The 115,343-nt window shown below is 68.5% G+C and carries 98 protein-coding genes, 1 tRNA gene, 1 rRNA gene and 1 pseudogene (1 of these 101 running past the window's edge); 73 read left to right on the top strand and 28 right to left on the bottom strand.

Annotation, left to right across the window (positions count from 1 at the left end; all coding sequences use genetic code 11):
• The 12 genes from rrf to AC5RVZ_RS20695 form a co-directional block, all read left to right on the top strand.
• A 5S ribosomal RNA gene (gene rrf / locus AC5RVZ_RS20640) occupies window positions 1-84 on the top strand; the annotation flags it as partial.
• 412 nt (window positions 85-496) lie between these two features.
• Window positions 497-1,609 carry a hypothetical protein gene (locus AC5RVZ_RS20645; RefSeq protein ID WP_494067572.1) on the top strand — a complete coding sequence of 371 codons (1,113 nt, stop codon included), beginning with the start codon at window positions 497-499 and terminating at the stop codon, window positions 1,607-1,609.
• Window positions 1,567-2,406, top strand: coding sequence for a hypothetical protein (locus AC5RVZ_RS20650; protein WP_494067573.1), 840 nt, complete (start codon window positions 1,567-1,569; stop codon window positions 2,404-2,406). The genes AC5RVZ_RS20645 and AC5RVZ_RS20650 overlap by 43 nt, the downstream gene beginning before the upstream one ends.
• Entirely contained in the window at window positions 2,396-3,376 is a 981-nt protein-coding gene (locus AC5RVZ_RS20655; RefSeq protein WP_494067574.1) for an HAD-IIA family hydrolase, read from the top strand. Before AC5RVZ_RS20650 ends, AC5RVZ_RS20655 begins: the two co-directional genes overlap by 11 nt.
• 60 nt (window positions 3,377-3,436) lie before the next feature.
• Window positions 3,437-3,640 (top strand): hypothetical protein, encoded by a 204-nt coding sequence (locus AC5RVZ_RS20660; protein ID WP_494067575.1) that lies wholly within the window; start codon window positions 3,437-3,439, stop codon window positions 3,638-3,640.
• Window positions 3,641-3,645: 5 nt separating this feature from the next.
• The gene (locus AC5RVZ_RS20665; protein ID WP_494067576.1) at window positions 3,646-4,518 is read left to right on the top strand and encodes a TlyA family RNA methyltransferase; all 873 of its coding nucleotides are present in this window, start codon (window positions 3,646-3,648) and stop codon (window positions 4,516-4,518) included.
• On the top strand, window positions 4,515-5,510 hold the full coding sequence (locus AC5RVZ_RS20670; protein WP_493999429.1) for an NAD kinase: 996 nt from the start codon (window positions 4,515-4,517) through the stop codon (window positions 5,508-5,510). The genes AC5RVZ_RS20665 and AC5RVZ_RS20670 overlap by 4 nt, the downstream gene beginning before the upstream one ends.
• Window positions 5,507-7,219 carry a DNA repair protein RecN gene (gene recN / locus AC5RVZ_RS20675; protein WP_494067577.1) on the top strand — a complete coding sequence of 571 codons (1,713 nt, stop codon included), beginning with the start codon at window positions 5,507-5,509 and terminating at the stop codon, window positions 7,217-7,219. The genes AC5RVZ_RS20670 and recN overlap by 4 nt, the downstream gene beginning before the upstream one ends.
• A 118-nt stretch (window positions 7,220-7,337) precedes the next feature.
• Window positions 7,338-9,059 (top strand): CTP synthase, encoded by a 1,722-nt coding sequence (pyrG, locus tag AC5RVZ_RS20680; protein ID WP_494067578.1) that lies wholly within the window; start codon window positions 7,338-7,340, stop codon window positions 9,057-9,059.
• Window positions 9,060-9,737, top strand: a complete 678-nt coding sequence (locus AC5RVZ_RS20685) for an NUDIX domain-containing protein (RefSeq protein ID WP_494067579.1) — start codon at window positions 9,060-9,062, stop codon at window positions 9,735-9,737.
• Window positions 9,738-9,752: 15 nt separating this feature from the next.
• Window positions 9,753-10,724, top strand: coding sequence for a site-specific tyrosine recombinase XerD (xerD, locus tag AC5RVZ_RS20690; RefSeq protein WP_494067580.1), 972 nt, complete (start codon window positions 9,753-9,755; stop codon window positions 10,722-10,724).
• A 76-nt stretch (window positions 10,725-10,800) separates the two neighbouring features.
• Entirely contained in the window at window positions 10,801-11,304 is a 504-nt protein-coding gene (locus AC5RVZ_RS20695; protein WP_494067581.1) for an 8-oxo-dGTP diphosphatase, read from the top strand.
• Here AC5RVZ_RS20695 and AC5RVZ_RS20700 read toward each other — a convergent pair.
• From AC5RVZ_RS20700 to AC5RVZ_RS20715, 4 genes are read right to left on the bottom strand one after another with little or no spacing between them, the layout of a single operon-like run.
• Window positions 11,301-12,461, bottom strand: coding sequence for a bifunctional 2-methylcitrate synthase/citrate synthase (locus AC5RVZ_RS20700; protein ID WP_494067582.1), 1,161 nt, complete (start codon window positions 12,459-12,461; stop codon window positions 11,301-11,303). The genes AC5RVZ_RS20695 and AC5RVZ_RS20700 overlap by 4 nt on opposite strands.
• A gap of 21 nt (window positions 12,462-12,482) precedes the next feature.
• Window positions 12,483-13,388 carry a methylisocitrate lyase gene (prpB, locus tag AC5RVZ_RS20705; RefSeq protein ID WP_494067583.1) on the bottom strand — a complete coding sequence of 302 codons (906 nt, stop codon included), beginning with the start codon at window positions 13,386-13,388 and terminating at the stop codon, window positions 12,483-12,485.
• Window positions 13,389-14,909, bottom strand: a complete 1,521-nt coding sequence (locus AC5RVZ_RS20710) for an MmgE/PrpD family protein (protein ID WP_494067584.1) — start codon at window positions 14,907-14,909, stop codon at window positions 13,389-13,391.
• A complete protein-coding gene (locus AC5RVZ_RS20715) occupies window positions 14,910-15,581 on the bottom strand; it encodes a GntR family transcriptional regulator (protein WP_494067913.1) in 672 nt (223 codons plus the stop codon). It abuts the gene before it with no gap.
• A 264-nt stretch (window positions 15,582-15,845) separates the two neighbouring features.
• Between AC5RVZ_RS20715 and AC5RVZ_RS20720 the strand changes: the two genes are divergently transcribed.
• The 14 genes from AC5RVZ_RS20720 (at window position 15,846) to AC5RVZ_RS20785 (ending at window position 26,623) form a co-directional block, all read left to right on the top strand.
• Window positions 15,846-16,736 carry a ParA family protein gene (locus AC5RVZ_RS20720; protein ID WP_493999437.1) on the top strand — a complete coding sequence of 297 codons (891 nt, stop codon included), beginning with the start codon at window positions 15,846-15,848 and terminating at the stop codon, window positions 16,734-16,736.
• A complete protein-coding gene (locus AC5RVZ_RS20725; RefSeq protein ID WP_494067585.1) occupies window positions 16,736-17,674 on the top strand; it encodes a segregation and condensation protein A in 939 nt (312 codons plus the stop codon). The genes AC5RVZ_RS20720 and AC5RVZ_RS20725 overlap by 1 nt, the downstream gene beginning before the upstream one ends.
• Window positions 17,667-18,299: an SMC-Scp complex subunit ScpB gene (gene scpB / locus AC5RVZ_RS20730; protein ID WP_494067586.1), complete on the top strand. Its 633-nt coding sequence runs from the start codon at window positions 17,667-17,669 to the stop codon at window positions 18,297-18,299. Before AC5RVZ_RS20725 ends, scpB begins: the two co-directional genes overlap by 8 nt.
• A 59-nt stretch (window positions 18,300-18,358) precedes the next feature.
• The gene (locus AC5RVZ_RS20735; RefSeq protein ID WP_494067587.1) at window positions 18,359-19,609 is read left to right on the top strand and encodes a pseudouridine synthase; all 1,251 of its coding nucleotides are present in this window, start codon (window positions 18,359-18,361) and stop codon (window positions 19,607-19,609) included.
• A gap of 54 nt (window positions 19,610-19,663) precedes the next feature.
• On the top strand, window positions 19,664-20,731 hold the full coding sequence (locus tag AC5RVZ_RS20740) for a prephenate dehydrogenase (protein WP_494067914.1): 1,068 nt from the start codon (window positions 19,664-19,666) through the stop codon (window positions 20,729-20,731).
• Complete coding sequence (gene cmk / locus AC5RVZ_RS20745) at window positions 20,728-21,432, top strand: (d)CMP kinase (RefSeq protein WP_494067588.1); 705 nt, start codon at window positions 20,728-20,730, stop codon at window positions 21,430-21,432. The genes AC5RVZ_RS20740 and cmk overlap by 4 nt, the downstream gene beginning before the upstream one ends.
• A gap of 98 nt (window positions 21,433-21,530) precedes the next feature.
• The gene (locus AC5RVZ_RS20750; protein WP_494067589.1) at window positions 21,531-21,677 is read left to right on the top strand and encodes a hypothetical protein; all 147 of its coding nucleotides are present in this window, start codon (window positions 21,531-21,533) and stop codon (window positions 21,675-21,677) included.
• Window positions 21,670-23,223: a ribosome biogenesis GTPase Der gene (gene der / locus AC5RVZ_RS20755; protein WP_494067590.1), complete on the top strand. Its 1,554-nt coding sequence runs from the start codon at window positions 21,670-21,672 to the stop codon at window positions 23,221-23,223. Before AC5RVZ_RS20750 ends, der begins: the two co-directional genes overlap by 8 nt.
• A gap of 148 nt (window positions 23,224-23,371) precedes the next feature.
• A tRNA-Pro gene (locus AC5RVZ_RS20760) sits at window positions 23,372-23,445 on the top strand.
• 142 nt (window positions 23,446-23,587) lie between these two features.
• On the top strand, window positions 23,588-23,974 hold the full coding sequence (gene gcvH, locus AC5RVZ_RS20765) for a glycine cleavage system protein GcvH (RefSeq protein ID WP_494067591.1): 387 nt from the start codon (window positions 23,588-23,590) through the stop codon (window positions 23,972-23,974).
• Window positions 23,975-24,049: 75 nt separating this feature from the next.
• Window positions 24,050-24,529: an FHA domain-containing protein gene (locus AC5RVZ_RS20770; RefSeq protein ID WP_494067592.1), complete on the top strand. Its 480-nt coding sequence runs from the start codon at window positions 24,050-24,052 to the stop codon at window positions 24,527-24,529.
• Between the two features lie 75 nt (window positions 24,530-24,604).
• Window positions 24,605-25,282, top strand: coding sequence for a transcriptional regulator FtsR (gene ftsR / locus AC5RVZ_RS20775; RefSeq protein ID WP_494067915.1), 678 nt, complete (start codon window positions 24,605-24,607; stop codon window positions 25,280-25,282).
• 11 nt (window positions 25,283-25,293) lie between these two features.
• Window positions 25,294-25,797 (top strand): bifunctional nuclease family protein, encoded by a 504-nt coding sequence (locus AC5RVZ_RS20780; RefSeq protein WP_493977982.1) that lies wholly within the window; start codon window positions 25,294-25,296, stop codon window positions 25,795-25,797.
• A gap of 229 nt (window positions 25,798-26,026) precedes the next feature.
• The gene (locus tag AC5RVZ_RS20785; protein ID WP_493999446.1) at window positions 26,027-26,623 is read left to right on the top strand and encodes a MerR family transcriptional regulator; all 597 of its coding nucleotides are present in this window, start codon (window positions 26,027-26,029) and stop codon (window positions 26,621-26,623) included.
• Between the two features lie 169 nt (window positions 26,624-26,792).
• Here AC5RVZ_RS20785 and AC5RVZ_RS20790 read toward each other — a convergent pair whose 3' ends face one another.
• Window positions 26,793-27,632 carry a ParA family protein gene (locus tag AC5RVZ_RS20790; protein ID WP_494067593.1) on the bottom strand — a complete coding sequence of 280 codons (840 nt, stop codon included), beginning with the start codon at window positions 27,630-27,632 and terminating at the stop codon, window positions 26,793-26,795.
• Between the two features lie 303 nt (window positions 27,633-27,935).
• Here AC5RVZ_RS20790 and AC5RVZ_RS20795 point away from each other — a divergent pair, with 303 nt between their 5' ends.
• Window positions 27,936-31,367, top strand: coding sequence for a pyruvate carboxylase (locus AC5RVZ_RS20795; RefSeq protein ID WP_494067594.1), 3,432 nt, complete (start codon window positions 27,936-27,938; stop codon window positions 31,365-31,367).
• Window positions 31,368-31,442: 75 nt separating this feature from the next.
• Here the strand turns inward: AC5RVZ_RS20795 and AC5RVZ_RS20800 are convergent, their stop codons facing one another.
• Window positions 31,443-33,251 (bottom strand): AMP-dependent synthetase/ligase, encoded by a 1,809-nt coding sequence (locus AC5RVZ_RS20800; protein ID WP_494067595.1) that lies wholly within the window; start codon window positions 33,249-33,251, stop codon window positions 31,443-31,445.
• A gap of 184 nt (window positions 33,252-33,435) precedes the next feature.
• On the opposite strand from AC5RVZ_RS20800, the gene AC5RVZ_RS20805 reads away from it, so the two are divergent.
• Window positions 33,436-34,395 carry an ROK family glucokinase gene (locus AC5RVZ_RS20805; protein ID WP_494067596.1) on the top strand — a complete coding sequence of 320 codons (960 nt, stop codon included), beginning with the start codon at window positions 33,436-33,438 and terminating at the stop codon, window positions 34,393-34,395.
• 15 nt (window positions 34,396-34,410) lie between these two features.
• On the opposite strand, the gene AC5RVZ_RS20810 is transcribed toward AC5RVZ_RS20805, so the two are convergent.
• A complete protein-coding gene (locus AC5RVZ_RS20810; protein WP_494067597.1) occupies window positions 34,411-34,881 on the bottom strand; it encodes a hypothetical protein in 471 nt (156 codons plus the stop codon).
• The gene (locus AC5RVZ_RS20815; protein ID WP_494067598.1) at window positions 34,868-35,656 is read right to left on the bottom strand and encodes an alpha/beta hydrolase; all 789 of its coding nucleotides are present in this window, start codon (window positions 35,654-35,656) and stop codon (window positions 34,868-34,870) included. Before AC5RVZ_RS20815 ends, AC5RVZ_RS20810 begins: the two co-directional genes overlap by 14 nt.
• A gap of 157 nt (window positions 35,657-35,813) precedes the next feature.
• On the opposite strand from AC5RVZ_RS20815, the pseudogene AC5RVZ_RS20820 reads away from it, so the two are divergent.
• Both AC5RVZ_RS20820 and AC5RVZ_RS20825 read left to right on the top strand, forming a co-directional pair.
• Window positions 35,814-36,500: pseudogene (locus AC5RVZ_RS20820) on the top strand (lysophospholipid acyltransferase family protein); the annotation flags it as partial.
• A 455-nt stretch (window positions 36,501-36,955) separates the two neighbouring features.
• Window positions 36,956-38,341, top strand: a complete 1,386-nt coding sequence (locus tag AC5RVZ_RS20825) for a class II 3-deoxy-7-phosphoheptulonate synthase (protein WP_494067599.1) — start codon at window positions 36,956-36,958, stop codon at window positions 38,339-38,341.
• Window positions 38,342-38,498: 157 nt separating this feature from the next.
• Here the strand turns inward: AC5RVZ_RS20825 and pknB are convergent, their stop codons facing one another.
• The gene (gene pknB / locus AC5RVZ_RS20830) at window positions 38,499-40,481 is read right to left on the bottom strand and encodes a Stk1 family PASTA domain-containing Ser/Thr kinase (protein ID WP_494067600.1); all 1,983 of its coding nucleotides are present in this window, start codon (window positions 40,479-40,481) and stop codon (window positions 38,499-38,501) included.
• A gap of 81 nt (window positions 40,482-40,562) precedes the next feature.
• Window positions 40,563-42,332 (bottom strand): LysM peptidoglycan-binding domain-containing protein, encoded by a 1,770-nt coding sequence (locus AC5RVZ_RS20835; protein WP_494067601.1) that lies wholly within the window; start codon window positions 42,330-42,332, stop codon window positions 40,563-40,565.
• A gap of 181 nt (window positions 42,333-42,513) precedes the next feature.
• Here AC5RVZ_RS20835 and AC5RVZ_RS20840 point away from each other — a divergent pair, with 181 nt between their 5' ends.
• The gene (locus AC5RVZ_RS20840; RefSeq protein ID WP_494067602.1) at window positions 42,514-42,903 is read left to right on the top strand and encodes an Rv2175c family DNA-binding protein; all 390 of its coding nucleotides are present in this window, start codon (window positions 42,514-42,516) and stop codon (window positions 42,901-42,903) included.
• Window positions 42,904-42,960: 57 nt separating this feature from the next.
• Here AC5RVZ_RS20840 and AC5RVZ_RS20845 read toward each other — a convergent pair whose 3' ends face one another.
• Window positions 42,961-44,061 (bottom strand): polyprenyl synthetase family protein, encoded by a 1,101-nt coding sequence (locus tag AC5RVZ_RS20845; protein ID WP_494067603.1) that lies wholly within the window; start codon window positions 44,059-44,061, stop codon window positions 42,961-42,963.
• Window positions 44,062-44,285: 224 nt separating this feature from the next.
• Between AC5RVZ_RS20845 and dinB the strand changes: the two genes are divergently transcribed.
• The 25 genes from dinB to nrdR all read left to right on the top strand — a co-directional run bounded on the left by dinB (window position 44,286) and on the right by nrdR (window position 73,464).
• Entirely contained in the window at window positions 44,286-45,485 is a 1,200-nt protein-coding gene (dinB, locus tag AC5RVZ_RS20850; protein WP_494067916.1) for a DNA polymerase IV, read from the top strand.
• A 172-nt stretch (window positions 45,486-45,657) separates the two neighbouring features.
• Window positions 45,658-46,032, top strand: a complete 375-nt coding sequence (locus tag AC5RVZ_RS20855) for an SCO2097 family morphological protein (protein ID WP_494067604.1) — start codon at window positions 45,658-45,660, stop codon at window positions 46,030-46,032.
• 414 nt (window positions 46,033-46,446) lie between these two features.
• A complete protein-coding gene (gene mraZ, locus AC5RVZ_RS20860; RefSeq protein ID WP_494067917.1) occupies window positions 46,447-46,878 on the top strand; it encodes a division/cell wall cluster transcriptional repressor MraZ in 432 nt (143 codons plus the stop codon).
• A 202-nt stretch (window positions 46,879-47,080) separates the two neighbouring features.
• Window positions 47,081-48,070 (top strand): 16S rRNA (cytosine(1402)-N(4))-methyltransferase RsmH, encoded by a 990-nt coding sequence (rsmH, locus tag AC5RVZ_RS20865; RefSeq protein WP_494067605.1) that lies wholly within the window; start codon window positions 47,081-47,083, stop codon window positions 48,068-48,070.
• Window positions 48,071-48,111: 41 nt separating this feature from the next.
• A complete protein-coding gene (ftsL, locus tag AC5RVZ_RS20870) occupies window positions 48,112-48,732 on the top strand; it encodes a cell division protein FtsL (protein WP_494067606.1) in 621 nt (206 codons plus the stop codon).
• A 27-nt stretch (window positions 48,733-48,759) separates the two neighbouring features.
• Window positions 48,760-50,538 (top strand): peptidoglycan D,D-transpeptidase FtsI family protein, encoded by a 1,779-nt coding sequence (locus AC5RVZ_RS20875; protein ID WP_494067607.1) that lies wholly within the window; start codon window positions 48,760-48,762, stop codon window positions 50,536-50,538.
• A complete protein-coding gene (locus tag AC5RVZ_RS20880; protein ID WP_494067608.1) occupies window positions 50,535-52,193 on the top strand; it encodes a UDP-N-acetylmuramoyl-L-alanyl-D-glutamate--2,6-diaminopimelate ligase in 1,659 nt (552 codons plus the stop codon). Before AC5RVZ_RS20875 ends, AC5RVZ_RS20880 begins: the two co-directional genes overlap by 4 nt.
• A 6-nt stretch (window positions 52,194-52,199) precedes the next feature.
• Window positions 52,200-53,723 (top strand): UDP-N-acetylmuramoyl-tripeptide--D-alanyl-D-alanine ligase, encoded by a 1,524-nt coding sequence (locus AC5RVZ_RS20885; protein ID WP_494067609.1) that lies wholly within the window; start codon window positions 52,200-52,202, stop codon window positions 53,721-53,723.
• Window positions 53,720-54,832: a phospho-N-acetylmuramoyl-pentapeptide-transferase gene (gene mraY / locus AC5RVZ_RS20890; protein ID WP_493999464.1), complete on the top strand. Its 1,113-nt coding sequence runs from the start codon at window positions 53,720-53,722 to the stop codon at window positions 54,830-54,832. Before AC5RVZ_RS20885 ends, mraY begins: the two co-directional genes overlap by 4 nt.
• A complete protein-coding gene (gene murD, locus AC5RVZ_RS20895) occupies window positions 54,829-56,361 on the top strand; it encodes a UDP-N-acetylmuramoyl-L-alanine--D-glutamate ligase (protein WP_494067610.1) in 1,533 nt (510 codons plus the stop codon). Before mraY ends, murD begins: the two co-directional genes overlap by 4 nt.
• Window positions 56,361-57,677, top strand: coding sequence for a putative lipid II flippase FtsW (gene ftsW, locus AC5RVZ_RS20900; protein ID WP_494067611.1), 1,317 nt, complete (start codon window positions 56,361-56,363; stop codon window positions 57,675-57,677). Before murD ends, ftsW begins: the two co-directional genes overlap by 1 nt.
• Window positions 57,678-57,726: 49 nt before the next feature.
• Entirely contained in the window at window positions 57,727-58,845 is a 1,119-nt protein-coding gene (gene murG, locus AC5RVZ_RS20905) for an undecaprenyldiphospho-muramoylpentapeptide beta-N-acetylglucosaminyltransferase (protein ID WP_494067612.1), read from the top strand.
• Complete coding sequence (gene murC / locus AC5RVZ_RS20910; protein ID WP_494067613.1) at window positions 58,832-60,256, top strand: UDP-N-acetylmuramate--L-alanine ligase; 1,425 nt, start codon at window positions 58,832-58,834, stop codon at window positions 60,254-60,256. The genes murG and murC overlap by 14 nt, the downstream gene beginning before the upstream one ends.
• On the top strand, window positions 60,253-61,557 hold the full coding sequence (locus AC5RVZ_RS20915) for a cell division protein FtsQ/DivIB (protein WP_494067614.1): 1,305 nt from the start codon (window positions 60,253-60,255) through the stop codon (window positions 61,555-61,557). Before murC ends, AC5RVZ_RS20915 begins: the two co-directional genes overlap by 4 nt.
• 219 nt (window positions 61,558-61,776) lie before the next feature.
• Entirely contained in the window at window positions 61,777-62,961 is a 1,185-nt protein-coding gene (ftsZ, locus tag AC5RVZ_RS20920; protein ID WP_494067615.1) for a cell division protein FtsZ, read from the top strand.
• Window positions 62,962-62,980: 19 nt separating this feature from the next.
• Window positions 62,981-63,700 carry a purine nucleoside phosphorylase YfiH/LACC1 family protein gene (locus tag AC5RVZ_RS20925; protein ID WP_494067616.1) on the top strand — a complete coding sequence of 240 codons (720 nt, stop codon included), beginning with the start codon at window positions 62,981-62,983 and terminating at the stop codon, window positions 63,698-63,700.
• Window positions 63,697-64,446, top strand: a complete 750-nt coding sequence (locus tag AC5RVZ_RS20930; protein ID WP_494067617.1) for a YggS family pyridoxal phosphate-dependent enzyme — start codon at window positions 63,697-63,699, stop codon at window positions 64,444-64,446. Before AC5RVZ_RS20925 ends, AC5RVZ_RS20930 begins: the two co-directional genes overlap by 4 nt.
• 90 nt (window positions 64,447-64,536) lie before the next feature.
• Window positions 64,537-65,052, top strand: a complete 516-nt coding sequence (locus AC5RVZ_RS20935) for a cell division protein SepF (RefSeq protein ID WP_493999473.1) — start codon at window positions 64,537-64,539, stop codon at window positions 65,050-65,052.
• A 66-nt stretch (window positions 65,053-65,118) separates the two neighbouring features.
• The gene (locus AC5RVZ_RS20940; RefSeq protein WP_493977952.1) at window positions 65,119-65,406 is read left to right on the top strand and encodes a YggT family protein; all 288 of its coding nucleotides are present in this window, start codon (window positions 65,119-65,121) and stop codon (window positions 65,404-65,406) included.
• Between the two features lie 149 nt (window positions 65,407-65,555).
• Entirely contained in the window at window positions 65,556-66,221 is a 666-nt protein-coding gene (locus tag AC5RVZ_RS20945; protein ID WP_493999475.1) for a DivIVA domain-containing protein, read from the top strand.
• 129 nt (window positions 66,222-66,350) lie between these two features.
• Window positions 66,351-66,962 carry a signal peptidase II gene (gene lspA / locus AC5RVZ_RS20950; RefSeq protein ID WP_494067618.1) on the top strand — a complete coding sequence of 204 codons (612 nt, stop codon included), beginning with the start codon at window positions 66,351-66,353 and terminating at the stop codon, window positions 66,960-66,962.
• Window positions 66,955-67,890, top strand: coding sequence for an RluA family pseudouridine synthase (locus AC5RVZ_RS20955; RefSeq protein ID WP_494067619.1), 936 nt, complete (start codon window positions 66,955-66,957; stop codon window positions 67,888-67,890). The genes lspA and AC5RVZ_RS20955 overlap by 8 nt, the downstream gene beginning before the upstream one ends.
• Before the next feature lie 46 nt (window positions 67,891-67,936).
• Complete coding sequence (dnaE, locus tag AC5RVZ_RS20960; protein WP_494014120.1) at window positions 67,937-71,479, top strand: DNA polymerase III subunit alpha; 3,543 nt, start codon at window positions 67,937-67,939, stop codon at window positions 71,477-71,479.
• Between the two features lie 34 nt (window positions 71,480-71,513).
• On the top strand, window positions 71,514-72,863 hold the full coding sequence (hisD, locus tag AC5RVZ_RS20965; protein ID WP_494067620.1) for a histidinol dehydrogenase: 1,350 nt from the start codon (window positions 71,514-71,516) through the stop codon (window positions 72,861-72,863).
• 100 nt (window positions 72,864-72,963) lie between these two features.
• On the top strand, window positions 72,964-73,464 hold the full coding sequence (gene nrdR / locus AC5RVZ_RS20970) for a transcriptional regulator NrdR (protein WP_493999479.1): 501 nt from the start codon (window positions 72,964-72,966) through the stop codon (window positions 73,462-73,464).
• A 75-nt stretch (window positions 73,465-73,539) separates the two neighbouring features.
• Here nrdR and ppgK read toward each other — a convergent pair whose 3' ends face one another.
• Window positions 73,540-74,340, bottom strand: a complete 801-nt coding sequence (gene ppgK / locus AC5RVZ_RS20975) for a polyphosphate--glucose phosphotransferase (RefSeq protein ID WP_494067918.1) — start codon at window positions 74,338-74,340, stop codon at window positions 73,540-73,542.
• A 107-nt stretch (window positions 74,341-74,447) separates the two neighbouring features.
• Window positions 74,448-75,326 (bottom strand): type I methionyl aminopeptidase, encoded by an 879-nt coding sequence (gene map, locus AC5RVZ_RS20980; RefSeq protein WP_494067621.1) that lies wholly within the window; start codon window positions 75,324-75,326, stop codon window positions 74,448-74,450.
• A gap of 16 nt (window positions 75,327-75,342) precedes the next feature.
• Between map and AC5RVZ_RS20985 the strand changes: the two genes are divergently transcribed.
• Window positions 75,343-75,582, top strand: coding sequence for an SPOR domain-containing protein (locus AC5RVZ_RS20985; protein WP_494067622.1), 240 nt, complete (start codon window positions 75,343-75,345; stop codon window positions 75,580-75,582).
• Window positions 75,583-75,643: 61 nt separating this feature from the next.
• Here AC5RVZ_RS20985 and panB read toward each other — a convergent pair whose 3' ends face one another.
• Window positions 75,644-76,516 (bottom strand): 3-methyl-2-oxobutanoate hydroxymethyltransferase, encoded by an 873-nt coding sequence (gene panB, locus AC5RVZ_RS20990; RefSeq protein WP_494067623.1) that lies wholly within the window; start codon window positions 76,514-76,516, stop codon window positions 75,644-75,646.
• Window positions 76,517-76,682: 166 nt separating this feature from the next.
• On the opposite strand from panB, the gene AC5RVZ_RS20995 reads away from it, so the two are divergent.
• The 5 genes from AC5RVZ_RS20995 (at window position 76,683) to AC5RVZ_RS21015 (ending at window position 83,828) form a co-directional block, all read left to right on the top strand.
• Complete coding sequence (locus AC5RVZ_RS20995; RefSeq protein ID WP_494067624.1) at window positions 76,683-78,023, top strand: glutamine synthetase family protein; 1,341 nt, start codon at window positions 76,683-76,685, stop codon at window positions 78,021-78,023.
• Between the two features lie 9 nt (window positions 78,024-78,032).
• Window positions 78,033-81,050 (top strand): bifunctional [glutamine synthetase] adenylyltransferase/[glutamine synthetase]-adenylyl-L-tyrosine phosphorylase, encoded by a 3,018-nt coding sequence (locus tag AC5RVZ_RS21000; protein WP_494067625.1) that lies wholly within the window; start codon window positions 78,033-78,035, stop codon window positions 81,048-81,050.
• A gap of 117 nt (window positions 81,051-81,167) precedes the next feature.
• Complete coding sequence (locus AC5RVZ_RS21005) at window positions 81,168-82,634, top strand: amino acid ABC transporter substrate-binding protein/permease (protein ID WP_494067626.1); 1,467 nt, start codon at window positions 81,168-81,170, stop codon at window positions 82,632-82,634.
• Window positions 82,631-83,359, top strand: coding sequence for an amino acid ABC transporter ATP-binding protein (locus tag AC5RVZ_RS21010; RefSeq protein WP_494067627.1), 729 nt, complete (start codon window positions 82,631-82,633; stop codon window positions 83,357-83,359). The genes AC5RVZ_RS21005 and AC5RVZ_RS21010 overlap by 4 nt, the downstream gene beginning before the upstream one ends.
• A 136-nt stretch (window positions 83,360-83,495) precedes the next feature.
• Window positions 83,496-83,828, top strand: a complete 333-nt coding sequence (locus AC5RVZ_RS21015) for a cupin domain-containing protein (RefSeq protein WP_493977940.1) — start codon at window positions 83,496-83,498, stop codon at window positions 83,826-83,828.
• 69 nt (window positions 83,829-83,897) lie between these two features.
• Here AC5RVZ_RS21015 and AC5RVZ_RS21020 read toward each other — a convergent pair whose 3' ends face one another.
• The 3 genes from AC5RVZ_RS21020 to glnA all read right to left on the bottom strand — a co-directional run bounded on the left by AC5RVZ_RS21020 (window position 83,898) and on the right by glnA (window position 86,291).
• Window positions 83,898-84,095 (bottom strand): hypothetical protein, encoded by a 198-nt coding sequence (locus AC5RVZ_RS21020; RefSeq protein WP_494067628.1) that lies wholly within the window; start codon window positions 84,093-84,095, stop codon window positions 83,898-83,900.
• A gap of 218 nt (window positions 84,096-84,313) precedes the next feature.
• Entirely contained in the window at window positions 84,314-84,562 is a 249-nt protein-coding gene (locus tag AC5RVZ_RS21025) for a hypothetical protein (protein WP_494067629.1), read from the bottom strand.
• A gap of 304 nt (window positions 84,563-84,866) precedes the next feature.
• The gene (gene glnA / locus AC5RVZ_RS21030) at window positions 84,867-86,291 is read right to left on the bottom strand and encodes a type I glutamate--ammonia ligase (protein ID WP_493967363.1); all 1,425 of its coding nucleotides are present in this window, start codon (window positions 86,289-86,291) and stop codon (window positions 84,867-84,869) included.
• A gap of 233 nt (window positions 86,292-86,524) precedes the next feature.
• Between glnA and AC5RVZ_RS21035 the strand changes: the two genes are divergently transcribed.
• Entirely contained in the window at window positions 86,525-86,962 is a 438-nt protein-coding gene (locus AC5RVZ_RS21035) for an RDD family protein (protein ID WP_494067630.1), read from the top strand.
• Between the two features lie 175 nt (window positions 86,963-87,137).
• On the opposite strand, the gene AC5RVZ_RS21040 is transcribed toward AC5RVZ_RS21035, so the two are convergent.
• From AC5RVZ_RS21040 to lipB, 3 genes are all read right to left on the bottom strand, one after another.
• A complete protein-coding gene (locus tag AC5RVZ_RS21040; protein WP_493978004.1) occupies window positions 87,138-87,893 on the bottom strand; it encodes a DUF4191 domain-containing protein in 756 nt (251 codons plus the stop codon).
• Window positions 87,894-87,996: 103 nt separating this feature from the next.
• A complete protein-coding gene (gene lipA, locus AC5RVZ_RS21045; protein ID WP_493999489.1) occupies window positions 87,997-89,001 on the bottom strand; it encodes a lipoyl synthase in 1,005 nt (334 codons plus the stop codon).
• Window positions 88,998-89,714, bottom strand: coding sequence for a lipoyl(octanoyl) transferase LipB (lipB, locus tag AC5RVZ_RS21050; protein WP_493999490.1), 717 nt, complete (start codon window positions 89,712-89,714; stop codon window positions 88,998-89,000). Before lipB ends, lipA begins: the two co-directional genes overlap by 4 nt.
• 104 nt (window positions 89,715-89,818) lie before the next feature.
• On the opposite strand from lipB, the gene AC5RVZ_RS21055 reads away from it, so the two are divergent.
• Together AC5RVZ_RS21055 and AC5RVZ_RS21060 are read left to right on the top strand one after the other, a co-directional pair.
• Window positions 89,819-91,567: a serine/threonine-protein kinase gene (locus AC5RVZ_RS21055; protein WP_494067631.1), complete on the top strand. Its 1,749-nt coding sequence runs from the start codon at window positions 89,819-89,821 to the stop codon at window positions 91,565-91,567.
• 9 nt (window positions 91,568-91,576) lie between these two features.
• Window positions 91,577-95,077, top strand: a complete 3,501-nt coding sequence (locus tag AC5RVZ_RS21060) for a S41 family peptidase (protein WP_494067632.1) — start codon at window positions 91,577-91,579, stop codon at window positions 95,075-95,077.
• A 70-nt stretch (window positions 95,078-95,147) separates the two neighbouring features.
• On the opposite strand, the gene AC5RVZ_RS21065 is transcribed toward AC5RVZ_RS21060, so the two are convergent.
• From AC5RVZ_RS21065 to AC5RVZ_RS21085, 5 genes are all read right to left on the bottom strand, one after another.
• Entirely contained in the window at window positions 95,148-95,579 is a 432-nt protein-coding gene (locus AC5RVZ_RS21065) for an OsmC family peroxiredoxin (protein ID WP_493987444.1), read from the bottom strand.
• 171 nt (window positions 95,580-95,750) lie between these two features.
• Window positions 95,751-96,101 (bottom strand): hypothetical protein, encoded by a 351-nt coding sequence (locus AC5RVZ_RS21070; RefSeq protein WP_494067633.1) that lies wholly within the window; start codon window positions 96,099-96,101, stop codon window positions 95,751-95,753.
• Window positions 96,102-96,276: 175 nt separating this feature from the next.
• On the bottom strand, window positions 96,277-98,076 hold the full coding sequence (sucB, locus tag AC5RVZ_RS21075) for a 2-oxoglutarate dehydrogenase, E2 component, dihydrolipoamide succinyltransferase (protein WP_494067634.1): 1,800 nt from the start codon (window positions 98,074-98,076) through the stop codon (window positions 96,277-96,279).
• Between the two features lie 110 nt (window positions 98,077-98,186).
• Window positions 98,187-99,569, bottom strand: coding sequence for a dihydrolipoyl dehydrogenase (gene lpdA, locus AC5RVZ_RS21080; RefSeq protein ID WP_494067635.1), 1,383 nt, complete (start codon window positions 99,567-99,569; stop codon window positions 98,187-98,189).
• A 181-nt stretch (window positions 99,570-99,750) separates the two neighbouring features.
• Window positions 99,751-101,274, bottom strand: a complete 1,524-nt coding sequence (locus AC5RVZ_RS21085; protein ID WP_494067636.1) for a leucyl aminopeptidase — start codon at window positions 101,272-101,274, stop codon at window positions 99,751-99,753.
• Between the two features lie 312 nt (window positions 101,275-101,586).
• On the opposite strand from AC5RVZ_RS21085, the gene AC5RVZ_RS21090 reads away from it, so the two are divergent.
• The 4 genes from AC5RVZ_RS21090 (at window position 101,587) to AC5RVZ_RS21105 (ending at window position 106,844) form a co-directional block, all read left to right on the top strand.
• Window positions 101,587-102,525, top strand: coding sequence for a proteasome assembly chaperone family protein (locus tag AC5RVZ_RS21090; protein ID WP_494001242.1), 939 nt, complete (start codon window positions 101,587-101,589; stop codon window positions 102,523-102,525).
• A gap of 33 nt (window positions 102,526-102,558) precedes the next feature.
• Window positions 102,559-103,914, top strand: a complete 1,356-nt coding sequence (locus AC5RVZ_RS21095; protein WP_494067637.1) for an MFS transporter — start codon at window positions 102,559-102,561, stop codon at window positions 103,912-103,914.
• Between the two features lie 117 nt (window positions 103,915-104,031).
• The gene (locus tag AC5RVZ_RS21100; protein ID WP_494067638.1) at window positions 104,032-105,318 is read left to right on the top strand and encodes a DUF4192 domain-containing protein; all 1,287 of its coding nucleotides are present in this window, start codon (window positions 104,032-104,034) and stop codon (window positions 105,316-105,318) included.
• A gap of 251 nt (window positions 105,319-105,569) precedes the next feature.
• A complete protein-coding gene (locus AC5RVZ_RS21105) occupies window positions 105,570-106,844 on the top strand; it encodes an RNA polymerase sigma factor (protein WP_494067639.1) in 1,275 nt (424 codons plus the stop codon).
• Between the two features lie 282 nt (window positions 106,845-107,126).
• On the opposite strand, the gene AC5RVZ_RS21110 is transcribed toward AC5RVZ_RS21105, so the two are convergent.
• Window positions 107,127-107,348: a DUF7455 domain-containing protein gene (locus AC5RVZ_RS21110; RefSeq protein WP_493999501.1), complete on the bottom strand. Its 222-nt coding sequence runs from the start codon at window positions 107,346-107,348 to the stop codon at window positions 107,127-107,129.
• 250 nt (window positions 107,349-107,598) lie between these two features.
• Here AC5RVZ_RS21110 and AC5RVZ_RS21115 point away from each other — a divergent pair, with 250 nt between their 5' ends.
• Window positions 107,599-109,710: a DNA gyrase/topoisomerase IV subunit B gene (locus AC5RVZ_RS21115; protein ID WP_493999502.1), complete on the top strand. Its 2,112-nt coding sequence runs from the start codon at window positions 107,599-107,601 to the stop codon at window positions 109,708-109,710.
• On the opposite strand, the gene AC5RVZ_RS21120 is transcribed toward AC5RVZ_RS21115, so the two are convergent.
• Window positions 109,707-110,678 carry a M56 family metallopeptidase gene (locus AC5RVZ_RS21120; protein WP_494067640.1) on the bottom strand — a complete coding sequence of 324 codons (972 nt, stop codon included), beginning with the start codon at window positions 110,676-110,678 and terminating at the stop codon, window positions 109,707-109,709. The two genes, AC5RVZ_RS21115 and AC5RVZ_RS21120, sit on opposite strands and share 4 nt — an antisense overlap.
• A gap of 5 nt (window positions 110,679-110,683) precedes the next feature.
• A complete protein-coding gene (locus AC5RVZ_RS21125; protein WP_494013835.1) occupies window positions 110,684-111,073 on the bottom strand; it encodes a BlaI/MecI/CopY family transcriptional regulator in 390 nt (129 codons plus the stop codon).
• Window positions 111,074-111,261: 188 nt separating this feature from the next.
• Between AC5RVZ_RS21125 and AC5RVZ_RS21130 the strand changes: the two genes are divergently transcribed.
• The 3 genes in view from AC5RVZ_RS21130 to cydD are tightly spaced (at most 31 nt apart) and all read left to right on the top strand, a layout consistent with a single transcriptional unit that may run on beyond the window.
• Window positions 111,262-112,890 (top strand): cytochrome ubiquinol oxidase subunit I, encoded by a 1,629-nt coding sequence (locus AC5RVZ_RS21130; protein ID WP_494067641.1) that lies wholly within the window; start codon window positions 111,262-111,264, stop codon window positions 112,888-112,890.
• A 31-nt stretch (window positions 112,891-112,921) separates the two neighbouring features.
• A complete protein-coding gene (gene cydB / locus AC5RVZ_RS21135; RefSeq protein ID WP_494050044.1) occupies window positions 112,922-113,941 on the top strand; it encodes a cytochrome d ubiquinol oxidase subunit II in 1,020 nt (339 codons plus the stop codon).
• A 5-nt stretch (window positions 113,942-113,946) separates the two neighbouring features.
• A protein-coding gene (gene cydD / locus AC5RVZ_RS21140) for a thiol reductant ABC exporter subunit CydD (RefSeq protein WP_494067642.1) crosses the window boundary here: on the top strand, window positions 113,947-115,343 show its start. The gene runs 2,023 nt beyond the window's last position; 1,397 of the gene's 3,420 nt are visible here — the first part of the coding sequence; it begins with the start codon at window positions 113,947-113,949; the stop codon falls past the right edge of the window.

A 115,343-nucleotide genomic window follows, 5' to 3' on the forward strand; every position in this document is an offset into this window, starting at 1 on the left:
CCCATTCCGAACCCGGAAGCTAAGGCCCACAGCGCCGATGGTACTGCACTCGGGAGGGTGTGGGAGAGTAGGTCGCCGCCGGACATTCTTTGAACACCGGGAAGGCCCCGCCAACGATGGCGGGGCCTTCCCGCGTTTAACCAGGATGCCGGTTCGTTAGTGGAGTCACAGTCCGACGGCGGTTGTCTGCAACTGGCAGAACAGTCCGCTGGACTAGAATGGATCGATGGTACGGGCGCGCCACAGATGACTGCGCCCACAACAAGACACGCATTTCATAGAGATTTTTGATGGCTGTGGTTGGCTGGTTCGACCTTGGCCCGCACTGAGAGGAGTTCCGGCATGGCTGATTTCCGGGGTCGTGAAGGACGAGACGACAGGGGTGCAGGCAGAGGCAACTTTGGCAACCGGTCGGGAGCCGAGCGCTCCGCCGAGGGCGGAGATAGAAAGCGCCCCGACAACCAGGACCGACGCAGCGGCGGTTCCGCTGGTGCGGGTGGTTTCCGTTCGCGGGATGATCGGCCGGGTCAGGATCGTGGTGAGCGTCGGGACTTTGGTGATCGGCCGCGTCAGGATCGCGGCGGCAGCGCGTCCGGCGGCGGCGGTTTCCGTTCGCGGGATGATCGGCCGGGTCAGGATCGTGGTGAGCGTCGGGACTTTGGTGACCGGCCTCGTCAGGACCGTGGGAGCAGCGGTTCCGGTGGTGCGGGTGGTTTCCGGTCACGCGATGACCGGCCTCGTCAGGATCGTGGTGAGCGCCGCGACTTTGGTGACCGGCCCCGGCAGGATCGTGGCAGCAGCGCGTCCGGCGGCGGCGGTTTCCGGTCACGCGATGACCGTCCCCGTCAGGACCGCGGCAGCGGCGGTTCCGGTGGCGCGAGTGGTTTCCGTTCACGCGATGATCGGCCGGGTCAGGATCGTGGTGAGCGTCGGGACTTTGGTGACCGTCCGCGTCAGGATCGTGGTGAGCGCCGGGACTTTGGTGACCGGCCCCGGCAGGATCGTGGCAGCAGCGGCGGTTCCGGTGGTGCGGGTGGTTTCCGTTCACGCGATGATCGGCCGCGTCAGGATCGTGGTGAGCGCCGGGACTTTGGTGACCGTCCTCGGCAGGACCGTGGCGGCAGCGGCGGTTCCGGTGGTGCGGGTGGTTTCCGTTCGCGGGATGACCGTCCCCGTCAAGATCGTGGTGAGCGCCGGGACTTTGGTGATCGTCCCCGCCAGGACCGTGGCGGCAGCGGCGGTTCCGGTGGTGCGGGTGGTTTCCGTTCACGCGATGATCGGCCGCGTCAGGATCGTGGTGAGCGCCGCGACTTCGGTGACCGTCCCCGCCAGGACCGCGGTGACCGTCCCCGCCAGGACCGCGGCGACCGTCCCCGCCAGGACCGCGGCGACCGTCCCCGCCACGACGGCGGTGGCAGGTCGTTCGACCGCGCCGGCGGAGCACCTGATCACAATGCCGGTGACCTGCGCAGTTCCAACCGGGTCGACCGCCCGCGTTCGCCGGAGATTGACCCCGACGTCACGGGTGCCGAGCTGGACCGTGTCACGCGCGCGCAGCTGCGGACCTTGGAATCCAAGAACGCTGAGTGGGTTGCCAAGCACTTGGTGATGGCCGGACGACTGCTGGACGAGGAACCTGAACTGGCCTTCCAGCACGCCCTGGCGGCCAGCCGCAGGGGCGGGCGCATGGCTCCGGTGCGAGAGGCCGTCGGCCTGACCGCATACGCGGCCGGTCACTACGGCGAAGCCCTCAGGGAGTTCCGCACCTTCCGTCGCATCAGCGGTTCCAATGAGCACCTGCCGATCATGGCCGACTGCGAACGTGGCCTCGGGCGGCCGGACAGGGCGCTGGAGCTGACGCGGTCAGAAGACGCCGCAACACTGGATACGGCGGGCAAGGTGGAACTGGCGATTGTGGCCTCCGGTGCCCGCTCCGATCTTGAGCAGTACGATGCGGCGGTTTCGGCCTTGGAGATTCCGCAACTGGACCGGAACAGGGCCTTCTCCTACAGCCCGCGGCTCTTCCGGGCGTATGCGGACGCCTTGGATGCCGCTAACCGCGGCGAGGAAGCACAGCAGTGGAGGCGTCAGGCGATGGTGGCCGAAAACGCCCTGGGCGTGGGAGATTTTGCCGAGCCCGAGATTGTCGACTTGATCGGCGATGAGATGGAACCGGGTGACGACCGCCGCGAAGCTGGCCCCGTTACCGATGTGCGGGGTCTCATCAACGACGCCGACACGGCCGGGCCGGGCGAATCTGAAGAGTCAGCGCCCGACGACGGTGAAAGTAAGCCTGCGGCTGACTCTCCGGCCGGCTCCGATGAAGCGGCTGCTCCAGCTGCGCCGGACGTCGAAGACACCGGCGCTCCCGGCACCGCGCAGGCCAGCAGGGACGATGACGGGTAAGCCCCTGATCTCCGGCTACGATGCTGTGCTGTCCGATCTGGACGGCGTCGTGTACGCCGGGCACCAGGCTATCCCCGGAGCCGTCGAGGCGTTGCGGCGCCTCGCGGAGACCCGGACGGCGCTGGGCTACATCACCAACAATGCGTCGCGGTCAGCGGCGCAGGTGGCCGCTCATTTGCGCGAGCTCGGTGCCCCGGCCACCGCCGACCAGGTCTTCGGGTCGGCACGCGCCGGTGCGCTGATGCTTGCCCGGCATGTTCCGGCCGGCTCAAAGGTCCTGGTCACGGGCAGCCAAACCCTGGCGGACGAAACAGCAGCCCAGGGCTTCGAGCCGGTCCGCTCCGCCCTCGATGCCCCGGTCGCCGTGATCCAGGGGTTCGACCCGGAGCTGGGCTGGAAGGACTTGGCGGAGGCATCATTCGCCGTCGCCGCGGGCGCCTTCTGGATCGCCACCAACACCGACCTGACCATTCCCCGAGAGCGTGGCATCGCCCCCGGAAACGGTTCGCTGGTGGCGGCCGTACAGGCAGCCACCGGCGCGGTGCCCCTGGTCGCAGGAAAGCCGGAAGCGGGCATCTTTACGACGGCGGCTGCGGCTTTGGGAGCTCGCCGGCCGCTGGTTGTGGGGGACCGGCTCGATACCGACATCCTGGGCGGCAACAACGCGGGCATGGACACGGCAGTCGTCTTGACCGGCATCGACGGGGTCGAAACAATCCTCGCCGCGCGCACGGCGGAACGGCCACGGTATCTGCTGGGCAGCCTGAGCGAACTGTACCGGCCCTATCCTGCCGTTACCCCTGACGGCTCGGGGTTCCGCTGCGGTGCTGCAGTGGCCGCCGTCGAAAACGGGAAGCTGAATGTCTCCGGCAGCCTGGAGGATGTGGACACCTGGCGCGCTGCCTGCGCGGCCTGGTGGGATGCCCATCCGCACCAGGCGTCCGCGGCCGCGCCTGACCTTGCCGATTGAAGGCCGATATTAGACTGGCTCATGCGGTTGGGTACAGCCGCCGACGCGAGGGAGGATAGCTTGGACCTGCCAGAATCAGGGGAAAGCGGCGGCCGGATGCAGCCGCAGTGGCCGGTCCCCGGCGACTCCACGGCCGACGAGCCGGTCGATGCGATCATCTCCGGCCTGGCCCGGATTCCGGAGCTTCCGGTACGCGGGCACCAACACGTGTACCAGCAGATTCACGACGATTTGTTGGCCGAGCTGGAGACCGAGGCTGATTGAGCCCTATGCCCAGACTGGACCAGGAGCTCGTATCCCGCGGATTGGCACGGTCCCGTACCCATGCAGCCAAGCTCATAGCGGCCGGGCGGGTCAGCCGTGCCGGAACTGTTCTGACCAAGGCGGCGGCCGCCGTCGGCCCGGACGACCAGCTCGCCGTGGCCGCAGACGGAGGCCCTGACTACGTCAGCAGGGCCGGACACAAACTTGCCGGTGCACTGGCGGCCTTCCCCGCAGTTGATCCGGCGGGCCTGCGCTGCCTCGATGCCGGAGCTTCTACCGGCGGTTTCACCGATGTACTGCTGCGCGCCGGCGCGCGGGAGGTCGTCGCCGTGGACGTCGGACACGGCCAGCTCGTCGACGCTATCCGTACGGACAGCAGGGTCCGGGTTTTCGAGGGCCTGAACGTCCGGTATCTCGACCCGGCAGCGATCGGCGGCCTCGTGGACCTGACCGTCGCGGACCTATCCTTCATCTCCCTCACCATGGTCATCGGACCTTTGGCCGATGCGACCCGTCCGGCCGGGAATCTGCTGCTGATGGTCAAGCCGCAGTTCGAGGTTGGCCGCGAGCGGCTGGCGCGTACCGGCGTCGTCGGTTCCGATGCGGAACGGTACCGGGCGGTACGCAACGTTGTCGCCGCAGCATTGGAACGGGGGCTGGACATCCGCGGATTGGCGGCCAGCCCGCTTCCCGGCCAGGACGGGAACGTCGAATATTTCCTGTGGATAAGTGTTCCCCCGGGGGCCACGGAGCGCAGAACGGGTAGTGTGCTGCAGGAGGCAGTGGACGCGGCCATGGCCGGTTTCCCGCCGGAGCGGGAAGCGAGGCCGGACCAGTTGGAAGAACCGAGAGGGCAGGAACCGGGAGTGGAGCGATGAGCCGGCGGATATTGGTGCTCGCGCACACCGGGCGCGCAGACGCCCTGGCGGCCGCCCAGGAAACCTGCGCCCAACTCCACTCGTCCGGCCTGGTGCCGGTCATGCGACGGGAAGAGGTCGGACACCTCCAGGAGACCTACGGCGAGCTGGCCGTTCCCACCGAAATACTGGACGAGGACATCGGCCTGGACGGCGTTGATCTGGGCATGGTCCTCGGCGGCGACGGCACCATCCTGCGCTCGGCTGAACTGGTCCGGGAATCAGACGTCCCGCTGCTGGGTGTCAACCTCGGACACGTCGGCTTCCTGGCCGAGAGCGAGCGGGCGGACCTGGCCCAGACGGTCCACTGGGTGGTAAACCGCGAATACACGGTTGAAGAGCGCCTGACCATTGACGTCCAGGTGTGGCTGGACAAGCGCAAGATCGGCCATACCTGGGCGCTGAACGAGGCGGCGGTGGAAAAAGGCGACCGGCAGCGGATGCTGGAAGTAGTGGTCGAGGTCGACGCCCTGCCAATCAGCTCGTTCGGCTGCGACGGGGTGGTGATGGCCACCCCCACCGGGTCCACGGCCTACGCCTTCTCCGCGGGCGGCCCGGTCGTTTGGCCCCAAGTGGAAGCCCTGCTGATGACCCCGATCAGCGCCCACGCGCTGTTCGCCAAACCGCTGGTGGTTGCCCCGGATTCGATCATGGCGGTGGAAGTGCTCAGCCGCAGCGATGCCAACGGCGTACTGTGGTGCGACGGCCGCCGAAGCCTGGAGCTGCCGCCCGGTTCCCGGATCGAAGTGACGCGCTCCAACAAACCCGTGCGGCTGGCCCGGACCCGGAGAACGCCGTTCTCGGAGCGTTTGGTCCGCAAATTTGAGCTACCGACGTCGGGATGGCGCGGCCCCGTCAGCCCCTCGGAAGAACAGCCGCCGACTTCGTCCCTGCCTACCGTGCGGACAGTGGAACCTCGATACGCCCAGCCAAGCCAGGAGGCGCCGAAGTGATCGAAGAAATCCGGATCCGGAACCTCGGTGTGATCACCGAGGCTACGCTTCCGCTGGGGCCCGGCCTGTCGGTGGTGACGGGCGAGACCGGTGCCGGCAAGACCATGGTGGTCACCGCGCTCGGCCTGCTGCTGGGAGCCCGAGCGGACGCCGGGGCGGTGCGGACCGGGGCACGCAACGCAGTGACCGAGGCCGTGGTTCGGCTTGCCGCGGGAAGTCCTGCCCTGGCCCGCGCGGGTGAGGCGGGCGCTGACATCGACGAGTTCGACGGCGGAGCCGAACTCATGCTCGCCCGGACGGTGAACGCCGATGGCCGCAGCCGCGCGCACGTCGGCGGCCGGGGAGCGCCGGTGGGAACGCTGGCCGAGATCGGCGGCCACCTGGTGGCGGTCCACGGCCAAACAGACCAGCTGCGGCTCAAGAGCCAGCAGGCGCAGCGGGAAGCGCTGGACAAGTTTGCCGGTGAAGCGCTCACCACGGCGCTGTCCGGTTATGCAGCATCATTCGCCCGTTGGAAGGAAGCCAGCACCGAACTGGAGACCCTGCGGACCGAAGCCCGCGAACGCCTGCGCGAAGCCGAGGCGCTGCAGCAGGCCCTGGAGGAGATCGACGGGCTGGACCCCCGGCCCGGTGAAGACGACGCGTTGAAGGCCGAGGCCGTGAAGCTGGCCAACGTCGAGGAACTGCGCGCTGCTGCCACCTTGGCGCACCAGGCACTCGTGGCCGAGGAGTACACCGACTCTCCGGACGCGACGGCCCTGGTCGACGCGGCGAAGCGGACGCTGGAGCAGGTCCAGGACGAAGACGCCGAATTGGGCCGCGCTGCGGCCCGACTGGCCGAGGTCGGCATCATCCTCGCCGACGTCGCCGCGGAGCTGGCGAGCTACGGCGCATCGCTGGACAGCGAGGGGCCGGGCCGGCTGGAGGAGGTCGAAGCACGCCGGGCCGACCTGGCGCGGCTCGTGCGCAAATACGCGCCGAGCATCGACGAAGTGCTCGAGTGGGCCGTTCAGGCCCGCACCCGTTTGGAAGACCTGACCGACGACTCCAGCCGGATCGAGCGGTTGGAGGCGGAAATCGCCGAACTGGACGCCGCCCTGGCCGTCCAGTCAGCCGCGGTGACGGCGCTGCGGCGTGACGCCGCAGCCGAACTCGGCCGCCGGGTCGGCGCAGAACTGTCGGCGCTGGCCATGGCCGAGGCCGAACTGCTGATCGATATCGAACCGGCGCCCGCCCTGACGGTGCACGGCGCCGACGTCATCACGTTCTTGCTGAAGCCGCACCGGGGCGCCCCGCCGCGTCCGCTGGGCAAGGGAGCCTCCGGCGGTGAACTGTCCCGCGTGATGCTTGCCATCGAAGTGGTGCTGGCGGAAGTCGATCCCGTGCCCACCTTCGTCTTCGACGAGGTGGATGCCGGCGTCGGCGGCAAGGCGGCCGTCGAGATCGGCCGCCGCCTGGCCATGCTGGGGCGCTACGTGCAGGTCATAGTGGTAACCCACCTGCCGCAGGTGGCGGCCTTCGCGGACCAGCACATCCGCGTGATCAAGACGGCCGGCGGGGACGACGGCGGGATGACCGCCAGCGACGTCCGGTTGCTCGACGACGAAGAGCGGGTGACCGAACTGGCCCGCATGCTTGCCGGCCAGGAAGAATCGCATTCCGCCCGCGCCCACGCCCAGGAACTGATCGACGGAGCGAGGGCGCTGTAGCATCGGCTACAGGCACGACCAGCCCCGCCGCCGGCGGGGGAGCAGTTGACCGGCGGGTGTGTGTTCGCACACCCGGCAGCGGTCGGAACGGCCTTGAGATCCGAGGGCGTCCAGAAAGGTGATAGGCTCGAATTCCGTGGTGCAGCGAACTAATTCCCGGTTTTCCAAGTCGTCTAAGACGACCAAACATATCTTTGTCACCGGCGGCGTGGCGTCCTCGCTCGGGAAGGGACTGACGGCTTCAAGCCTCGGCCACCTGCTCCGTGCCCGCGGCCTCTCCGTGACGATGCAGAAGCTCGATCCCTACCTGAACGTGGATCCGGGCACGATGAATCCCTTCCAGCACGGTGAAGTCTTCGTCACGGACGACGGCGCGGAAACCGATCTGGATATCGGACACTACGAGCGGTTCCTGGACGAGAATCTGGACGGTTCGGCAAACGTGACCACCGGCCAGGTGTACTCCACCGTGATCGCGAAGGAACGCCGCGGCGAATACCTCGGCGACACGGTTCAGGTCATCCCGCACATCACCGACGAGATCAAGCGCCGCATGCGCCTGCCCGCCGAGCCTGTCGCGGGCAAGAAGGTTCCGGACGTGATCATCACCGAGATCGGCGGCACCGTCGGCGATATCGAATCGCAGCCGTTCCTCGAATCCGCCCGCCAGGTCCGGCAGGACGTCGGGCGCAACAACGTGTTCTTCCTGCACGTGTCGCTGGTGCCGTACATCGGCCCGTCGCATGAGTTGAAGACCAAACCGACACAGCATTCCGTCGCCGCGCTTCGCTCCATCGGCATCCAGCCGGACGCCATCGTGATCCGGTCCGACCGGGAAGTCCCTGCGGCGATGCGGGAGAAGATCGGCCGCATGTGCGACGTGGACATCGACGCGGTCATCGGCTGCCCGGATGCGCCGAGCATCTACGACATCCCCAAGACCCTGCACTCGCAGAACCTGGACGCGTACATCGTGCAGCACCTTGACCTGAAGTTCAAGGATGTCAATTGGACCAAGTGGGACCGGCTGCTGTCGGCGGTCCACAACCCGAAGCACCACGTCGAGGTGGCGCTGGTCGGCAAATACATCGACCTGCCGGACGCCTACCTGTCGGTGACCGAAGCGCTCCGCGCCGGCGGCTTCGCCAACCAGACCAAGGTAAAGATCCGTTGGGTTCCCTCCGACGACTGCGCCACCGAAGAAGGCGCAGCCGCCGCCCTCGACGGCGTGCACGCCATCTGCGTGCCCGGCGGCTTCGGCATCCGCGGCCTGGAGGGCAAACTCGGCGCACTCAGGTACGCCCGCGAACACAAGCTGCCCACCCTTGGCCTGTGCCTCGGCCTGCAGTCGATGGTGATGGAGTACGCCCGCAACATCGTGGGACTGGAAGACGCTTCGTCCACCGAGTTTGATCCGGACACCAAGCACCCGGTGATCGCCACCATGGCCGAGCAGCTGGACATCGTCGACGGCAAGGGCGACCTGGGCGGCACCATGCGCCTTGGCCTGTACGAGGCAGCCCTGCAGCCCGGTTCCGTTGTCGCGGAGACCTACGGCAGCACCAAGGTCAGCGAACGTCACCGCCACCGCTACGAGGTCAACAACGAATACCGCGACCAGCTGGCCGCGGCGGGCCTGGTTTTCTCCGGCACCTCCCCGGACGGCAAGCTGGTGGAGTTCGTCGAACTGCCCCGCGACGTGCACCCGTACTACGTCTCCACCCAGGCGCATCCGGAACTCAGCTCTCGCCCCACGCGGCCGCACCCGCTGTTCGCCGGCCTCGTCGCCGCCGCACTGCAACACGGCAAGGCCAAGGCCACGGCAAAGTCCGGAGCCTGAGTGTCGGCGCACTCCGCGGCCTTTGCCGACATCCCTGACCCGCGTCCGCTGGTCGACAGCCGAACCGTTTACCGCGGACGCATTTGGGACGTGGTCAGCGACACCTTCACGCTGGGCCCGGACACGGGCGAGACGTTGGTGCGCGACTACATCGCACATCCGGGGGCGGTGGCCATCCTGGCGATGGACACGGAGGGCCGGGTCCTGCTGCTGAGGCAGTACCGGCAGCCCACCAGAATGTCGCTGTGGGAAATCCCGGCGGGCCTGCTGGACGTGGACGGCGAGGACTTCGTCGATGCCGCGGTGCGGGAACTGGCCGAGGAAGCCGACCTGGTGGCCGCGCGCTGGAACGTGCTGGTGGATTTTTACAATTCGCCCGGCTCTTCCAGTGAGGCGATCCGGATCTACTTGGCCCGCGACCTCTCCGAGGTGCCGGAGGCCCAGCGGCACCAGCGCACCGACGAGGAGGCCGAAATCGAGCACCTCTGGGTGGATCTGGACGACGCGGTGGACGCGGTCATGGCCGGACGGCTGCACAATCCGTCGGCCGTGACCGGGGTGCTTGCCGCCGCACGCGCTGCCGCCACCGGCTTCGAGGACCTGCGCCCGGCCGATGCGCCGTGGCCGGAGCACCCCAGCCAGCGCCCGGACGGTGCGGCCGGAACCGGCCGGGACTGATCCGCCATCGCGCCCGTGCAGGCCCCGTCCGCCAAAGGAGACGAGTTCACCGCGACGCCGCTGGGCCGCGCCGCGGGCGACTACCTGCAGCACATGGCGGTGGAACGCGGGCTGGCCGCCAACACCGTAGCGGCCTACCGCAGGGACCTGGGCCGTTACCTGCGGTTCCTGCAGGCGCGCGCGGTCGAGGAGCCGGCCACGGTGACCCGGCACGATGTCACGGCCTTCGCCCAGGCCATCACCGAGGGGTCCGACGGCGCCGCCGCCCTGAGCGTCAGGTCCGCGGCGCGTACCATCGTGGCCGTGCGGGGGCTGCATAAGTTCTGGACGCTCGAAGGGGTCACGGAGACCGACCCCGCGACTGACGTGCACCCGCCGATGCCCGGCAAACGCCTGCCGAAGGCGATTTCCGTGGCCGCTGTGACGCGGATCCTGGAGTCTGCGGGGGCAGACACCCCCACCGGGCTGCGCGACCGGGCGCTCTTGGAGTTCCTGTACGCGACCGGCGCCCGGATCAGTGAAGCCGTCGGCCTGGACGTCGACGATGTCAGCGTCGAACCGCAGAGCGACGGCCCCGCCGTCGTCCGTCTGTTCGGCAAAGGATCCAAGGAGCGGCTGGTGCCGCTGGGCTCCTTCGCCGCGCAGGCGGCGGACGCGTACCTGGTCCGTGGACGTCCGGGCTTGGCCGCGAAGGGGCACGGCACACCGGCCTTGTTCCTCAACGCCCGCGGGGGCCGGCTGAGCCGCCAAAGCGCCTGGACTATTTTGAAAACCGCCGCCGAGAAGGCCGGGATCACCCAGCCCGTGTCCCCGCACACCCTGCGGCACTCCTTCGCCACCCACCTGCTGGAGGGCGGCGCGGACGTCCGGGTGGTGCAGGAGCTGCTGGGCCACGCGTCCGTCACCACAACGCAGATCTACACCCTCGTCACCGCCGATACCCTCCGCGAAGTTTACGCGGCGGCGCATCCGCGGGCCCGGGGCTGAGGCGGGCCCGCGGGGCACCGGCCGGTTGCATCGGGACGCACCGTCGACGTCGTCGCGCCGGGCTAGACTCGCTGCCATGACTGTCGCCGTTGCCCTGTGCTTCCTGCTCCGGGAGGAAGCCGGGCGCCGTTACGTGCTGCTCGGCCGGAAGAAGACCGGGTTCGGCACCGGGAAGGTCGTGGGGGTCGGCGGCAAGGTGGAGCCGGGGGAGGGCGACGACGACGCGGCCTGCCGGGAAATGCAGGAAGAGACCGGAGTCCGCGTCGGGCCCGAGGCCCTGGAGCAGGCCGGACGGATCTTCTTTGATTTCCCGGCCCAGCCCCCGTGGAACATGGACACCGCGCTCTTCGTGGCCCGGCGGTGGGAGGGCGACCCGGTCGAGTCCGCGGAAATCGCGCCGGCCTGGTACCGGGTGGACCGGCTGCCGCTGGCGCAGATGTGGCAGGACGCCGGCCACTGGCTGCCGCTGGCGTTGTCGGGGCAGCGGCCGCGGCTGCGGGTGCTGATGCAGCCGGATAACGAAACGGTGGCCGGCGTCGAGAATCTCGACACCGGCCACCGCGTGGCCTGGCAGATTTAGCGGCCCAGCTCCCGCTGGGCGGGCCCGTTGTATTCACTGAGCGGCCGGATCAGCGAGTTCGACTCCAACTGCTCCATGATGTGCGCGGTCCAGCCGGTGATGCGGCTGGCCACGAACAGCGGGGTGAACATCTCGGTGTCGAATCCCATCAGGTGGTAGGTGGGGCCGGCGGGGTAATCCAGGTTCGGCTTGATGTCCTTCGCCTCGGCCATCGCGTGCTCCAGGCCGTCGTAGAGGCCAAGTATTTCGGGCCGCCCATAGTGTTCGATCATCTTGTCCAGCGCGGCCTTCATGGTCGGTACCCGGGAATCGCCGTGCTTGTAGACCCGGTGGCCGAAGCCCATCACCTTCTGCTTTTCGGCCAGCGCCTGTTCCATCCAGGTCCGGGCGCGTGCGGCGGCTTCCTCGCGGGGCTCGTCAGGGCGAATGCCGATCTGCTCGAAGGTGTGCATGACCGCCTCGTTGGCTCCGCCGTGTAGCGGGCCCTTCAGCGCGCCGATCGCACCGGTCACGGCCGAGTGCAGGTCGGAGAGCGTGGAGGTGATCACCCGCGCCGCGAACGTGGACGCGTTGAACGAGTGCTCCGCGTACAGGATCATCGACACGTTGAACGCGTCCACGACCTCCGGCGCGGCCTCTTCACCAAAGGACATCCACAGGAAGTTCGCCGCATAGCCCAGGTCCGCGCGCGGTTCCACCAGGTCCTGGCCGCGGCGCCGGCGCTGGTCGTAGGCGACGACCGCCGGGAAGGCCGCCAGCAGTTCCACGGCCTTGGACATGTTCGCCTCCGGAGAGGAATCGCCGGCCAGCGGGTGCCGGGCCCCGATCACGCTGGCGGCGGTCCGGCAGACATCCATCGGGTGGGCCTCGGCCGGCAGGGCATCGATGACCGATTTCACCACCGGGTCCAGCGCGCGTCCGCCGCGTTCGGCCGCGGTGAACTCCCGCAACTGGTCGCTGTCCGGCAGCTCCGAGTTCCACAGCAGGTAGGCCACTTCTTCGAAGCTGCAGTGCGCGGCCAGGTCCTGGACCGGGTAGCCGCGGTACAGCAGCGAGTTCGTCTCCGCGTTGACCTTGGAAATCTTCGTGGTGTCGACGACGACGCCGGCCAGCCCCTTGCGGATCTGCGGTGCTTCGGTTGATGCATCGGTGCTCATGGCGACTCCTATGTCTTGTGGTCAGTGCCGGCCGGGCACGTGGAAATTGAATACAGAGGTGTCGAATTGGTTATACGCCTCATAATCCACCAATTCGTACAAACGCGCACGGGTGAGCATGTCCGCGACCTGCGCTTGCTGGGTTCCGTCGGCTTTGATCGCGTCCAGGGTGCGCTCGGCGGCGCCCATCGCGCTGCGCAGCAGGGTCACCGGATAGATCACCATGTTCACACCCACGGAGGACAGCTGGTCCGCGGTGAACAGGTCGCTCTTGCCGAACTCGGTCATGTTGGCCAGCACCGGCACGTCGACGGCGTCGCGGATGGCACCGAATTCCTCCAGGGTCCTCATGGCCTCGGGGAAGATGGCGTCCGCACCCGCGTCGACCAGGGCGCGGGCACGGTCCTGCGCGGCGGCCAGGCCGTCCACGGCCCGGATGTCGGTGCGCGCCATGATCAGGAAGTTCGGGTCCCGGCGGGCATCGGCGGCGGCGCGGATCCGCTTGCTGGCGGTCTCCAGGTCCACCACGTTCTTGCCGTCCAGGTGGCCGCAGCGTTTGGGGTTGAACTGGTCCTCGATGTGGCAGCCGGCCAGGCCGGCGTTTTCCAGTTCCTGGACCGTGCGCGCCACGTTCATCGGCTCGCCGAAGCCGGTGTCGGCGTCCACCAGGGCCGGCAGGTCGGTCATCCGCGCGATCTGCCCGGCCCGGGTGGCGACCTCGGTCAGCGTGGTCAGCCCGATGTCCGGCAGCCCTAGGTCGTTGGCCAGCACAGCGCCGGAGATGTAGACGCCGTCGAACCCCTTCTCCTGAATCAGCCGCGCCGAGAGGGGATTGAACGCCCCGGGGAACTGCTGCAGCTTCCCGGAGGCCAGCCCCTCGCGCAGTGTCCGGCGCTTCTGCTCCGGGGTGGTAGCGGAGTAGAGCATTTAGAACAGCCCCTTCGGCCCGGCCGCGGGGTCGATGACGCCGTCGGCGGCCTGGATGTTCAGCTGGTCCAGCTCGCCGGCGGCCAATTCGGGCAGTCGCTCGACGGCGGCCAGGAACCTGTCGATTTCGGCATCGTCGACGATGCCCTTGGCCAGGGTCCGCAGCTTGTTCACGTACTGCTCCCGGGCAAACGGGCGGGCGCCCAGCGGGTGGGCATCGGCCACGGCGATCTCGTCGGTGATCACCGTTCCGTTGGCCAGGGTGATCTCTACCGAGCCGCCGAAGGCCTTCTCGGCGATGTCCAGCGAATGGTAGCGGCGGGTCCACTCCGGGTCTTCCTCGGTGCTGACCTTCTGCCACAGCGCAACGGTGTCCGGCCGGGCCGCCCGCTCGGGGGCGTACGAATCAACGTGGTGCCAGGCGCCGTCCTGCAGCGCCACGGTAAAGATGTACGGGATCGAGTGGTCCAGCGTCTCGCGGGACGCCGTGGGGCTGTACTTCTGCGGATCGTTGGCGCCGGAGCCGATCACGTAGTGCGTGTGGTGGCTGGTCCTGATCAGCACGGACTTCACGTTCTCCGCGTCGGTGGCCTCCGGGTGCTCGCGGTGCAGCCTGCGGGCCAGGTCGATCCAGGCCTGGGCCTGGTACTCGGCGGAGTGCTCCTTGGTGTAGGTGTCCAGGATGGCCCGCTTCGGTTCTCCCGGGGCAGGCAGCGGCACGTCGTAGGAGGCGTCCGGGCCGTCCAGCAGCCAGGCGATGACGCCGTCCTCGCCCTCGTAGATCGGCACCGGCGAGGTCTGCCCGCGCATGGCCCGGTCCACTGCCTCCGCCGCCATCTTGCCGGCGAAGGCCGGTGCGTGGGCCTTCCACGTGGAGATTTCGCCCTTGCGCGACTGGCGGGTCGCCGTCGTCGTATGCAGCGCCTGACCCACGGCCTGGAAAATGGTCTCCGTATCCAGGCCCAGCAGCGTGCCGATCCCGGCGGCGGCCGACGGCCCCAGGTGGGCCACGTGGTCGATCTTGTGCTTGTGCAGGCAGATGGCCTTGACCAGGTTCACCTGGATCTCGTAACCGGTGGCGATGCCGCGCATCACATCGCGGCCGTTCGCGCCCACGTGCTGGGCCACCGCGAGGATCGGCGGGATGTTGTCGCCCGGGTGCGAGTAGTCGGCGGCCAGGAACGTGTCGTGGTAGTCCAGTTCGCGCACGGCCACGCCGTTGGCCCACGCCGCCCACTCCGGCGAGGTCTTCTGCGTGATGCCGAAGATGCCGGCGCCTTGACCGCCGCCGGAGACCGGGTGGCTCAGCGCCTGCGCACGCGCGGCGATAATCGGCCCGCGGTTCAGCGAGGCGACCGCCACCGAGGCGTTGTCGATGATCCGGTTGATGATCATCTCGGCCACGTCGGCGGAAACCTCCACCGGGTCGGTGGCTACGCGGGCAATCTTCTGGGCTAGCTGGTCCTCGCGCGGCAGGTTCTCTTCGCTGCGGTAGACGCGCACATGATGGTTGACGGTCATTCAGAATGTCCTCTCGGCTGGCAGGTCGGTCCGGTGTTTCGGATCGGTGGTCTTGAAGTGTTCAAGGCTCTGGTGAAGATGGATGCGGGTGGCCGCGGCTGCCACCTGGCTGTCGCCGTCGGCGATGGCGCCGGCGATGTTGGCGTGTTCGGCCGCCGAGGCCAGCAGGCGGGCCGGGTTGTCCCGTGCAAGCCGCCGGATCCTCACCAAATGGACGCGCAGGTTGGCCATCGCCTGGCGGAGGTAGGTATTGGCGGCGGCGTGGTCCACCGCGGCGTCCAGCCGGCCGACCAGCCGGTAGTAGGCCTGCGGGTCCGGGCCGGCGCCGCGCATGGCCTCGGCAGCCGCGAGGAACTCCTGCTGCAGCCGCCGGAATTCGGCCGGTTCGCCGCGTTTGGCGGCCAAAGCCGTCGCCTGGCACTCGAGTGCGGTGCGCAGTTCGAAGAGCTCGGTGACGTTCTCCAGTGAAACGTCGGCGACGACGACGCCGCGTCCGGTGTGGGGCGTGGCCAGCCCTTCGGCGGTCAGCCGGCCCAGCGCCTCGCGGAGCGGCGTGCGGGAGATGCCCAGCCGGGCGGCCTGCTCAACCTCGGCCAAAACCGTGCCCGGGGGCAGCCGCCATTCAACGATGTCCTCGCGCAGCGTCCAATACGCCCGTTCGCCGGCACGCAAGTTCTGCTTCATCCCGCTAGTGTATACACAACGGCGGGAAAAGCCAGGCTCATCGGGAAAATAGAGCGTCTTTGTATACATGCCGATCCGCCGCCGCCGGCGGGCATGCCGTCATTTACCGACGGCGAAGCGTAAACCTTAGACCTCTACTTGAAGCTAAAGGCTCGCCGATCATCAGCGGCCTGTCGATAGATAACAGGACGGTCACTGTAACCTTGTCAGGAAGAAGAACGGCAGCGAAACGATGGAAGCTGGGTTAGATACGTGAGCAGCGAACAAGGTTCGACAACCACTCTGCGGCAAGCGGACGAGGATGTCCTGGGCCCGACCGGGCGGCCGCTGACCGAGTTCCCTGAACCGCCCGTCCTGACGTCCCATGGCCCCGCGCGCATCGTGGCAATGGTCAACCAAAAGGGCGGCGTCGGCAAGACCACGTCCACCATCAACCTCGGCGCCGCCTTGGCCGAGGTCGGCCGCAAGGTCCTCCTGGTCGACTTCGACCCGCAGGGCGCCCTGTCGGCGGGGCTTGGCACCAATCCGCATGAGCTGGACCTGACCGTCTACAACGTGCTGATGGACCGGAAGACCGACATCCGCGAGGCGATCCAGCCCACGGACGTGGAAAACATCGACCTGCTGCCGGCCAACATCGACCTCTCGGCCGCGGAAGTGCAGCTGGTCAACGAGGTGGCGCGCGAACAGGTCCTGGCCCACGCGCTGCGCAAGGTCGAGGACGACTACGACGTCATCCTGATTGACTGCCAGCCCTCGCTGGGCCTGCTGACCGTCAACGCACTCACCGCGGCCCACGGCGTGATCATTCCGCTCATCTGCGAGTTCTTCGCGCTGCGCGCGGTGGCGCTGTTGGTGGAGACCATCGAGAAGGTCCAGGACCGGCTGAACCCGCGCCTGCAGATCGACGGCGTGTTGGCCACCATGTACGACGCCCGCACCCTGCACAGCCGCGAGGTCATCGGCCGGCTGCTGGAAGCCTTCGGCGACAAGGTCTTCGAAACCGTGATCAAACGCACCATCAAGTTCGCCGACGCCACCGTCGCCGCGGAACCGATTACCAGCTACGCGGGCAACCACGCCGGCGCGACCGCCTACCGCGACTTGGCCAAGGAGCTCATCGCCCGCGGCGGCGCCCCCTGATGACGCCGGCGCCGGCGGGGACGGTGCCGGCAGGCGGCCTCCCGGCAGGGCAGGACACCGTGCCCGGCGTCTCGGACCAGGAGGGCGACCGGAAACCGGCAGGCTTCGCCGTCACGCTGGACAACTTCAGCGGACCGTTCGATTTGTTGCTGGGACTGATCTCCAAGCACGAACTGGACATCACCGAAGTGGCGCTTGCCCGCGTCACGGACGAGTTCATCTCCTACATCCGCCGCCTCCAGGCCGACGGCAATGACAAGGCCCTGGACGAAGCCAGCGAGTTCCTCGTCATCGCGGCGACCCTGCTGGACCTCAAGGCCGCCCGGCTGCTGCCCACCGGCGAGGTGGAGGACGACGAGGACATCGCCCTGCTCGAGGCCCGGGACCTGCTCTTCGCCCGGCTGCTGCAGTACAAGGCCTTCAAGGAAATCGCGGCCCTGCTCGGCCAGCGCCTGGCCCGGGAGGCCGAACGCTTCCCGCGGCAGGTCGCGCTGGAGCCGCAGTTCGCCGCGCTGCTGCCCGAGCTTATCTGGCGCACGCCCCTGGCGGACTTTGCCGCCCTTGCGGCCAAAGCGCTGGAGCCCAAGGAGCCCGCGCCGACCCAGGTCGGGCTCTCGCACCTGCACGCGCCGCCGGTCAGCGTGAAGGAGCAGTCGGCGATCCTTGGGGCGCGCCTGCAGGCAGGCCCGCCGCTGACGTTCCGGGCCCTCACCGACGACGCGGACGGCGCGCTGGTGGTGGTTGCCCGCTTCCTGGCGCTGTTGGAGATGTTCCGCGACGGCGTCATCGCCTTCGACCAGGTTGCGCCGCTCGGCGAGCTGACGGTCCATTGGACCGGGCCGGACGCGGAATGGACCGGCGCCAACCTCAGCGAGGAATACGACAACGCCCCGGCCGCCGACACGGCCGCGGACACAACGGAGGGACGCGATGACTGATCCGCTGGAGGAGACGGCGGGGCCCGAGGTCGATGTGGAACGGTTGCCGGGCGGTGCCCGCGCCGCGTTGGAAGCGGTCCTGATGGTTATCGACGAACCGGCTACCGATGTTGAATTGGCCACAGCGCTGGCCCTTCCGGTGGGCACGGTCCAGGCGCTGCTGCTGGATCTGCAGCGCGATTACGACGGCGGCGTCCGCTCCGAAGGGCGGCCCGCCGCGGAGCCGCGGGGCTTTGAGCTGCGCCACATCGCCGGCGGCTGGCGGATCTTCTCGCGCAGCGATTTCGCGCCGCTGGTGTCCCGTTTCGTGCTGGAAGGCCAGACCGCGCGGTTGACCCAGGCCGCCTTGGAGACGCTGGCCGTCATCGCGTACCGGCAGCCGGTCTCGCGGGCCCGGGTTTCGGCGATCCGAGGAGTCAATGTCGATTCCGTGGTGCGCACGCTGACCCAGCGCGGCCTCATCGAGGATTCCGGCACCGATCCGGAGACCGGAGCCGTCCTGTACCGGACCACCTCTTATTTTCTGGAAAGATTGGGGATAGGAAGCATCGGCGAACTGCCGGAGATCGCCCCGCATCTGCCGGGACTGGAAAACCTGTCCGAGTACGACGACGCTTCGCTCTAGGCTGCCGGCCTCCGGCAGCAGCAGACCATTGAAGTAGTTTCCACGGGTAAGGATCCACCATGACACAACCGCCTCGTTCCGGCTCCGGACGGAACAACCCCCGCGGCGGAAAACGTCCCGGCGACGGCCGCCGTCCGGACGATGCCGAGCGCCGTCCGCAGGGCGGTTCCGCCCAGGGACGTGGCCGGCCCGGTCAGGGGACCGGCAGCGCCGGCCGGACCGGTGCCGGCAAGCAGGGCGGCGGCCGCTCCGGGGCGGCCGGACGGGACCAGGGCCGCAACGAGTTCGGCACAGGCGCCGGTCAGCCCGGTGCCCGCCGCGGCCCGGCCGAGCCCGGTGCTGCCAAGCACGGGAGCCGCAAGCCGTCGACGGCCGGTCCGGGCCAAGGAAAGCCGGCCAAACCGGCCGGCGGCAAGACCGGCGGCAAGGCCGGTGCCGGCAAGTCTCGCGGCGGGCAGCCGCAGCGTCCCGCCGGGCCGCGGCCCTTCGGACGGGAACGGTTCGGCCAGAACCTCGGACCGGTCAGCCGCCCGGACCGTCCCTCGCGGGCGGGAGCGGGGGCGGCCTCCGAGCTGCACGATCCCGAGGGCATGCGCCTGCAGAAGGTGCTCGCCGGCGCGGGCGTGGCCTCCCGCCGGGTGTGCGAGGAATTGATCCAGGCCGGCCGGGTCGAGGTGGACGGCGTGACCGTGCGCGAACTTGGCCTGCGCGTCGACCCGTCCCGCGCCGTCATCCATGTGGACGGCATCCGCGTCCAGATGGATGAAACGCTGACGTACCTGGTCTTCAACAAGCCAAAGGGCGTTGTCTCCACCATGGAGGATCCGGAGGGACGCCCCTGCATCAGCGACTACCTCAAGCCGCAGCAGGGCCAGCGGCTGTTCCATGTGGGGCGGCTGGACCAGGCCACCGAAGGCCTGCTGCTGCTGACCAACGACGGCGAACTCGCCAACCGCCTCACCCACCCGTCCTACGAGGTCCCCAAGACGTATCTGGTGCAGGTCCGCGGGCCCATGCCGCACGGCGTCGGAGCGCGGATGAAATCTGGGATCGAGCTGGAAGACGGCGTGTCCTCGGTCGATTCGTTTAAGCTCGTCGACTCGACGCCGGGACACGTCCTGGTGGAAGTCGTGCTGCATTCGGGCAAAAACCGCGTCGTGCGGCGGTTGTTTGACGCCGTCGGCCACCCCGTGGAACGGCTCGTCCGGATCCAGTTCGGCCCCATCCGGCTGGGCGACCAGCGACAGGGCAGCATCCGCGCCCTCGGCCGCCAGGAAGCAGGGCACCTGCTGGCCCTGGTGGGGATGTAGCCGGTGAACCCGGCACACGCGCAGGCGACCCACCTGTCCGGGCCGGTCCTGGTGATGGGAACCGGGCTGCTCGGAGCCAGCATCGGGCTCGGCCTGCGGGCCCGCGGCATCGACGTCCTGCTCTCGGACCCCTCGCCGTCGGCCCAGGCGGTGGCGCAGGATATCGGTGCCGGCCGGATCCTGCCCGCCGGCGAGAGGGTGGAGCCCCAGTTGGTCGTCGTCGCGGCGCCCCCGGATGTCACCGCCGCCGTCGTGTCGAGTGCGCTGCGCGACTACCCGGACGCCGTCGTCGTGGATATTGCCAGCGTCAAGACGGCCGTCTTCGAGGCGCTGGCCAAGGACCCGGACCTGGCGGAGGCGGACCTGGGCCGCTACGTGGGCACCCACCCGATGGCTGGGCGGGAGAAGTCCGGCCCCGTGGCCGCCCGCGGCGAGATCTTCACGTCGATGCCGTGGGTCCTGTGCCCGTCGGAGTTGTCCTCGCCGGGGGCGGTGAAGACCGCGCACGCGCTGGCGATCGACCTGGGCGCGGTGGTCTCACGCATGTCGGCCGACGAACATGACGCCGCCGTGGCGTTGATCTCGCACCTGCCGCAAGTGATGTCCTCGCTGCTGGCCAGCCGGCTGCAGGACACGCCGGCGCATGCCTTGTCCCTTTCGGGCCAGGGCCTGCGCGACGTCACGCGGATCGCGGCCAGCGACCCGGCGTTGTGGGTGCAGATCCTCGGCGCGAACGCGTCGCGGCTCGTTGACATCCTGTACGGCGTCCGCGAAGACCTGGAACGGCTGATCAGGACGCTTGAGCACCCCGAGGCCGACGGCTCCCGGTTGGACATGGCCCAGCTGATCAGCGAAGGCAACGCCGGCCAGGCGCGGATTCCCGGCAAGCACGGCGCTCCTCCGCAGGCGTTCGCGTGGCTGACCGTCCTGGTCGACGATACGCCGGGCCAAATCGCCCGCCTGCTGACCGAGATCGGCGAGGTGGGCATCAACCTGGAAGACCTGCGCCTGGAACACTCGGCGGGCCAGCCGGTGGGGCTGGCGGAGCTTGCCGTGCTGCCCAGCAGGCGGCACGAATTAATTGATTATTTGACCTCACGTGGATGGAAGGTTGTGCAATGAGCGCGGCGGAAGTGGATATGGCTCGTTACCGGCAGGGCAAGGCGCTGGTGGTTGCCATCGACGGGCCGTCGGGCTCCGGCAAGTCGTCCGTCAGCAAGGAAACCGCACGCCGGCTGCACGCGTCCTACCTGGACACCGGCGCCATGTACCGTGCCGTGACCTGGTACTGCGTTAACACCGGTGTGGACCTGGCGGATGCGGCGGCCGTCGAGCAGGCCAGCAAGGACGTGGACCTGCAGATCAGCACCCACCCGGACGACGAATACGTGCGCATCGGCTCCACGGACATCACCGACGAAATCCGCGAGCCGTCAATCTCCGCCTCCGTGAGCGCCGTGGCCACGACGCTGGGGGCACGGGCCGAACTGGTCCGGCGCCAGCAGCAGATCATCGCCGACTCCGGCCGCCGGATCGTGGCCGAGGGCCGCGACATCACCACGGTCGTCGCTCCCGACGCCGAGGTGCGGCTGCTGCTGACCGCCAGCGAAGAAGCAAGGCTGCGCCGTCGCGGCCTCCAGCTGGGCGGAACGCAGAGCGACGCCGACCTGCACGAGCAGGTGCTGGCCCGCGACGCCAAGGATTCGACCGTGGTGAATTTTTCCGAGGCCGCCGACGGCGTCTTCACGGTGGATTCATCCGATCTGGACTTCGAACAAACCGTCGAAGCGGTGCTCGCCGTCGTCCGGCATGCCGCACACTGAACCCGCCGCCGCCCTCAGCCCGGGGGTGGCCTGGCTGGCGTTGAACAGCGGTGCCCCCGTGGTGCCGGCGGCTGCCCTCGGTGTCCGGGCGTGTTTCAATGGACACTGCAGCCGAAGAGATCCGCCGGCAGCTGTCCGGCCATGTCCGGCACAGCGTGGCGCTCACCGGGCAGCCGCTTCCGGCCAACCACGCCCCCGACGACAACCGGCTTGCTGCCTACCCAGAAGGAACAGACGATGAGTGACACCCAGCCCGGATCCTCCCCGGCGGACCGGCCGGCCGACGAGGAATACCGTCCGGCGGGCGAGGACCAGATCGCCGAGCACATGCTCGAGATCGATGACGACGAAGCCGAGTTGCGCGCCGCGTCGCTGCGCGCCGGCCTGGCCGACTACGACCTTGACGACGACGACGCCGCGCTGCTGGCCGCGGCCGAAGAACCCGTCCCCGACGACGAACCGCTCCGGGTGGCCCCCGTGCTGGCCATCGTCGGCCGGCCTAATGTGGGCAAGTCGACGCTGGTGAACAGGATCCTGGGCCGGCGCGAGGCAGTCGTCGAAGACACCCCCGGCGTCACCCGCGACCGGGTCTCCTACTCGGCCCATTGGAACGGACGCCCCTTCACCCTGGTGGACACCGGCGGCTGGGAGCATGACGCCCGCGGCATCCACGCCCGCGTCGCCGACCAGGCCGAAATCGCGGTGGACATGGCCGACGCCGTCCTGCTGGTCGTCGACGCCAACGTCGGCGCCACGGCCACGGACGAGGCAGTGGTGAAGATGCTGCGCCGCAAGAAGAAGCCGGTCATCCTGGTGGCCAACAAGGTGGACGACCTGGCACAGGAAGCCGAAGCCGCAGGCCTGTGGGGCCTAGGCTTCGGCGAGCCCTATCCCGTGTCGGCACTGCACGGCCGGGGAACGGCCGACATGCTCGACGCGGCCCTGGAGGTGCTGCCCGAATTCTCGGCCTACGGGGGACTCGAGCGCACGGGAGGGCCCCGGCGGATCGCCCTGATCGGCCGCCCGAACGTGGGCAAATCGTCGCTGCTGAACAAGCTGGCCGGGAGCGAGCGGGTCGTGGTCGACACGATTGCCGGCACCACCCGCGATCCGGTCGACGAAATGATCGAACTGGGCGGACGGACGTGGCGCTTCGTCGACACGGCCGGGATCCGGCGCCGCGTGCACATGCAGCAAGGCGCCGACTTCTATGCCTCGCTCCGCACGCAGGCCGCGCTCGAAAAGGCGGAGGTCGCCGTCGTGCTGCTGGCCGTGGACGAGGTGCTCAGCGAGCAGGACGTGCGCATCCTGCAGCTGGCCATCGATTCCGGCCGGGCCCTGGTGCTTGCCTTCAACAAGTGGGACCTGCTGGACGACGACCGCCGCCGGTACCTCGAACGCGAGATCGAGCAGGACCTGGCCCACGTGGACTGGGCGCCCCGGGTGAACATCTCGGCCAAGACCGGCTGGCACAAGGACAGGCTGGTCCCGGCGCTGGACCGTGCCCTCGAGTCCTGGGACAAGCGCATCCCCACCGGACGCCTGAATGCCTTCCTGGGCGAACTGGTCGCGGCCCACCCGCACCCGGTACGCGGGGGCAAGCAGCCGCGCATCCTGTTCGGCACGCAGGCTTCCTCGCGGCCGCCGAAGTTCGTGCTGTTCACCACCGGTTTCCTGGACCCCGGCTACCGCCGCTTCATCACCCGCAGGCTGCGTGAAACATTCGGCTTCGAAGGCACCCCGATCGAGGTCAGCATGCGGGTGCGCGAGAAGCGGTCGCGCAAGCATTGAGCCGGGGCCCGGCCCCGGCGCCGCCGCCCGCGGATTGGGGCCAGGGCGCCGGCCCCGCCGCCCGCGGTGGCGCCGGGTGGTCATGACGCAGGGAAAAATGCTGTACAGTATTTGAGGTGGTTCCGCCGGTTGCATGAAGGCGGAACTTCGGGTTGTGGCGCAGCTTGGTAGCGCACTTGACTGGGGGTCAAGGGGTCGCAGGTTCAAATCCTGTCAACCCGACAGCAAGGGATCCGGTCCGCGAGGGCCGGGTCCCTTTTCCATTGGCTTGTGCAAGGCCCTGTATGCCTATACTTTCAGCGATGGCGGGGAAAGGGTTCCTTGCCGGAGCAACTGGCCGTCCATGGTGCGAGAAAGGCAACCGATGAGCAATATTCCTGCCGACCTGAAGTACACAGCCGAGCATGAGTGGGTGGCTGCCGCCGACGCCGAAGGCACGGTGCGCCTGGGTATCACCGACTTTGCGCAGGACGCGCTCGGCGATGTGGTCTACGTGCAGATGCCGGAAGCCGGCTCCTCCATCACCGCCAACGAGGTCATCGGCGAGGTGGAATCGACCAAGAGCGTCAGCGACATCTACGCTCCCGTCAGCGGCGAGGTCGCGGCCGTCAACGACGCCCTGGAGACCGACCCGGCCCTGATCAACTCCGATCCGTACGGGGAGGGGTGGCTGCTGGAGGTCAAGCTGTCGGATCCGGCGGCGCTGGAGACCTTGCTCAGTGCCCCGGAGTATGAACAGCAGGTAGGCTAGGAGCTACCGGAGCCACTCGACGGCCAACCGGTCCTGAACCGGTTGGCCGCTACATTTTTACGGGAGGAACTATTGATGGTGGGCGAAGCTCGCAACGCCACGGATAACGGGAACGGCGACAGCCGGAACCCGGAGGCGCACGCGGAAACCACATCCATCTCTTTGCCGCCGCAGACCCTGGCCCACGTCGCCAAACCGAGGCTCTCCCGCGAAGAGGAAGCATCGGTGATCGCGCTGCCTGCGGGGTCGGCGCTGCTGATAGCCCACGACGGCCCGAACGCCGGGGCCCGGTTCCTGCTGGACCAGGACGTCACCACCGCCGGCCGGCATCCGGAAGCGGACATCTTCCTTGACGATGTCACGGTGTCGCGCAAGCACGCGGAATTCCGCCGCTCCGGCGACGGCTTCATGGTGGTGGACTCCGGCAGCCTTAACGGCACCTACGTGAACAACGACCGTGTGGACAGCCTGCAGCTGCGGACAGGCAATGAGGTGCAGATCGGCAAGTTCCGCCTGACCTACTACGCAGGCACGGCGGCAAAGGGGCAGGGCTAACCGGTGCCCGGGTCCCAGCCAGCACGGCGCACCCTCGGGGCGTCCCGGGAGGGGTACCGCAGCAGCGTCCTCAACATCGGCGAGGTGCTGCAACAGCTGACGGAGGACTTCCCGCAGATCACGGCCTCCAAGATCCGGTTCCTGGAGGAGAAGGGGCTCATCAGCCCCCAACGGACGCCGGCGGGCTACCGGAAGTACACCGGCCAGGACGTTGAACGCCTCCGTTTCGTGCTGGCCCTGCAGCGCGACCAGTACCTGCCGCTCAAGGTCATCAAGGATTATCTGGACGCGATCGATCGTGGCGAGCGGCCGGAAGCCCTGCCCGGCGGCATGACCCTGGCCCCCCGGATGGTCTCGGAGCCGCTGGCGGCAGAACTGAACGGACGCGGCCGGGCGCTCACCCGGGCCGAGCTCCTGCAGGCCAGCGGAGCCTCCACGGAACTCGTGGACGACCTGTTGGCTTACGGCCTGATCCACGCCGAGGACGCCTGTTTCGACGAACACGCACTCAAGGTCGTGCGCGCCTGCAGGCAGCTGGCCAGCCATGGCATCGAACCTCGGCACCTCCGCCCGTTCCGGGCCGCCGCAGACCGCGAGGTCGGGCTGGTGGAGCGTGCGGTGGCCCCGCTGGCGTCCCGGCGCGACGTCGCCTCCCGCGCGCGCGCCGCGGAAGCGGCCAAGGAAATCAGCGATCTGTGCCTGAACTTGCATACGGCGCTGGTTCACGGGCACCTGGCCCAGATGGACCGCTGAACGGAGAAGCCATGCTCGAACTCGAGGTTGTCGGAGTCCGCATTGAACTCCCGTCGAACCAGCCGCTGGTGCTGCTCAAGGAAACCGACGGCGAGCGGCACATACCCATCTGGATCGGTGCGCCGGAAGCCAGCGCGATTGCGTTCGCCCAGCAGGGCATCAAACCGCCGCGCCCCATGACCCACGACCTGCTCCGCGACGTCGTGGACGTGCTCGGCCGGCGGATCACCGAAGTCCGCCTGGTGACGGTCCAGGACACCGTCTTCTTTGCCGAGCTGGTGTTTGACGGCGGGGTGACCGTCAGCTCCCGCGCCTCGGACGCCATCGCGGTGGCACTGCGGGTGCCCTGCCCGATCTACTGTGCGGACGAGGTAATGGACGAGGCCGGGGTCAAGATCGCCGAAGCGGCCGACGATGAGGAATCCGACGGCCCGGCGCAGGAGAACGCGGAAAGCCAGTTGCGCGAGTTCAGGGAATTCCTCGCCGACGTGGAGCCCGAGGACTTCGAGAAATAGCCGTCGCCGGCATCTGGTTCCGGCGCCCGAACCGCCCGGCCCGGCGCCGGGGCATCCGACACGCCGCAGCAAAAATGCCAGCGTCTTTGACCGGCGGCCCCCGCCGTTCTAACGTCGAAGCATACAGTTCCCATTGCACCGCAGGCCATCTCAAGGCAGACTTAGACCAGACCTCTGGGCTGACTGCGAAGCTCATTCCCCACAGGGAACTTCGACAAGGAGGGTTCACGTGAGTCCTAAAGGTGATGCAGGCGAGATGCCGCACGCTCTGCAGACCGGCGCTGCCATACCCGCAAGTGCCCAGGGCTTGCTGTTCACCGAAGACCTGCCCGTGCTGGACGAGGACGCCGGTTACCGCGGTCCCACGGCATGCAAGGCAGCCGGCATCACCTACCGGCAGTTGGACTACTGGGCACGCACCGGACTGGTGGAACCTGCCGTCCGCGGCGCCTCCGGCTCCGGCTCGCAGCGCCTCTACAGCTTCCGCGACATCCTGGTCCTGAAGGTGGTTAAGCGCCTGCTCGACACCGGCGTCTCGCTGCAGCAGATCCGCTCCGCCGTCGGCCACCTGCGCGAACGCGGCGTGGAAGATCTGGCCCAGATCACCCTCATGAGCGACGGCGCCAGCGTGTACGAGTGCACCTCCGCCGACGAGGTCATCGACTTGGTCCAGGGCGGACAGGGCGTCTTTGGCATCGCCGTCGGCCGGGTGTGGCGAGAGGTCGAAGGCAGCCTCGCCGAGCTCCCCAGCGAACATGCCGCAGAGGAACAGGATTTTCCCGACGACGAGCTGAGCCGCCGGCGCGCCGCGCGCAAGATCAGCTGACCGCACACAGGACACAACAGCGGGAGGGGCTCCGGGAAACCGGGGCCCCTCCCGCTGATTAAAGTGCGACCCGGTGAAAAGGTGCGTTCAGGTCGGGTTTAAGTTGCGATGCCGGCGGGTTTGAGCGCCGATCCGGGCGGAGACCCGCCGCCCGGGCCGGGACCTGTTGTCAGGAGGGCTGGCGGCGGAGCGCGCGGCTGCGCATCCGGCCGGAATCGGTCAGGTTCTTGAGCAGCTCGTCGAAAAGCGCGGCCGCCTGGCGTGCCGATTCACCCGGCCACTGGTGGACGGAATGCGCTGCCCCCTGGATCTGCTGCCAGTTCGCCTGCTCGGCGATGGTGGGGGAGAGCAGCAGGTCGCCGAACATGGTTTTCATTTCGGCCAGCCGGTAACCGTGTTCGTTGGAGCTGGGCCGGACACGGTTGGCCACGACGCCGGCCGTCTTCAGGTCGGGGGCGAATTCCTCCCGGAACAAATCGATGGCGCGCATGGTGCGCTCGGTGCCCGCAACCGAGAAGAGGCTCGGCTCGGCCACGAGAAGCACCCGGGTGCTCGCCGTCCACGCCATGCGCGTCAGCCCGTTGAGCGACGGCGGGCAGTCGATGAGCACCAGCGAGTAGTCGTTCACGCGGGAGAGCACGGTGGAGAGCCTGCGCAGGTCCCGGCGGCTCAGATCGGGCCGGTCGTAGATGCCGGAGTAGGCGGAGCCGATGGCGACGTCGAGAACCTTCCGGCCGGAAGCCGGCGCGCTGCCGGGATCCGCCGAGGCCACCCAGCCGCTCGGGGCGGCGTTGGCCCGCAGGTCGGCCTTGCGCGCGTTCTTGAGGAGCCGGCCGACGTCGGTCTGGCGGGACGGCTTGACGCCTAATCCCGTGGTCGCGTCAGCATGCGGATCCAAGTCGATGACCAAGGTGGGGATTCCCGCTGCCAGCGCCGCAGAGGCCAGGCCCAGCGTGACCGAGGTCTTGCCGACCCCGCCCTTGAGGCTGCTGATGCTCACTACTTGCACGTAAAAACCAAAACCTAACGTATCGAGTCGTGGGGCTTCTGCGCCGGACCTGTCTTCACGGCACCCTATTCATCATAAGTGGAGCGCCGCAGCACACCGTGCCACCGCCGCCGCCGGGGCGTTTCGCCGCTTGCGCCGTAACATGCGGCCCGCAAGAACCGCCACGGCGCGTGATCTGTGCAACACTGGCTTGCCAGCCCGGCTCGCCGTCCGTGAGACTTGGCTCACTGAGTCCGCCGGCACCGGCGCCGGACGGTCGTGTTTCGCATGCAAGTCCGGACCCGGCAACGATGCAGGAGTGAAATGTTCGAAAAGATCCTGGTAGCCAACCGTGGCGAAATCGCCATCAGGGCGTTCCGCGCGGCCTACGAACTGGGCGCCAAAACGGTGGCTGTCTTCCCGTATGAAGACCGCAACTCGATCCACCGGCAGAAGGCCGACGAAGCGTATCTGATCGGCGAGCAGGGGCATCCGGTCCGGGCTTACCTCGACGTCAACGAAATCATCCGGGTCGCCAAGGAGTCGGGCGCGGACGCCATCTATCCCGGTTACGGATTCCTGTCCGAAAATCCCGACCTGGCCCGCGCTGCCACCGGTGCCGGTATCGCCTTCGTCGGCCCCAAGGCCGATGTGCTGCAGCTCGCGGGACACAAGGTCCATGCCCTGCAGGCAGCCCGCCGGGCCGGGATTCCGGTGCTGAAGTCCACCGAACCCAGTGCCGATCCGGAGAAGTTGCTGGCCGAAGCCGAGGAGATCGGCTTCCCGATCTTCGTCAAGGCGGTTGCCGGCGGCGGCGGCCGCGGCATGCGCCGGGTCGACAGCCGCAAGGATCTCCCGGACGCCCTCGCGGCCGCCATGCGGGAAGCCGATACGGCCTTCGGCGATCCCACCGTTTTCCTTGAGCAGGCCGTGTTGCGGCCGCGCCACATCGAAGTGCAGATCCTGGCCGACGGGCAGGGCAACGTCATGCACCTCTTCGAACGCGACTGCTCGCTCCAGCGCCGGCACCAGAAGGTCATCGAAATCGCCCCCGCACCCAACCTGGACGAGGGCATCCGGCAGGCACTGTACCGGGACGCGGTCACGTTCGCGCAGGCACTCGGATACACCAATGCCGGTACGGTCGAGTTCCTGGTGGACACGGTCGGTGAACGGGCGGGGCAGCATGTCTTCATCGAGATGAACCCCCGCATCCAGGTCGAGCACACGGTGACCGAGGAGATCACCGACGTCGACCTGGTGCAGTCCCAGCTGCGGATCGCCGCCGGCGAAACCCTGGCTGAGCTCGGCCTGTCCCAGCAGACCGTGTCCGTCAAGGGCACGGCCATGCAGTCCCGGATCACCACCGAGGACCCGGCCAACGGCTTCCGTCCCGACGTGGGCAAGATCACCGCCTACCGGTCGGCGGGCGGCGCCGGCGTCCGGCTGGACGGCGGAACCATCTACACCGGTGCCGAGATCAGCCCGCACTTTGACTCGATGCTGGTCAAGCTCACCTGCCGCGGCCGGGACTTCGCGACGGCGGCCGCCCGCGCCAGGCGCGCCCTGGCCGAGTTCCGCATCCGCGGCGTCTCCACGAACATCGCGTTCCTGCAGGCGGTGCTGGAGGACCCGGACTTCCTGGCCGGCAACGTCGCCACCTCGTTCATCGACGAGCGGCCCCAGCTGCTCAAGGCCCGTGTCTCGGCCGACCGCGGCACCAAGCTGCTCACCTGGCTGGCGGACGTCACCGTGAACAAACCGCACGGCGAGCTGCCGGTGGCCACCGCACCGGTGGCGAAGCTGCCCGAACCCGCCAGGCAGGCGCTGGAGGCCACCGGTGCGCTGGCCGCCGTTCCGGCGTCCGGCTCGCGGCAGCGGCTGCAGCAACTGGGCCCGGAGAAGTTTGCGGCCGCGCTGCGCGCCCAGACAGCCGTGGCGGTCACGGACACCACCTTCCGTGACGCCCACCAGTCGCTGCTGGCTACCCGAGTACGCACCAAGGACCTGCTGAACGCCGCGCCCGCCGTCTCGGCCCTGACCCCGCAGCTCCTCTCGGTGGAGGCGTGGGGCGGCGCAACCTACGACGTCGCGCTGCGGTTCTTGGGCGAGGATCCGTGGGAGCGGTTGGCGGCGCTGCGCCAGGCGATGCCGAACATCTGCCTGCAGATGCTGCTGCGCGGGCGGAACACCGTCGGTTATACCCCGTACCCGGAGGAAGTCACCAAGGCTTTCGTGCGGGAAGCGGCCGCCACCGGCATCGACATTTTCAGAATTTTCGATGCGCTCAACGATGTCTCCCAGATGGAACCGGCGATCCGGGCCGTGCGGGAGACCGGAACGGCCGTGGCCGAAGTCGCACTCTGCTACACCGGGGACCTGCTGGATCCGGCGGAGGACCTGTACACGCTGGACTACTACCTTGAGTTGGCCGGCCGGAGCGTTGATGCCGGGGCGCATATCCTGGCGATCAAGGACATGGCCGGCCTGCTGCGCCCGGCGGCCGCGGCCAAGCTGGTCACGGCGCTGCGCGAGCGGTTCGATCTGCCGGTGCACGTGCACACCCACGATACGGCCGGGGGCCAGCTGGCGACGCTGCTGGCCGCCGTCGACGCCGGCGCAGATGCGGTGGACGTCGCCAGCGCAGCCATGGCCGGAACCACCAGCCAGCCGCCCATGTCGGCGCTGGTCGCGGCGTTGGCGCACACCGAACGCGACACCGGCCTGGACCTGGCCGCCGTTGGCTCGCTGGAGCCCTACTGGGAAGCGGTCCGCCGCGTCTACGCCCCGTTCGAGTCGGGGTTGCCGGGGCCGACCGGCCGCGTGTATGCGCACGAGATTCCGGGCGGCCAGCTCTCCAACCTCAGGCAGCAGGCCAACGCGCTGGGACTCGGGGAGCGGTTCGAGGCGATCGAGGACATGTACTCCGCCGCGGACAAGATCCTGGGCCGCTTGGTGAAGGTGACCCCGTCGTCCAAGGTAGTGGGCGACCTGGCCCTCCAGTTGGTCGGTGCGAACGTTGATCCGGAGGAGTTCGCGTCCGATCCGGGGAAGTACGATATCCCCGATTCCGTCATCGGTTTCCTCTCCGGCGAGCTGGGCGATCCTCCCGGCGGCTGGCCGGAGCCGTTCCGCACCAAGGCGTTGGCAGGGCGCAATATCAAACCGCGCAACGAGGAGCTGACGGCCGAAGACTCGGCAGCGCTGGCCGCGGATTCGGCCACCCGGCGCGCGGCCCTGAACCGGCTGCTGTTTGCCGGCCCGGCCAAGGAGTTCGAGAAAATCCGGGACATGTACGGCGACGTATCCGTGCTGGACACCCTGGACTACCTGTACGGGCTGCAGCCGGGAACCGAACACGTGATTGAGCTCGAAAAGGGTGTCCGCCTGATCGCCATGCTGGGGGCCATCTCCGAGCCGGATGAGAAGGGCATGCGCACCGTGCACTGCACGCTCAACGGCCAGCAGCGCAATGTGATGGTGCGCGACGCCAGCGTGGAATCCGAGGTCAAGGTCGCGGAGAAGGCCGATCCCGCCCAGCCGGGGCACGTGGCGGCTCCGTTCGCCGGCGCAGTCACCGTCATCGTCAAGGTCGGCGACACCATCAAGGCGGGCGACACCGTGGCCACCATCGAGGCCATGAAGATGGAGGCCGGCATCACGGCTCCCGTCGGAGGCACCGTCACGCGCCTGGCGGTCTCCGCCGTCGAACAGGTCCAGGGCGGAGACCTGCTCCTGGTCATCGACCCGGCCTAGGGCCGGAGGCAAGTACTCGGGAAGAGAAACGCAGGGCCGCGGCTGTGAAGCCGCGGCCCTGCGTGTCCGGCAAGGTTACTGACGCACGCCGGCGTAAATCTGCTCCACGTAGTCGTCGAAATCGGCCAGCACCTGCGCCCGCTTGATCTTCAGCGACGGTGTCAGGTGCCCCGATGCTTCAGTGAAGTCGGACGGGATGATGCGGAAGGACTTAATCCCTTCCGCCTGGGAGACGGTCTGGTTGGCCCGGTCGATGAGCGCCTGGATCGCCGCCTTCACCACTTCGTGGTCGGCTGCCTGGTCCATCGTGGTGCCGGCCGGGAGGTTGTGGCGGTCCAGCCAGCCGGGCAGCGCCTCCTCGTCCAAGGTGATGAGCGCGGAGATAAACGGCCGGTTGTCGCCAATCACCACACATTGGGAAACCAGCGCATCGGCGCGGATTTGGTCCTCAAGCTGGGCCGGGACAACGTTTTTGCCACTGGCCGTGACAATGATTTCCTTCTTCCGGCCGGTGACGCGCAGGAAACCGTCCGCGTCCAGTTCGCCGATGTCACCGGTGCGGAACCAGCCGTCTTCGAAGGCCTCGGAGGAGAGGTCGGGACGGTTGTAGTAGCCGCGAAGCACACAGACGCCCTTGGCGAGGATCTCGCCGTCGTCGGCGATCTTGACGGCGTTTCCGGGCAGCGGGGCCCCGACAGAGCCGATCTTGACCAGTTTGGGGGTGCTAACCGACACCGGGGCCGTGGTTTCGGTCAGGCCGTAGCCTTCCAGCACCAAAAGGCCGATGCCGTGGAAGAAGTGCCCCAGCCGTTCGCCCAACGGACCGCCGCCGGAGACCGCGTGCTCGACCCGACCGCCCATCGCCTCACGGATCTTGTGGTACACCAGCTTGTCGAAGAGCTTGTGCTTGAGCTTGAGCATCAGCGGTACCTTGCCGGCTTCATCGGCCCGGGACCAGGCGACGGCCGTGTCCGCGGCAGCGTGGAAGATCTTGCCCTTGCCGCCATCCTCCGCCTTGAGCATGGAACTGTTGTAGACCTTTTCGAACACCCGCGGGACAGCCAGGATGAAGGTTGGCCGATAGCTTTGCAGATCCGGCAGCAGGTTCTTGATGTCCGGAGTATGCGCCACGGTGGCACCCACGGCGACGCACAGGACGGAGACAAACCGCGCGAAGACGTGGGCCAGCGGCAAGAACATGATGGTCTGTGCGCCCTCGTGGGCCACTTCCGGCAGCGCCGCCGCGGCGTTCTTGGATAGCTCCACGAAATTTCCGTGGGTCAGTTCACAGCCCTTGGGCCGGCCGGTGGTACCGGAGGTGTAGATGATTGTGGCGAGGTCGTCCAGGCCTGCGGCCAAACGGCGTTCCTCCACGGCGGCGTCGGGAACCTCCCGGCCGGCGGCGCGGAGCGCGTCCAGCGACTCCTCGCCCAGCTGCCACACGTGTTTCAGGTCCTCCAAGCCTTCGTTGAGGGCGGCCTGGCGGACCTTCGCTTCATGGGAGGCGCTTTCCGCGAAAACGGCCACAGCCCCTGAGTCGCCGAGGATCCAGGCGATCTGGCTGGGGGAGGAGGTCTCGTAAATCGGCACCGACACGGCGCCGGCGAACCAGATGGCGAAGTCCACCAGGGACCATTCGTAGCGGGTGCGGGCCATGATGCCCACCCGGTCGCCCGGCTGCACGCCGCTGGAGACCAGCCCCTTGGCCAGCTTGGTTACGTCCGCGAGGAACTCGGTGGCACGGATGTCCTGCCACGTCCCGGACGGGTCCTTGCGGGAGAACAGGGCCGGATTCGATGCCTTCTGCGCCTGTTCAACCACCAGGCCGGCGATATTGGCATCCCGCGGAACGTCAACCAGGACGGGCACGCTGTATTCGCGCACGATAGCTCCTCACTTCTTCAGCTGTGGCCAGCTCTGTATAGCCTCCCTGACGGAGGGTGCTTTTAGCCTATAACCTAAATCACAACGGATACCGGCAGGTAACCTACGAAACGGTAACGGTCGGACCCTCCCTTCCCCGCCCGGCCGGGCGGGCCGGGCAGGCGGGGCTGCCTAAGATGGTGGTGTGGAGAACAGCGCCCTGGCGGTGGGCATAGACATCGGCGGCACCAAGGTGGCGGCCGGGGCAGTCGACCGGACCGGGCGCGTGGTGGCGGAGCTGGTCCGTCCCACGCCGGGAAACAATCCGCGGCACGTGGAACACCTTATCTCGGCGATGGTGCGGGAGTTGGCGGCCGAGCACGACGTTGCCGCAGTGGGAGTCGGAGCGGCGGGGTGGATGGACCTTGCCGGCGGGACGGTCCTGTTCAGCCCGCACCTGGCGTGGCGGAATGAACCGCTGCGGGACAATCTGGAACGGCTCCTGGGCCGGCCCGTCACCGTGGTCAACGACGCCGATGCCGCCGCCTGGGGAGAGTTCCGCTTTGGCGCCGGAACGGGAGAGCGGCGCCTGGTCTGCATCACCTTGGGCACCGGTATCGGCGGAGCCATGGTGATGGATGGCCGGCTGGAGCGGGGCCGGTGGGGTGTCGCCGGGGAATTCGGGCACCAGGTCATCATGCCCGGCGGGCACCGCTGCGCGTGTGGAAACCGCGGCTGCTGGGAGCAATACGCCTCGGGCAATGCCCTGGGCCGGGAGGCCCGGGAGCTGGCCGCGGCGAACTCGCCGGTGGCGCAGCGCTGGCTGCAGGCCGTGGGCGGGGAGGTGGAAGAGATCACCGGCGCCGTGGTGACCGACCAGGCGAAACGGGCCGACCCTGCCAGCGTCCGGCTGCTGGAAGAGGCCGGCGAGTGGCTGGGGCTGGGGCTGGCCAATCTTGCCGCGGCGCTGGATCCCGGACTTTTCGTGATCGGCGGCGGGCTCTGCGAGGCCGGCGACCTGCTGTTGGAGCCGGCCCGCCATGCGCTGCAGCGGAACCTGACGGGCCGCGGATTCCGGCCGGTGGCCGACGTGCGGGCGGCAGGCCTGGGACCGAAGGCGGGAATGATCGGCGCCGCGGACCTCGCGCGCCGCGCCTCCGTCTGATTCCACGGCCACGCTTTAGACGCGCGCCCCGTCGTCGTGCCCGTCGCGTTCCGTCGGAAGGCGGAAGAGCAGGTAGGCGGCAGCGGCCACGAAGAGGGCCACCAGCGCCAACACCGCGGTGAAGGGTGCCCCGGGCCAGAACATGGCGGTCAGCAGCAGGCCCAGCGGGGCCCCCACGGCGCCGATCCACGCCAGCACCAGCAGCGGCTCCCCGGCGCCCAGCGGAGCGGGTTCCGGCGGCACGTAGCCCTCGTCGTCGTCCGGTTCCGCGACCGTGTAATCCCGCGGCCCCGGCAGCGCGTCGTCCGCCGGGACCTCCGGCAGGCGGTTCTCGAAGATCTCGCGCAGGCGCTGGGGATCGGCGCCGTTGCCGGCAGCGGGCCGCTCCGGGGGCAAGCCGTCCGCGTTCCCGGAGTCCGTCTCTTCCAGCCGGGCGACCAGATCCTGCCAGGCAGCGTCGTCGCGCTCCTGGTCATGCCCTGGCATGCGTGGCTCCCGTCTGCCCCGGAGACGCGGCCGCAGTGGCCTGGATGAATTCGGCCGACCGGCGGTAGATCAGCTCGGCGTCGTGGTCCATGGTGGCCACGTGATAGCTGTCCGCCAGCGGCACCACTTCGAGCCGGTCCGTGCCGATCCGCCGCCGGAGCACATGCATGGAAGATTCCGGGACCGTGTGGTCCACCGCGGAGCGGAAGACAAGTGTGGGAGCAGTAACGCCGGGCAGGTCGGCAACGACCGTCTTGAAGAGCTGGCCCAGCTGGTGCGCCGCAGCCACCGGGGTGCGGCCGTAGGCGCCCTCGTCTATGCCCGGCTTGTTGATGTCGTTGCCAATGGCCGGCACCGACCGCAGGACATACTTCAACAGGCCCGTCAGCGGCGCGCGCCGGTCCGCGATGGTCAGACCCGGGTTGACCAGCAGCACGCCGGAGACCGGACGGTGTGCGGCCAGCCGCAACGCCAACGCTCCGCCCATGGACAGCCCGGCCACGAAGACGTGGCTGCGCTCGCGGGCGAGCTCCGCATAGGCCTGCTCGGCCGCCCCGTACCAGCTTTGCCAGCGGAAGGTGGCCAGATCCTGCCACGTGGTGCCGTGCCCGGGCAGCAACGGCAACCGCACCGCGAAGCCGGCATCGGCCAGGCTTTCCGCCCACCCCCGCATACTGCGCGGTGAGCCGGTGAAACCATGCAGCAGCACGACGCCGACGCGGGAATTCGGGCCGTGCCCGGGGCTGGAGAAGACGCCGTCGGCAACAGAAGTCATGGCACTATCGTGTCATTATGGGAGCCGTTCGGCCATCGATGGCCGGCCGGTTCCTGCTCCGGCGCCCGCATCCTGCGCAGCCACGCAGCGCAAAGCTGGAGTAGAGTCTCAAGCGGTATTGGTAAGCGGCCAACGGCGGCGGAACGGAAAGGCACACGTGTTCTACTGGTTCATGAAGACCATCGTCGTAGGACCGGTGGTCCGGCTGCTCTTCCGGCCATGGGTCAAGGGGCTGGACAACATTCCGGACAGCGGCCCCGCGGTGCTGGCCAGCAACCACCTTTCCTTCTCCGATTCGATTTTCCTGCCCCTCGCGGCGCCCCGGCCCGTGGTGTTCCTGGCCAAGAGCGAGTACTTCACCGGCAAAGGCGTCAAGGGCAAGCTCACCGCGGCTTTCTTCAGGATGACCAACCAGCTTCCAATGGACCGATCCGGCGGAGCGGCCTCGGCCACGTCCCTGCTGGCGGGACGGGACGCGCTGCAGGACGGCGGCCTGCTGGGCATCTACCCGGAGGGCACCCGGTCCCCGGACGGGAAGCTGTACCGCGGCAAGACCGGCGTGGCCAAGCTGGTGCTGCACACCGGGGTTCCGGTGATCCCGGTGGCGATGATCGGCACGGACAAGGTGCAGCCCATCGGTCGGCGCATTCCCAACATCCGCCGGGTGGGCATCATCATCGGCAAGCCGTTGGATTTTTCCCGCTACAAGGGGCTGGAAGACGACCGGTTCATCCAGCGTTCGGTCACCGACGAGATCATGTACGAGATCATGCGGCTCTCCGGCCAGGAATACGTCGATTCGTACGCCAGCACGGTCAAGGCCCGGCTGACCGCACGCAAACCGGCCAAGGCCGAAAACCAGCGCCACGCCGCCGTCGGCCTGCCGCCGGAGCAGCCGGAACCTCCGAAGGCCAAAGCGCCCGGGGCCATCACGGTTATCGGCGGCCCGGACCCCGCCCTGGCGCCTGACCCCGCCGCCGCCGCGGCACGGGAGCCCGCCGCCGGGCCGGGGCAGGCACAGCCCGGGGCGGACGAGCAGGCTGCCGGCCACGCCGCAGCCGCGACCCCCTCCGGCGCCCTGCCCGAGGGCGCGTCCGACAGCGCTGCCGGGCACAGCGGTGGAGCGGGCGCGGCTGCGGCGGAAGGACCGGAGGCCGCCGGCCTCCGGGACGCCGGGGGAGCAGTCCCGGGATCCGGCCGGAAGCGCCGGCGCTGACGCCCGTCGGAATGTGACGCCCGTGTGGCGGCCCATGACCCCTGCACGTGAAGCCAGCGAAGCCGCAGGTCTACGATTGAAGGGTGACCGATACAACCTTCATTTCTTCCGTTCCCGACCAGCTGCCGACGGCAGCAGACTATCCCGGTCTGGATGACTGGCGAGAGCTGCCGGTGGTGCAGCAGCCCACCTGGCACGATCCCTCGGTCTACGCGTCCTCCGTTGCCGAGCTGAACTCCCTGCCGCCGCTGGTCTTTGCCGGGGAAGTCGACGTCCTGCGGGAGCGTCTGGCCCTGGCCGCCGACGGTAAGGCGTTCCTGCTCCAGGGCGGGGACTGCGCCGAGACGTTCGGCGCAGCCACCGCCGACAAGATCAGTGCCCGCGTCAAGACCATCCTGCAGATGGCCGTGGTGCTCACCTACGGCGCCTCGCTGCCCGTGATCAAGATGGGCCGGATGGCCGGACAGTTCGCGAAGCCCCGCTCGTCCAACGACGAAACCCGGGAAGGCGTGACCCTGCCGGCGTACCGCGGCGACATGGTCAACGGCTTTGATTTCACCCCCGAGTCCCGGGCCCACGATGCCAGCCGGATGGTGCAGGCGTACCACACGTCCGCTTCCACCCTGAACCTGATCCGGGCTTTCACCCAGGGCGGTTTCGCCGACCTGCGCCTGGTGCACCACTGGAACAAGGGCTTCACGGCCAATCCGGCACATTCACGCTACGAGTCACTGGCACGCGAAATCGATCGCGCCGTGAAGTTCATGGATGCCTGCGGCGCGGACTTCGACGCCCTCAAGCGGGTCGAGTTCTTCGCCAGCCATGAGGCGCTGGTGCTGGACTACGAGCGCGCGCTGACCCGCATCGATTCGCGGACGGGCCTGCCCTACAACACCTCGGGGCATTTCCTCTGGATCGGTGAACGGACCCGCCAGCTGGACGGCGCCCACGTGAACTTCCTGTCCCGGGTGCGAAACCCCATCGGCGTCAAGCTGGGCCCGACCACGTCCGCCGATGACGCCCTGCGGCTGATCGACAAACTGGATCCCGAGCGCGAGCCGGGCAGGCTGACCTTCATCACGCGCATGGGTGCCGGCAACATCCGGGCGAAACTGCCGGAGCTCGTGAAGCGGGTCACCGAGAGCGGCGCCAAGGTGCTCTGGGTGACCGACCCCATGCACGGCAACACGGTTACCTCGCCCAACGGCTACAAGACGCGGAACTTCGACGACGTCATCGAGGAGGTGCGCGGTTTCTTCGACGTGCACGACGAACTGGGCACCTTCCCGGGCGGCCTGCACGTGGAAATGACCGGCGACGACGTGGCGGAGTGCCTGGGCGGCGCCGATCCCATCGATCAGAACGCCTTCCTGGACCGCTACGAGTCCGTCTGCGACCCGCGGCTGAACCACATGCAGTCCCTGGAGATGGCGTTCCTGGTGGCGGGGGCGCTCTCCCGCCAGCGGTAGCCCGCCGCTCCCGCCGTCCCGCGCTCCTCACGACCGGGACGAGACTGAAGGCCCGGAACCAGGTGAACAGGTTCCGGGCCTTCCGGCCGTCAGGGGCGCGGGCGGCGTGAGTTGCCGCCGGCCGGCTCGGTCTAGTGCCCGCGCCAAGGCGCAGGCGTCACACCACGGTCAGGGTGATGACCGATCCCTCCGGCAGCGACCCGCTGTCCGGGTCCTGCGTCCGCACGGTGCCGAAGAAGCCGCCGAGGAACTCCTTGACCTTCACCTCGAAGCCCAGGTCCTCCAGCGCACGCTTCGCCTCGTCGACCTGCCGGCCCACGGTGTCCGGGACCTCGACCATCCGCGGGCCCTTGGAGAGTGTCAGCGTCACGGTGTCACCGCGGATGACTTGCCCTTCGGCCGGCGTCTGCGCCGCGACCGAGCCGGCCGGGACGTTGCGGTCGAACACGGCCTCCGGGGCCACCTCCACCTTCAGGCCAGCGCCTTCCAAGGCTGCGGCGGCGTCGGACTGCGGCTGGCCCACCACCTGCGGCACGCTGAACGGCTTCGGCCCCTTGGAGACCGTGAGCCCGACGGCGGTGCCCCGCCGCAGCTGTTCGCCCTCGCCGGGTTTGTGACCGAGGACGGTACCTGCCGCTGCTTCTTCGTCGTACTTTTCCTTGACGTCACCGGCGGCAAGCCCTGCCTCTTCCAGCGCGGCGGTGGCCTCCTCCACGCTCATGCCCGCCAACGCGGGCACGCCGAAGAGCTCCGGGCCCTTCGATACCACGAGGGCCACCTGCTCGAAGCGGCGGACTTCGACGGGCGCATCGGGTTCCGTGCCGACGGCAACCCCCGCGGCCAACTTCTCGTCGAAGACTTCCTCGAGCGTGTACTCCAGCCCCTGTTCCCGGAGCATGCCCTCGGCTTCCGCCACCGGCTTGCCGGCAACGTCGGGCACGGAAACAATGGCGCCGGGCCCCATGCCGAAGAACCACCCTGCGGCTGCGACCAAGGCGGCCAGGATGGCCAGCACGACAATCCAGATGATGCCCCGGCGACGGGGATTTCCGCGGCGCAGGTTCTGTTCGGGACGCCGCGATTGGCGGGCGAGTTCCCGCTGCCGCTTCTTGGAATCGCGCGCGGAGAGCGGGCGCTGCTGCCCGGCCGGTGCCGCCGCGGCGGCCTCGCAGGCCCTGAAAACCTGTGTGTGGTTTGCGGAGCGGGAAATGACGGTGGTGCGGTGCGGATCGGACGGGATGACCTGGGTGGATGCTGTTCCAGCAGGCTCGGCCCGGGGAGGCCGCGCATCCAACTGGGCGTCACTGAGCGATTTGTGCACGTGCCGCAGTTCACCCAGCAGCGCGGCGGCGTCCACCGGCCGCTGGTCCGGATCCGATCCGGTGCACCACAGCACCAGTTCGTCGAGGTCGGGAGCCAGCCCGGGAACCAGGGTCGACGGCGCGGGGACGGTGGAATTGACGTGCTGGAATGCCACCTGGATCGGCACGTCGCCGGTGAACGGCTGACGCCCGGTCAGCATCTCGAACAGCATGATGCCCACCGAGTAGACGTCGCTGCGTTCATCGGACGCGGTGCCGGTGACCAATTCGGGCGGCAGGTACGCCACCGTCCCGATCAGGGACCCGGTATTGGTGCTGGTGGTCACGGCGCGTGCCAGGCCGAAATCACCGAGCTTGACCCGGCCGTCGTCGGACATCAAGACGTTCTCCGGCTTGATGTCGCGGTGCACCAGACCGGCGGAGTGCGCGGCGGCCAGCCCCTCGATCACAGGATCAAGGACAGCCAGGGCATGCCGCGGCGTCAGCGGAGCAGACTTGTCGAGCAGGTCCCGCAGCGTGTGTCCGGGCACGTATTCCATCGCGAGGTAAGCGACGTTGCCGTCGATGCCCTGGTCGTAGACGCCCACCACATGGGGGTGCGAGAGCCGGGCCGCGGACTTGGCCTCGCGTTCGAACCGTTCCAGGAAACCGGCGTCTTCCGCCAGGTAGGGATAGAGGACCTTGAGCGCCACATTGCGGTCCAGCCGGGTGTCGGACGCCAGGTAAACGGTGGACATCCCGCCGCGCGCCAGGCGCGAGGCAACCCGGTAGCGCCCGTCGATCAGGGCGCCGACCAGTGAATCAGTTGCCGGTTGCACTCTATGATCCTAAGTCCGATGAGCGAAAGGACCCGAATCAACACTGCGGTTCGGGTCCTTTTGCCACGGTGGCGGTGGCCGCTAGAACTTCTTCATGTGCGATTTCACCGCGGCCACGTAGGCCTTCGTATCCGTGTACATGCCGTACGTCATCACGCCGTACTGGCCCTGGTAGTAGGACGCGATCGCGATGTCCAGGGACGGGCTGGTGCTCACCAGGGAGCGGATGATCGCTACGCCGGCGGTTGCGTTGTCGTACGGATCCAGCAGGTTGAGCTTGCGGCCCACCAGGGTCGAGGCCCACTCGCCCGAGGACGGAATGACCTGCATGGCGCCGATCGCGTTGGCCGGCGACACGGCGTCCTGCTGGAAGCCGGATTCCTGGTAGGCGTGCGCCAGGGCGAGCCGCGGGTCCACACCCATCTTGGCGGCCGTTTCGGCGATGATGTCCTTCATCTGGGACTGGGTGGGCTGCGGGGTGGAGAGCAGCAGGCGCTTGTTCTCGTTCGCCTTGCCCACCACCGCGGCCGGGTAGGTGTAGTGCAGGAAGGTGCTGGGCACCAGCGGCTGGGCCGACGCGGTGCCCACACTCGACGTCGTGGTCTGCGCACCGCCGGGGACGCTGATCTTCTGGCCCGGGTGGATGATCGAGGTCGACTTCAGGCCGCTGGACTGCAGCAGGCTGGACAGGGTCACGTTGAGCTTGCCGGCAATGCCGGACAGCGTATCGCCGGACTTGACCGTATAGCTGCCCGCGCCGGTGGCTGCGGCGCTGTTAACCGGTGCCTTGGACGACGCCGACGCGCTGGTGACCGACGAACCGCTCACCTTGATCTTCTGTCCCGGGTAGATGACCGAGGTGACCTTGAGGTTGTTGGCGGAGAGGACGGCGCCCAGGCTCATGCCGTGGCGGGCGGCAATCCCGGAGAGGGTATCACCCGGCCTGACCGTGTAGCTGCCGGTGCCGGAGGGGGCGACCGCCTTGGTGGAAGGCTTCGCCTGCGCGGCCGGGGCGGAGGCGCTGGAGGCCTTGGCCGCGCCGTTGACCGAGATCTTCTGGCCGGGGTAGATGATCGAGCTGATCTTGAGGTTGTTGGCGGAGAGGAGGGTGCCCAGGCTCATGCCGTGCTTGGCGGCGATGCCGGAGAGGGTGTCGCCCGACTTGACCGTGTAGCTGCCGGAGGAGGCGGCGATTTTGGTGGAAGGTTTCGCCCGGGTGGCGGCCGAGGCGGTCGAGGCCTGGGTGGTGCCGCCGGTGACCGAGATCTTCTGGCCCGGGTAGATGATCGAGCTGATCTTGAGGTTGTTGGCCGAGAGCACGGCGCCCAGGCTCATGCCGTGCTTGGCGGCGATGCCGGACAGGGTGTCGCCGGACCTGACGGTGTAGCTGCCGGAACCCGACGAGGACTGCTTCGCCGCGTTGCCGGAGGACTTGGCGGCCGAGCCGCCCAGCTTGATCTTCTGCCCCGGGTGAATGATGGTGCTGGCACTGAGGCCGTTCAGCGACAGTACTTTCTGCGTGGAGAGGCCGTACCGGGCCGCGATGCCGCTGATCGTCTCGCCGGCCCTCACCGTATGGGCGGCGGGAGTATTCTGCGCCCGCAGGGAAGCGGGCAAGTGGGCAGCAACCTGGGAAGCGGGAATGAAAGCGGTCGCCGGAACCGTGACGCCCGGAATCGCCGCCTTGGGCTGCAGCGCCGAGCGCGGCGGCAGCTCGGCTGCCTGGGCCGGCATGGCCAAGGCTGCGGAGGACAGCACGACGGCGGGAATCGCCGCGGTTGCTGCCGCGGACAGTAGTACCCGGCGGGGCTGGCTGCGGTCGTTGCGCGTGATCGGGCGCTGATCGGTCATTGGTGTCCCTCATCCTTGTTCTGCGGCCTGGCGAGCGTCCCCCAACGGGCCGCACAGTGGTACTGGTGTGCCGTTTGTTATCGATGTGAAAGCTGTTACTCAAGTGAATTTACACTATTGACGCATAACACAAAAGCCATCGGCGGAGAATGAAGAATGAAGGCGGCGTGTCGAAAAGGAAATGGCTCCGCGGGGGCCGCCGTGGCACCCTTATACGGTGAGTGAACTTGAAGAACTGATTACCGACTGGCTGCCCCTTCCCGACGTCGCCGAACAACTGGACGTCTCCATTAAGAAGGTGCACGCCCTGCTCGAAGAACGCGCCTTGGTGGAGGCGCGCGTGGGGGAGCGCAGAATCCGTTCGGTGCCGGCGGCGTTCCTGGTCGGGGGGACCGTGCTCGAGAGCCTCAAGGGGACCTTGGCGGTGCTGTCCGACGCCGGCTTCAGCGATGAGGAAGCCCTGGTCTGGCTCTTCACCGCCGATGATTCGCTGCCCGGCCGGCCTATCGACGCGCTGCGCGAGGGCCGCAAAACCGAGATCCGCCGCCGCGCCCAGGCGCTCGGCTGGTAGGGGCCCGGTAGCCGGCGGCAACTGCCCAACCCGGGGGCCCGGCTCCGGGCACGCGGCTCAGGCGCTGCGGCGCACCGCTGCGTCGGCCAGCATGCCCAGGGCCTGGCGCACGCCGTCCGCCACCGGCAGGGCCGCCAGGGCCGCGTCGACCGCGGCGGTCCGGTCGGAAATCATCTGCTCGGCGGCAGCCAGGGCGCCGCTGCTGGTGATCAGGTCCCGCAGTTCTTCCACCGCCGCGTCGGAGAGCTCCGGCGAACCCAGCCGGCTCTCCAGCAAGGTGCGTTCGGCCGGCGTGCAGTGGTTGAGCGTGTGCGCAATCAGGACCGTGCGCTTGCCTTCCCGCAGGTCGTCCCCGGCCGGCTTGCCGGTGGTGGCCGGATCGCCGAACACGCCCAGCACGTCGTCACGGATTTGGAAGGCCTCGCCCAAGGGCAGCGAGAATGCCTCGTAGGCCTCCAGCAGTCCGGCCGAAGCGCCGGCCAGCGCACCGCCCACGCTCAGGGGATGCACGGTGGAGTACTTGGCCGACTTGTAGCGCAGGATCTGCAGCGCGCGGTCCACGGCGGCTTCGGCCGGGCGGCCCGGTCCGGCAGCTTCCTCCAGCAGGTCCAGATACTGCCCGGCCATGACCTCCGCGCGCATGCGGTTGAAAATCGCGCGGGCCGGCGTTCCTGACGCGGCCTCCGCCCCGATGCCGGCAAAGACTTCTTCGCTGAGGGACAGGCAGAGGTCGCCGGCCAGCAGGGCGGCGGCCTGCCCGTAGCGCTCGGCGTCCAGCGCCCAGCCGTTGAGCCGGTGCTGCTGCTCAAACCGGCGGTGCACACTCGGGCTGCCCCGCCGGGTGTCCGAGCGGTCGATGATGTCGTCGTGGATCAGTGCCGCGGCCTGGAAGAGCTCCAGCGCGACTCCCGCCTGAACGGCCTGGCCGGCGAGCTCAGACCCCCCTGCCCCGCGCCAGCCCCAGTAGGCCAACAACGCCCGGAGGCGCTTGCCGCCCGCGGTGAGGTCGGTGATGGCCTCCACCAGCGGGGCCGCGTCCGGGGCCGCGTCCTGCAGCAGGTCCTTCTGTCCGGCCAGGAACTCCCGGAGCAATCCGGCCACGGCCTGCCGGAAGTCTTCCTGCTCCGCGGCGCTCGTTGTGGTCGCTGAGGGTTCCATGCCGTTACCTCCGGTCTGCCCGTGCGGGGAGGGATTCGTCAGGGCGGTACAGCATGCGGCGGAGCTCCTCGCGGTGGTACTGATGTCTGCAGCCAGTCTAGACAATCCCGCCCGGCCGCCGGGCCGCCCGCCCGCAGCTTCGGCGGCACCGCAGGCGGCGGCGAGCCTACGATAGTGCTGTGACCTCCCCGGACCAGCACAACTGCACCATTCTCCACGTGGACATGGACGCCTTTTTCGTGGGGGTGGAGTTGCTGGAGCGGCCGGAGCTGGTCGGGCAGCCGGTCATCGTGGGATCCGCCTCGGGCCGGGCGGTGGTGCTCTCGGCGTCGTACGAGGCCCGCAAATACGGCGTCCGCTCGGCGATGCCGATGGCACGGGCCCGCATGCTGTGCCCGCAGGCGCTCATCATTGAACCCAGCCACGGCAAGTACCAGCAGGCCTCGGCCCAAATCATGGCGATCTTCCGGGAAATCACGCCCTACGTGGAACCCCTCAGCGTCGACGAAGCCTTCCTCGACGTGGCCGGTGCCCGCCGGCGGCTGGGCGAGCCGCTGGAGATCGGCGCGCTGATCCGCCGCCGGATCTCGGCCGAGTTGGGACTGACCGCGACGGTGGGCATCGCCACGACCAAGTTCGTGGCAAAGATAGCCTCCACGCATGCCAAGCCGGACGGCCTGCTGCTCATACCCGAGGCCGAGACGGTCGACTTTCTGCATTCCCTGCCGGTGGGCGCCCTCTGGGGAGTCGGCGCCAAGACGCGGGAGGTCCTGGCCCGCCTCGGCATCCGTACCGTTGCCGATGTGGCGCACACGCCGCCCGCGGCGCTGCACCGCGTCCTGGGAGCCACCGGCGACCACGTCCATCGGCTGGCCTGGGGGATGGACGACCGGGCGGTCACCCCTGAACGGGTGGAGAAAAGCATAGGTGCCGAAGAAACCTTTGAGAAGGACGTCGACGACGACGACGTGCTCGAGCGCGAACTCCTGCGGCTGGCCTACCGGACGGCCGCCAGGCTCCGCGCCGGGAACCTGCGCGCCGGAACCATAGCGATGAAACTCCGATATTCCGACTTCACCACCCTGAACCGTTCACGGAAGCTGCCGGCGCCCTCGAACAGCGCCCAGCAGTTGCAGGCCGCAGCGGCGGCGCTTTTGGCGGCCCTCGGCGAGCGTCCGCAGGCGGTCCGGCTCATCGGGTTGCGGGCGGAGCAACTGGAGGACGCCGGCCGGGGCGGGCAGCAGTTGAGCTTCGACGGCCACGAGGACACGTGGCACAGCGCCGAACAGGCCCTGGACGCGGTGAACCGGAAGTTCGGCGGCGCGGGGATCGTGCCGGCCTCGCTGCTAAAGTCCGGGCCGCGCAAGCCGGCGGAGCAGGGCCCGGAATCCCGCCGCAGGCCGGGCCGGGGCCAGGGTGCTTGAAATCGGGGCGGGTGGGATCACAGGCGGGTCCTCGTGGCTTTCGATTGCAGGGTTTGCGCTCTATTCTTAGTAGCAGAGGTCAATTCGGTTCCGGTTGGTTTCAGGAACTCTTGTCCCGCGGAGTTCGTTGTACGCTATGCACCCTTGGGGGACTGGAACAAAGGAGGCTCAGATGCCACTCTCAGAGCATGAACAGCGGCTGCTGGAACAACTGGAGCAGCAGTTGCATGCTGATGACCCGAAGTTTGCCAGCCACATGGAATCGGCCAGCGGCCGATCGTTGTCGACGCGCCACATCGTCGTGGGCTCCCTCGTCGCGATTGCCGGAATCCTGGTCCTGCTCACCGGCATCCTCAGCCAGATCATCGCCGTCGGAGTTCTGGGATTCGTCATCATGGGTGCCGGCGTTTACTGGGCCACCACGCGTCATGCCGGGGCAGGGTCGCCGCGGGCGGCCGGGACCAGGCAGACTTCCTCATCGAAGGGCGGCTTCATGGCCAGCCTCGAGGAGCGGTGGGACGAGCGGCATCACGGCGAAGACCGCTGACATAAGACCCGGCCGCCGGAGCAGCCGCTGAGGCTCCTCCACTTCGCCCCACCCGGCGGCTAGCGGCCGGCAGGCACGAAGGCAAGACCCGTCAAACGTCGGGTCTTTTCGTGTTTAAGGGCCAGTTGAGGCCGGATTGGGCCCATTTGACGGCGCGACGGCCGCTTTGGCCGGTCTGGACGCGATTCCACAGGCATTTCTGCCGCCGGGGGTTCCCCAAGGTCCTCCACTTTCCCTCCACTCTGCTCCACCCGCCTGCTTCCGCGCCCCCATGCGGAGGGCGCCGAACATTTCCAGCTACAAAAGGGGCCGGAAGTAGTTGACTGTGGCGTGATGTGGAGTAAAGTGGAGGACATAAGAGGGTAGTGGTGACGCAGGGGGCGACGGTCTCCTCCAATCGGCAGGGCGGTGGCGATGTTCCTCGGGACACATTCGCCGCGGCTCGACGAGAAGGGGCGCCTGATACTTCCCGCAAAGTTCCGCGAGGAGCTTGCCGATGGACTCGTCCTGACGAGAGGCCAGGAGCGTTGCATCTACGTCTTCAGCCAGAAGGAATTCGAACGGGTTCACGAGGAGATGCGGAAGGCTCCGATATCTTCCCGCCAGGCCCGTGACTACATTCGCGTCTTTCTGTCAGGAGCCTCTGACGAAGTTCCGGACAAGCAGGGCCGGGTCACCATCCCGCCGGCACTGCGGACCTATGCAGGGCTGGACCGGGAGCTGGCGGTCATCGGTGCGGGCACCCGCGCTGAGATCTGGGATGCCCGGGCCTGGGACGACTACCTCCAGGAGCAGGAAACCGCCTTCTCCGAAACAGACGAAGACGTATTGCCCGGAGTCTTTTGACCCCGGGACGACAAACAGCACACGCGGCACGGACGTTCTTGGATGAGATCTCCAGCCGCCCGGCAGGTCCAACCTGGCTCACCTTCCCCGGAGCCAGGCGGGACAGGCCAGGCGCGGATGGGGATCTGGTTCAAGGACTTTCGGACTTAAAGACTCCAGCGGCCAACCGGTCCCGGACACCAGCAGGAAAGAAGGCTTCAGGATGAACAGCGAGCGGCCGGCAGGGGAGCGCCACATTCCGGTGCTCCGCGACCGCTGCATCAACCTGCTCGCCCCGGCCGTCGAACGTGCGGTGGCCGAACGAGGCCGCGCCGTCGTCGTCGATGCGACGCTCGGCATGGGCGGGCATTCGGAGGCGTTGCTGCAGCGTTTTCCGCGGCTGCATCTGATCGGGATCGACCGGGACGAACAGGCGCTGGCGCTGGCCGGAGAGCGGCTGCGCCCCTTCGCGGAGCGCACCGACCTGGTTCACGCGGTGTACGACGAGATCGCCGACGCGGTTGAGGACCTCGGGGTCGGCAAGATCGACGGCGCGCTGTTCGACCTGGGCGTCTCCTCGCTCCAGCTGGATGAGCGGGACCGCGGTTTCGCCTATTCCTATGACGCGCCCCTGGACATGCGGATGGACACCAGCCGGGGGATGACTGCCGCGGACATTGTCAACACGTATGCCGAGGCGGACCTGGTGCGCATCATCCGGCGCTGGGGCGAAGAGAAGTTCGCCGGACGCATCGCCTCCAGCATTGTGGCAGCCCGCGACGAGGCCCCGCTGACCACCACGGGCCAACTCGTGGAGGCGATCCGCAAGGTCGTGCCGGCTGCGGCGGCGCGGACCGGCGGCCATCCGGCGAAACGCACCTTCCAGGCACTGCGGATCGAGGTCAACGAGGAGCTGGACGTGCTCGAGCGGGCCTTGCCGGCCGCCATCGACGTGCTCGCACTCGGCGGCCGAATCGTCGTGATGTCGTACCACTCGCTGGAGGACAAGATCACCAAGGCCGTTTTCGGACAGCTCTCGAAGTCATCCGCCCCCCGCGGGTTCCCGGTCGAGCTGGAAGAACACATGCCGCAGCTGAAGACCCTGACCAAGGGCACCGAAGTGCCGACGGCGGAAGAGATTGCAGAAAACCCGCGGGCGGCTTCGGCCAAGCTGCGGGCGGTAGAACGGATCCGGAACAGGAGCGCAAAATGAGTGCCAGTGCCCACGCGGCCCGTCCCGACCAGCATCAGTACGTGCACGGCAACGCCGTGCCGGCCCGGGGTCCCGCGGCTGCGCCCCGGCAGGCGCCCCGCCGCACCCCGCTCTCCGTCGTACCCAACAGCCCGACGCGCAAGCGCGTGCCGTTCGCCCTGTTCTGCTTCACCGTTCTGGTGCTCGCACTCGGCAGCGTCCTGATGCTGAACATCTCGGTCTCCAGCGGGCAGTACAAACTGGTGGAACTGCGCAACGAGCAAGTCTCCCTGGCCCAGGCGAACGAAAAACTGACACAGCAACTCGAAAACCATCAGGCTCCCCAGAATCTGGCCGCGAAGGCGGCAGAATTGGGAATGGTAACGTCTCCGTCGGTCGGCTCCATCAACCTGGAGAGCCAGAAGGTCACCGGGAAGCCGAAGGCGGCGGAACCAGGCGCAGCCCCGGAGCTGTTGCTGGCGCAGCCGGAAAACCCGGTCCAGAAGCCGGCCGCGAAGGATGAACCCGGGAAGAAGGACGGCACCCCCGCGGCGTCGAAGAAACCGGCGAAACCTGCTCCCGCTGCGGAAGCCGCTGCAGAAGGGGACGCGGCACCGAAAGCAGCCGAAAAGCAGCTGAACGGCGGCAGCATCCCGGCGCCGAAGCAACAGACAGGCCAGTAACCGCCCGGCAACGCAAACGAGGTACCTGTGGCAGCACCAACAGCCGACCGGCAGCAACCCAACCGCACGGCGAGGGCCACACGGAGGCTCCGGGCCGGGCTGGCGATGGTGCTGATCCTGCTGGTCATCCTCGGCGCCCGTTTGTTCCAGCTGCAGGGACTGGACACCGCCGGCATGGCCCAGGCTGCGGTGGACAAGCGCCTGCGCACCGTCGATCTGCCCGCGCTGCGCGGCGAGATCCTGGACGCCAACAACAACGTGCTCGCCCGCAGCGTGCAGCGGTTCGACGTGGTGGTGGACCAGCGGCTGGTGGAGGACTACACCCGGTTCGATCCGATCAGCCAAAAGCCCGAGGACGTCAAGATCGCCGACGCCATCGCCGAGTTGGCGGGCATCTTGGGCCAGGACGTGGACACCGTCACCAAAGCCGTTACCGGCGACAAGCCCTTTAATTACGTGGCCAAATCGGTCACCCCGGAAGTCCAGCAGAAGATCGAGGACCTGGCCTTCCCCGGGCTGTCCGCCCGCGCGACCACGATCCGCAATTACCCGGCAGGGGCGGTGGCCGGCTCCGTGGTCGGGTTCATGCGGTCGGACGGCGTGCCGCTCGAAGGCATCGAGGCCTCGCAGAACGACGTCCTCTCCGGGACGCCGGGCTCGAAGACCTACGAAATCGGCGCCGACGGCATCCGCATCCCGGTCGGCACCTATGAAGAAGTCCCGGCCGTGGACGGCCAAAGCGTGCGCCTGACCCTCAATACCGACATCCAGTGGTACGCCCAGGAAGTCATCGCCGAGACCGTGCAGGATTACGGCGCCGACTACGGGACCGTCGTCGTCCTCAATGCCAAGACCGGCGACCTGATCGCGCTGGCGGACTCCACGACGGTGGACCCCAATGATCCGGGCGCCACGCCGGACAGCGAACGGCAGTCGATGGCGGTGACCCGTGCCTTCGAGCCGGGATCGACGACCAAGATGATCACCATGGCGGCGGCGATCGAAGAGGGCATCACCACCCCGGCCACGCGGTACACCATCCCGCCCAAATACACGGTCAACGGCCAGACCTTCCAGGACGCGACACCGCACGGCACCCTGACGCGCACCACGGCCGGAATCTTCGCGCAGTCGCTCAATACCGGCACCACCATGATCGGGCAGCAGCTGACGCGGCAGCAGCGCTACGACTACCTTCGGAGGTTCGGCATCGGCCAGCGCTTCGACATCGGCATCAACGGCGCCACCGCCGGCCTGCTGGCCGAGCCCGGGACGTGGGACGGACGGCAGGAATTCACCGTCCTGTTCGGCCAGGGCCTCGCCCAGACGGCCCTCCATACCGCCGTTGCCTTCGGCACGATCGCCAACAACGGGGTGCTGATGCAGCCGCGGCTCATCGACGCCTACATCGACCCGAACGGCACCGAGCACGAGGTGCCGGTCGAGAAGGGCAGCCGGGCGGTTTCCAAGAAGACCGCGAACCTGGTGCAGGACATGCTGGAAACCAACTCGAAGTACCACAGCGGCAAGCCCGGTAACATTAATGAGTATCGGATCGGGGTCAAGACCGGTACAGCCGAAGCACCGGCCGCCGACGGGGGATTCAGCGGTTACACCATTTCGATGGCCGGCATCGCCCCGATGGAGGATCCGCAGTTCGTCGTCGTGGCGACCATCCAGCGGCCGCAGGGCGGGGTGCTGACGCTGTCGGCCGGACCGACGTTCAAGAAGGTCATGACGCAGGTCCTCAACGCCTACGACGTGCCGCCGTCCACCAGCAAACGGGTCGACCTGCCGCTGGAATGAGCCAACCTGGAGAATATGTGAGTTCCACTGCCGAGCAGCCCCACCGGTCCGCCTCGCCCTTGCGGCCCCAAACGGTCAGGCCGGTCCGGCTGGCGGCGCTGAGCAGCATGCTGCAGCACCGTGGGCTTCCCGTGCCGGCGGGCGGCCCGGGGTCGGAGGACCTGGCGTTTACCGGGATCACCATCGATTCGCGTTCCGTCGAGCCGGGGGACTTGTATGTCGGCCTGCCCGGAGCCCGCCGGCACGGCGCCGACTTCGCGGCCCAGGCCGAAGCGGCCGGAGCGGCGGCCATCCTGACCGACGACGACGGCGCCCGGCGGGCAGCCGGCCTGGCACCGGGCCTGCCCGTGCTGCGGTCACGGGACCTTCGCGCACTCGTGGGGCCGCTGGCGGCCGCCGTCTACGGCAGCCAGCCGGCGGGCGGCTGGGCGCCGGCGCTCTTTGGCGTCACCGGAACCAACGGCAAGACCACCACCACCTACTTCATCAAGTCCCTGCTGGAGGCGCTGGGCCTCAGCACCGGACTGATCGGAACGATCGAGATCACGGCCGGTTCCGAACCGATTCCCAGCGCCCTGACCACGCCGGAATCGCCCGAGGTGCACGGGTTGCTGGCCCTGATGCGCGAACGCGGGCTGGACGCGGCGGCCATGGAGGTCTCCTCGCATGCCATTTCCTTCCGGCGGGTCGATGCCGTCCGGTTCGACGTGGCCGGCTTCACCAATCTCACCCAGGACCACCTGGACCTGCACGGGAGCATGGACGAGTACTTCGAGACCAAGGCCCGCTTGTTCACCCCGGAGCGGTCCGGCCGGGCGGTCGTCTGCGTCGACGACGACTGGGGCCGCCGGCTCGCCGGCCAGGCCCGGGCCGCCGGAGTCCCGGTGGCCACCCTGGCCACGCAGGGCGGCAGCGCCGACTGGTCCGTCCGCAACCCGGTCCGTGAGGGCCTGGGGCACCGGTTTGAGCTGCACGGGCCCGACGGCGTGGTGCTGCGGCTGCACACCGGGCTGCCCGGCTCGTTCAACATCTCCAACGCCGCGCTGGCCGTGGTGATGGTGGCGGCCTCCGGCACCTCTCCGGCGCGGCTCCAGCAGGCGCTCGACACGGCGGATCCGCTGACCGTCGAGGTTCCCGGCCGGATGCAGGTCCTCAGCGGCAACCCGGCCGCGATCGTCGACTTCGCGCACAATCCCGACGCGCTCGAGCGGACCCTGGCCTCGGTGCGCCGCCCCGAACCCGGGGCACGCGTGATCGTGGTGTTCGGAGCCACCGGAGAACGCGATCAAACCAAGCGCCCGCTGATGGGGGCCATCGCCGCCCGGCTCGCCGACGTCGTCATCGTCAGCGACGACGACCCGCACGGCGAGGACGCCGCCGGCATCCGCGCGGATGTCCTGGCCGGCGCACGCGCCGCGGCGGAACGGGAGCAACTGCCGGCCGACATTATCGAAGTCTTCCCCCGGGCGGAGGCCATCGAGCGGGCCGTGGCCCTGGCCGCGCCCCTGGACACGGTCCTCGTCGCCGGCCGCGGCCATGAGGTCTGGCAGGAGGTCAACGGCCAGAACCTGGCCCTCGACGACCGGGAGGAACTGCGCGAGGCCCTGCACCGGCACGGATTCGAAGTGCTCTCCCCGAACGCGGTAGAGTCCTAGATCGTCATGATTGAACTAACTGCAGCCGATATAGCGGCGATTACCGGCGGACGGATCGTTGGGGAACCCGTCGGTGCCACGGGGGACACCGCCGGCATCACCGTGAGTTCCGCCACCACAGACTCCCGCGAAATTGAACCCGGCGGCCTGTTCGTGGCCAAGCCGGGCGAGACCGCAGACGGGCACTTCTACGTCGCCGCGGCCTTCGAAGCCGGTGCCGTGCTGGCGCTGACCGAACGCGAGGTCTCCGACTCGGCCGGCCGCCTCCTGCCGCAGATCGTGGTGGCGGACGCCGTGCTGGCCATGGGCGCCGTCGCCGCGGCCATCGTGGCACGGCTGCGCGCCGCCGCGGGGCTCGAGGTCGTGGGCATCACCGGCAGCGCCGGCAAGACCACCACCAAGGACCTGCTCGCGGGCATTCTGCGCCGGACAGCGCCCACCGTGGCCCCGATCGGCTCCTACAACGGCGAGGTCGGCGTGCCGCTGACGGTGTTCGCCGCGGACTTCGACACCCGCTATCTGGTCGTGGAAATGGGCGCCACCGGCATTGGCCACATCCGGTACCTGACGGACATGGTCAACCCCGGCGTCGGCGTGGTGCTGGGAGTCGGGACCGCCCACGCCGGGGAATTCGGCGGCGTGGACAACATCGCGATCGCCAAGGGCGAGCTGGCCGAGGCCGTGCCGGACGGCGGTACCGTCGTGCTCAATGCCGACGATCCCCGCGTCCTGGCCATGGCCGCCCGCACCCAGGCCCGCATCCTGTACTTCAGCTCGAACGATGACTTCACCCTGCCCGACGGGAGCACCGCGCCGTTGCTGCGGGCCCGCGGCGCCCGCGTCAACGACGACGGGCACCCCGAATTCACGCTCCGCTTCCCGGACGGCTCCGAGCAGCCGGTAACCTCCGGGCTGATCGGCATCCACCACGTGACCAACCTGCTGGCCGCCGCCGGAGCCGCCTGGGCGCTGGGCGTGCCGGCCGAAACCATCGCCGCCGGCCTGAACGGGGCCGGCCCCGCCAGCCGCTGGCGGATGGAACGCACCGAGCGCGCCGACGGCGTCACGGTGATCAACGACGCCTACAACGCCAACCCCGAATCCATGCGGGCAGCGCTGCGCACGCTGGCCGAACTCGGCCGCGGCCGCCGCACCTGGGCGGTGCTGGGCGAAATGCTGGAACTGGGCGAAGACTCCGTGCAGGCCCACGACGCGATCGGGCGGATAGTGGTCCGGCTGAACATCTCCCACCTGATCGTGGTGGGAGAGGGAGCCAAGGCCATGCACAACGCCGCCGTGTTGGAAGGCTCCTGGGGCGACGAATCGCTCTGGGTCGCCACGCCCGAGGAGGCCCGCCGGGTGCTCGAGGAGAAGCTGGAACCGGGCGACCTGGTGCTGTTCAAGTCCTCCAACTCGTCCGGGCTGCGGTTCCTGGGCGACCGGATAGCATTAGGAAATCCGTCGACGGACGGCCCCGCGGCGGCTGCAGCGCGCAGACCCGAAACCCAACAGGAAGGCCAGGCGCAGTGATAGCCCTGCTGATCGGCTCTGCCCTGGCGCTGGTCCTGTCCCTGCTCGGCACGCCCTTGTTCATCAAGCTGTTGGTGCGGAGAGGCTACGGCCAGTTCATCCGCGACGACGGCCCGACGGCGCACCACACCAAGCGCGGAACGCCCACCATGGGCGGCGTGGTCATCGTGGCCGCGGTTATGCTCTCCTACTTTGCCACGCACCTGATGATGTGGATGATGAACGGGGAAGCGCATTCCGGGCCCACCGTCTCCGCCGGCGTCCTCATGCTGCTGATGGCCGGCATGGGGCTGGTCGGTTTCCTGGACGACTTCATCAAGATCTCCAAGCAGCGCAGCCTCGGGCTGCGGGCCTGGGCCAAGATCGTGCTGCAGGGCATCGTCGGCATTCTCTTCGCCGTCCTGGCCCTGAACTTCCCGGACAACGCGGGCCGCACGCCCGCGTCGATGAACATCTCCTTCGCCCGTGACATCCCGTGGCTGGACCTCGCCTTCGGCGGCACCGTGCTCGGCACTATCCTGTTCATCATCTGGTCGAACGTCATTGTCACCGCAGCCACCAACGGCGTGAACCTGACCGACGGGCTGGACGGGCTCGCGGCGGGCGCCTCGGTGATGGTCTGCGGCGCCTACATGCTGATGGGCATCTGGCAGTTCAACCAGAGCTGCGGCTCGGTCAAGGTCCCCGGGGAGGTCTGCTACGAGGTACGCGACCCGCTGGACCTGGCGCTGCTGGCAGGAACCATGGCCGGCGCGCTGATCGGGTTCCTGTGGTGGAACACCGCCCCCGCCAAGATCTTCATGGGCGATACCGGGTCGCTGGCGATCGGCGGCGCGATCGCCGGGTTCGCCATCCTGTCCCGCAGCCAGCTGCTGCTGGTGGTCATGGCGGGCCTGTTCGTGATCATCTCGCTGTCCGTGATCATCCAAGTTGTCTACTTCAAGCTCAGCGGCGGCAAACGCGTCTTCAAGATGGCCCCGTTGCAGCACCACTTCGAGCTCAAGGGGTGGGCCGAAGTCACCGTCGTCGTCCGCTTCTGGATCATCGCCGGGCTGTGCGTGGCGGCCGCGCTGGGCATCTTCTACGCCGAATGGGTGCTGGGCTCATGAGCCGGCTCGACGCACTCACCTCCTGGGACGCGGACTGGTCCGGGCTGCGCGTGGTGGTCGCCGGCATCGGGCTGTCGGGATTCTCCGCGGCCGACACGCTGATCGAACTGGGCGCCTCCGTCGTCGTCGTCGACGGCAGCGACACGGCGGAAAACCGGGCCAAGGCCGACACGTTGAAGATTGTCGGGGCCCGGCAGGTCCTGCTGGGCGAAGACCACACGGGCGCACTGCCCGACGTCGGCGGGGAGCCGGCCGAACTGGTGGTCACCTCGCCGGGCTGGCAGCCGCGGACACCGCTGCTGGCCGCCGCGGCGGACGCGGGGATCCCCATCTGGGGCGACGTGGAACTGGCGTGGCGGGTCCGCGAACGCGCCGGCCGGCGCACCGCCGAATGGCTGGCCATCACCGGTACGAACGGCAAGACCACGACGGTGGGGATGGCCGAATCCATGCTGCAGGCGGCCGGGCTGCGCGCCATCGCCGCCGGCAACGTCGGCACGCCCATCCTGGACGCGGTGCGTGATCCCATCGGCTACGACGTCATCGCCGTCGAGCTGTCGAGCTTCCAGCTGCACTGGACCCACACCATGTCCCCGCTGGCCTCCGTGGTGCTCAACGTGGCCGAAGACCACGTGGACTGGCACGGGACCTACGAGGCGTACCTGGCCGACAAGGCCAGGATTTACGAACGGACCAGGATCGCGTGCGTCTACAACGCCGAGCAGCGCGAGACCGAGGAAATGGTCGAGGAGGCCGACGTCGTCGAGGGCTGCCGGGCGATCGGCTTCACGACCGGAATGCCGGCGGTCAGCATGGTCGGCGTCGTGGAGAACCTGCTCGTGGACCGGGCCTACATCGAAGAACGCCGGGACTCCGCCACCGAGCTGGCCGGCCTCGGCGACCTCGGTGACCCGGCGCCCCGGCACCAGGTGGCCAACGCCCTGGCCGCCGCCGCCCTGGTCCGGGCGTACGGCGTGGAACCGGCCGCGGTCCGCGAAGGCCTGCGGCGGTTCGATCCGGGGGCACACCGGATCCAGAAGGTGCTGGAGCACGCCGGTGTGCTGTGGGTCAATGACTCCAAGGCGACGAACCCGCATGCGGCGTCGGCCTCGCTGGCATCCTTCTCCTCGGTCGTATGGATCGCCGGCGGACTCTCCAAGGGCGTCAGCTACGACGAGCTGATCGCCGACCACGCACGCAGGTTGAAAGCCGTGGTGCTGATCGGCAAGGACAACACCGCCCTCCTGGCCTCGCTACAGCGACACGCACCGGATGTCCCGGTCGTCCACGCGCCCCCGGGAGACACTGGAGGCAGCGCCCCGGAGGCGGAGGACACCGACGGCGAAACCGTGATGGCGGCGGCCGTGGAAGCGGCAGCGGGCATCGCCGACGACGGGGACACCGTGCTGATGGCGCCGGCAGCCGCCTCGATGGACCGGTTCACGTCCTATGCCCACCGGGGCAACGCGTTCATGGAAGCAGTCCGCCGGTACGGAGAGGGACAGGCACCGTCGACTAAGGAGCAGTAATGGCCACCACCCGCAGCGGAAGCCGGACACCGGCCCCCGCCGCTGCCCGCGGTCACGCCGCTCCCGCGACGAAGGCCGCCCCCGCCGGCCGGTTGCGCGAGCTGCGGCAGCGAGGCACCGACCTGCTGGACCGCATCCAGGGCACCGGCACGCGGTCCAGCGGGGCCAGCTACTACCTGATCCTGGGCTCGGCGCTGGCCCTGACGGCCATCGGCCTGCTGATGGTGCTGTCGTCGTCCGCGGTGGAATCGATCGCCGACGAAACCTCGCCGTTCAGCCTGTTCATCCGGCAGGCCGTGTTCGCCGGCCTGGGGGTCACGGCCATGCTGGTCCTCTCGCGGTGGAAGGTGTCCACCTACCGGAAGCTCGCCTGGCCCGGCCTCGCGGTGTCGGTGCTCCTGCTGCTCCTGGTCTTTACCCCGCTGGGCGAAACGGTCGGCGGCAACCGCAACTGGATTTACCTCCCCGGCAATGTGTCCCTGCAGCCGTCGGAAGTGGCCAAGCTGGGGATGTCCCTGTGGATGGCAACGGTACTGGCGGCCAAGGAGCGGCTGCTGGGCCAATGGAAGCACCTGCTGATCCCGGTGGTCGTGCCCGGTGCCCTCCTCGTGGTCGGCCCGGTGCTGCTCGGCAACGACCTGGGCACCGCGATGATCCTGATGCTCATCATCGCCGGCGGACTGTTTTTCGCCGGCGCACCGTTGAAGCTGTTCGGCCTGGCCGGTCTGGGGGCCGGCGCGCTGGTGCTGCTGCTCGTGGTGGTCAGCCCCAACCGCATGGGCCGCGTCCTCATGTGGACGGACCAGAGCTGTGAGGCGACGACCGGGCTGAACATGCAGTCATGCAACGGGCTCTTCGCCCTCGCCTCCGGCGGCTGGTGGGGCGTGGGACTGGGACAGAGCCGGCAGAAATACAACTGGATTCCCGAAGCCCACAACGACTACATTTTCGCCATCATCGGCGAAGAGCTGGGCCTGCTCGGCACCACCGTCATCCTGGCGCTGTTCGGCGTCCTGGCCATTGCCCTGGTGCGCACCGTGATGCGCCAGGATTCCCTCTTCGTGCGGATCCTCGCCGGTTCCATCATGGTGTGGATCATCGGCCAGGCGTTCGTGAACATCGCGGTGGTCACCGGCCTGCTTCCGGTGATCGGGGTGCCCCTGCCGTTCATCTCCTACGGAGGCTCCGCGCTGACGGTCACCCTGGCCGCCGTCGGTGTACTCTTGTCCTTTGCCCGGACCGATGTGCCCGGCCGGAAGAAGTCCGGGGGACTCCTGGGCCGGTGGCGGCAGCAAGCGCCGGCCGGGAACCGCTGACCCCCACCCAGACCACCAGCAGCCGAGCAGAAGGTACTTCCGCAACACCATGAACACTTCCGATCCCTCTGTGGTCCTGGCCGGCGGCGGCACGGCGGGGCACGTCAGCCCGCTGCTGGCCATCGCCGGCGCCGTCCTCCGGGCCGCCCCCGCGGCCCGCATCCTCGCCGTCGGCACCGCCGTCGGCATGGAGACCCGGCTGGTCCCCGCGGCGGGCCACCGGCTCGCCACGATCGGGCGGGTTCCGCTGCCGCGCCGCCCCTCCCTCGACCTGCTGAAGCTGCCGTTCAAGTTCGCCGGGGCCGTGCGCCAAGCCGCGGGCATCATCGACGGCGCGAAGGCCGACGTCGTGGTGGGCGTCGGCGGGTATGTGTGCACGCCGGTCTACATCGCCGCCAGGCTGCGCCGGGTGCCGATCGTGATCCATGAAGCCAACGCCCGGCCGGGGCTGGCGAACCGGGTCGGGGCACGGCTGACCGGCCGGGTCGCGGTCGCGTTCAAAGACACGAAACTGCCCGGCGCCCGCTGGGTCGGCATGCCGATGCGGCCCGAAATCGCCACCCTCGACCGGGAAGCCTCCCGCGAAGCCGCGCGCCGGCGGCTGGGACTGGCGCCGGACCGGCCGACCCTCATCGTCACCGGCGGCTCCTCGGGCGCGCTGAGCATCAACCGCACCATCGGCGCCTCCCTGCAGGAGCTCGCCGCGGCAGGCATCCAGGTGCTGCACATCACCGGGCGGAACAAGGCGCTGCGGGACGCCGACGGGCAACTGCTCGCCGCCCCCGGCTACCACCAGGTGGAATTCGTGGACGGCATGCAGGATGTCTACGCGGCGGCCGACCTGCTGCTGGCCCGCGCCGGCGCGGCCACGGTGTGCGAGATAGCCGCCGTGGGCCTGCCGTCCGTGCTGGTGCCGCTGCCGCACGGCAACGGCGAACAGGCACTGAACGCGGCTTCCCTCGTGGCCGCGGGCGGGGCCGTGCTGGTCCGCGACGGCGGGTTCACACCCCGCTGGGTCACGGACGAACTAATCCCCCTGCTGCAAAACCCGGAGCGGCTGCAGCAGATGTCCGCCGCGGCACACGCCCTGGGAATCCGCGACGCGGACACCCGAATGGCACAATTGGTGCTCGAGGCAGCAGGGAGGAACACAGATGAAAGCCACTGATTTCCACACCACCGCCCGGCTGCCGTTCGGCGAACTCGGCGCCGTGCACTTCATTGGATTGGGCGGCGCCGGAATGTCCGCCATCGCCCGGATCCTGCTGGCCCGCGGCGTGCCGGTCTCCGGTTCGGACGCGCGCGACTCGGCGGTCCTGCGCCAGCTGGAGGCCCTCGGTGCCAACGTCTTCGTGGGCCACGAGGCCGCCCATGTCGCCGGCGCGGACACGGTGGTGGTCTCCACCGCCATCCGGCCGGAGAACCCCGAACTGCAGGCCGCTGCCGCCGCCGGCCTGAACATCGTGCACCGTTCGGTGGCCCTTGCCGCCGCGATGGAGGGGAAGCGGCTGATCGCCGTCGGCGGCACCCACGGCAAGACCACCACCACGGCCATGGCCACCGTCATGCTGCAGGCGGCCGGCTGCGAACCCTCGTTCGCCATCGGCGGCGATGTGGCGGCGCTCGGCGTCAACGCCGCCCACGGGCGGGGCGAACTGTTCGTCGCCGAAGCCGACGAATCCGACGGATCGTTCCTCAACTACAACCCGCAGGTCATCGTGGTGACCAACGTGGAGGCCGACCACCTGGACCACTACGGGTCGGCCGAAGCCGTGTACGCCTCCTTCGACCGGTTCACCGCACTGCTTCCGGCCGACGGCACCCTGGTGGCCTGCCTCGACGACGACGGCGCCCGCGCCCTGGCGGAACGGACGGCGGCGTCCGGCGCAGCAGGCCGCGTGCTGGGCTACGGCTACGCGGCCGACGCCCAGGTGCGCGTCGAAGACACCGTCTTCGCCGGCTCGGGGAGCACCAGCAGGATCGCATACCCCGGCGGCAGCTGCACGCTGCGGCTGCAGGTGCCGGGCGAGCACAACATCCGCAATGCCGCCGCCGCCCTCGCCGTGGCCATCACCCAGGGCATCGACCCGGCCACCGCAGCCGAGGGACTGGCCGGGTTCACCGGAGCAGCCAGGCGGTTCGAGGCCAAGGGCACGGCGGCAGGGGTGCGCGTGTTCGACGACTACGCACACCACCCCACCGAGGTCCACGCGGCCCTCACGGCCGCCCGCAAGGTGGCCGGCGGGCATGCGGTGCATGTCCTGTTCCAGCCGCATCTGTTTTCCCGCACCCGGGAATTCGCCGCGGAGTTCGCCAGGGCCCTGCAACTGGCCGATTCTGCGGCCGTCCTCGACATCTACGCCTCCCGCGAAGATCCGATCCCGGGCGTCACCAGCGAACTGATCACCAGCCGGCTCGCTCCCGGCAGCTATGCACCGGATCCGGGGCGGGCGGTGCGGGACATTGTTGCCCGTTCCCGGCCCGGGGACATCGTGCTGACCGTCGGCGCCGGTGACGTGACCCAATACGGGCCGGTGCTGGTCGAGGCCCTGGGGCAGGCCGCAGCGGCGGCGCGATGAGTCCGCGCAAGCCCCGCACGCCCGCCGCACGTCCCGCCGCCGCCCGGCAGCCGGACGCCCCGCGGCCGACGGAGGCCACCGGGCAGCAGCCAAACCCCGGATCGGCGACGCAGGCGCCCCGGGACACGGGCGTGCGGATCAACACCGGCAGGGTGTCGGCCATGCCCGCCGCGGAGTCCACTGCGGCTGCCGGGCCCGCCGCGGCAGCCAGACCGGCCCCGGCAGCCAGGCCCGCCCCGGCAGCCAAGCGCGCTGCGGCATCCAATCCCGCCCCGCGCGCCCCCAAGCGCGGATCGGGCAAGCCTTCCGGTCGGGGCGGTCTTGCCGCCGCCGGGAGGACGGCCGGGACGGCGGCTCCCTCCCGCACCCCCAAAGCCGGGGGAGCGGCACGGCCCGCGCGTACACCCAAGCCCGGCTCCGGCACTCCGTCCGTCCCCGCAGCATCCGGCGCGCCCGGCAGGGCGGCAGGCAAGACCGCGCGCGCGTCCGGCGCCAAGCGGGCCGGGGCGGCAGCGCTGCTGTCGCGGTGGCGGGGCCACGGGGCGGGACCGGACCGCGCGGACGGCGCGGACACCTCCGATACCACCGTCGTCAGTTTCCCCGAACCGGCCGCGCGTAAGACGCGGCGCCGGCTGTTGATCGCCGCCGGGATTGTGGCCGTGCTCTTCGCCGTCTTGATGTCGGTGATCTTCCTGTCGCCGGCGCTGGCCGTGAAGACGATCACCGTCGAGGGCGCCGAATTGACCGAAAAAGCAACGCTCACCGAGGCGCTGCAACCGCTCATGGGAACGCCGCTGGCCCGCATCGGAGAACGCGACGTCCATGCCCGGGTGGACCACCTGCCGGCAGTGGAGTCGGTGGAAGTGATCGCCAGGCCGCCGTCGGAACTGCACGTTCGGATCATCGAGCACACCCCCGTGGCCGTGCTGAAGGACGGCAAGAAATTCGTGCTGATCGACGAGTCGGGGACGGAACTTGCGTCGGTCGCCAAGCGCAGCGAGGCAAAACTGCCCTTGATCGACGGCGCGAAGGCCGCCGAAAACCCGGATGTCTTCGCGTCCATCACCGGGGTGCTCGCCGCGCTGCCGCCCGACGTCCTGAAACAGCTCAAGCACGCCTCCGCGCAGTCGGTGGACTCGGTGGAACTCCAGTTGGCCAGCGGCCAGAAAGTGCTGTGGGGGAACGCGCAGGAGCAGGAACTCAAGGCCACCGTCCTGCAGGCGCTGCTGCGGGCAAAAGACGTGAAAGACAAGGCGAGCGTCATCGATGTGAGCACGCCCACACGCCCGGTGACGCGTTGAGCAGGAGACGGCTAATGCGCAACATGGTGGGAACGCGCGACACGCGGAGCAAGGTCGTTGTGTGGGCCGGGGCTTCCGTCTAGCGTCTCGAATAGGAACTACTTGACATAACTCTAACCTTCAAGCTGAAGGTTAAGGTTAGGTGAAACTACCGGACAGGGTACCCGCCCGCGCCGGCAGAACTGATCAGTGCACAGACTCGAGCAAGGGACACAGGACGTGGCAGCACCGCAGAATTACTTGGCCGTCATCAAGGTCGTCGGCATCGGCGGCGGTGGCGTGAATGCCGTCAACCGGATGATCGAGGTGGGACTCCGTGGCGTGGAGTTCATCGCCATCAACACCGACGCTCAGGCACTGCTGATGAGTGACGCCGACGTCAAGCTCGACGTCGGGCGCGAACTCACCCGGGGCCTTGGTGCCGGCGCCGACCCGGAGGTGGGCCGAAAGGCCGCCGAGGACCATGCCGAAGAGATCGAGGAAGTGCTGCGCGGCGCGGACATGGTCTTCGTGACCGCCGGCGAAGGCGGCGGCACCGGCACCGGCGGCGCACCGGTGGTGGCCCGGATCGCGCGCTCGCTCGGCGCCCTGACCATCGGCGTTGTCACCCGCCCGTTCACGTTCGAGGGCCGCCGCCGGTCGAACCAGGCCGAAAGCGGCATCGAGACGCTGCGCGACGAAGTCGACACCCTCATCGTGATCCCCAACGACCGTCTGCTGTCCATCAGCGACCGCAACGTCTCCATGCTCGATGCCTTCCGGTCCGCCGACCAGGTGCTGCTCTCCGGCGTGCAGGGCATCACCGATCTGATCACCACCCCGGGCCTGATCAACCTTGACTTCGCGGACGTGAAGTCCGTCATGCAGGGCGCCGGCTCGGCGCTGATGGGCATCGGCTCCGCCCGCGGCGAGGACCGGGCCGTCAAGGCCGCCGAGCTGGCGATCGCGTCTCCGCTGCTGGAAGCGTCGATCGACGGTGCGCACGGCGTGCTGCTGTCGATCCAGGGCGGATCGGACCTGGGCCTGTTCGAGATCAACGAGGCCGCCCGGCTGGTGCAGGAAGTCGCACACCCCGAGGCGAACATCATCTTCGGCGCCGTCATCGACGACGCGCTCGGCGACGAAGCCCGGGTGACCGTCATCGCCGCCGGCTTTGACCAGGTGGACGTCACCTCCGCTCCGACCCAGAAGCCGGCCGCCGTCCCGGCCGGTACGCCCGCCGTTCCGGCCGCCCAGCCGTCCGTGCCGGTCTCGGAGCCCATGGAGCACAGCTTCAGCGGTGCCATGCCGCAGCACCACGTTCCCGCCGATGCGGGCTTCGACATGGATCTGCCGGCCATCGTCGAGCCGGACCTGAGCGCGGGCCGCGTCGACGACCTGGACGTTCCGGACTTCCTGAAGTAAACCCTCAGGCAGGCCCGCAGTGTTCTGGTGGAAGCAGCGGGTCCACACCGGCGTGTGGGCCGCCTTTACCGACCGCTCGGCCGGGAACCTTGGCCTGCATGTCGGGGACGACCCCGACACGGTGCTCCGGCGGCGCGCGGCGCTGGAAGACGCCATGTCCGTACCGGCCGGTTCGCTGCGGTTCATGAACCAGGTGCATTCGGCCGTCGCCGCGGTCATCCCCGCCGGCGGCGGGGAGGCCGACACCGCTGAAAGAGCCGCGCCGGCCGACGCGCTGGTCAGCGCCGACGGCGCGGCGCCGCTGGCGGTGATGGTCGCGGACTGCCTGCCGGTCGTGCTGGTGGGGACACGTCCCGACGGCGGGGCCGCCACCGCCGTGGCCCATGCCGGCCGCCGCGGACTGCTCGACGGGGTGCTGGCCAACACCGTCGCCCGGCTCCGCGAGGCCGGTTCGGGCGAACTGCGGGCCTGGATCGGTCCCTCCATCTGCGGGGCCTGCTATGAGGTTCCCGAGCAGATGCAGGCCGAGGCGGTTGCCCGGATGCCCCAACTGGCGGCGAGGACAGCCTGGGGGACGCCGGCCCTGGACCTTGCCGCCGGAGCCAGGGCTGAGCTGGCCGGGCTCGGTGTGGACGTGCACCAGGTGGCCGGCTGCACCCGGGAGGACGAGAGGCTGTACTCCTATCGGCGCGATCAACGAACCGGCCGGTTCGCCGGCCTTGTCTGGAAGGACGCATGAGTACCGACGCCCGCAAGTCCGAACTGGCAGCGAACCTGGAACGTGTCCGGGCCCGGATCGCCCGGGCCGCCGCGGGGCGTTCCACGGAGCCGGAACTGATCGTCGTGACGAAGTTCTTCCCGGCCTCCGACGTTGCGCTGCTGCATGACCTGGGCGTCACCGACGTCGGCGAAAACCGGGACCAGGAAGCGGCCGCGAAGGCCGCCGAGCTTGCCGGTGCCGGGCTCCGCTGGCATTTCATCGGGCAACTGCAGACGAACAAGGCAAAGTCCGTGGTGCGGTACGCGGATGTGGTCCATTCGGTGGACCGGCGGCAACTCGTCACCGCCCTCGGCAAGGCCGTCGTCGCCGAGCAGGAACGGCGGGAGGCCGCCGGGCTCGCACCGCGGGCGCACCTGGACTGCCTGATCCAGGTGAACCTTGACGAGAGCGGCACCGGGCAGGCCGCGGGCACGGCGGCCCGCGGCGGTGCCCGGCCGGAGGACATCCCGGCGTTGGCCGATGCCCTCGGTGACACCAGGGGACTGAACCCCGCCGGGCTGATGGCTGTCGCACCGCTGGGCGCAGACCCTGCCCGCGCGTTCGGCCGGCTGGTCGAGCTGTCGCAGCGGCTTCAGGAACAGCATCCCGGCGCCGGCCTGGTGTCGGCGGGCATGAGTCAGGACCTCGAAGCCGCGGTCGCCGCGGGCGCGACACACCTCCGCGTCGGTTCCGATGTCCTCGGCCCGCGACCGGCCGTGGGGTAGCGTTTTGGCTAGGCAGACTCCTTGCCGGGCCCGCAAATCCGGGACCTGGCAAGGCGGGACAGCAGCGCTGAAGACAGGATGGGAGCGACCATGGCAGGCACACTGCGCAAGACAATGATTTATCTTGGGCTCGCCGATGGTGACGAGCACTACGAAGCCGAGCAGGCAGACACGCCCGCTCGAGATGAGGAGCAGCCTGTGGACCAGCCCCGCCAGGAGCGCCGCCCCGAGCCCGCCCCGCCGGTGAAGCAGGTTGCCGAGGAATACCGGGCGCCGGTGACGCCGATCAAGCGCGCTCCGTCGGCCCGCGAGGACGCTACAGTGCTGCACCAGATCACCACCGTGCATCCGCGGTCGTACAATGATGCCAAGATCATTGGCGAAAGTTTCCGCGACGGCATTCCGGTGATCATGAACGTCACGGACATGGGCGAAGCGGAAGCCAAGCGTTTGGTCGACTTTTCCGCCGGCCTGGTCTTCGGCCTGCACGGCAGCATCGAGCGGGTCACGAACAAGGTCTTCCTGCTCTCGCCGTCGAGCGTGGAAGTGCTGGGCGAGGACCGGAAGTCCAGCGACCAGCAGGCCAGCTTCTTCAACCAGAGCTAGCCCGCAGCTACCTCCGGCAGGCCTGCCAGCCTTACTCCTTCTAGCGCTAGGAATCGTGGAACCGGCGTGTCCCTCATTTTCGTCCTGCTCTACCTGATCTTGATGCTGTTCCAGCTGGCCCTGATCGTGCGGATCGTCTTTGAAATCGTGCAGGCCTTTGCCCGGCGCTGGCGGCCGCGCGGCATCGCGCTCGTCGCGGCGTCAGCGGTCTACTCCGTGACCGACCCGCCCATGAAGGCCCTCCGACGGCTCATTCCGCCGCTGCGAATCGGAGGATTCGCGCTCGATCTTGCGTTCCTGGTCCTGTTCCTTGCCGTCACGATCGCCATGGCGATCGTGGCCGGTCTGGCCTGACCGGGGGCGCGTTAGTGTTCGTCTCCGAAACGATATATTCTGATTCAGATATAGCTGGCGGATGTCCGTTGCACGGCGGATATTCGCTACCGTTGTTATGAATCCAGCACGTAGCATTCATGACCCACGAACCAGTATGAGGTGACCAGATGGCTTTGACGCCAGAAGACGTTGTCAACAAGCGGTTCCAGCCGACCAAGTTTCGCGAAGGCTATGACCAGGACGAGGTCGACGATTTCCTAGATGAGATCGTCGTCGAACTCCGCCGGCTGAACCAGGAGAACGACGAACTTCGCAAAAAGCTGGCCGAAGCCACGTCGAACCAGGGTCCGGAGGCCTCCGTGCCGGCTCCGGTCTCCGCCGCCCCGAAGACCGAGCAGGTCAGGGAACCGGTCAAGGAAGAGCCCAAGGAAGAGCCCAAGCCGAAGGAGGAGCCGAAGCCGGCCCCCGCGGCCGTTCCGGCATCCGGGACCGGGCACACCGCGGCCGCCGAGTCCGCCGCGGGCGTGCTGGCCATGGCCCAGAAGCTCCACGACGAGTACGTCACCGCCGGCGTGGAGCAGCGGGACAAGATCATTGCCGAGGCACAGCTGGAAGCCAGCAGCCTGGTCAACGACGCCGAAGAGAAGAGCCGCAAGACCCTGGGCAACCTCGAGCAGCAGAAGGCCGTGCTGGAGCGCAAGCTGGAGCAGCTGCGTGGATTCGAACGCGACTACCGGGCCCGCCTGAAGGCGTACATCGAAGGCCAGCTGCGGGACCTGGAAGCCCGCGGATCCTTCGCTGCCCCCGAGGTCAAGGACAGCGCCGACGCGTAAGCGCGGAAGATAACCGCCAGCCCCATGCCACGGGGCTCCCAATGGCCGGCGCCGGGATTACCCTGCCGCCGGCCATTGGCTTTGGACGCCCCGCCCCGGCGCCCGACCGGCACTGAAGACGAGAGAGACATGTCAGAAACTTCACCGGCAGCCGATCGACCCGACGATGGGGCGGCGGCCGCACCGGGACAGCGGAAGGGCGCCGGCCGGTTCATCCTGCTGCTGGCCGGCTGCGCGGCGTTCGCCTATGCCTTCGACCAGCTGACCAAGTGGTGGGTGGTGTCCACCATGACCGAGGGCCAGATCACCCCGGTCCTGCCGCCGCTGCTGCACTGGCACTTCATCCGCAATTCCGGGGCCGCGTTCTCGATCGGCGAGGACTACACGTGGGTGTTCACCATCGTCATGACTGCGGTTTCCGCGGCGATCGTGATCTACGCGCGCAAGGTCCGGTCCCTGTGGTGGTCCGTGGCACTCGGCTTCCTGCTCGGCGGCGCGCTGGGCAACCTGACCGACCGGCTGTTCCGCGAACCCGGCTTCGGGGTGGGCCACGTGGTGGACTTCATCGCCTTTCCTAACTTCGCCATCTTCAACATTGCCGACTCCGCCGTGGTGGGAGCGGTCATCCTGTGGTGCGTGCTGACGTTCATGGGCATCGGAATGGACGGTACCCGGGAGACCGCCAAGGCCGCGGACAAACCGGCCGGCGACGGCAAGGCGGCGGGGGAGAGCGGTGACTGACGACGTCAGGGTCGTGGAGCTGGACGCCCGGACAGCCGGCGCGCGGGCCGATACCGCGGTGGCCGCGCTGCTGGGAGTATCCCGCTCGGCAGCCGCAGCACTCCTCGGCGACGGACGCGTGGACTTGGACGGCCGGGTTATCGCCAAGTCGGAGAAGCTTCCGCAGCAGGGAAGCCTGCGCATTGCCGTACCCGAACAGCGGGATCCGCTCGCCGTCGTGGTGGAAGAGGTAGAGGATTTGCAGATTCTCGGAGACGAGGACGATTTCGTCGTCATCGACAAGCCGGTGGGCGTTGCCGCCCACCCCTCGCCGGGCTGGGTCGGCCCGACCGTCGTCGGCGCCCTGGCCGCCCGGGGCTACCGGATTTCGACGTCGGGTGCCGCCGAGCGGGCCGGCATCGTCCACCGCCTCGACGTGGGAACCTCCGGCGTCATGGTGGTCGCCAAGACCGAACACGGCTACACCCTGCTGAAGCGCGCGTTCAAGGAACGCACGGTGGACAAGGTCTACCACGCGCTGGTCCAGGGACTGCCGGACCCGCTGGAGGGCACCATCGATGCGCCGATCGGCCGGCACCCCGGCTACGACTGGCGGTTCGCCGTGGTCGAAGACGGCCGCAACTCGATCACCCACTACGAGGTACTCGAGGCCTTCGGCAGGGCTTCGCTGGTCGAGGTGCACTTGGAGACCGGCCGCACGCACCAGATCCGGGTGCACTTTTCCGCGCTGCGGCATCCGTGTGCCGGCGACCTGACGTATGGCGCGGACCCCAAACTCGCCGCCGCGCTGGGACTGACCCGGCAGTGGCTGCACGCCAAGAAACTTGGTTTCCACCACCCCGGCAGCGGGGAGTGGGTCGAATACGAGAGCGAGTACCCGCGGGACCTGGCCTACGCGCTGCAGGCGCTGGCCGAACACCGCGTGTAAGCCGGTACCGGCTGGCTCCGGCACCTAGAATGAAACGGTGGCAGCAGTGACTTCATCCAAGATCGGCAACGATTCCTTCGTCCACCTTCACAACCACACCGAGTACTCGATGCTCGACGGTGCGGCGCGGCTGACCGACCTGTTCAGCCACGCCGACGAACTGGGCATGAACGCGGTGGCGACGACCGACCACGGGTTCGTTTTCGGCGCCTTCGATTTCTGGAACAAGGCCCGCAACGCCGGCATCAAGCCGATCGTCGGGGTGGAAGCGTATCTGACGCCGGGCACCGCCCGGGCGGACAAGACCCGGGTGCGGTGGGGCGACGGCGGACGCAACGACGTCTCCGGCGCCGGCGCCTACACCCACATGACCATGTGGGCCGAGACCACCGAAGGCATGCACAACCTGTTCCGCGCCTCGTCGCTGGCCTCGCTGGAGGGCTACCTTTACAAGCCCCGGATGGACCGCGACCTGCTGCAGACCTACGGCAAGGGACTGATCGCCACCACCGGCTGCCCGTCCGGCGAGGTCCAGACCAAGCTGCGGCTGGGACTCTACGACGAGGCCAAGCAGGCCGCCTCCGATTTCCGGGACATCTTCGGCAAAGAAAACTTCTACTGCGAGTTGATGGACCACGGCCTGGACATCGAACGCAACGTCCAGGCCGACCTGCGGAAACTGGCCCGCGAACTCGGGCTGCCGTTCGTCGCCACCAACGACCTCCACTACACCCATGCCGAAGACGCCAAGTCGCACGCGGCGCTGCTGTGCGTGCAGTCCGGCTCGACGCTGGCCGACCCGAAGCGCTTCAAGTTCGACGCGGACGAGTTCTACCTGAAGTCTCCGGCGGAAATGCGGGCCATCTTCCGCGACGTCCCGGAGGCCTGCGACAACACGCTCCTGATCGCCGAGCGCTGCAACGTGGAGTTCAATACCAAGGCCTCCTACATGCCGCGCTTCCCGGTGCCGGAGGGGGAGAACGAGGAGTCCTGGTTCGTCAAGGAAGTCGAGAAGGGCCTGCACTACCGGTTCCCCCACGGCATTCCCGACGACGTGCGGAAGCAGGCCGAATATGAGATCGGCATCATCCTCCAGATGGGCTTCCCCGGCTACTTCCTGGTGGTCGCCGACTTCATCAACTGGTCGAAGGACCACGGCATCCGCGTGGGACCCGGCCGTGGTTCCGGCGCCGGCTCCATGGTCGCGTACGCGATGCGCATCACCGACCTGAACCCGCTCAAGCACGGGCTGATCTTCGAGCGCTTCCTGAACCCGGACCGCGTCTCGATGCCCGACTTCGATGTCGACTTCGACGACCGGCGCCGCCCCGAGGTGATCAAGTACGTCACCGAGAAGTACGGCGACGACCGCGTCGCCATGATCGTCACCTACGGCACCATCAAGGCCAAGCAGGCGCTGAAGGACTCGTCCCGCGTCATGGGCTATCCGTTCTCCACCGGCGAGCGGCTGTCCAAGGCGATGCCGCCGGACGTCATGGGCAAGGGCCTGACGCTGAAGGAAGTCCACGATCCCAACGCCAAGCGCTACGGCGAGGCCGAGGAGATGCGCGAGCTGCTCAAGTCCGACCAGGAGTCCGCGAAGGTCTTCGAAACCGCGCTGGGCCTGGAGGGGCTGAAGCGCCAGTGGGGCGTGCACGCGGCCGGCGTGATCATGTCCTCGGAACCGCTGATCGACATCATCCCGATCATGCGCCGGGAGCAGGACGGCCAGGTCATTACGCAGTTCGACTACCCCACCTGCGAAGGCCTCGGCCTGATCAAGATGGACTTCCTCGGCCTGCGCAACCTGACGATCATCACGGACGCCATCGAGAACATCAAGATGAACCAGGACATCGACCTGGACCTTGAAACGCTCGACCTGGACGACCGGCCGTCCTACGAACTGCTCGCCCGCGGCGATACCCTCGGCGTGTTCCAGCTCGACGGCGGCCCCATGCGGTCCCTGCTGAAGATGATGCGCCCGGACAACTTCGAAGACATCTCCGCCGTCATAGCCTTGTACCGGCCGGGCCCGATGGGCGCGAACTCGCACACCAACTACGCCCTCCGCAAGACCGGCGTCCAGGAGATCACCCCGATCCATCCGGAGCTGGAAGAGCCGCTGCGCGAAATCCTGGATACCACCTACGGCCTGATCGTGTACCAGGAGCAGGTGATGGCGATCGCGCAGAAGGTGGCCGGCTTCTCGCTGGGCCAGGCGGACATCCTGCGCCGCGCCATGGGCAAGAAGAAGAAGTCCGAACTGGACAAGCAGTATGCGGGCTTCCACCAAGGCATGGTGGACCGCGGCTACTCCGAGGCTGCGGTCAAGGCGCTGTGGGACATCCTGCTGCCCTTCTCCGACTACGCGTTCAACAAGGCGCACTCGGCGGCCTACGGCCTGGTGTCCTACTGGACGGCCTACCTGAAGGCGCACTATCCGGCCGAATACATGGCCGCCCTGCTCACCTCGGTCGGCGACGACAAGGACAAGCTGGCGCTGTACCTGAACGAATGCCGGCACATGGGCATCACCGTGCTGCCGCCGGACGTCAACGAGTCGGCACTGAACTTCACCCCGGTCGGCACGGACATCCGCTTCGGCATGGGCGCCATCCGCAACGTCGGCGCCAACGTCGTGCACGCCATGGTGGCCGCACGCGACGAGAAGGGCAACTTCGCCAGCTTCAGCGACTTCCTGCAGAAAGTCCCGGCCGTGGTCTGCAACAAGCGCACCATAGAGTCGCTGGTCAAGGCGGGCGCCTTCGACTCGCTGGGCCATCCGCGCCGCGCCCTCGCGATGATCCACGAGGAGGCGGTGGACTCGGTCATCGTGCTCAAGCGCAACGAGGCGGCCAACCAGTTCGACCTCTTCAGCGCGTTCGACGACGGCGGCGAAACCGCCGGGGGCCTGTCGGTGGACGTGCCGGACCTGCCCGAGTGGGACAAGAAGGACAAGCTCGCGTTCGAGCGCGACATGCTCGGCCTGTATGTCTCGGACCACCCGCTGCAGGGGCTGGACGGGATCCTGAGCCAGCACGCGGACCTGTCCATCACGTCCGTGATCGGCGAGGACGGCCCGCCGGACGGTCAGATCATCACCATCGCGGGCATGATCACGTCGCTGCAGCGCCGGATCGCCAAGAACAGCGGCAACGCCTACGCCCGCGCCGAGGTCGAGGACCTGGGCGGTTCCATGGAGGTGATGTTCTTCGGGCAGGCGTACGCGCCGATCGCCACCGTGCTCGCGGAAGACCTGATCGTGGTGGTGCGCGGCCGGCTGCAGCGCCGCGACGACGGTGCCGTCACCCTGAATGCGCAGGAACTCACCGTTCCGGACCTGAGCGACGGGCACTCCGGGCCCGTCGTGATCTCGATGGCCAGCTTTAAGGCCACCGAGTCGGTGGTCACCGCGCTGGGCGACGTGCTGCGCACCCACCCGGGCACCACCGAGGTGCAGGTGCGGCTGAACGGCTCGCGCAAGGTCGAGGTGATGAAGCTCGGGGTGGACCTGCGGGTCAATCCGAACCCCTCGCTGTTCGGCGACCTCAAAGTCCTGCTCGGGCCCGCCTGCCTCGATGCCTGACCGGGCGGCGGTGCCGGGTCAGTAGAATGGGTGGGTGACTTCTGCAGCCTCGGCCAACACCTTCAACGATTTCCCCACCCTGGACCTGCGCGGCCGCCGGCTGGGCACCTCCGAACTCAAGGCGGCCATGCCGCGGGCGGAGACCACCTTCGACGCCGCCACCGGCGCCGTAGAGGAAATCATCGGCAAGGTCCGGGCGGGCGGGTTCGCCGCTCTGGCGGAGCTTGCCCGCCGCTTCGACGGGGTGGAGCAACTGCATCCCCGCGTGCCGGCGGCCGCGCTGGACGAAGCCCTGGAACAGCTGGATCCGCAGGTCCGCGCCGGCCTGGAGGAATCGATCACGCGCGCCCGTCGGTTCGCCGCGGCGCAAAAGCCGGCTGACACCGACGTCGAGATCGGTGACGGAGCGGTGGTGACGCACAAATGGATCCCGGTGAACCGCGTGGGGCTCTACGTCCCCGGCGGGCTGGCGGTGTACCCGTCATCGGTCGTCATGAACGTGGTACCCGCCCAGGCCGCCGGCGTAGCGTCCATCGCCCTCGCGTCGCCGCCGCAGAAAGACTTCGGCTCGCTCCCGCACCCGACCATCCTGGCCGCCGCCAAACTGCTGGGAATCGACGAGGTGTACGCCATCGGCGGCGCGCAGGCGGTGGCCGCGTTCGCCTACGGCGCTCCCGCGAACGAGCACGGCCCGGCGCTGGAGCCGGTGGACGTCGTCACCGGCCCCGGCAACGTCTATGTGGCCACCGCCAAGAGGCTGGTCAAGAGCGTGGTGGGGATCGACGCGGAGGCCGGCACCACCGAGATCGCCATCCTGGCCGACGAGACTGCCAATCCGGCGTTCGTGGCCGCCGACCTCATCAGCCAGGCCGAGCACGACCCGCACGCAGCCTCCGTCCTGATCACGGCTTCGGAGGAACTGGCGGCGGCAGTGCGCAGGGAACTCGGCGGGCAGGTCGCCCGGACCAAACACGCCGCCCGCGTCCGCGAGGCGCTGTCCGGCCCGCAGTCGGGGACCATTTTGGTGGACGGGCTGGAACAGGGCATCGCCGTCTGTGATGCCTACGCCGCCGAGCACCTGGAGATCCAGACCGCCGACGCGGCCGCGGTGGCCGCCCGGATCCGCAACGCGGGAGCGATCTTCGTGGGCGACTACAGCCCGGTGAGCCTGGGCGACTACTGCGCCGGCTCCAACCACGTCCTGCCCACCAGCGGCACCGCCACCTTCGCCAGCGGCCTGAACGTGACGACCTTCCTGCGTGCCGTCCAGGTGGTCAACTACGGCGACGCGGCGCTGCGGGAAGTCAGCGGGCACATCGCCGCGCTGGCCCGCGCCGAGGACCTCCCGGCCCACGGCGACGCCGTCGCCATCCGGTTCGCCTGAACAGGGCTCAACCCCAACATGTAGTAATGACAGTCTTGTAATTCACCTACATATGGTTCTAGGATGAATGGGTTGGCTGTCCCGAGCGAAGGAGTGTGGCGTGTACTGTCCGTTCTGCCGCAACTCCGATTCGCGGGTGGTGGACAGCCGGCTGACCGACGACGGTTCGGCGATCCGGCGGCGCCGCCAGTGTCCGGCCTGCGGTCGCCGCTTCACCACGGTGGAGACGACCAGCCTCAGCGTGATCAAGCGTTCCGGTGTCAGCGAGCCGTTCAGCCGGACCAAGGTCGTCAACGGCGTGCGCAAGGCCTGCCAGGGCCGTCCCGTGACGGAAGACGACCTGGCCATGCTGGCCCAGGAAGTCGAAGAGTCGGTCCGCGCCAGCGGGGCCGCGGAAATCGACGCGCATGAGGTGGGCCTGGCCATCCTGGGCCCGCTGAAGAAGCTGGACCTGATCGCCTACCTGCGGTTCGCCAGTGTCTACCAGGGCTACGAATCGCTGGAGGATTTCGAATCCGCGATCGACCAGCTGCGCCACGATGCGCAGCGGAACGGCCAGCAGGGGCCCGAAGGCCGACAGCGGCCGTTGACAGCGCAGTAGCGCGACCAAGACTCCGGTGGCGGCTGCGGAGGGGAAGCCGAGGCCGCCACCGGCACCAACCTTCCGGTTGCCGGCCTATTTGGCGAAGCCGAAGTGCAGGGCCGCCTGCAGGGCCGCCCCCACGATGCCGGCGTTGTTGCGCAGCTGGGCCGGGATGATCGGCGTGGCCAGCTGAAGCCGGGGCAGGAAGTCCTCGCTCCGTTTCGAGATGCCGCCGCCGATAATGAACAGTTCCGGCGAGAACAGGAACTCGACGTGCGAAAAGTACCGCTGCAGGCGCTGCGAGTACTCCGCCCAGTCCAGTCCATCGCGTTCGCGGGCCACGGCGGATGCCTTCGACTCGGCGTCGTGCCCGTCCAGCTCCAGGTGGCCTAATTCGGCGTTCGGGACCAGCTTGCCGTCGAAGATGAACGCCGACCCGATGCCCGTACCCAGGGTGATGACCAGCACGGTGCCCTTTACCCCCGCACCCGCCCCGTAGCGGACCTCCGCCAGGCCGGCCGCGTCGGCGTCGTTCATCACCTGCACGGGGCGGGACATCCGGTGCGTGAGCAGCGCGTCGACGTCGGTCCCGATCCAGCGCTCGTCCACGTTGGCCGCCGACCGTGCAATGCCGTGGCGGATGATGGCGGGGAACGTCACGCCCACCGGCCGGTCGGATTCCGGTCCTTCCGGGCGGGCGCTGAGCTCTTTGACGATGCGCGCGACGACGTCGGCCACGGCCTCCGGACTGGACGGACGGGGCGTGTCATAGCGGATGCGGTCGCCGACCAGGATGCCCTTTTTGAGGTCGACGATGCCGCCCTTGATGCCGGTTCCGCCGATATCGATGCCGATCGCCGACCGGGCCGCCCGCCTGGCTGCCTTCTTGGCCACGATGTCCTGGGTCGCCATGCCACCTCCGTGCGCGTTGAGCCCCGGCGTGCCTCGCCGGACTACCGGAAGCCTACCCGCTGTGCCCGGCGGTGTCAGGCTGCGAAAGGCTAGGGGAGGGTGAGGATTTCCGCCCCGGTCTCGGTGACCACCAGGGTGTGCTCGAACTGGGCGGTCCGCCTCCGGTCCTTCGTGACGACCGTCCAGTTGTCATCCCACATCTCCCACTCGATCGTGCCCAGGGTCAGCATGGGCTCGATGGTGAAAACCATGCCCGGCTCAATCGCCCGGCTGTAGGCAGGCGCGGCATCGTAGTGCGGGATGATCAGGCCGGTGTGGAAGGCCTCGCCGACGCCGTGGCCGGTGAAATCGCGGACCACGCCGTAGCCGAATCGCCTGGCATAGGACTCGATGGTCCGGCCGATGACGTTGATTTCCCGTCCCGGGGCCACGGCCTTGATGCCGCGGCGCAGCGACTCCTGGGTCCGCTCGACCAGCAGGCGCGACTCTTCATCGACGTCGCCGACCAAAAAGGTGTAGTTCGTGTCCCCGTGGACGCCGTCCAGGTAGGCGGTGATGTCGATGTTGATGATGTCCCCGTCCTGCAGCACGGTGGAATCCGGAATGCCGTGGCAGATCACCTCATTCACCGAGGAACAGATCGACTTGGGGAAGCCGCGGTAGCCCAGGCAGGAGGGATACGCCCCGTGGTCCAGCAGGAATTCATGCCCGATCCGGTCCAACTCGTCGGTGGTCACGCCCGGCTCGATGTGCTTGCCGACCTCCACGATGGCCTGTGCGGCGATCCGTCCGGCGACGCGGATTTTCTCGATGGTCTCCGGCGTCTTGACCTCCGAGCCGGTGAATCTGGCCGGCGCCGGCTTCCACGCGTACTCGGGCCGGACGATCGACGGGGGAACGGGCAACGGGGGGCTGACGGTGCCTTGAACGAGGGTTCCGACGGGTGCTGTTGCTGCGTTGTGGGGCATAATATCGATCATATAGGTGCTGCAGAGGTGCCCGACAGCGGAGGGGCAACAGCCTTCGAACGCTGCCGGGCGCCGTCAACGTAAGGAGGCCGGCATGGCGGATTTCTGGTACAACGTGGTCACCCATCAGGTGGAAGTGGGCGCCCAGTCCGACTGGACCCAGCTGATCGGCCCCTACGAGACCCGCGAAGAGGCCGAGCACGCATTGGAGAAGGTGCAGCGGCGCAACGACGAGTGGGACGCGGAGGACGACTGATCCCGCCGGCGCCTGCCCCGGCGCGGGGTGCGCCGATTAGCCCATTGAAGGGACGCGGGGCCTAGAAGGAGTGCTCCGGGCCGGGGAACGCGCCGTCCTGGACGTCCGAGCGGAAGGCGGCGGCGGCGTCGGAAATCACCGTGCGCACGTCCGCATACTGTTTGACGAACTTCGCCATCTTGCCGCCGCGCAGGCCGACCATGTCCTGCCAGACCAGGACCTGGCCGGTGGTCGACGGCCCGGCCCCGATCCCGATCGTGGGGACACGCAGGGCCTGGTCCACCTTGGCGGCCGCCTCGGCCGGGACCATCTCCATGAGCACCCCGAAGGCTCCGGCAGCTTCCAGGGCCAGGGCGTCGTCGATGAGCCGTTCGGCGTCGTCGCCGCGGCCCTGCACCCGGTAGCCGCCCAGCGCATGTTCGCTCTGCGGAGTGAAGCCGATATGCGCCAGTACCGGGACTCCGGCCTGCACCATGGCCCGGACGGTGTCCGCATAGTAGGCGCCGCCCTCCATTTTCACCGCGTGGACGCCGGTTTCCTTCAGGAAGCGCACGGCCGTTTCCACCGCCTGCGCCGGCGACACCTCGTAGCTGCCGAAGGGCAGGTCGGCAACGACGAAGGCGCTGCGGGCCGAGCGGGCGACCGCCCGGCAGAGCGGCAGCATCTCGTCCACGGTGATCGGCAGGGAGGTCTCGTTGCCCAGGACGTTGTTGGACGCCGAGTCCCCGATCAGCAGCACCTCGATGCCGGCGGCGTCGAAGATTTCCGCGGTGTACTGGTCGTACGCCGTCAACATGGCGAAGCGCCGGCCCTCGTCCTTGGCTTGCTGCAGGTGGTGGATGCGGGTGCGGCGGGCCGGGCGGGAAGCCGATGCCGCCGCCGGCGTGCCGTAAGGAGCCGGCTGCTCGGCGCCGGAAGTCTGTGAAGTGGGCATGTGGTAGAGCCTAATCCTCAGACGACTGCTGCTCCACTTGTGCGCGGCTGCGTTACCGGGGCGCCAACTTCGGTTGTGCTGCCAGTAGGCTAAAGGGAAGCAGACCACCGCAGGCCTTGGCATGCAGTTTTGGATGCCGTGGCCCGGACACAGCGAAAGGCAGCACATGGACCGTCAGCAGGAATTCGTCCTCCGCACCATCGAGGAACGCGACGTGCGCTTTGTCCGGCTCTGGTTCACCGACATCGTCGGGTCGCTGAAATCCGTTGCGCTGGCCCCGGCCGAGGTCGAAGGCGCCTTCGAGGAAGGGCTCGGCTTCGACGGCTCCTCGATCGAAGGACTGGCCCGGGTCTTCGAGTCCGACATGCTGGTCCAGCCGGATCCCACCACGTTCCAGATCCTGCCGTGGCGGGGCGAAGCGGAGCAAACGTCCCGGATGTTCTGCGACGTGCTCACCCCCGACGGCGAACCGTCCACTGCCGACCCCCGCAACGTCCTCAAGCGGACGCTGGGCAAGGCCGCGGAGATGGGCTTTACCTGCTACACGCACCCCGAAATCGAGTTCTACCTGCTCAAGTCCGACCAGCTGGGTCCGGACGGGGTCCCGGTGCCCGTGGACCACGCCGGGTATTTCGACCACGTGCCCGGCGGTGTTGCCCAGGACTTCCGCCGCACCGCGGTGACGATGCTGGAAAACGTGGGAATCTCGGTGGAGTTCAGCCACCACGAGGACGGGCCCGGCCAAAACGAAATCGACCTCCGGTACGCCGATGCCCTGCAGACCGCGGACAACATCATGACCTTCCGCACGGTGGTCAAGGAGGTGGCGTTGATGGAGGGCATCTACGCGACCTTCATGCCCAAGCCGTTCTCCGACCACCCGGGGTCCGGCATGCACACGCACTTTTCGTTGTTCGAGGGAGACTCGAACGCATTCTTCGAAGCCGGCGCCGAATTCCAGCTCTCCAAGACGGCGCGCCAGTTCATGGCCGGGATCCTGCGCCATGCACCCGAATTCACCGCCGTCACCAACCAGTTCGTCAACTCCTACAAGCGCTTGTGGGGCGGGGGAGAGGCTCCCAGTTATGTGTCCTGGGGCCACAACAACCGGTCCGCGCTGCTGCGGGTGCCGCTGTACAAGCCGAGCAAGGGCCAGTCCGCCCGGGTGGAATACCGGGGCATCGACTCGGCGGCCAATCCCTACCTGTCCTACGCGGTGCTCCTGGGCGCCGGGCTCAAGGGCATCGAGGAGGGCTACGAGTTGCCGCCGGCCGCCGAGGACGACGTGTGGAGCCTGAGCACCGCCGAGCGGCGGGCCATGGGCCTGGACCCGTTGCCGTCCAGCCTGCATGACGCCATCCGCAGCATGGAGGAGTCGGAACTGGTCGCCGGGATCCTGGGCGAACAGGTGTACGAGATCTTCCTGCGCAACAAGCGGGCCGAGTGGCACGACTACCGGCTGCAGGTCACCCCGCACGAGCTGAAGCGCAACATCGGAATCCTCTAGGGCGGACACGTGCTGACGAATCGGCGCTTGATCGCCCGAGGATTCCACGATCTGGAGCGCAGCACCCGGTTCCTGCAGGCCAGTGAACTGTCCGGCATCAGCCAGGAGCGGCTGGAGGCCGGATTCGCGGTCAGCGCCGACCCGGACCAGGCGCTGGTGTCACTGGTGCGACTGCTGGAGAAAAACCCGTCCCTGGCGGACGTCATCAACATGGGCGGCGACGGCAGCGAAGCTCTGTTCCGGCTGCTCGGGGCTTCCGAGGCACTGGCGGACTTCCTGCTCCGCCGGCCGGAGCATCTGGACGTCCTCGACACGGATATAGGACCGGAACCCGGCCGGGTGCCGGCGTCCCGGCTGCGCAGCTCGCTGCTGCGTTCCGTCGGGGCGGACCCCTTGGCGGGACAGCCGGTCGCCTCGTTTTCGGGCAAGGACGCCTACGTCGCGCTGCGGAGCACGTACCGCCGGCACCTGTCCGAACTGGCGATCCGCGATCTCTCCGCGGCCTCCCCGGTCGATTTCCTGCCGGACGCCGCCCGGGAACTGGCGGACCTGGCCGCGGCCGCGCTGGACGCCGGGCTTGCCGTGGCCCGGGCCGAGGCAGCGGAACGTTTCGGCGCCGACAACGTCGCGGCGGTGCGGCTGGCCATCATCGGCATGGGCAAGTGCGGGGCCGGGGAGCTGAACTATATTTCCGACGTCGACGTGGTGTACGTCGTCGAGGCCGACGGGCTCGCGGACACCGAGGCCGGGGTGATCGGCGCGGCGCTGGCCAGCGGAACGGCGCGCGCCATCTCCTCACCCGGCCCGGAACCCGGGCTCTGGGAAGTCGACGCCAACCTGCGCCCGGAGGGCAAGGACGGACCGCTGGTCCGGACGCTGGACTCGCACCTGACGTACTACCGGCGGTGGGCGCAGAGCTGGGAGTTCCAGGCACTCCTGAAGGCCCGGGCCGTGGCCGGGGACGCCGAGCTGGGCCGCCGGTACGAGGAAGCGGTGTCGCCGCTGGTGTGGTCCTCGTCGGAACGGGAAGGGTTCGTCGAGTCGGTGCAGTCCATGCGGCGCCGGGTCACCGACAACATCCCGGCCCATGAGCGCGGTCGCCAGATCAAGCTGGGCCGCGGCGGGCTCCGCGACGTCGAATTCACGGTCCAGTTGCTGCAGCTGGTGCATGCCCGGGTCGACGAATCCATCCGCCAGCGCGACACGACGTCGGCCATCGCGGCGTTGAGCACGGCGGGCTACATCTCGCGCACCGACGCGCAGGAATTCGACGAGGCCTACCGGTACCTGCGCGTCCTGGAGCACCGGATTCAGTTGGTGAACCTGCGCCGGACCCACTTGATGCCCGACGACGAGCAGGCGCAGCGCGTGCTGGCCAAAGCCGCGCAGGGAGCGCTGCTCGAGAGGCGACCGGCGCCGGCCGAGCTGCTGGAGAAGTGGCAGCAGACCAAGCGCAGGGTGCGGGCGCTGCACGAACGCATCTTCTACCGGCCGCTGCTGGCCGCGGCCTCGAACCTGAGCCTGGACGAGGTGCGGCTGACCCCGGAGGCCGCGCAGGGCCGGCTGGCCGCGCTGGGCTACCAGGATCCGCGGGGAGCGATGCGTCATATCGAGGCGCTCACCGGCGGGGTCAGCAGGAAGGCGTCGCTGCAGCGCCAGCTGCTTCCGGTCTTGCTGGAATGGATCGCTTCCGGTGTTGATCCGGACGCGGGCCTGCTGGGCTTCCGCCGGCTGAGCGAACGGCTGGGAGACTCTCATTGGTACCTGGGCATGCTGCGGGACTCGAGCTCGGCCGCCGAACGGCTGTGCCACATCCTTTCCAGCAGCCGTTTCATCACGGACCTGCTGGAGGTCTCGCCGGAGTCCACGGCCTGGCTGGGCACCGACAAGGACCTCGTCCCGCTCAGCTTCGACGCCCAGTGGCAGGAAATCCGGTCCAAGATGTCCCGCCATCCGGTGCCCGAGGAGGCCATCCGGCTGATCCGGCTGATCCGGCGCCGGGAAACGCTGCGCATCGCGCTCGCCGACTCCTCCGGGCTGCTGGAGCAGTCCCAGGTCGGCGCCGCGCTGGCGGACGCCGACCGCGCCGCCGTGCTCGGCGCGCTCCATGTGGCGGAAACCTCCGTGCTGGAGTCCGAGGAACGGCTGACGGCCCTGTTGGTGGTGGCCATGGGCCGGCAGGGCGGACGGGAAATCAGCTACGGCTCGGATGCCGACGTCATGTACGTGCACCGGCCCTTGCCGGGAGCCGACCCCGGCCTGGCCCAGCAGCAGGCGGAGCGCATCGTCACGCGGATCTCTTCCCTCCTGAAGCAGCCCTGCACGCCTCCGGTGCTGGCCGAGCGGGTGCTCGAAGTGGATGCCGCGCTGCGGCCGGAAGGCAAGAACGGGCCGATGGTGCGCTCGCTGGACTCCTACCGCGAGTATTACCAACGCTGGTCCCTGGTCTGGGAGGCGCAGGCCTTGCTGCGCGCCCGCCCGATGGCCGGCGACGACAACCTGGCGGACGAGTTCATCGCGCTCGTGGAGCCGATCCGCTACTCGGAGGGGCTGGGAAACGATCAGGTGCGCGAGATCCGCCGGATCAAGGCGCGGGTGGAATCGGAGCGGCTGCCGCGCGGCGCCGATCCGGCCCGCCATTTGAAGCTCGGCCGCGGGGGACTCAGCGACGTGGAGTGGCTGGTCCAGCTGCTGCAGCTGGAGCACGCTCGGAAGCTCCCGGAGCTGCGCACCACCAACACGCTCGAAGCGCTCTCCGCCATCGCAGCCGCCGGGCTGCTGCCGGGCGAGGACGCCGCCGCCCTCGGGCGAAGCTGGAGCCTTGCCACCCGGATCCGGTCGGCCAATGTGATCTGGGCGGGCAAGAACTCAGACGTGCTGCCGGCCTCGCGCCGGGACCTCGAAGCGGTGGCACGCTGGTGCGGTTACGAGCCCGGAAACGCTGCGGCGATCGAGGAAGACTACCTGCGCCTGACCCGCCGCGCCCGGGCCATCTTCGAGCGCTACTTCTACGGTTACGGCACCTAGCCTCCCCGACGCCAAGTGGTGCCGCCGGTCACCGGTCTGTACCCTCAATGAGGATCTTTTGCGCCTTGCACAGGCTGTACAGGCGTGCCCTGAGAACAAATCTAGGAGCTGTTTAGTTTGCACACCCTCCAACGCACCGGGCTGGGACGGCGCCTGCTGGCCCTGACCGGACTGCTGGCGGTGCTCTCGCTGGTCTTCGGCGGCAACGCGGCCGCGGCTGCGGCCCAGGCGCCGCAGAGCGCCAGCGGCAAGAGCTACGTCATCGGTACCGACACGACGTTCGCCCCCTTCGAGTTCCGCCAGGGCGGCGAACTGGTCGGCATCGACATGGACCTGCTGCGGGCGATCGCCGAGAACCAGGGTTTCGAGGTGGAAATCCGCTCGCTCGGGTTCGACGCCGCGCTGCAGGCGCTGCAGTCCAACCAGGTGGATGGAGTCATCGCCGGCATGTCCATCACGGACGAGCGGCGGCAGGTCTTCGACTTCTCCGACCCGTACTTCGACTCGGGCGTGCAGATGGCCGTGGCGCAGAGCAACAACGAGATCACCTCGTACGAGGACCTCGCGGGCGAGACAGTCGCGGTCAAGCGCGGCAGCGAGGGTGAAGCCTTCGCCGACTCCATCGCCGAAGAGTACGGTTTCACGGTCAAGCCGCTGGACCAGTCGGCCACCATGTACGACGACGTCAAGGCCGGCAACTCCGTGGCAGTCTTCGACGACTACCCGGTCCTCGCCTATGGCATCGCCCAAAACAACGGGCTGAAGGCCGTCACGGAGAAGGAACGCGGAAGTTCCTACGGCTTCGCGGTCAACAAGGACCGGAATCCCGAACTGATCGCGGCCTTCAACGCCGGCCTGGCCGAGCTCAAGGCCAGCGGCGAATACGAGCAGATCCTGGACAAGTACCTAGCCTCGCCGGAGGCCGCCGGGCAGAGCAGCTTCTGGCAACTGCTGACCGACAGCCTCCCCGCCCTGATGAAGGGCCTGGGGCTCACGCTGTTCGCCACGGCGGTGTCCATCATCATCGCGCTGGTCCTGGGCGTTGCCTTCGGGTTCCTGAAGGTATCGCGCCGGATCGTGCTGCGCGGAATCGCGACCACCTACGTGGGCATCTTCCGCGGGACGCCCCTGCTGGTCCAGGCGTTCTTCTTCTACTTCGGCCTGCCGCAGCTGACCGGGGCGCCGATCGACGTCCTCACCGCCGGCGTGCTGACGCTGAGCCTGAACGCCGGCGCCTACATGACCGAGATCGTCCGCGGCGGCATCCAGTCCGTGGATCCCGGCCAGATGGAAGCCAGCCGCAGCCTGGGCCTGGGCTACGTCAAGTCCATGCAGAAGGTCGTGATCCCGCAGGCGGTCAAGATCATGACCCCCAGCTTCATCAACCAGTTCGTCATCACGCTCAAGGACAGCTCCCTGCTGGCGGTCATCGGTTTCGCCGAACTGACCTATCAGGGCCAGCAGATCTACGCCTCCAACTTCCGCACCGGCGAAACCCTGCTGATCGTGGCGGCGCTGTACTTCGTGGTGATCACCGCGCTGATCAAGCTTTCCAACATCCTGGATAAGAGGTTCAACAAGTGAGCAAGATTCACGTCGCCGGACTCAGAAAAAGCTTTGGCAGCAACGAGGTCCTCAAGGGCCTCGACGTCGAGGTGGCCGAAGGCGAAGTCGTCTGCGTGATCGGGCCGTCCGGCTCCGGCAAGTCGACCTTCCTGCGCTGCCTGAACAAGCTGGAGGACATCAGCGGGGGAACCGTGGTGGTCGACGGTTTCGACCTGACCGACCCGAAGGTCGATCTGGACAAGGTACGGCAACACATCGGCATGGTCTTCCAACACTTCAACCTGTTCCCGCACAAGTCCGTGTTGGAGAACATCATGCTGGCCCCGGTGGAGCTCAAGAAGCTCGGCAAGGCCGAAGCACGGAACAAGGCCCTCGAGCTGCTGGAGAGGGTGGGGCTGTCCGAGAAGGCCGACGCCCGCCCGGCCCAGCTCTCCGGCGGACAGAAGCAGCGCGTGGCCATCGCGCGGGCCCTGGCCATGAACCCCGACATCATGCTCTTCGACGAGGCCACCAGCGCCCTGGACCCGGAAATGGTGGGGGAGGTGCTGCAGGTCATCAAGGACCTGGCGGCGGAAGGCATGACCATGGTGGTGGTCACCCACGAGATGGGCTTCGCCCGCGAAGTCTCCGACCGCGTCATCTTCATGGCCGACGGCAACATCGTGGAAGAAGGCAGACCGGAGGCACTCTTCGGCGCTCCGCAGCAGGCACGTACCCAGGACTTCCTGGCCAAGGTCCTCTGAGGTCCTCTGACCGGCCGACGGCGGTGCCCTCCGATGCTCGGGGGTGCGCCGCCGTCGGGCCCCGCCCTGCTGGTGTGGCCGGGAACAGGGCGCCGGGTTAGGCTGAGGCCGGAACCCAACCGAAGGAGCGCCGGACATGACCGACATCGATGTGCTTGGACGCGAACACCTGGCCGTGGCCGTCGGAGCCCCGCACGGACGCAGTGCCGCCTTGGTGGCCCAGGACGGTCCGCTGCGCCAGACGGTGTTGGCCTTGAAGGCAGGGGCGGAGCTGGGGGAGCACAACGCCCCGCTGGCCGGCACGCTGCTGGTTTTGGAAGGTGCGGTCACCGTGGTGTCCGCGTCCGGCCGCATGGCCGTCAACCAGAACCAGCTCGCCGTGATCCCGCAGGAGCGGCACTCGGTGGAGGCGTCCGAGGACTCGGTGTTCCTGCTGACAGCGGTCACCGAGACGCGCCGGGACAGCTGAACGGCGCCGCCGAGACCCACCGGGACGGCAGTGCGGCGCCCGGACCTTACCCGTAAAGCGCGTCGCGTGTCACCTACGCAGCGCGCTGCGGATGATCGCCACCACGCCCGCGAACAGCAGCGCGGTGGCCGTCAGCACCAGCGAATAGGCGACTCCGACGCGCAGGATGACCAGGAACACCAGGAAGGTGACGGCAGCGCCGATGAGCGCGGCCCTGACCGGTCGCGGTGTGCGGCTCTGAGGTGCGGGCTGCCCGCTTTCGCCCATAGGCTTCATTTTGCCACGCCTCGAAGCCGCAGCCGAGGCCCTCTCCCGCAGCCGCTCACCGGTGCGGCCCGATCGGATGACGGGTGCACGCGCCGGGGCACTCGGGTGAAAGAGCCGGAGCACTCCGCGGTCGACACAGTAAAGGTGTCGCTACTACCGGCATCCTTGGGCAGTGCATGGATACCGGCAACCAGTCCGTACCGCCATTCCATCGAGCGTCAAAGTTCAGGGTGTTTGGGATCCTTTCCCCTTTCTCGCCAGTATTCGTCTCGCTGGCGGAGAACAAAACGCGTCAGCAGAGCGATGGAAATTATCGTCAGCGCCGTCTGGAGGCCAACTATCAGCCAGTGCCAAGGTTCAACGAAGGACAGCACCAAGTTCAGCCAGGAAACGATGAGCGCGCTGAATAAGACCACCAGCATGAGCCTCTGCTGTTTCCGGTTCCACTCCTGTATGCCCTGACTCATGCCCTGAGACTATTGATGCCATAAGAGCTTGTCACGGGCTAGGCAGGAAATCCCATCGGGCTGTTCTTCTCGCTGGGCGCCTGATTCGCCGCACCGGTGGTCTCGGGCCAGCAGCCGGCTTAGCCGGTCTTCGCATAGCAGCAACCGTCGCCGTATACCTACGAGGCCAGGTTCAGGGTTGCAGAGCGACGGTAGAAGACCTGCCTTTCCGGACAAAAAGAGTCCGCACGTGCCGCCATCACCGAAGTGTTGGCAGCTCGTGCGGACTCCCTGCGGCCTAGCCGCGATCCTGCAAGCTTAGCGGTCAGCAGCCGTAGTAGAGCTCGAATTCGTACGGGTTTGGGCGGGCGGCCAGCGGCGCGATTTCTTCTTCGCGCTTGTAGGCGATCCAGGTGTCGATCAGGTCCTGGGTGAAGACACCGCCGGCCTGCAGGAACTCGTTGTCCGCCTCCAGTGCCTCGAGCGCTTCCTCCAGCGAACCAGGAGCCTTCTGGATGTCCTTGGCTTCCTCGGCGGGCAGCTCGTACAGGTCCTTGTCGATCGGGTCGGCGGGTTCGATCCGGTTCTTGATGCCGTCCAGGCCCGCCATCAGCTGCGCGGCAAAGGCCAGGTAGGGGTTCGAGCTGGGGTCCGGAGCGCGGAACTCGATGCGCTTGGCCTTCGGGTTGGAGCCGGTGATCGGGATGCGGATGCCGGCCGACCGGTTGCCCTGCGAGTAGACCATGTTCACCGGGGCCTCGAAGCCCTTCACCAGCCGGCGGTAGGAGTTCACCGTCGGGTTGGTGAACGCCAGCACCGCGGAAGCGTGCTTAAGCAGGCCGCCGATGTACCAGCGGGCGGTGTCGGAGAGGCCGGCGTAGCCCTTCTCGTCGTAGAACAGCGGCTGCCCGCCGGTCCAGAGCGACTGGTGGCAGTGCATGCCGGAGCCGTTGTCGCCGAACACCGGCTTGGGCATGAACGTGGCGGACTTGCCCCAGGCGTCGGCGACGTTCTTGACGATGTACTTGAACTTCAGCAGATCGTCGGCCGCGTGCGTCAGCGTGCTGAACTTGTAGTTGATCTCGGCCTGGCCGGCGGCGCCGACCTCGTGGTGGGAGCGCTCGACCTCGAGGCCGACGGCGTCCAGCTCCACGCAGATCGCGTCGCGCAGGTCCGCCTGCTTGTCGGTGGGGGCCACCGGGAAGTAGCCGCCCTTAACCGGGGTCTTGTACCCCTGGTTCCCGCCTTCCTCCCGCTTTCCGGAGTTCCAGTACGCCTCGACCGAGTCCACCCGGTAGAAGGAATGCTCGGGGCTGGACTGGTAACGGACGTCGTCGAAAATAAAGAATTCGGCTTCCGGGGCGAAGAACGCGGTGTCGGCGATTCCGGTGGAGGCCAGGTACGCCTCGGCGCGCTCGGCCACGCCGCGGGGGTCGCGGTGGTAGGGATCGCCGGTGCGCGGGTTCACGATGGAGAAGTTCAGCGCCAGCGTCTTCTCGACGCGGAACGGATCGATGAAGGCGGTGGAAACGTCCGGGATCAGCTGCATGTCGGACTCGGCAATGCCTTGGAAGCCGCGGATCGAGGAGCCGTCGAAGAGTTGGCCGTTCACGAAGAAGTCCGCGTCAACGGTCTTGGCCGGCACGTTGAAGTGCTGCTGGACGCCGGGCAGATCGGTGAAACGGATATCGACGAACTTGACGTCTTCGTCGGCGATGTACTTGAGGACCTCGTCCGCATTCTTGAACATCGGGTCATGCTCCTTACGCATTCTGGGGGAACCTGCCTCCGCTGTACGGGGCCGGCAACAGTTACAACATTAGGAGCAGGGAATTTCCCGACAGTGTCGCAATTGTTTCGGGCAGGTTACGAAATCGACGTGCACTGCAAGTTTACCGTCAGTGGCCTTCACGCTTTACCGGCGGGAACTCGGGCCCGCACCCCGGGGAAGCCCGCGGCAGGCAGGACCGGTAAACTTGAGGGGTGGTAAGCAGACGCGATCTTGGTTCCTGGCTCGAAGGCCCCCCGCAGTCCAACATCCAGAAATGGCCCGGGCAGCGGCTCGGGCTCCCGCAATCCGGGTCCGGCTCGATTGCGCGTCCGGGGCGACGGATCGTGGCGCTGCTCATTGACTGGCTCCTGTGCTACGCGATCGCGAACGCCTTCCTGGGCGGCAGCCAGCTGGCCATCCTGGCGGTGTTCGCCGTCGAGCAGTTGCTGCTGGTGGGGACGCTCGGCTACAGTTTCGGCCACCGCCTGCTCGGCATCCACGTGCGCAAACTCGACGGTTCCGCACCCGGGTTGCTGGCCGCCGTCGTGCGCACCGTCCTCCTGTGCCTGGTGATTCCGGCGGTTATTTTCGACGCCGACCAGCGAGGCTTCCACGATCGCGCCATGGGCACCGTCCTGGTGCGCCGCTGAGGCAGCGTTCCTTGATCGTGGCGTGAGCACCACCATCCTGGTGCGCCGCCGGGGCAGCGCCTCACGGCCCGCCCCAACCCTGCCGGCACAACCCAGCCGGCCCCCCAACCCGTTAAACCCGAGAGGCTGCCGGTGAAACCGGCAGCCTCTCGGGTTTGTCAGGCGGGACGCGCTCTTAGCGGCCGCGCATGGCCTTGCGGTCCGGGCGGGCCTTGAACGGGTCCACGCCCTTGGGGATGGGGAGCTTGTTGCTGCCCAGGGCAGACAGGCGCTTGTCCACGGCGCTGACTTCCTGTTTGGTCAGTTCCTTCTTGAGCTTCTGCACGGTCTTGGCCACCTTGCTCAGCTCCACCTGGCCTTCGCCGCGGCCGGTCTCGATCACATGGATCGTGACGTTGGGCAGGATGCGGCGAAGCCTGCGCCGCTCCGACTCGACCAGTTGCCGCACGCGGTGCGAGGGGCCCTCGGTGACCAGCACAATGCCGGGGCGGCCCACGGCGCGGAAGACGGCGTCCTGGGTGCGCGGGTTCACGGCCACCGGCTGGTCCTGCAGGATCCAGCCGCGGCGCAGCACGCTGAGGGCCGCGCCGGAAGCACCGGGCTGGCCCTCGATCTGCGAGAACGCCGCACGTTCGGCGCGCCGCGACAAGATGAAGGTGGCGGCCAGCAGGCCCAGCGGGATGGAGATGATCAGCAGCGTGACCCAGTTGTTGATCAGCAGGCCGATGACCAGGCCGACGGCGACGATGCCGAGGAAGGCCAGCAGCATGAACCAGACGACGTTCGGGTCGTTGCGCCGGGTCATCCGGAAGACCTGGCCGATCTGCTTCAGCCGGCCGGGCTGCTTGTTGGCTTTGGACGGTTTCCCAGCCTTGGGCTTGCGTGAGAAGAGACCCCGCTTCGGGGCGTCGGAATCGGTGCTATGGGCCATAATGTCCAATTCTATCGTGACGGAGGAGGCACTCGTGCCGGATGCGGACACGGCAGCGGCCCGGCAGCCGGCAGGCTCCCGGACCGCGGTTCCGGCGGTTCAGCTACCGGGCTGCAATCAGCGTGGCGGCTTCCTGGCGGGTGCTGCCGGACTCGCCGATATGGGCGAGCTGGGGCGGAAGCTCCAGGCCCTTCTTGCGCATCGCGGTGGCCCAGAGGCGGCTGGCGCGGTAGGACGAGCGCACCAGCGGCCCGCTCATCACGCCCAGGAAGCCGATCTCCTCGGCCTCCTGGCTCAGTTCCACGAATTCCTCCGGCTTCACCCAGCGCTCTACCGGGTGGTGGCGTTCGGTCGGGCGCAGGTACTGGGTGATGGTCACCAGGTCGCAGCCGGCGGCGTGGAGATCGCGCAGCGCCTCGGAGATTTCTTCGCGGGTTTCGCCCATGCCCAGGATCAGGTTGGACTTGGTCACCATGCCCTGGTCGCGGCCCTGCGTGATCACATCGAGCGAACGCTCATAGCGGAAGGCCGGCCGGATGCGCTTGAAGATCCGGGGCACGGTTTCCACGTTGTGCGCGAACACCTCCGGTTTGGCGTCGCAGATGGCCGTGATGTGTTCGGGCTTTCCGGAGAAGTCCGGAATCAGGATTTCGACGCCGGTGCCGGGGTTGAGTTCGTGGATCTTCCGGATGGTCTCGGCGTAGAGCCACACGCCCTCGTCGGCCAGGTCGTCGCGGGCCACGCCGGTGACGGTGGCATAGCGCAGGTTCATCTGCTGGACCGACTGGGCCACCTTGGTGGGTTCCAGGATGTCGACGGGCGAGGGCTTTCCCGTGTGGATCTGGCAAAAGTCGCAGCGGCGCGTGCACTCGGAGCCGCCGATCAGGAACGTCGCCTCGCGGTCTTCCCAACATTCGAAAATATTGGGGCAGCCTGCCTCTTCGCAGACGGTGTGCAGCCCCTCCTTCTTGACCAGGTTCTTCATGCCCACGTACTCGGGGCCCATGTTGACCTTGGCTTTGATCCAGTCCGGCTTGCGCTCCACGGGGGTGGCTGCATTGCGGGCCTCGACGCGCAGCAGGCGGCGTCCTTCAGGGGCGAGCGTCACAACAGGGCTCCTTCGGTCTGGCGGTGGCCAGTGTCGGTGTCGGTGGCCGCGGGGCCGGGAGTGCCGGCCTTGACCAGGGATGTCTCGAACGAGCGGAGTTCTTCCTCCACCCGGTCTGCGATGTCGGCCGGAGCCACGTCCAGCCCGGTCTCGGCCTGGATGGTGGTGGTGCCGGCGTCGGTAATGCCGCAGGCAATGATCTGGCTGTAGGGTGCCAGGTCGTTCCGGCAATTGAGCGCGAAGCCGTGCATGGTTACCCGGCGGTTGACTCGGATGCCGATGGCGGCGATCTTGCGGGCCGGACCGCGCTCGTCGGCCTCGATCCAGACGCCGGAGCGGCCCTCCATCCTGGTGCCGGCCACGCCGTAACCGGCGAGCACGTTAATCAGGACCTGCTCGAGGATGTCAACGTAGTCGGCCACCCGGGTGGGATCCGGGAGAGCCACGATGGGGTAACCCACCAGCTGGCCGGGGCCGTGCCAGGTCAGTTTGCCGCCACGATCCACGCTGACCACGGGGGTGCCGTCCAGCGGCCGCTCATGGTCTTCGGTCCGCTTGCCGGCGGTGTAGACGGCGCTGTGCTCCAGCAACAGCACGGTGCTGGGCGCCGTGCCCGCCACGACTTCGGCGTGCAGCTTGCGCTGCAGCGCCCAGCCTTCTTCATAATCGACGTAGTCAGGGGCGAAGCCCAGCCGAGAAAACTCAAGAGCCATTCAGCAAGACTACGCTCCGGGGGCCGGGCACTGCTATTTGTGTAACGCCGCAATTGCTGTGGATAACTCCTGCACCCCGCGGCCAAACGGAGTACAAGTGGTCCATGGAAGATGGGCAGACACCCGGGGCGGCCTCCGTGGAGCAGGAACCGCCGCGCCCGGCGGCGCCGGGGCTGCACGTGCAGCGGTGGCTGGGCAGCGGCGCCTCGGCCTCGATATGGCTGGTCCGCGATGCGCTGACCGGAACGGAGTATGCCCTGAAGGTGCTGTCTGCGCCGCCTGCTTCCTCCTCCGACGACGGCGGAGGCCCGCCGCCGGGGCGGCGCCCTGCCCGGCACGTATCCGCCGCCGATGAGGGCGAGCCCGCTCTCTGGGCGGTTGCCGCGGAGGGGCAACCGGGGGCCGCGGCCGCCGCTGCCGCCGACCATGAACTTGCCCTGTTGGCGGGGGCGCGGCATGAGCACCTGCTGCCCGTCCACGGTCACGTGGCAACTGACCGCGGGCCCGGGCTGCTGTTGGAATATGCTGCCGGCGGCTCGCTCGCGGCACTCGTTGCCGCCCGCGGCCCGCTGGCCGTGGGCGAGGCCGTGACGATTCTGACTCCGGTGGCCCAGGCCCTGGATTACCTGCACGGGACCGGGACCGTGCACGGGGACATATCGCCCGGCAACGTGTTGTTCACCGCGGTGGGCAAGCCGATGCTGGCCGACCTAGGGGTCGCCCGCGCGCTGGGCAGTAACCGCCCTCCCGCGGCGGGCACGCCGGGGTTCGGGGCACCGCGCAGCGGGTCCGGCGGCGGCCGGCTGGATCCCGAAGCGGACATTTATGCGCTGGCAGCCATCGGCTGGTTCGCGCTCACCGGCCGGGTGCCCGGTGCCACCGCGCAGCGGCCGCCACTGGCGGCATTGGTGCCCGAGGTGCCCGATGACCTGGTGTCCCTCCTGGAAGACGGACTGGCCGAGCGTGCAGGGGAGCGCCCCTCTGCGGCGGAGTTCGCCCGCCGTGCGATTCGGGCCGCAAAGCCGGAGGCACTGGATTTGACGGCGTCGGCACATCCTTCCGTTGCCAGCCAGTTGCTGACCCGGCGGCAGGCGGCGGGTAAGGCCGCCGGCCGCCGGGACAGGGGACTGCTTCCACCGTTTCCGCGGGCGCAGGTTGGGGCCGGCCGCGGAGGCGGTGCCCGGCCCGCACCCGGCCGGCGGGCCAGGGCCGGGCTGGCGGTCACCGCGGCTGCGGCAGCGGGCATCCTGTTCGCCCTGGCCGGCAACGTAACGCCTGCTCCGCCGAGCGATCCGGATGCGGTCTCATCGCCCGGCCGTGACCGGTCCGTGCAACAGGTGTCCACGGCGCAGCGCGAAGGGCAGCCCCCGGCTCCTCCCGAAGCCCGGGTACTGCCGGCGGAACTGGAACGGGCGCTGCGGGGTGGCGATGCCGCGGCGGCCGTGCCCGCCCTGGCCTGGTTGCGCACCGAGGCCGTCAGGACCCGCGACGCAACGCTGCTCAACCGGGTCAATGTACCCGGCACGGCCGTCATGGACACGGACCGGGGCATCATCGCGGCACTGGCAGGCTCCGGCAGCTGGCTCGACGGGCTGGAAACCACGGTGGAGGAGGTAACCGTGGATCCAGCGCCACCAGGCGGAGGGCCACAGGAATGGGTGGCCGCAACCGTCAGCACGTCGGCGTACCGGCAGGTGGCCGCCGACGGGAGCGTGCTGGGACGACGCGCCGAACCCAGCGTGCAACGGGTCCAACTTGAGATGGTGAGGCGGGACGCCGGCTGGCTGATCCAGTCAGTCCGCGAGACGCCCCGCCGCTCGGATGACCCCGGGGCCCGCACGGGCCGTGACTAAGATCGAGGCATGACTTCATCGAGCTACTTCCGCTACCCGCACGTGCACGGCGATCTGGTCACGTTCGTCGCTGAGGACGACGTGTGGGTCGCACCCCTTGCCGGCGGCCGGGCGTGGCGTGTTTCGTCGCTGCAGCTGCCAGCGCGGAACCCAAGGTTCTCGCCCGACGGGCAGCACCTGGCCTGGAGCGTGGTGCAGGCCAGCGCCCCCGAGGCTGTCACGGCGTCGGTCGACGGCGGGGGATTCCGCCAACTGACCTACTGGGGGCACGCCAGCACGAAGGTAAAAGGATTCACGCCCGCGGGCCACGCCCTGGTGACGAGTTCCTTCGAACGCGAAGAATCACGTCACACCTGGGCCTACGCCGTGCCGCTGGACGGCTCGGACGCCCGGGTCCTGCCCTATGGCCCCGTGGACTCGATCGCGTTCGGGCCGGAACTCGGCGACGAGCGTCCGGTCGTGGTCGGCAGCGTGCTCTCGCGCGAACCGGCGTGGTGGAAGCGGTACCGCGGCGGAACGGCCGGAAAACTGTGGATCGACCGGGACGGCGGCGGCGAGTTCGGGCGCCTGGCGGCCGAACTCGACGGCAACCTGGCAGACCCGATGTGGATCGGCAACCGGATCGCGTTCCTGAGCGACCACGAAGGTTACGGCAACCTGTATTCGGTGCGGCCGGATGGAACAGGCCTGCGCCGGCACACCGACCACGACGGTTTCTACGTCCGCCATGCCGCGACGGACGGCACGCGCGTGGTCTTCGAATCCGCCGGCGAACTCTGGATCCTGGACTCCCTCGACTCCCCGGACGCGCCGCGCCGGCTTGAGATCACGCTGGGCTCGGCATCAACGAGCCGCCGCGGCCGCCCGCTCGACGTGGCAAAGCACCTGTCCTCCGCCGTGCCGAATCCCAAGGGAACCGCCTCCGTCATCGAAACGCACGGCACGGTGCACTGGCTGACCCACCGGGACGGCCCGTCGCGCGCGGTGGAATCGACGCCCGGCGTCCGCGCCCGGCTCGCGCGGCCCCTCGGCGACACGCGGGTGGTCTACGTCGCCGACCACGACGGCGAAGAAGCCCTCTACATCCGCCAGGTCTTCGAACAGCTGTCCCGGGCCGACCAGCCTGCTCCCGCGGCAGCCGCGCCGGCCCCCGCCGAACCGGAGCCCGACGGCTTGCCGCGCCCGGTGTCGGCCTCCGCCGTCGTCCATCCGACCCAGTCCCAGCCCATCGTGGAGGTGCGGTCCGGCGGACGGCAAGGCGGCGGAAGCGGCGGCGGGGAACCGGACGCCCGTTCGGCCGAGGCGCTGGAGCCGCAGCAATTGCGCCGCGTCGAGCTGCCCGGCCCGGACCGGGTGAGCGCGCTTGCCGCCAGTCCGGACGGCAAGCTCGCGGCAGTGGCCACCGAATACGGCCAGGTACTGGTCCTGGACGCCGACAGCGCGCAGCTCCGCCGGCTCTCCGGCACCGATCACGGGGCGATCAGCGAGCTGGTCTTCTCACCGGATTCCCGCTGGATCCTGTGGGCCGAGCCCGTGACCGCGGAGGGCACCCGCACGCGTCTCCGGCTGGCCCGGGCCGACGGCACCGGCGGCATCGTCGACGTGACCGACGGGCGCTTCCGCGACCATGGTCCGGCGTTCACCCCGGACGGCAAGTTCGCCGCGTTCCTCTCCGAACGGAGCTTCGATCCGGTCTATTCCACCCACAGCTTCGACCTGGGTTTTCCCGAATCGACCAAGCCGTTCCTGGTGGCCCTGGCCGCCGCCACGTCTTCGCCGTTCGGTCCGTCGGTGCACGGCACGCTGCCGGACGCGCCGCCGTCGGCCGGGAAGGATCACGACGGATCCCCGAACGGGGAGGACCAGGCCACGCCCGCCGTCGCCGACATGGTGGTGGACGCCGAACGGCTGGGCGAGCGGATCATCCCGGTCCCGGTCCGGCAGGGCCGCTACACCGACCTCAGCGCGGTGGACGGAGCCCTGTTGTGGCTGGCCAGTGACCCCGCCGGTGTCACCGGAGAAGGCCGTGCGTCGGCGGAAGAGCCGGAGCAGTCCCAGCGGCTGGAGCGGTTCGACCTCTCCCGCCGGGAGGTTTCCGTGCTGGTGCCGGCGCTGGATTCCTACGAGGTGTCCCAGGACCGCAAGCGGATCGTGTACGTGCACAAGGCACAGGTGAAGGCCGTGCCGGCCGCCGGGAAGGTCGACGACGACTCGCCCGAGAGCGTGCAGGTCGACCTGGGCCGGATCCGGGTCACGCTCGAACCGCTCAAGGTCTGGGGCCAGGCGTTCGACGAGGCCTGGCGGCTGCAGCGCGACTTCTACTGGGCCGAGGACCTGGCCGGGCTGGACTGGCAAGGCGTCTACGACCGTTACCGGCCCCTGGTCGAGCGGCTTGGATCGCACGACGACCTGGTGGACCTGCTCTGGGAGCTGCACGGCGAACTCGGCACCTCGCACGCCTACGTTTCGCCCCCGCCGGTCGCCGAGCCCGGCTCCGGGAAACAGGGACGGCTCGGCGCCGACCTGGCGCGGACCGAGGCGGGCTGGACCGTGCAGAGGATCCTCGCCGGCGAATCGTCGGACCCGCTGGCGATGTCTCCGCTGACAGCTCCGGGCGCAGCCGTCGACCCGGGGGATGTGATCGCGGCGGTGGACGGCATCCCCGTGGACCCGCTGGCAGGCCCGGCGCCGCTGCTGGCCGGCGCGGCCGGCAAGACGGTCGAGCTGACCATCGTCAACGGGGCGGGCAGCGCGGAAGCCGGCCTGCAGCGGCGGATTGCCGTGATCCCCATCCGCGACGAAGAGCGGCTCCGGTACCAGAACTGGGTCTCCGGGAACCGCCGCAATGTCCGCGAGGCATCGAACGGACGCTTCGGTTACCTCCATATCCCGGACATGGTGGCGCGCGGCTGGGCACAACTGCACCGCGACCTGGACGTGGAGACCGCCAAGGACGCCCTCGTCATCGACGTACGGCGCAACCGCGGCGGCCATACCTCCCAGCTGGTTGCCGAGTTGATCGGCCGGAAGGTCACCGCCTGGAACCTCGCCCGCGGCGAGCAGCCGGGCACGTACCCGGCCCACGCGCCGCGGGGCCCCGTCGTCGTCCTCACGGATGAATACGCCGGGTCCGACGGCGACATCATCACCCAGGTGAGCAAGCTGCGCGGGATCGGCCCCGTGGTCGGGACGCGGACCTGGGGCGGGGTGGTCGGCATCGACGCGAAGTTCTCGCTGGCCGACGGCACCGGTGTCACGCAGCCGCGGTACGCGTTCTGGTTCACGCAGGGCGTGGGCTGGGGCGTGGAGAACTACGGGGTTGATCCGGACATCGAGGTGCCGTTCCCGCCGCATGCGTATGGGGCGGGGGAGGACCCACAGCTCGAGCACAGCGTCGGCATCCTCAAGGAGATGCTGGGCGAGCTGCCGACCGACCAGCCGCCGGCCCGGGCCGGTTATCCCGTGCTGCGCCCCGGACCGCTGCCGCCGCGTCCGCAGGAGGCCGGCTGAGGGCCGGGCCGAACATTGAAGAACCCCGGGCACCGAAGGTGCCCGGGGTTCTTCGACGAAGACTGGAGTGCTAGCCGGCCAGGGTGGCATCAATCGTGATGCTCGGCACGGAGGCCAGGGCGCCGGAAACAGGACAGGTGTCCTTGGCCCCGGAGGCCAGGCGCTGGAAGTCGTCCTCGCTGATCCCGGGGACGGTCGCGTTCACGGTCAGGCGAATCTCGGTAATGCCGGTGCCCGGCACGAAATCCACGGCCGCCGAGGTCTTAATGCTCTCGGCGGTGGTCCCGTTTTCCTTAAGCATGTTGCTGAACTGCATCGAGTAGCAGGTGGCGTGGGCGGCAGCCAGCAGTTCTTCGGGGCTGGTCTTTCCTTCGGACTGGTCCGCACGTGCCTTCCAGGTGACATCGTAGGTGCCGATCCCGGACGTTTCGAACGTAGTCTGGCCGGCGCCGCTAAACAGGTCGCCGTTCCACTCGGTGCTGGCAGAACGTGTTGTAGCCATATGTCCTCCTTGGTCGATGTACAGGATGCGTTTTCCGCCGGTCCCGGCCAAAGGCGGCCGGTGCCGTCTTCCTCATCCTAGGGGAGTTGCGCCGGACTGTCCGGCGGCACCGGTTAAAGCCACCGCGGCCGGCCCGGGGCGGGGCCGGCCGCAGCGTGCAAATTTGTAAGGTCAGTTCCAGAGGGTCGCGATGGCGACGTTCAGCAGCGCCAGGCCGCCCACCGAGTGGGCCAGACCGGTGGAAATCGGTTCGCCGGCCTTGTACTTGCGGCGGCCGATGAACGCGAGGACGCCCACGACGAGCCCGATGACCAGCTTGATGGTCAGCTTCACATAGTCGGCGTCCATGGCCAGGGCCGGAATCAGGCCCATCATGATGACGCCGGTAATGAGCTGGAGGGCCGCGCCGTCGAACTGGCGGGGGTGGACGGTGGGCTTCTTCATGTTGCCGATCCAGATGCCGACGATCATGGCTGCACCGACGATGTGCAGGAAGACGAAAATGCTGTAAAGGATGTCCATAGGCCCAGCTTATCGGCCGGGGAGGCACGCAGATCCGCGCCATGCCGCGGCGGGACGGGTATTTCTACCTGACGTAGTAGCGGCCGGCGGGCCAGGGGGCAAAGCACAGCGGCGGGCTGCGTCCACTGGGAACGCAGCCCGCCGCTCATCCGTGCGTCGCGCGGGGCAGGCCGGGCTAGAGGCCCAGGTCCGCCTCGAACTGTCCGGCTTCCAGACGCGCCCGCAGTGTCTGCAGGAAGCGGCCGGCATCCGCGCCGTCGACCAGACGGTGGTCGTAGGTCAGGGACAGGTACATCATCGAGCGGATGGCGATCGAATCGTCGCCGTTCTCATCCTGGACAACCATGGGCCGCTTGACGATGGCGCCGGTCCCGAGGATTCCCACCTGCGGCTGGTTGATGATCGGCGTGTCGAACAGGGCGCCGACGCTGCCGATGTTGGTGATCGAGAAGGTACCGCCGGAGAGCTCGTCGGGAGCGATCTTGTTGCTGCGGGTACGTGCGGCAACATCGGCAATCTTGCCCGCCAAGCCGGCCAGGTTCAGGCTGCCGGCGTCGTTGATCACCGGGACCAGCAGGCCCTTGTCGGTGTCCACCGCAATCGCCAGGTGCTCGGCGTTGTGGTAGGTGATCTCCTGCTTTTCCTCGTCGTACTCGGCGTTCAGCTTCGGATGCTGCTTGAGCGCCTCCGCGACGGCCTTGGCGATGAAGGGCAGGTACGTCAGCTTGACGCCGTTCTGCTCCTGGAAGGACTTCTTGGCACGCTCGCGCAGCTTGGCCACCTTGGTCATGTCGACCTCGTGGACCTGGGTGAGCTGGGTGGAAGCGTCCAGCGATTCGCGCATCCGGCGGGCGATCACCTGGCGGATCCGCGGTGCCTTCTCGACCGTGCCGCGCTTGGCCGAGGCCGCGGCGTCCGCCGGAGCCTTCGCGGCGGCTGCCGGTGCTGCGGCCGGCTTGGCGGATTCGGCCGCCTCCAGCACGTCCTGCTTGCGGATCCGTCCGCCCACGCCGGTGCCCTTGACGGCGGACAGGTCCACGCCGTGCTGGTTGGCCAGCTTGCGGACCAGCGGGGTGACGTAGCCGGCGTCCGGGCCCGCGGCGGGCTCGGCGGCGGCCGGTGCTGCCTGGGGGGCTGCCGCCTCCGGAGCCTCGGCCTTGGGAGCCTCGGCCTTGGGGGCCTCGGCCTTGGGAGCTTCGGCCTTGGGAGCTTCGGCCTTGGGAGCTTCAGCGGTCGGCTGTTCGGCGGAAGGCTCCGCCACCGGGGCTTCGCGTTCCTCGGCAGGCGCGGCGGCCACCGGCTCGGCTTCCTTCGGCTCGGCCTTGGCGGGGCCGGCACCGGTGCCGATGATGGCCAGCACCGAACCGACCTCGGCGGTCTCATCCTCGGCGACCTTGATCTCCTGGACCGTGCCGGCCACCGGGGACGGGATCTCCGTGTCTACCTTGTCGGTGGAGACCTCGAGCAGCGGCTCATCGACCTCGACTGTGTCGCCCACCTGCTTCAGCCAGCGGGTGACCGTTCCCTCGGTCACGCTTTCGCCCAGGGCCGGGAGGGTTACCTCGGTGCCCTCGCCGGAACCGGCGGCCGGGGCCTCCTCGGCCGGAGCTTCCTCGGCGGGGGCTTCCTGCCGCGGCTCCTCCTGCTTCGGTGCCTCCTCGGCGGGGGCTTCCTGCTGGGGGGCTTCAGCCTCCTGCTGCGTCGCCGGCGTTTCTTCGGCGGCCTCGCCGGAGCCGGAACCGTCGCCAATGCGCACCAGCGGGGCTCCGACGTCGGCGGTTTCGTCCTCGGCGACCAGGATCTCTTCGATCACACCGGCTACCGGAGAGGGGATCTCGGTGTCGACCTTGTCGGTGGAAACCTCGAGCAGGGGTTCGTCGACTTCGACCCGGTCGCCGACCTGTTTCAGCCAGCGGGTCACAGTGCCTTCGGTGACGCTTTCACCGAGGGCGGGCAAGTTCACGGTTTCAGACATGTGGTGCCCGTTCTCCTTTGAGTCTATTTTCCGGCCTGGCCGGTACATCGAGTCTTGTCTTGAGCCTAGTGCACCCGCCCCGCGGGGACGGGTGCACCAGGGAGGGCTTGTTAGCCGTGCAGCGGGCGGCCGGCCAGCGCCATGGCGGCCTCGCCGAGGGCCTCGTTCTGCGTGGGGTGCGCGTGGATGAGCGCCGCGACGTCCTCCGGGTAGGCTTCCCAGCTGACGATCAGCTGCGCCTCGCCGATCTGCTCGCCGATGCGGCCGCCGATCATGTGCATGCCCACAATGGGGCCGTCCTTTTCGCGGACCATCTTGATCATGCCGCTGGTGCCCAGGATCGAGCTCTTGCCGTTGCCGGCCAGGTTGTACTCGACGGTCTCCACGTTGTCCTTGCCGAACTTCTCCTCGGCCTGCGGCTGGCTGAGGCCGACGGAGGCAATCTCCGGATCGCAGTAGGTGACCTTCGGGATGTTGATGTCTTCGATGAGGGCCGGCTTGTTGCCGGCAATCTCCTCGGCCACGAAGATGCCCTGCTGGAATCCGCGGTGGGCCAGCTGGACGCCGGGAACAATGTCGCCGACGGCGTAGATGTTGCCGACACCGGTGTGCAGCCGCTCGTTGGTGATCACGAAGCCGCGGTCAACCGTGAGGCCGGCTTCCTCGAAGCCCAGGCCTGCGGTGCTCGGTCCGCGCCCGACGGCAACCAGCATCAGGTCGGCCTGGAACGTCTTGCCGTCGGCGAGGGTGACCACCACGCCGTCGTCGTTCTGTTCCACCTTTTCGAAGAAAACGCCGGTGTTGAACTTGATGCCGCGCTTCTTGAACGCGCGCTCCAGCTGCTTGATGATGGCCGGGTCCTCGTTGGGCACCAGCGAGGGCAGGCCCTCGACGATGGTGACGTCAACGCCGAACGAGTTCCATACCGAGGCGAACTCGACGCCGATGACGCCGCCGCCGAGCACCACGGCGCTCTTGGGCAGGGTGTCCATCTTCAGGGCATGGTCGGACGTGATGACCTTGCCGCCGATTTCCAGGCCGGGGAGGGTCTTGGAGTAGGAGCCGGTGGCCAGGACGATGTTCTTGCCCTTGTAGGCGGTGCCGCCGACCTCGATGGTGTCCTTGCCGACGAGCTTGCCTTCGCCTTCGATGACGGTGATGCCCTTGGACTTGACCAGGCCGGTCAGGCCCTTGAACTTCCCGGCGATGACACCGTCCTTGTAGGCATTGACGGCGGCCATGTCGATGGAATCGAGGCTCACGTTCACGCCGTACTTCGCGGCGTCCTTGGCATGGTCGGCCAGCTCGGCCGAATGCAACAGCGCCTTGGTGGGGATGCAGCCGTTGTGCAGGCAGGTGCCGCCGAGCTTGCCCTTTTCCACCAGACCGACGCTGAAGCCCAGCTGCACGGCGCGGAGGGCAGCGGCATAACCGCCGCTGCCGCCGCCGAGGATCAGGATGTCGAATTCTTGCGCTGTTGCCGAATCGGCCACGTGAACGCTCCCTCGCGTGTTCGCAACGTGTGGTGACACGTCGATGAGTTGATTGGGGTTGACGAACGAAGTTGGTTGGGTCTCACCTTAGCCCTCCCGCATACCATCATCTAGTTGGTGACGGCCCCAACAGGCCGGATTGTGTGCGGATTCACGCGGGCGTGCCGCGGGGCGCGGGCCTTTAGGAGCTGCGGGCCACTACATCCTCGGCATAGGCCACCAGCGTGCGGACGGCGACGCCGGTGCCCTCCTTCGGGGTGTAGCCGTGCGGAGATCCTTCGTTGAAGGCCGGGCCGGCGATGTCCAGGTGGGCCCACGGGATGCGCGCGCCGCCGGATTCGCCCACGAACTCGCGCAGGAAGATCGCGGCCGTCAGCATGCCGCCGTACTTGTCGCCCATGTTGGACAGGTCTGCCACCTGCGAGTCCAGGCTGGGACGAAGTTCCTCCGGCAGCGGCATCGGCCAGAACAGTTCCCCCGCCCGGTCGGCGGCGGCCTTGACGGCATCACGCACGGGTTCTTCGCCCATGACCGCGGCCACCCGGCTTCCCAGCGCGACCATCTGCGCACCCGTCAGGGTGGCGACGTCCAACAGGACGTCGGGATGTTCCTCGCTGGCGGCGGCCAGTCCGTCGGCCATGACCAGCCGGCCTTCGGCGTCGGTGTTCAACACTTCCACCGTCTTGCCGCCGTACATGGTTAAGACGTCGGAGGGCCGGGACGCGGTGCCGGACGGCATGTTCTCCGCCAGGCAAAGCCACGCCGTGGCCTTCACCGGCAGTCCCAGCTCGGCGATCGCCAGGACGGCGTTCAGCACCACGGCCGCGCCTGCCATGTCGCACTTCATGGTCATCATGCCGGTGGCGGGCTTGAGCGAGAGGCCGCCGGAGTCGAAGGTGATGCCCTTGCCCACGAAGGCGAGCTTCGCCTTGGCCCGGACCGGCGCGTATTCCACCTTGACCAGGCGGGGCGGGCGGCTGGATCCCTTGCCGACACCGGTCAGGCCCCCGTAACCGTCTTTCGCCAGCCGGGCCTCGTCCAGGACGGTGACCTTGACCGGCAGGTTCCGGGCCATCTGGGTGGCCGCCTCGGCGAACGACTCCGGGTACAGGTGGCTCGGCGGCTGGTTGACCAGGGAGCGCGTCGCGTTGACCGCCCGTCCCAGCACCGAGGCCCGCTTGAGTGCCTTCGCCAGTTCCTTGTCGCCGGCAACCGGCGTGATGACGGTGGCTTCCGCCACCGGGCCGCGGGCCCCGGCCGCCCGGGTGCGGTGATCGCTGAAGTCATAGGCGCCCAGGGCGGCGCCTTCGGCGACGGCCGCCGCTTCGGCGACTGTTCCGGCCGGCAGGCCGAGGGCCACCGAGCGGACCCCTGCCAGTTGACGCACCGCCGAGCCGGCGGTGCGGCGCAGGGTTTCTTCCGTCAACGCCTGCCCGGGGAGCAGCTTCCCGACGCCGGCCAGCACCACCACGTCCGCCCCGGCCCCGGGCAGCCCCGGCAGCCGGTGTACCTCGTCGGCCGCGCCGGTGACGCCGAGCAGCGGAAGGGAGTCCTGCAGCGTTTTCGACGCCTTGGCCGGCAGCGGATTCTCCAGCAGGACCGGACCGTCTCCGTCCTGCCCGACCGCAATGACGAGGGCGGCTGACTTGGCCTTTTTGACATCTTTGGCAATGGCGCTGAGCTTGAGCTCGGTCGTGGGGATCACGCAGATCTGTCCTAACTTCTCCTACAGCCGGCCGGCCGGACGGGTAGTGCCCGCCGCCGTTCACCGGTTGCTTACCGTTGTGTCTACAGTAGTTCCAGCAGGAATGAGCCTTTGAAAGGTTGGCCGGAACAGGGCCTGCACCTGTCGATCGTAGTCTCTCCGGCTCCGGATGCGGTGCCGCGCACGCGCTGTCCCGGTCCGCGGGCAGGAATTTTTCCGCCCGCCGGGGCGCTGAACATTGCGAGAGAGCCATGCACGGCAGGGAAACACGATGCCGGAACGGAGGGCACATTGCTGGATCCACGGTCGCTGATGTCGACCAACGCGGAGTTATTCGACTCGCCTGCGCTGCGCGGGCTTGATCTCGTCATGGGATTCACCGGTGCTGCCGAAGCCGGCCACGTGGTGGAACAGATCGGCGACGAGTTGCTCGACGAGCTCGACGCACAGCTGGTCGTCTCTTTCGACGCCGACCAACTGGTGGACTACCGCAGCAGGCGGCCCCGCATCACCTTCGCCGGCGACCGTTTCACCGACTACGAAGCCCCCGCCATCGAGCTGTACCGGCTGGTCGACGGGCTCGGCACGCCGTTCCTGCTGTTGACCGGCCCCGAACCGGACTACCAATGGGAGCGGTTCTCCCGGGCGGTCGTCTGGGTGGCGAACCGGCTCCAGACGCGGCTGGTCGCGTGGGTCCAGTCGCTTCCCATGCCGGTACCCCACACCCGCCCGATCGGCGTCACCGTCCACGGCTCGCGGCAGGACCTGATCGACGGGATCACCAGTTGGAAACCCCAGGCGGAGCTGCAGGCCGGCATCGGCCCGCTGCTGGAAATGCGCCTCGCGGAGGCCGGGCGTGACGTCGTCGGCTATTCCATCCATGTGCCCCACTACCTGTCCGACGCCCAGTACCCGCCGGCCGCCGTCGCGGCGCTGGAGTACATCGGCGCCGCCACCTCGCTGACGTTGCCCACAGACCGGCTGCGCGAGACCGGACGCGAGGTCGAGAGCCAAATCGACCGGCAGGTACAGGACTCTGCGGACGTCCAGCGGGTGGTCGGCCGGCTGGAAGAGCGGTACGACGAGTACGCGGGGCACGAAGAGCGCCGCTCGCTGCTGGTCAAGGACAACGAAGAGCTTCCCGACGCCGACGAGATCGGCGCGGCAGTGGAGGCCTTCCTGGCCACCCAGCCCGCCACCGACGACGACGGCGCCGAAGGAGCCTCCGCGGGGCCCGGCGACGCCGATTAGTCCCGCGCCCCGGGCCGTGGGCAAGATGGAGCAATGGATTCGCGGCGTGCTTGGTGGGTGTGGGGGAGCGGGATATTCGCCTATTTGGTGGCGATCACCCAGCGGACGACCTTCGGCGTAGCAGGCCTGCAGGCCACCGAGCGCTTTGACGCCACCGCCGCCGCGTTGTCGACGTTCACCGTGGTTCAACTGGTGGTGTACGCGGGGCTGCAGATCCCCGTCGGCCTCATGGTGGACAAATACGGGCCCCGGCTGATGGTGGCCGGAGGGGCCGTGCTGATGCTGGCCGGGCAAACCGCCCTGGCCTTCGCGTCCTCCGTCCCCGAAGGGCTGGCCGGACGCGTCCTCGTCGGTGCCGGCGACGCGATGACCTTCGTGTCCGTGCTGCGGCTGCTGCCCAGTTGGTTCAGCGGCAAGCACATCCCGTTGCTGACCCAGTTGACCGGCCAGCTGGGCCAGATCGGCCAACTGATCAGCGTCATCCCGTTCGTGGCCATCCTTAACCTTGCGGGTTGGACGCCGGCTTTCCTCTCTGTTGCCGCGCTCTCCGCGGTGGCCTTTGTCCTTGCCCTCGCGGTGGTCCGCAACGAGCCCGGCCCCCGGCGGACGGCCCCGCAGCCGACCCTGCGCCAGACCGGCGCGTCGCTGGCCGAAGCGTGGCGGGAACCGGGAACGCGACTGGGACTGTGGACCCATTTCACGGTCCAGTTCCCCGCGAACGTGTTCATGCTCATGTGGGGCTACCCATTCCTGGTGTCCGCCCAGGGCCTGACGCCGACGGAAGCCTCGGTGCTGATGACGGCAGCGGTCATGACCTCCTTCGTCGCCGGCCCGTTGCTGGGCCGCTGGGTGGGCCGGCATCCCCTGCGGCGCTCCACGATGGTCCTGCTGATCGTCGGGGCCATGTCGGCCGCCTGGCTGTGCGTGCTGGTTTACCCGGGCCCGGCACCGTTCTGGCTGCTTCTGCTGCTGGTCATGGCCGTGGCGGTCGGCGGCCCGGGTTCCATGATCGGCTTCGACTTCGCCCGGACCTTCAATCCGCTCAGCCGCGCCGGAACGGCCACCGGAATTGTCAACGTCGGCGGCTTCATCTCGGCGCTGCTGGTGATGCTCGGCATGGGCGTGGTGCTCGATGCCCTGCTGGCCAGCGGGTTCTCGCAGGGCGACCTGTACGCGCTGGACTCGTTCAAGCTGGCCTTCAGCCTCCAGTTCCTCTTCCTGATCGCGGGCACGCTGGCGATGCTGGCCGTGCGCAAACGCGTACGTACCCGGATGTCGCACGGCGGGATCACCGTGCCGCCGCTGCGTGACGCGCTGGCACGGGAGCGCCGCCGGCGGCGCCAACGGATCCGGGAACGCAGGGGGAACGGCGGAACCCGGGGCGGGTAAGCAACCCTCCCTCCACGGTTGAGCACCTTCCCTCCACCTGGGCTTCTGCAGGGCACTTGTCCACAGGGGAGCCCCCTCGGCTGGCCGCCGGGCAGGCAGCGGCGGAAGGCTCCTGTCATGGAGAAGAAGAAGTTCACCGCCCGCCGCTCCGTCGACATTCTCGGTTTCGTGCCGCATGCGCTGGGATTCCTTCCCGCCGACAGCGTGGTGCTGCTGGCCCTGTCCCAAGGCCGTTTGGGCGCGACCCTCCGCCTGGACCTCCCCGCCAGCGGGGACGGCTGCCACCTCGAACTGTTTGCCGAAGCAGCGGCGGACTATCTGCGCTCCGATGAGGACGCCGACTCCGCGCTGCTCATCCTGTACACGGACCACCCCTGGCGTTCGCCGGAGCGGCCGCCCCATGCCCGGCTCGTGGCCGCCCTCGGCCGTTCCCTGTCCGCCGCCGGGCTGCCGGTCCGCGCGGGCTGGACGGTTGGCCCACGGCATTGGCGCGAGCTTTATTGCGGCGACACCGAATGCTGTCCGCTGCCCGGGCGTCCGGTGTCACAGATCCGGGACAGTGCCCTGAACGCCGAACTCGTCTACAGCGGCAGCACCTATGCGGCATCCGCAGCGGAGGCCGTGGCCGTCCCACGGGCCGCAACCTCCGGCGCACCCTACGCGGCCGCCGCATCCGGCCGGAAGACGGGGGCAGCCGCCGCACCGCCGCCGGCAGCGTCCGCGGCACCCGACGTGGCACCCGACGTGGCGGCCGGGATACAGCTGGAGGCGGACCGGCTGGCCGCGGAAACCGCGGGAGGGTGGACCCATGCGGCCTTCTACTTCCACACCCTCCGCCGCTGGGAGCATTCCCTGGCAGCGCACCAAGCCGGAACCCTCACGGCCGAAGCGCAGGCCTTCCTGCTGGCGAGCCTGACCGACAACGCGGTACGGGACGGTGTCGCCATCTTCGCCTGCAGCAGTCCCGAGACGGCGTTCCTCTGGGCCGAGGCGTCCGGCCTCCTCGATGACGCGGACCGGGCGGCGGGAGCCGCGCCGCCCGCCGTTCCGTTGCCCGAGTCCGGCGATCCTGCGGCAGCGCGGGGCTGGTCCAAAATCCTGATCGGCGAGTCGCCCCACGCTCCGGACTGGGATCGCGTGGACGCCACGGCACACCTGCTCTCCCGCCTGCACGCGGTCGGAACGGGGCCCTCCCGCGCTGCCGCCGGCACGCTGCATGCCTGGATCGAATGGGCCCGGGGGCGCGGTACGCATGCGCATCAACGGGCCGAAGCATGCCTTCGCGAATGGCCCGGCTACCGGCTGGCGGAACTAGTGCGGGAACTGGCGGACAGCGGAATGCTGCCGGTGTGGGCGCGCCGGCGGGAGACGGCCTGGCCGGGCCGGAGGCACCTGACCGCATGACCGCGGCGTCCGCGGGGGGTCGAAAATCAGTTCATCCGGCGGTCTGAATCGTGAGACAATGGGAACCGAGACCCGGTTGGGTTCGTGTTTCAAACAGCGGTAGTTCCTGCGGGAATACCGCCGCCGCGGATCAGGTTATGCCATGCAGACCCTGCGTCCGTGGCTTGGTTTGAATTCATTCACGGACTTGACAGGGTCATAGTGGTGTTACCCGCAGGTAGCGCCACAGACCGCCGTACGAAAGGTTCTCTGTGTCACCGGACAAGAAGACTGCTGCAGCTCCCGATGAGGAGACTGCTGCCTCCGCTCCGAAAAAGTCCGCGACGACCAAGCGCGCGGGCGCCCAGTCAGCGGCAGCGGCGGAAGCTGCTCCCAAACGGCGCGGCCGCAAGCCCGGTGCCGCCGCCAAGAAGGATGAGGCGAACACCGCCGAGCTGGCTACAGAAGAAGTCGACGAGGATCCCGAGGTTGAGCCGGAGCCCACGGAGGAAGATGTAGAAGCCACCGAGGAAGCCGGCGCCAAGAAGGGCAAGGAAGGCGAGACCGGGTCCGGGTTTGTTTACTCCGACGCCGACGACGACGACGCCCCCGCCCAGCAGGTGGTCTCGGCCGGCGCCACCGCCGACCCCGTCAAGGACTACCTGAAGCAGATCGGCAAGGTCGCCCTGCTGAACGCCGAGCAGGAAGTCGACCTCGCGCTGCGGATCGAGGCCGGTCTCTTCGCCGAAGAGAAGCTGGCCAAGGACGACGGCACCATGGAGACGCGCCTGCGGCGCGACCTGGAGCAGATTGTCCACGACGGCAAGCGCGCCAAGAACCACCTGCTGGAAGCCAACCTCCGCCTGGTGGTCTCGCTGGCCAAGCGCTACACCGGCCGCGGCATGTTGTTCCTGGATCTGATCCAGGAAGGCAACCTGGGCCTCATCCGCGCCGTCGAGAAATTCGACTACACCAAGGGCTTCAAGTTCTCCACCTACGCGACCTGGTGGATCCGGCAGGCCATCACCCGCGCCATGGCGGACCAGGCCCGCACCATCCGCATCCCGGTGCACATGGTGGAAGTCATTAACAAGCTGGCCCGCGTGCAGCGCCAGATGCTCCAGGACCTGGGCCGCGAGCCTACTCCCGAGGAGCTGGCCAAGGAACTGGACATGACACCGGAAAAGGTCGTCGAGGTCCAGAAGTACGGCCGGGAGCCGATCTCGCTGCACACGCCGCTGGGCGAAGACGGCGACTCGGAGTTCGGCGACCTGATCGAAGACTCCGAAGCCGTGGTTCCCGCCGACGCGGTCAGCTTCACCCTGCTGCAGGAACAACTCCACTCGGTGCTGGACACGCTGTCCGAGCGCGAAGCCGGCGTGGTGGCCATGCGCTTCGGACTCACCGACGGCCAGCCGAAGACTTTAGACGAAATCGGCAAGGTCTACGGCGTCACGCGGGAGCGCATCCGCCAGATCGAATCCAAGACCATGTCCAAGCTGCGGCACCCGTCGCGGTCGCAGGTACTCCGCGACTACCTGGACTGATCCGACTGCGCAGCAGGGCCGGCACCCGCAAGGGGCCGGCCCTGTTGCGTTAACCGGCCACCGGCAAGGGGCCGGCCCTGCTGCTTTAGCCGGCGGGAGCAGGGGAGGGGAAGGGGTCCCGCGTTGCGGCGTCAGGTACGCGGGTGCCCCGACGGAAAGGCTCTCGGAAACGCAAAGGGCGCCGTTCCCCCTGCGGGGAACGGCGCCCTTGGACCGGGAACCGGGCGGACCTGACGGACCGCACCGGGAACGGGCTGCCGCTGCAGCCGTTCCCGGGGAAACCTATTCGGCGGCGGCGCCGGCCTTTTCGGTCAACCGGCTGGTTTCGTCCTGCCATTCCGAGGCCTTGGAGCGAAGCTGCGGCTCATGCTGACGGGCATGGTGCCCGCAGAAGAGGAGTTCGCCGCCGGAGGAGGCCAGGACAACCCGTACATAGGCTTGGGCACCACACCGGTCGCATCGATCCAATGCGGTCAGTTCACGGGGGGCTACTGCTGTCGTCATGATGACCTCCTTACGAGTGCGTCTATCCATAGAACCATCCGAAGCCCGGAAATCTTCGCAAGATGGGGTCACTTTCGCTCACCGCGTATCACGTGTGGGTAACAGCCGGGAGCTGCGTCACATGCCGGCATGCGCCCCGGCGCGGTGCGCAAGCCCGCCCGCAAAGGGGATTAGCCTAGTAACGGTCCGTTATTCGCGGCGGACCGCGGCCAAGGACCGCAGTTCTGTCTGCCAAGGAGCACTCGTACACGTGGCGCCAACGAAGTCTGAGTACACAGCACGCCATCTTTCCGTCCTGGAAGGGCTGGAAGCCGTCCGCAAGAGGCCGGGCATGTACATCGGGTCCACGGATTCCCGCGGGTTGATGCACTGCCTCTGGGAAATCATCGACAACTCCGTCGACGAGGCGCTGGCCGGGTACGGGCAGAGCATCAAGATCACGCTGCACCCGGACGGCTCGGTGGAGATCCACGACGACGGCCGCGGCATCCCGGTGGACATCGAACCAAAGACCGGCTTGAGCGGCGTCGAAGTGGTGTTCACCAAGCTGCACGCCGGCGGCAAGTTCGGCGGCGGCTCCTACACGGCCTCCGGCGGCCTGCACGGCGTCGGCGCCAGCGTGGTCAACGCCCTGTCCTCCCGCCTGGATGTCCAGGTGGACCGCGGCGGCAAGACCTACCAAATGTCCTTCCGCCGCGGCGAGCCGGGCAAGTTCATCGACACCGGCAGGGGGCCGGGCCCGGAGTCCGCGTTCGAGCCGTTCGTCACGGGCTCCAAACTGGAAGTGGTCGGCACCGCCAAGCGCGGCGTGACCGGAACGCGCATCAGGTACTGGGGCGACCGGCAGATTTTCACCCCGGACGCCAAGTTTTCCTACGAAGAGCTGCAGAACCGGGCGCGGCAAACCTCGTTCCTGGTTCCGGGGCTGAAGATCACGCTGCGCGACGAGCGCAGGTTGGCCGGCACCGCCGGCGAGAACGGCCCGATCGAGGAAGTGTTCCACCACGACGGCGGCATCGCCGAGTTCGTCGAATACCTGGCCAACGACAGCGCCGTCACGGATGTCTGGCGCTTCCACGGCTCCGGCAAGTTCAAGGAAACCGTTCCGGTACTCGACGAAAACGGGCACAGCAAGATCGCCGAGGTCGACCGCGACTGCCACGTGGACGTCGCCCTGCGCTGGGGCATTGGCTACGACACCACGGTCCGTTCCTACGTGAACATCATTGCCACCCCCAAGGGCGGCACGCACCAGGCCGGCTTCGAACAGGCGCTGTTGAAAACCTTCCGGAAGGTGATCGAGGCGAACGCCCGCAAGCTGAAGGCCGGCAGCGACAAGATCGAGAAGGACGACGTCTTCGCGGGACTCACCGCGGTGCTCACCGTGCGCCTGGCCGAGCCGCAGTTCGAAGGCCAGACCAAGGAGATCCTGGGCACCTCCGCCGTCCGCGCCATCGTGTCCCGCGTGGTGGAAAAGGAGCTGGCCGCCAAGCTGGGGTCCTCGAACCGCGGGGACAAGGCCCAATCCGCGCTGCTGCTGGAAAAGGTCGTCAGCGAGATGAAGTCCCGCATCTCGGCCCGCGTCCACAAGGAGACGCAGCGGCGCAAGAATGCGCTGGAGACGTCCTCCATGCCGGCAAAGCTGATCGACTGCCGCACCAGCGAAGTCGAACGCTCCGAGCTGTTCATCGTCGAGGGCGACAGCGCGTTGGGCACGGCACGGCTGGCCCGCTCATCCGACCACCAGGCGCTGCTGCCGATCCGCGGCAAGATCCTCAACGTGCAGAAGGCGTCGGTGGGCGACATGCTCTCCAACGCCGAATGCGCGGCCATCATCCAGGTGGTGGGCGCCGGGTCAGGGCGCAGCTTCCAGCTGGACGCGGCCCGCTACGGCAAGGTCGTCCTCATGACGGACGCCGACGTCGACGGCGCGCACATCCGCACGCTGCTGCTCACGCTCTTCTTCCGCTACATGCGCCCCCTGGTCGACGCCGGCCGCGTGTACGCCGCGGTGCCCCCGCTGCATCGGGTGGAGATCATCAATCCGGGCTCCAAGGCCAACGAGGTCGTGTACACCTATTCGGAGAACGAGCTTCACAAACTGCTCGCCACCCTGGAGAAGGACGGCCGGAAGTACAAGGAGCCGATCCAGCGCTACAAGGGCCTGGGCGAGATGGACGCCGACCAGCTGGCCGAGACCACCATGGAGCCCCGCCACCGAACGCTGCGCAGGGTGCGGATCGAGGATGCCGAAGCGGCCGAGCGTTCCTTCGACCTGCTGATGGGCTCCGACGTGGCGCCGCGCAAGGAGTTCATCGTGGCCGGCGCCTCCATGCTGGACCGGGAACGGATCGACGCCTAGGGGGCCAGCCCGGGTGCCACCAGCAGGACGGTCGGCACTGCCAGCAGCAACGCCGCGGCCAGCAGTACCGCGGACCGGGCCGCCCGGCCGAGGGCCGGAACAGGGGAGAGCAGCCGCCGGAGCCGGTGCGCGGTGACAAAGGACTCCGCCTCGGCGGCGCCGAGCAAACCCTTCGCCGGGTCGCCCAGGCCGGCGGCCGGGCCTGCCGTCGCCGGCCGCTCACCGGCGGCGACGACGGCGATCGCACGCACCAGCGTCTCGCGGGCCGACGTCTTCAGGGCATGGTCGTCCGCGAGCATCTCGATCAGCTCGTTCACCGCCGTCCGGGCCAGCTTGGAGGTGGGGAGCCAGGGCAGGGCCGCCCGCCAGGCGGCGAAGGCCCACAGCAGCAGGTCGTGGCGCTGTTCCAGGTGCGCCTTTTCGTGCGTCATGACGGCGTGCAGTTCGTCCGGCGAGAGCAACTCGAGCAGGCCGTTCGAGAGCACCGTGACGGAGCCGCCGCCGCCGGGCAGGCAGTACGCCACCGGCGCCGGATGGTTGATCACCAAGGTGCGCGGGGAGTCTTCGGACGGGGAGCTGAGCAGATTCAGCAGGTCGCGGTGCCGGCCGCGCTGTTTGCGGATCTTGTAGTAGGTCAGCAGCAGCGTGAAGACCAGGTGCACGGTCAGCAGCAGGGCGGCGCTGAGCGCGAACACGTGCACCAGGTCCAGGCCGGTGTCAGGACTGTCGTCCAGCAGAAGGCCGGTCAGGCCCCGGAGGCCGGCCAGCAGGTGGTCTCCCAGCGGTTCCAAGCCCCACGTCAGCATGGCGCCGATCATGGACAGGCCGCCGGCCAGGGCGATGGCCTGCCAGAGCACCAGCGCCGTCCCGGGACTGCGGGCCGTCCAACGTGCCCGCGAGAGCAGGATGGGGGCAGGCCACGCCAAAATGACCGCCATGGCGGCCAGCAGGTAGGAGGCCAGGAACATTCAGGTCAGTTGGAGGAGAGGATCTTGCGCAGGGTTTCCGCTTCCTCGTCGCTGACCGTGCCGATAAAGCGGGCCAGGACGGCCTCGCGGTCCGGGGCCGAGCCCAGAACCTCGTGCATCAGCTCCACGGTGTGCTCTTCACGGCTTGTCACCGCCCGGTAGCGGTGGGGGCGGATGTCGCGGCCGCGCTGGACCAGCCCCTTCTTCTCGAGCCGAGACAGGACCGTCAGCACCGTCGTGACGGCCAGCTCCTTGCCGTCCGCCCCGTCCGCGGAGACCTGCGCCAACGTGTCGCGCAGCTCATTGGCGGTCAGTCCGCCTTCGGCCGGATCGGCGGCGTTCTGGGACCACAGCACGTCCATGACCGCCCGTTCCAAATCTCCGAGAGTAGCCATCTGGTTCCTTTTCGTCATTTAACGTCGCATCTGCGGCGCGCAGAATCTTTCCGCGACCGTGCTCTTGGTCTCTAATTTACCGTCTTTCGTGCAAATGTTCTACAGTTCGTAGAAGATTAAGTTCTACGGCTTGTAGAAATGAGTTCCGGCGCAGTACGGAACCCAGGTCAGTCCGGGAGGCAGCGGCAATGGAAGCACTTGAAATCGCGCGGTGGCAGTTCGGTATCACCACTGTCTACCACTTCCTGATGGTGCCGCTGACCATCGGACTGGGACTGCTCGTCGCGATCATGCACACGGCCTGGTACCGCACCGGCAAGGACCAGTACCTGAGGATGACCAAGTTCTGGGGCAAGCTGTTCCTGATCAACTTCATCATGGGCGTGGCGACCGGCCTGGTCCAGGAATTCCAGTTCGGGATGGCCTGGAGCGAGTACAGCCGCTTCGTCGGCGACGTCTTCGGCGCGCCGCTGGCCATGGAGGCGCTGCTCGCGTTCTTCGTCGAGTCCATCTTCCTGGGGCTGTGGATTTTCGGCTGGGGCCGGCTGCCCAAAGCGGTGCACCTGCTCAGCATCTGGGGCGCCTCGCTGGCCACCGTCTGCTCCGCCTACTTCATCCTGGCCGCGAACTCCTGGATGCAGCATCCGGTCGGCGTCGAAATGATCGACGGGCGGCCGGTGATGGTGGACGTCTGGGCGGTGCTGACCAACAACACGCTGCTGGTGGCCTTCCCGCACACCATCTTCGGCGCCACCTCGGTGGCCGGCGGATTCCTGCTGGGCATCAGCTGGTACCACCTGTGGAAGCGCCGCCGCGACGGGATCGACACCGTGGGCCCGGACGGCACGGTGGTCGTCGGATCCGACCCGGCGCGCGGCAGGGATGCGGCCGACCACAAGGTCTGGCTCCGCTCGCTGCGGATCGGCGCCGTCGTCGCCGTCGTCTCCTTCGCCGGGGTGTCCCTCACCGGGGACCTGCAGGCCAAACTGATGTTCGAGCAACAGCCCATGAAGATGGCCGCGGCGGAGGCGGCCTGCCACGACGGCACGGGCTTCTCCATCCTGACGGTCGGCGACCTCGGATCCAACGACTGCGACGACATGGTCGCCGTGGTGGAACTGCCCGGACTGCTCTCCTTTATGGCCAACGGCGACTTCGACACCGAGATCCGGGGCATCAACAGCCTGCTGCCGGAGTACCAGGAGCGCTTCGGAACGCACCTGCCCGACAACCCGATCTACGGCGAGCGCGCCGGCAGCGAAATCGACTACGTGCCGGTCATGGAAGTCACCTACTGGGGCTTCCGGATGATGATCACCTTCGGCATGCTGGCCGCCGCGGCCGCCGCCGTCGCCTTGTGGGTGGTGCGCAAGGGCACGGTGCCCGAATCGAAGTGGCTGATGCGGCTGGCCGTGTTCGGAATCCTGGCCCCGTTCGGCGCCAACTCGGCGGGCTGGATCTTCACCGAAATGGGCCGCCAGCCGTTCGTCGTGGCACCCAACCCGGATCCCGACGGCATCGACAACGTCTTTATGTTCACGGCCGCGGCCGTGTCGCCGGGCGTCTCGCTGGGGGAGCTGGTTTTCTCGCTCAGCGCCTTCACCTTGGTCTACGGCTCGCTGCTGGTGGTGGAAGTGAAACTGCTCGCTGCCTACTGCCGCGGCGGGGTGCCCGCGGCGATGCCCGAACTGCTGCACGCGGCGTCCGCGGACGGCCCGGGCAAGGACGGCGGCACCGGCGGCGGCCGCGGCAAGGACGGAGACGGAACAGGCGGAGACGGCAAAGACCCTGATGACGTGCTCGCCTTCGCGTACTGAACCGGCTCCTACGGATCGATAAGGACGACTCATGGAAACCCTGCCCACCATCTGGTTCATTGTCATCGCCTTCTTTTGGACCGGGTACCTGTTCCTGGAAGGATTCGACCTCGGCGTCGGCATGATGATGCGCGGCTTCGCCCGGAACAACACGGAACGCCGCGTGCTGCTCAACACCATCGGCCCGGTCTGGGACGGCAACGAAGTCTGGCTCGTCACCGCCGGTGCCGCCACGTTTGCGGCTTTCCCGGAGTGGTACGCCGCCCTGTTCTCCGGCCTGTACCTTCCGCTGGTGCTCGTGCTGCTGGCCCTGATCTTCCGAGCCGTCGGCATCGAATACCGCGGCAAGGTGGACACCGACCGGTGGCGGGCGCGCTGGGACTGGGCGATCGCGCTGGGCTCGTTGGTCGCGGCCTTCGGCGTCGGGGCCATGCTCGGCCTGACCACCACCGGGCTGCCGCTCAACGCCAACGGCGACCGGGTGGGCGGACCGTTCGCCTGGTTCAACGGCTACGCCGTGCTCGGCGGGCTGGCGGTGGTCGGCTTCAGCCTGGTCCACGCGGCGGCGTTCCTGGCGCTGAAGACCGACGGCGAGGTCCGGCTGCGGGCCAAGGCACTGGTCCTGCGCTGGCTGCCGGTGGCGCTGCTGCCGATGGCCGCCTGGGCCGCCGTGTTGGTGCTGCGCCACGGCAAGGCCGTCACGGTGGCGACGCTGTTGCTGGCCGCCCTCGGCGCGGCGGCGGCCTGGCTGCTGGCCAAGGCCGGCCGGGACGGACTCTCCTTCGCCGGACTGGGTACCTTCGTGGTCGCCGGGTCGGCTACCATCTTCACCGCGGTGTTCCCCACGGTACTGCCCTCGACCATCGACGAGGCCTTCAGCCTGACGGTGGGTTCGGCGTCGTCGTCGGACTACACGCTGGGCGTGATGAGCGTGGTGGCGCTGTTCGGCATCCCGGCCGTGCTGGTCTATCAGGGCTACACGTACTGGGTGTTCCGCAAGCGCGTGAGCGCCTCCGCCATCCCCGCAGCACACGCCGTCACCGCACAGTGAAGCCGGTGCTTCCGGTGGGCGCCGCCGGCAAACGTGCGCTCTACCTGCTGGGACTGGCCGCGGCCGTCAAGGCCGGCGGCTTGGTCCTGCTCGCTTCGGCGGTGGCCGCCGGGGTGGCGGGCGTGGCGGCGGGGACGTTCAGTTGGGACGCTGTCCTGCTGCCCGGCGCCCTCGGCGCCGTCCTGCGCGCGGCCGCTGCCTGGGGCCAGGACGTGGCCGCGCAGCGGGCGGCGGCCGGCATCAAGGAGGACCTGCGGGCCCGCCTCGCTGCCCGGATCCTGCACGACGGCGGCGCCTCCCCGGCAGGGCGCGACGGCTCCGCCCCGGGCGAGGGTGCCCTGAGCGTGCTGGCCACCCGGGGACTGGACAACCTAGATGACTACTACGCCAAGTACCTGCCGGCCCTGGTGACCTGCGCCACCATACCGCTGCTGGTGGGGCTGCGGATCCTGGCCGCGGACTGGGTGAGCGCGCTGATCGTGGTGCTCACGCTGCCGCTGGTGCCGGTCTTCATGATCCTGATCGGCAAGCACACCGAAGACCGGACCAAACAGGCGGCCGCGGCCTTGGACCGCCTGTCCGACCACCTGCTGGAACTGGCCCGGGGACTGCCGGTCTTGGTCGGCCTGGGCCGGGCCGCCGCGCAGACCCGGGCCCTGGGCGACGTCGCCCGCGCCTACCGGGAACGGACCCTGACCACCCTGCGGGTTGCCTTCCTGTCCTCACTGGCACTGGAACTGATCGCCACCATTTCCGTGGCCGTGGTTGCGGTGTTCGTGGGCATCCGGCTGGTCTACGGCGGAATGGAACTCGAAGCCGGGCTGCTGGCCCTGATCTTGGCTCCGGAGTGTTTCCAGCCGCTGCGCGACCTCGGCTCGGCGCATCACGCGAGCGAAGACGGCCTGGAAGCCCTCGAGCGCAGCAAGGCCGTGTTGGACGCGCCGGCGGGCCGGCCGCTGGTCGCCGCTGCGGACCCCGGGCACCGGCCCGGGGCGGTGCGCGGTGAGGCGCCGGAGCTGCGGGTAGCCGGGCTGGCCGCCGCTTACCCGGGCCGCGGCCGGGTGCTGGAAGGGCTGGACTTCACCGCTCCGGCCGGCCGCATCACCGCCTTGTCCGGGCCGAGCGGCGGCGGCAAGACCACGGTGCTGGAGATCCTGGCGGGACTGCGCCGGGACGGGGCGGGCATCCGGCTGGCCGGCCGGGTGTCCGGCCTCGACCGCGGCCGGATCGCGTGGATCCCGCAGCACCCGGTTCCCTCCGAGGCCACGGCGGCCGAGGAGGTGGCGCTGTATGCGGGGCTGGCAGGACCGGCCGGGCGTCTTGCGGCGGAGGAAGCGCTGGCGCAGGTCAATGCCGCCGGCCTGGCGGACGCGGACACCGGCGACCTCAGCCCGGGAGAGCT

It is taken from the genome of Arthrobacter sp. Cza30, assembly GCF_059090765.1.

Excerpts from the sequence above, each read along its gene's own strand:
- AC5RVZ_RS20655 (WP_494067574.1), top strand. The coding sequence starts at position 2,396 with ATGACGGGTAAGCCCCTGATCTCCGGCTACGATGCTGTGCTGTCCGAT.
- AC5RVZ_RS20665 (WP_494067576.1), top strand. The coding sequence starts at position 3,646 with ATGCCCAGACTGGACCAGGAGCTCGTATCCCGCGGATTGGCACGGTCC.
- AC5RVZ_RS20670 (WP_493999429.1), top strand. The coding sequence starts at position 4,515 with ATGAGCCGGCGGATATTGGTGCTCGCGCACACCGGGCGCGCAGACGCC.
- AC5RVZ_RS20695 (WP_494067581.1), top strand. The coding sequence starts at position 10,801 with ATGACTGTCGCCGTTGCCCTGTGCTTCCTGCTCCGGGAGGAAGCCGGG.
- AC5RVZ_RS20700 (WP_494067582.1), bottom strand. The coding sequence starts at position 12,461 with ATGAGCACCGATGCATCAACCGAAGCACCGCAGATCCGCAAGGGGCTG.
- prpB (WP_494067583.1), bottom strand. The coding sequence starts at position 13,388 with ATGCTCTACTCCGCTACCACCCCGGAGCAGAAGCGCCGGACACTGCGC.
- AC5RVZ_RS20710 (WP_494067584.1), bottom strand. The coding sequence starts at position 14,909 with ATGACCGTCAACCATCATGTGCGCGTCTACCGCAGCGAAGAGAACCTG.
- AC5RVZ_RS20725 (WP_494067585.1), top strand. The coding sequence starts at position 16,736 with ATGACGCCGGCGCCGGCGGGGACGGTGCCGGCAGGCGGCCTCCCGGCA.
- scpB (WP_494067586.1), top strand. The coding sequence starts at position 17,667 with ATGACTGATCCGCTGGAGGAGACGGCGGGGCCCGAGGTCGATGTGGAA.
- AC5RVZ_RS20735 (WP_494067587.1), top strand. The coding sequence starts at position 18,359 with ATGACACAACCGCCTCGTTCCGGCTCCGGACGGAACAACCCCCGCGGC.
- AC5RVZ_RS20740 (WP_494067914.1), top strand. The coding sequence starts at position 19,664 with ATGGGAACCGGGCTGCTCGGAGCCAGCATCGGGCTCGGCCTGCGGGCC.
- cmk (WP_494067588.1), top strand. The coding sequence starts at position 20,728 with ATGAGCGCGGCGGAAGTGGATATGGCTCGTTACCGGCAGGGCAAGGCG.
- AC5RVZ_RS20750 (WP_494067589.1), top strand. The coding sequence starts at position 21,531 with ATGGACACTGCAGCCGAAGAGATCCGCCGGCAGCTGTCCGGCCATGTC.
- der (WP_494067590.1), top strand. The coding sequence starts at position 21,670 with ATGAGTGACACCCAGCCCGGATCCTCCCCGGCGGACCGGCCGGCCGAC.
- gcvH (WP_494067591.1), top strand. The coding sequence starts at position 23,588 with ATGAGCAATATTCCTGCCGACCTGAAGTACACAGCCGAGCATGAGTGG.
- AC5RVZ_RS20770 (WP_494067592.1), top strand. The coding sequence starts at position 24,050 with ATGGTGGGCGAAGCTCGCAACGCCACGGATAACGGGAACGGCGACAGC.
- AC5RVZ_RS20780 (WP_493977982.1), top strand. The coding sequence starts at position 25,294 with ATGCTCGAACTCGAGGTTGTCGGAGTCCGCATTGAACTCCCGTCGAAC.
- AC5RVZ_RS20795 (WP_494067594.1), top strand. The coding sequence starts at position 27,936 with ATGTTCGAAAAGATCCTGGTAGCCAACCGTGGCGAAATCGCCATCAGG.
- AC5RVZ_RS20810 (WP_494067597.1), bottom strand. The coding sequence starts at position 34,881 with ATGCCAGGGCATGACCAGGAGCGCGACGACGCTGCCTGGCAGGATCTG.
- AC5RVZ_RS20815 (WP_494067598.1), bottom strand. The coding sequence starts at position 35,656 with ATGACTTCTGTTGCCGACGGCGTCTTCTCCAGCCCCGGGCACGGCCCG.
- AC5RVZ_RS20835 (WP_494067601.1), bottom strand. The coding sequence starts at position 42,332 with ATGACCGATCAGCGCCCGATCACGCGCAACGACCGCAGCCAGCCCCGC.
- AC5RVZ_RS20840 (WP_494067602.1), top strand. The coding sequence starts at position 42,514 with ATGGCTCCGCGGGGGCCGCCGTGGCACCCTTATACGGTGAGTGAACTT.
- AC5RVZ_RS20845 (WP_494067603.1), bottom strand. The coding sequence starts at position 44,061 with ATGGAACCCTCAGCGACCACAACGAGCGCCGCGGAGCAGGAAGACTTC.
- dinB (WP_494067916.1), top strand. The coding sequence starts at position 44,286 with ATGGACGCCTTTTTCGTGGGGGTGGAGTTGCTGGAGCGGCCGGAGCTG.
- AC5RVZ_RS20855 (WP_494067604.1), top strand. The coding sequence starts at position 45,658 with ATGCCACTCTCAGAGCATGAACAGCGGCTGCTGGAACAACTGGAGCAG.
- mraZ (WP_494067917.1), top strand. The coding sequence starts at position 46,447 with ATGTTCCTCGGGACACATTCGCCGCGGCTCGACGAGAAGGGGCGCCTG.
- rsmH (WP_494067605.1), top strand. The coding sequence starts at position 47,081 with ATGAACAGCGAGCGGCCGGCAGGGGAGCGCCACATTCCGGTGCTCCGC.
- AC5RVZ_RS20880 (WP_494067608.1), top strand. The coding sequence starts at position 50,535 with ATGAGCCAACCTGGAGAATATGTGAGTTCCACTGCCGAGCAGCCCCAC.
- AC5RVZ_RS20885 (WP_494067609.1), top strand. The coding sequence starts at position 52,200 with ATGATTGAACTAACTGCAGCCGATATAGCGGCGATTACCGGCGGACGG.
- murD (WP_494067610.1), top strand. The coding sequence starts at position 54,829 with ATGAGCCGGCTCGACGCACTCACCTCCTGGGACGCGGACTGGTCCGGG.
- ftsW (WP_494067611.1), top strand. The coding sequence starts at position 56,361 with ATGGCCACCACCCGCAGCGGAAGCCGGACACCGGCCCCCGCCGCTGCC.
- murG (WP_494067612.1), top strand. The coding sequence starts at position 57,727 with ATGAACACTTCCGATCCCTCTGTGGTCCTGGCCGGCGGCGGCACGGCG.
- murC (WP_494067613.1), top strand. The coding sequence starts at position 58,832 with ATGAAAGCCACTGATTTCCACACCACCGCCCGGCTGCCGTTCGGCGAA.
- AC5RVZ_RS20915 (WP_494067614.1), top strand. The coding sequence starts at position 60,253 with ATGAGTCCGCGCAAGCCCCGCACGCCCGCCGCACGTCCCGCCGCCGCC.
- AC5RVZ_RS20930 (WP_494067617.1), top strand. The coding sequence starts at position 63,697 with ATGAGTACCGACGCCCGCAAGTCCGAACTGGCAGCGAACCTGGAACGT.
- AC5RVZ_RS20935 (WP_493999473.1), top strand. The coding sequence starts at position 64,537 with ATGGCAGGCACACTGCGCAAGACAATGATTTATCTTGGGCTCGCCGAT.
- AC5RVZ_RS20945 (WP_493999475.1), top strand. The coding sequence starts at position 65,556 with ATGGCTTTGACGCCAGAAGACGTTGTCAACAAGCGGTTCCAGCCGACC.
- lspA (WP_494067618.1), top strand. The coding sequence starts at position 66,351 with ATGTCAGAAACTTCACCGGCAGCCGATCGACCCGACGATGGGGCGGCG.
- map (WP_494067621.1), bottom strand. The coding sequence starts at position 75,326 with ATGCCCCACAACGCAGCAACAGCACCCGTCGGAACCCTCGTTCAAGGC.
- panB (WP_494067623.1), bottom strand. The coding sequence starts at position 76,516 with ATGCCCACTTCACAGACTTCCGGCGCCGAGCAGCCGGCTCCTTACGGC.
- AC5RVZ_RS20995 (WP_494067624.1), top strand. The coding sequence starts at position 76,683 with ATGGACCGTCAGCAGGAATTCGTCCTCCGCACCATCGAGGAACGCGAC.
- AC5RVZ_RS21015 (WP_493977940.1), top strand. The coding sequence starts at position 83,496 with ATGACCGACATCGATGTGCTTGGACGCGAACACCTGGCCGTGGCCGTC.
- AC5RVZ_RS21020 (WP_494067628.1), bottom strand. The coding sequence starts at position 84,095 with ATGGGCGAAAGCGGGCAGCCCGCACCTCAGAGCCGCACACCGCGACCG.
- AC5RVZ_RS21025 (WP_494067629.1), bottom strand. The coding sequence starts at position 84,562 with ATGAGTCAGGGCATACAGGAGTGGAACCGGAAACAGCAGAGGCTCATG.
- glnA (WP_493967363.1), bottom strand. The coding sequence starts at position 86,291 with ATGTTCAAGAATGCGGACGAGGTCCTCAAGTACATCGCCGACGAAGAC.
- AC5RVZ_RS21040 (WP_493978004.1), bottom strand. The coding sequence starts at position 87,893 with ATGGCCCATAGCACCGATTCCGACGCCCCGAAGCGGGGTCTCTTCTCA.
- lipB (WP_493999490.1), bottom strand. The coding sequence starts at position 89,714 with ATGGCTCTTGAGTTTTCTCGGCTGGGCTTCGCCCCTGACTACGTCGAT.
- AC5RVZ_RS21055 (WP_494067631.1), top strand. The coding sequence starts at position 89,819 with ATGGAAGATGGGCAGACACCCGGGGCGGCCTCCGTGGAGCAGGAACCG.
- AC5RVZ_RS21060 (WP_494067632.1), top strand. The coding sequence starts at position 91,577 with ATGACTTCATCGAGCTACTTCCGCTACCCGCACGTGCACGGCGATCTG.
- AC5RVZ_RS21065 (WP_493987444.1), bottom strand. The coding sequence starts at position 95,579 with ATGGCTACAACACGTTCTGCCAGCACCGAGTGGAACGGCGACCTGTTT.
- AC5RVZ_RS21070 (WP_494067633.1), bottom strand. The coding sequence starts at position 96,101 with ATGGACATCCTTTACAGCATTTTCGTCTTCCTGCACATCGTCGGTGCA.
- sucB (WP_494067634.1), bottom strand. The coding sequence starts at position 98,076 with ATGTCTGAAACCGTGAACTTGCCCGCCCTCGGTGAAAGCGTCACCGAA.
- AC5RVZ_RS21090 (WP_494001242.1), top strand. The coding sequence starts at position 101,587 with ATGTCGACCAACGCGGAGTTATTCGACTCGCCTGCGCTGCGCGGGCTT.
- AC5RVZ_RS21095 (WP_494067637.1), top strand. The coding sequence starts at position 102,559 with ATGGATTCGCGGCGTGCTTGGTGGGTGTGGGGGAGCGGGATATTCGCC.
- AC5RVZ_RS21100 (WP_494067638.1), top strand. The coding sequence starts at position 104,032 with ATGGAGAAGAAGAAGTTCACCGCCCGCCGCTCCGTCGACATTCTCGGT.
- AC5RVZ_RS21110 (WP_493999501.1), bottom strand. The coding sequence starts at position 107,348 with ATGACGACAGCAGTAGCCCCCCGTGAACTGACCGCATTGGATCGATGC.
- AC5RVZ_RS21120 (WP_494067640.1), bottom strand. The coding sequence starts at position 110,678 with ATGTTCCTGGCCTCCTACCTGCTGGCCGCCATGGCGGTCATTTTGGCG.
- AC5RVZ_RS21125 (WP_494013835.1), bottom strand. The coding sequence starts at position 111,073 with ATGGCTACTCTCGGAGATTTGGAACGGGCGGTCATGGACGTGCTGTGG.
- AC5RVZ_RS21130 (WP_494067641.1), top strand. The coding sequence starts at position 111,262 with ATGGAAGCACTTGAAATCGCGCGGTGGCAGTTCGGTATCACCACTGTC.
- cydB (WP_494050044.1), top strand. The coding sequence starts at position 112,922 with ATGGAAACCCTGCCCACCATCTGGTTCATTGTCATCGCCTTCTTTTGG.